This window comes from Micromonospora chalcea (assembly GCF_002926165.1).
Taxonomy (GTDB): Bacteria; Actinomycetota; Actinomycetes; order Mycobacteriales; family Micromonosporaceae; genus Micromonospora; species Micromonospora chalcea.
In genome coordinates, this window is the sequence record NZ_MAGP01000107.1 from 1 (window position 1) to 84,352 (window position 84,352).

90 protein-coding genes, 4 tRNA genes and 3 pseudogenes are annotated in these 84,352 nt (G+C 69.7%); 8 read left to right on the forward strand and 89 right to left on the reverse strand.

The genetic code is table 11. The annotated features are described in order from the left end of the window. Positions 1-538: 538 nt before the first annotated feature. The 3 genes from BAW75_RS12925 to BAW75_RS12935 are packed head-to-tail and all read right to left on the reverse strand — an operon-like array spanning position 539 to position 3,865. A complete protein-coding gene (locus BAW75_RS12925) occupies positions 539-1,501 on the reverse strand; it encodes an aldo/keto reductase (protein ID WP_176722774.1) in 963 nt (320 codons plus the stop codon). A gap of 37 nt (positions 1,502-1,538) precedes the next feature. Beyond that, a complete protein-coding gene (locus tag BAW75_RS12930; RefSeq protein ID WP_104113747.1) occupies positions 1,539-3,218 on the reverse strand; it encodes an ABC-F family ATP-binding cassette domain-containing protein in 1,680 nt (559 codons plus the stop codon). A 41-nt stretch (positions 3,219-3,259) separates the two neighbouring features. Next, complete coding sequence (locus BAW75_RS12935) at positions 3,260-3,865, reverse strand: class I SAM-dependent methyltransferase (RefSeq protein ID WP_104113748.1); 606 nt, start codon at positions 3,863-3,865, stop codon at positions 3,260-3,262. Positions 3,866-3,990: 125 nt separating this feature from the next. On the opposite strand from BAW75_RS12935, the gene BAW75_RS12940 reads away from it, so the two are divergent. Further along, positions 3,991-5,202, forward strand: coding sequence for a hypothetical protein (locus BAW75_RS12940; RefSeq protein ID WP_244206106.1), 1,212 nt, complete (start codon positions 3,991-3,993; stop codon positions 5,200-5,202). 7 nt (positions 5,203-5,209) lie between these two features. On the opposite strand, the gene truA is transcribed toward BAW75_RS12940, so the two are convergent. The 58 genes and pseudogenes from truA to BAW75_RS32310 form a co-directional block, all read right to left on the reverse strand. Next, on the reverse strand, positions 5,210-6,043 hold the full coding sequence (truA, locus tag BAW75_RS12945; protein WP_043328248.1) for a tRNA pseudouridine(38-40) synthase TruA: 834 nt from the start codon (positions 6,041-6,043) through the stop codon (positions 5,210-5,212). A gap of 70 nt (positions 6,044-6,113) precedes the next feature. Then, positions 6,114-6,674, reverse strand: coding sequence for a 50S ribosomal protein L17 (gene rplQ / locus BAW75_RS12950; RefSeq protein WP_030501600.1), 561 nt, complete (start codon positions 6,672-6,674; stop codon positions 6,114-6,116). A 34-nt stretch (positions 6,675-6,708) separates the two neighbouring features. Beyond that, positions 6,709-7,731, reverse strand: a complete 1,023-nt coding sequence (locus BAW75_RS12955; RefSeq protein WP_007073009.1) for a DNA-directed RNA polymerase subunit alpha — start codon at positions 7,729-7,731, stop codon at positions 6,709-6,711. Between the two features lie 95 nt (positions 7,732-7,826). Next, entirely contained in the window at positions 7,827-8,453 is a 627-nt protein-coding gene (gene rpsD, locus BAW75_RS12960; RefSeq protein WP_018784565.1) for a 30S ribosomal protein S4, read from the reverse strand. 14 nt (positions 8,454-8,467) lie between these two features. Continuing rightward, the gene (rpsK, locus tag BAW75_RS12965; RefSeq protein ID WP_013288613.1) at positions 8,468-8,875 is read right to left on the reverse strand and encodes a 30S ribosomal protein S11; all 408 of its coding nucleotides are present in this window, start codon (positions 8,873-8,875) and stop codon (positions 8,468-8,470) included. 18 nt (positions 8,876-8,893) lie between these two features. Continuing rightward, a complete protein-coding gene (gene rpsM / locus BAW75_RS12970; protein WP_013288614.1) occupies positions 8,894-9,274 on the reverse strand; it encodes a 30S ribosomal protein S13 in 381 nt (126 codons plus the stop codon). 210 nt (positions 9,275-9,484) lie between these two features. After that, positions 9,485-9,598: a 50S ribosomal protein L36 gene (gene rpmJ / locus BAW75_RS12975; RefSeq protein WP_012184307.1), complete on the reverse strand. Its 114-nt coding sequence runs from the start codon at positions 9,596-9,598 to the stop codon at positions 9,485-9,487. Between the two features lie 92 nt (positions 9,599-9,690). Next, positions 9,691-9,912, reverse strand: a complete 222-nt coding sequence (gene infA, locus BAW75_RS12980; RefSeq protein ID WP_007073013.1) for a translation initiation factor IF-1 — start codon at positions 9,910-9,912, stop codon at positions 9,691-9,693. A 232-nt stretch (positions 9,913-10,144) separates the two neighbouring features. Then, positions 10,145-10,663, reverse strand: a complete 519-nt coding sequence (locus BAW75_RS12985; RefSeq protein WP_043330929.1) for a DUF1707 SHOCT-like domain-containing protein — start codon at positions 10,661-10,663, stop codon at positions 10,145-10,147. 83 nt (positions 10,664-10,746) lie between these two features. Continuing rightward, positions 10,747-11,601, reverse strand: a complete 855-nt coding sequence (gene map / locus BAW75_RS12990; RefSeq protein ID WP_030501602.1) for a type I methionyl aminopeptidase — start codon at positions 11,599-11,601, stop codon at positions 10,747-10,749. Positions 11,602-11,698: 97 nt separating this feature from the next. Next, positions 11,699-12,352, reverse strand: a complete 654-nt coding sequence (locus BAW75_RS12995) for an adenylate kinase (protein WP_030501603.1) — start codon at positions 12,350-12,352, stop codon at positions 11,699-11,701. Further along, entirely contained in the window at positions 12,353-13,681 is a 1,329-nt protein-coding gene (secY, locus tag BAW75_RS13000; RefSeq protein ID WP_043328244.1) for a preprotein translocase subunit SecY, read from the reverse strand. A 238-nt stretch (positions 13,682-13,919) separates the two neighbouring features. Beyond that, a complete protein-coding gene (gene rplO, locus BAW75_RS13005; RefSeq protein ID WP_018784561.1) occupies positions 13,920-14,363 on the reverse strand; it encodes a 50S ribosomal protein L15 in 444 nt (147 codons plus the stop codon). Further along, positions 14,363-14,545: a 50S ribosomal protein L30 gene (gene rpmD / locus BAW75_RS13010; protein WP_013473693.1), complete on the reverse strand. Its 183-nt coding sequence runs from the start codon at positions 14,543-14,545 to the stop codon at positions 14,363-14,365. The genes rplO and rpmD overlap by 1 nt, the downstream gene beginning before the upstream one ends. Next, positions 14,545-15,159 (reverse strand): 30S ribosomal protein S5, encoded by a 615-nt coding sequence (gene rpsE, locus BAW75_RS13015; protein WP_013288621.1) that lies wholly within the window; start codon positions 15,157-15,159, stop codon positions 14,545-14,547. Before rpsE ends, rpmD begins: the two co-directional genes overlap by 1 nt. A 33-nt stretch (positions 15,160-15,192) precedes the next feature. Further along, entirely contained in the window at positions 15,193-15,582 is a 390-nt protein-coding gene (rplR, locus tag BAW75_RS13020; RefSeq protein ID WP_030501605.1) for a 50S ribosomal protein L18, read from the reverse strand. A 67-nt stretch (positions 15,583-15,649) separates the two neighbouring features. Beyond that, positions 15,650-16,192, reverse strand: coding sequence for a 50S ribosomal protein L6 (gene rplF / locus BAW75_RS13025; RefSeq protein ID WP_013288623.1), 543 nt, complete (start codon positions 16,190-16,192; stop codon positions 15,650-15,652). Positions 16,193-16,208: 16 nt separating this feature from the next. Beyond that, positions 16,209-16,616, reverse strand: a complete 408-nt coding sequence (gene rpsH, locus BAW75_RS13030) for a 30S ribosomal protein S8 (RefSeq protein ID WP_013288624.1) — start codon at positions 16,614-16,616, stop codon at positions 16,209-16,211. Positions 16,617-16,714: 98 nt separating this feature from the next. Next, complete coding sequence (locus tag BAW75_RS13035; RefSeq protein WP_007073023.1) at positions 16,715-16,900, reverse strand: type Z 30S ribosomal protein S14; 186 nt, start codon at positions 16,898-16,900, stop codon at positions 16,715-16,717. A 1-nt stretch (position 16,901) separates the two neighbouring features. After that, positions 16,902-17,471: a 50S ribosomal protein L5 gene (gene rplE / locus BAW75_RS13040; protein ID WP_018784556.1), complete on the reverse strand. Its 570-nt coding sequence runs from the start codon at positions 17,469-17,471 to the stop codon at positions 16,902-16,904. Beyond that, the gene (gene rplX / locus BAW75_RS13045) at positions 17,471-17,791 is read right to left on the reverse strand and encodes a 50S ribosomal protein L24 (RefSeq protein WP_013288626.1); all 321 of its coding nucleotides are present in this window, start codon (positions 17,789-17,791) and stop codon (positions 17,471-17,473) included. The genes rplE and rplX overlap by 1 nt, the downstream gene beginning before the upstream one ends. After that, positions 17,788-18,156, reverse strand: coding sequence for a 50S ribosomal protein L14 (rplN, locus tag BAW75_RS13050; protein ID WP_007073026.1), 369 nt, complete (start codon positions 18,154-18,156; stop codon positions 17,788-17,790). Before rplN ends, rplX begins: the two co-directional genes overlap by 4 nt. Before the next feature lie 98 nt (positions 18,157-18,254). Continuing rightward, entirely contained in the window at positions 18,255-18,530 is a 276-nt protein-coding gene (gene rpsQ, locus BAW75_RS13055; RefSeq protein WP_030501606.1) for a 30S ribosomal protein S17, read from the reverse strand. Further along, complete coding sequence (gene rpmC / locus BAW75_RS13060) at positions 18,527-18,763, reverse strand: 50S ribosomal protein L29 (protein ID WP_013288628.1); 237 nt, start codon at positions 18,761-18,763, stop codon at positions 18,527-18,529. Before rpmC ends, rpsQ begins: the two co-directional genes overlap by 4 nt. Continuing rightward, positions 18,763-19,188, reverse strand: coding sequence for a 50S ribosomal protein L16 (gene rplP / locus BAW75_RS13065; protein WP_007465292.1), 426 nt, complete (start codon positions 19,186-19,188; stop codon positions 18,763-18,765). Before rplP ends, rpmC begins: the two co-directional genes overlap by 1 nt. 3 nt (positions 19,189-19,191) lie before the next feature. After that, a complete protein-coding gene (rpsC, locus tag BAW75_RS13070) occupies positions 19,192-20,079 on the reverse strand; it encodes a 30S ribosomal protein S3 (RefSeq protein WP_104113749.1) in 888 nt (295 codons plus the stop codon). Then, positions 20,079-20,528: a 50S ribosomal protein L22 gene (gene rplV / locus BAW75_RS13075; RefSeq protein ID WP_018784552.1), complete on the reverse strand. Its 450-nt coding sequence runs from the start codon at positions 20,526-20,528 to the stop codon at positions 20,079-20,081. Before rplV ends, rpsC begins: the two co-directional genes overlap by 1 nt. A 40-nt stretch (positions 20,529-20,568) precedes the next feature. Further along, complete coding sequence (rpsS, locus tag BAW75_RS13080; RefSeq protein WP_007073032.1) at positions 20,569-20,850, reverse strand: 30S ribosomal protein S19; 282 nt, start codon at positions 20,848-20,850, stop codon at positions 20,569-20,571. 12 nt (positions 20,851-20,862) lie between these two features. Continuing rightward, on the reverse strand, positions 20,863-21,702 hold the full coding sequence (gene rplB / locus BAW75_RS13085) for a 50S ribosomal protein L2 (RefSeq protein WP_013288631.1): 840 nt from the start codon (positions 21,700-21,702) through the stop codon (positions 20,863-20,865). Positions 21,703-21,714: 12 nt separating this feature from the next. Continuing rightward, the gene (gene rplW, locus BAW75_RS13090) at positions 21,715-22,017 is read right to left on the reverse strand and encodes a 50S ribosomal protein L23 (protein WP_013288632.1); all 303 of its coding nucleotides are present in this window, start codon (positions 22,015-22,017) and stop codon (positions 21,715-21,717) included. Further along, on the reverse strand, positions 22,014-22,679 hold the full coding sequence (gene rplD, locus BAW75_RS13095; RefSeq protein ID WP_013288633.1) for a 50S ribosomal protein L4: 666 nt from the start codon (positions 22,677-22,679) through the stop codon (positions 22,014-22,016). The genes rplW and rplD overlap by 4 nt, the downstream gene beginning before the upstream one ends. After that, positions 22,676-23,341, reverse strand: a complete 666-nt coding sequence (gene rplC / locus BAW75_RS13100) for a 50S ribosomal protein L3 (RefSeq protein ID WP_030501609.1) — start codon at positions 23,339-23,341, stop codon at positions 22,676-22,678. Before rplC ends, rplD begins: the two co-directional genes overlap by 4 nt. 11 nt (positions 23,342-23,352) lie before the next feature. Next, on the reverse strand, positions 23,353-23,661 hold the full coding sequence (gene rpsJ / locus BAW75_RS13105) for a 30S ribosomal protein S10 (RefSeq protein WP_007073037.1): 309 nt from the start codon (positions 23,659-23,661) through the stop codon (positions 23,353-23,355). Positions 23,662-24,016: 355 nt separating this feature from the next. Continuing rightward, a complete protein-coding gene (gene tuf, locus BAW75_RS13110) occupies positions 24,017-25,210 on the reverse strand; it encodes an elongation factor Tu (protein WP_013288635.1) in 1,194 nt (397 codons plus the stop codon). A 223-nt stretch (positions 25,211-25,433) separates the two neighbouring features. Next, entirely contained in the window at positions 25,434-27,530 is a 2,097-nt protein-coding gene (fusA, locus tag BAW75_RS13115; protein WP_030501610.1) for an elongation factor G, read from the reverse strand. A gap of 75 nt (positions 27,531-27,605) precedes the next feature. Next, on the reverse strand, positions 27,606-28,076 hold the full coding sequence (gene rpsG, locus BAW75_RS13120) for a 30S ribosomal protein S7 (RefSeq protein WP_013288637.1): 471 nt from the start codon (positions 28,074-28,076) through the stop codon (positions 27,606-27,608). 1 nt (position 28,077) lies between these two features. Beyond that, a complete protein-coding gene (gene rpsL, locus BAW75_RS13125; protein ID WP_007465318.1) occupies positions 28,078-28,452 on the reverse strand; it encodes a 30S ribosomal protein S12 in 375 nt (124 codons plus the stop codon). 502 nt (positions 28,453-28,954) lie between these two features. Beyond that, the gene (locus BAW75_RS32595) at positions 28,955-29,326 is read right to left on the reverse strand and encodes a hypothetical protein (protein ID WP_176722859.1); all 372 of its coding nucleotides are present in this window, start codon (positions 29,324-29,326) and stop codon (positions 28,955-28,957) included. A 331-nt stretch (positions 29,327-29,657) separates the two neighbouring features. After that, positions 29,658-30,026, reverse strand: a complete 369-nt coding sequence (locus BAW75_RS13135; RefSeq protein WP_030501612.1) for a hypothetical protein — start codon at positions 30,024-30,026, stop codon at positions 29,658-29,660. 101 nt (positions 30,027-30,127) lie between these two features. Beyond that, on the reverse strand, positions 30,128-34,015 hold the full coding sequence (locus BAW75_RS13140) for a DNA-directed RNA polymerase subunit beta' (RefSeq protein WP_043328234.1): 3,888 nt from the start codon (positions 34,013-34,015) through the stop codon (positions 30,128-30,130). Between the two features lie 121 nt (positions 34,016-34,136). Next, the gene (rpoB, locus tag BAW75_RS13145; protein ID WP_030501613.1) at positions 34,137-37,568 is read right to left on the reverse strand and encodes a DNA-directed RNA polymerase subunit beta; all 3,432 of its coding nucleotides are present in this window, start codon (positions 37,566-37,568) and stop codon (positions 34,137-34,139) included. 572 nt (positions 37,569-38,140) lie between these two features. Then, positions 38,141-38,530, reverse strand: a complete 390-nt coding sequence (rplL, locus tag BAW75_RS13150; protein ID WP_043328232.1) for a 50S ribosomal protein L7/L12 — start codon at positions 38,528-38,530, stop codon at positions 38,141-38,143. A gap of 54 nt (positions 38,531-38,584) precedes the next feature. Then, entirely contained in the window at positions 38,585-39,133 is a 549-nt protein-coding gene (rplJ, locus tag BAW75_RS13155) for a 50S ribosomal protein L10 (RefSeq protein ID WP_013288643.1), read from the reverse strand. A 316-nt stretch (positions 39,134-39,449) separates the two neighbouring features. Beyond that, positions 39,450-40,139, reverse strand: coding sequence for a hypothetical protein (locus BAW75_RS13160; protein ID WP_104113751.1), 690 nt, complete (start codon positions 40,137-40,139; stop codon positions 39,450-39,452). 499 nt (positions 40,140-40,638) lie between these two features. Beyond that, positions 40,639-41,025: pseudogene (locus BAW75_RS32875) on the reverse strand (ATP-binding cassette domain-containing protein); the annotation flags it as partial. Positions 41,026-41,108: 83 nt separating this feature from the next. Continuing rightward, complete coding sequence (gene rplA / locus BAW75_RS13170; protein WP_064446621.1) at positions 41,109-41,825, reverse strand: 50S ribosomal protein L1; 717 nt, start codon at positions 41,823-41,825, stop codon at positions 41,109-41,111. Positions 41,826-41,913: 88 nt separating this feature from the next. Further along, positions 41,914-42,345 (reverse strand): 50S ribosomal protein L11, encoded by a 432-nt coding sequence (gene rplK, locus BAW75_RS13175; RefSeq protein WP_013288647.1) that lies wholly within the window; start codon positions 42,343-42,345, stop codon positions 41,914-41,916. A gap of 187 nt (positions 42,346-42,532) precedes the next feature. Continuing rightward, the gene (gene nusG, locus BAW75_RS13180; RefSeq protein ID WP_030501618.1) at positions 42,533-43,255 is read right to left on the reverse strand and encodes a transcription termination/antitermination protein NusG; all 723 of its coding nucleotides are present in this window, start codon (positions 43,253-43,255) and stop codon (positions 42,533-42,535) included. Positions 43,256-43,290: 35 nt separating this feature from the next. Continuing rightward, on the reverse strand, positions 43,291-43,698 hold the full coding sequence (secE, locus tag BAW75_RS13185) for a preprotein translocase subunit SecE (RefSeq protein ID WP_104113752.1): 408 nt from the start codon (positions 43,696-43,698) through the stop codon (positions 43,291-43,293). A 214-nt stretch (positions 43,699-43,912) separates the two neighbouring features. Further along, positions 43,913-43,985 (reverse strand) — tRNA-Trp (locus BAW75_RS13190). Positions 43,986-44,112: 127 nt separating this feature from the next. Beyond that, positions 44,113-44,505: a MaoC family dehydratase gene (locus tag BAW75_RS13195; RefSeq protein ID WP_030501620.1), complete on the reverse strand. Its 393-nt coding sequence runs from the start codon at positions 44,503-44,505 to the stop codon at positions 44,113-44,115. Positions 44,506-44,509: 4 nt separating this feature from the next. Next, on the reverse strand, positions 44,510-44,956 hold the full coding sequence (locus tag BAW75_RS13200; protein ID WP_030501621.1) for a MaoC family dehydratase N-terminal domain-containing protein: 447 nt from the start codon (positions 44,954-44,956) through the stop codon (positions 44,510-44,512). 120 nt (positions 44,957-45,076) lie between these two features. Next, positions 45,077-45,244, reverse strand: coding sequence for a 50S ribosomal protein L33 (gene rpmG / locus BAW75_RS13205; protein ID WP_013288652.1), 168 nt, complete (start codon positions 45,242-45,244; stop codon positions 45,077-45,079). 129 nt (positions 45,245-45,373) lie between these two features. Continuing rightward, positions 45,374-45,446: transfer RNA gene (locus BAW75_RS13210), tRNA-Met, on the reverse strand. A 25-nt stretch (positions 45,447-45,471) separates the two neighbouring features. Beyond that, positions 45,472-45,544, reverse strand: a tRNA-Thr gene (locus BAW75_RS13215). A gap of 96 nt (positions 45,545-45,640) precedes the next feature. Beyond that, on the reverse strand, positions 45,641-48,169 hold the full coding sequence (locus BAW75_RS13220) for a putative bifunctional diguanylate cyclase/phosphodiesterase (protein ID WP_030501622.1): 2,529 nt from the start codon (positions 48,167-48,169) through the stop codon (positions 45,641-45,643). Between the two features lie 715 nt (positions 48,170-48,884). After that, entirely contained in the window at positions 48,885-50,129 is a 1,245-nt protein-coding gene (locus BAW75_RS13225) for a TRM11 family methyltransferase (protein ID WP_104113753.1), read from the reverse strand. A 320-nt stretch (positions 50,130-50,449) separates the two neighbouring features. Further along, on the reverse strand, positions 50,450-50,608 hold the full coding sequence (locus tag BAW75_RS32310) for a hypothetical protein (protein WP_157539029.1): 159 nt from the start codon (positions 50,606-50,608) through the stop codon (positions 50,450-50,452). A gap of 276 nt (positions 50,609-50,884) precedes the next feature. On the opposite strand from BAW75_RS32310, the gene BAW75_RS13230 reads away from it, so the two are divergent. Then, on the forward strand, positions 50,885-51,409 hold the full coding sequence (locus BAW75_RS13230; RefSeq protein WP_146074835.1) for a hypothetical protein: 525 nt from the start codon (positions 50,885-50,887) through the stop codon (positions 51,407-51,409). Positions 51,410-52,021: 612 nt separating this feature from the next. Here BAW75_RS13230 and BAW75_RS13235 read toward each other — a convergent pair. The 8 genes from BAW75_RS13235 to BAW75_RS13270 all read right to left on the reverse strand — a co-directional run bounded on the left by BAW75_RS13235 (position 52,022) and on the right by BAW75_RS13270 (position 58,679). Then, positions 52,022-53,458, reverse strand: coding sequence for a tyrosine-type recombinase/integrase (locus tag BAW75_RS13235; RefSeq protein WP_104113755.1), 1,437 nt, complete (start codon positions 53,456-53,458; stop codon positions 52,022-52,024). After that, the gene (locus tag BAW75_RS13240; protein ID WP_030329852.1) at positions 53,455-53,640 is read right to left on the reverse strand and encodes a helix-turn-helix transcriptional regulator; all 186 of its coding nucleotides are present in this window, start codon (positions 53,638-53,640) and stop codon (positions 53,455-53,457) included. The genes BAW75_RS13235 and BAW75_RS13240 overlap by 4 nt, the downstream gene beginning before the upstream one ends. Continuing rightward, the gene (locus BAW75_RS13245; protein WP_104113756.1) at positions 53,637-55,391 is read right to left on the reverse strand and encodes a replication initiator; all 1,755 of its coding nucleotides are present in this window, start codon (positions 55,389-55,391) and stop codon (positions 53,637-53,639) included. Before BAW75_RS13245 ends, BAW75_RS13240 begins: the two co-directional genes overlap by 4 nt. Then, a complete protein-coding gene (locus tag BAW75_RS13250; protein ID WP_104113757.1) occupies positions 55,388-55,948 on the reverse strand; it encodes a DUF2637 domain-containing protein in 561 nt (186 codons plus the stop codon). The genes BAW75_RS13245 and BAW75_RS13250 overlap by 4 nt, the downstream gene beginning before the upstream one ends. Then, entirely contained in the window at positions 55,945-56,136 is a 192-nt protein-coding gene (locus tag BAW75_RS13255; protein ID WP_013473706.1) for a hypothetical protein, read from the reverse strand. Before BAW75_RS13255 ends, BAW75_RS13250 begins: the two co-directional genes overlap by 4 nt. Positions 56,137-56,141: 5 nt before the next feature. Then, the gene (locus BAW75_RS13260) at positions 56,142-56,396 is read right to left on the reverse strand and encodes a hypothetical protein (protein WP_091426450.1); all 255 of its coding nucleotides are present in this window, start codon (positions 56,394-56,396) and stop codon (positions 56,142-56,144) included. Then, positions 56,393-58,009, reverse strand: coding sequence for an FtsK/SpoIIIE domain-containing protein (locus BAW75_RS13265; RefSeq protein ID WP_208635243.1), 1,617 nt, complete (start codon positions 58,007-58,009; stop codon positions 56,393-56,395). The genes BAW75_RS13260 and BAW75_RS13265 overlap by 4 nt, the downstream gene beginning before the upstream one ends. A gap of 274 nt (positions 58,010-58,283) precedes the next feature. Further along, the gene (locus tag BAW75_RS13270) at positions 58,284-58,679 is read right to left on the reverse strand and encodes a transcriptional regulator (RefSeq protein ID WP_104113758.1); all 396 of its coding nucleotides are present in this window, start codon (positions 58,677-58,679) and stop codon (positions 58,284-58,286) included. A gap of 580 nt (positions 58,680-59,259) precedes the next feature. Between BAW75_RS13270 and BAW75_RS13275 the strand changes: the two genes are divergently transcribed. After that, positions 59,260-59,709: a hypothetical protein gene (locus BAW75_RS13275; protein WP_104113759.1), complete on the forward strand. Its 450-nt coding sequence runs from the start codon at positions 59,260-59,262 to the stop codon at positions 59,707-59,709. On the opposite strand, the gene BAW75_RS13280 is transcribed toward BAW75_RS13275, so the two are convergent. The 4 genes from BAW75_RS13280 to BAW75_RS32880 form a co-directional block, all read right to left on the reverse strand. Further along, the gene (locus tag BAW75_RS13280) at positions 59,693-60,469 is read right to left on the reverse strand and encodes a glycosyltransferase family 2 protein (RefSeq protein ID WP_244206107.1); all 777 of its coding nucleotides are present in this window, start codon (positions 60,467-60,469) and stop codon (positions 59,693-59,695) included. The genes BAW75_RS13275 and BAW75_RS13280 overlap by 17 nt on opposite strands. Further along, positions 60,457-61,323, reverse strand: a complete 867-nt coding sequence (locus BAW75_RS13285; RefSeq protein ID WP_275937798.1) for a GntR family transcriptional regulator — start codon at positions 61,321-61,323, stop codon at positions 60,457-60,459. The genes BAW75_RS13280 and BAW75_RS13285 overlap by 13 nt, the downstream gene beginning before the upstream one ends. 104 nt (positions 61,324-61,427) lie before the next feature. Further along, positions 61,428-61,760 carry a precorrin-4 C11-methyltransferase gene (locus BAW75_RS13290; protein WP_244206109.1) on the reverse strand — a complete coding sequence of 111 codons (333 nt, stop codon included), beginning with the start codon at positions 61,758-61,760 and terminating at the stop codon, positions 61,428-61,430. Continuing rightward, complete coding sequence (locus BAW75_RS32880; protein WP_244206110.1) at positions 61,753-62,289, reverse strand: hypothetical protein; 537 nt, start codon at positions 62,287-62,289, stop codon at positions 61,753-61,755. Before BAW75_RS32880 ends, BAW75_RS13290 begins: the two co-directional genes overlap by 8 nt. A 345-nt stretch (positions 62,290-62,634) precedes the next feature. On the opposite strand from BAW75_RS32880, the gene BAW75_RS32315 reads away from it, so the two are divergent. Beyond that, entirely contained in the window at positions 62,635-63,054 is a 420-nt protein-coding gene (locus tag BAW75_RS32315; protein ID WP_167435564.1) for a GntR family transcriptional regulator, read from the forward strand. Positions 63,055-63,651: 597 nt separating this feature from the next. Continuing rightward, positions 63,652-65,283 (forward strand): pentapeptide repeat-containing protein, encoded by a 1,632-nt coding sequence (locus tag BAW75_RS13305; RefSeq protein ID WP_167435565.1) that lies wholly within the window; start codon positions 63,652-63,654, stop codon positions 65,281-65,283. 115 nt (positions 65,284-65,398) lie between these two features. Here the strand turns inward: BAW75_RS13305 and BAW75_RS32885 are convergent, their stop codons facing one another. The 5 genes and pseudogenes from BAW75_RS32885 to BAW75_RS13325 form a co-directional block, all read right to left on the reverse strand. After that, a complete protein-coding gene (locus BAW75_RS32885) occupies positions 65,399-65,641 on the reverse strand; it encodes a hypothetical protein (protein ID WP_104113765.1) in 243 nt (80 codons plus the stop codon). Positions 65,642-66,052: 411 nt separating this feature from the next. Beyond that, positions 66,053-66,736: pseudogene (locus BAW75_RS33465) on the reverse strand (ApeA N-terminal domain 1-containing protein); the annotation flags it as partial. Between the two features lie 8 nt (positions 66,737-66,744). Then, positions 66,745-67,032, reverse strand: a complete 288-nt coding sequence (locus BAW75_RS13315) for a hypothetical protein (protein ID WP_146074837.1) — start codon at positions 67,030-67,032, stop codon at positions 66,745-66,747. A gap of 309 nt (positions 67,033-67,341) precedes the next feature. Next, complete coding sequence (locus tag BAW75_RS13320; RefSeq protein WP_146074838.1) at positions 67,342-68,841, reverse strand: hypothetical protein; 1,500 nt, start codon at positions 68,839-68,841, stop codon at positions 67,342-67,344. 1,309 nt (positions 68,842-70,150) lie between these two features. Further along, positions 70,151-70,234, reverse strand: a tRNA-Tyr gene (locus BAW75_RS13325). A 147-nt stretch (positions 70,235-70,381) separates the two neighbouring features. Between BAW75_RS13325 and BAW75_RS13330 the strand changes: the two genes are divergently transcribed. Beyond that, positions 70,382-70,876 carry a YajQ family cyclic di-GMP-binding protein gene (locus BAW75_RS13330; RefSeq protein ID WP_064446624.1) on the forward strand — a complete coding sequence of 165 codons (495 nt, stop codon included), beginning with the start codon at positions 70,382-70,384 and terminating at the stop codon, positions 70,874-70,876. A 354-nt stretch (positions 70,877-71,230) separates the two neighbouring features. Here BAW75_RS13330 and BAW75_RS13335 read toward each other — a convergent pair whose 3' ends face one another. Both BAW75_RS13335 and BAW75_RS13340 read right to left on the reverse strand, forming a co-directional pair. Then, positions 71,231-72,010: a hypothetical protein gene (locus BAW75_RS13335; RefSeq protein WP_146074839.1), complete on the reverse strand. Its 780-nt coding sequence runs from the start codon at positions 72,008-72,010 to the stop codon at positions 71,231-71,233. Positions 72,011-72,026: 16 nt separating this feature from the next. Beyond that, positions 72,027-72,551, reverse strand: coding sequence for an RNA polymerase sigma factor (locus BAW75_RS13340; protein WP_043328223.1), 525 nt, complete (start codon positions 72,549-72,551; stop codon positions 72,027-72,029). 125 nt (positions 72,552-72,676) lie between these two features. Between BAW75_RS13340 and BAW75_RS13345 the strand changes: the two are divergent. Further along, a pseudogene (locus tag BAW75_RS13345) lies at positions 72,677-73,924 on the forward strand (MFS transporter); the annotation flags it as partial. Positions 73,925-73,989: 65 nt separating this feature from the next. Here BAW75_RS13345 and BAW75_RS13350 read toward each other — a convergent pair. The 9 genes from BAW75_RS13350 to BAW75_RS13390 all read right to left on the reverse strand — a co-directional run bounded on the left by BAW75_RS13350 (position 73,990) and on the right by BAW75_RS13390 (position 83,261). Further along, positions 73,990-75,249: an MFS transporter gene (locus BAW75_RS13350; RefSeq protein ID WP_104113769.1), complete on the reverse strand. Its 1,260-nt coding sequence runs from the start codon at positions 75,247-75,249 to the stop codon at positions 73,990-73,992. Between the two features lie 139 nt (positions 75,250-75,388). Beyond that, the gene (gene htpX, locus BAW75_RS13355; RefSeq protein ID WP_064446626.1) at positions 75,389-76,267 is read right to left on the reverse strand and encodes a zinc metalloprotease HtpX; all 879 of its coding nucleotides are present in this window, start codon (positions 76,265-76,267) and stop codon (positions 75,389-75,391) included. A gap of 149 nt (positions 76,268-76,416) precedes the next feature. Further along, complete coding sequence (locus tag BAW75_RS13360) at positions 76,417-77,883, reverse strand: NADH-quinone oxidoreductase subunit N (RefSeq protein WP_104113770.1); 1,467 nt, start codon at positions 77,881-77,883, stop codon at positions 76,417-76,419. Beyond that, the gene (locus BAW75_RS13365; protein ID WP_104113771.1) at positions 77,880-79,385 is read right to left on the reverse strand and encodes a complex I subunit 4 family protein; all 1,506 of its coding nucleotides are present in this window, start codon (positions 79,383-79,385) and stop codon (positions 77,880-77,882) included. Before BAW75_RS13365 ends, BAW75_RS13360 begins: the two co-directional genes overlap by 4 nt. Next, the gene (locus tag BAW75_RS13370) at positions 79,382-81,307 is read right to left on the reverse strand and encodes an NADH-quinone oxidoreductase subunit 5 family protein (protein ID WP_104113772.1); all 1,926 of its coding nucleotides are present in this window, start codon (positions 81,305-81,307) and stop codon (positions 79,382-79,384) included. The genes BAW75_RS13365 and BAW75_RS13370 overlap by 4 nt, the downstream gene beginning before the upstream one ends. Next, complete coding sequence (gene nuoK, locus BAW75_RS13375) at positions 81,304-81,657, reverse strand: NADH-quinone oxidoreductase subunit NuoK (protein WP_069088037.1); 354 nt, start codon at positions 81,655-81,657, stop codon at positions 81,304-81,306. Before nuoK ends, BAW75_RS13370 begins: the two co-directional genes overlap by 4 nt. After that, entirely contained in the window at positions 81,654-82,178 is a 525-nt protein-coding gene (locus tag BAW75_RS13380) for an NADH-quinone oxidoreductase subunit J family protein (protein ID WP_104113773.1), read from the reverse strand. Before BAW75_RS13380 ends, nuoK begins: the two co-directional genes overlap by 4 nt. After that, positions 82,175-82,765 (reverse strand): NuoI/complex I 23 kDa subunit family protein, encoded by a 591-nt coding sequence (locus BAW75_RS13385; RefSeq protein ID WP_051611348.1) that lies wholly within the window; start codon positions 82,763-82,765, stop codon positions 82,175-82,177. Before BAW75_RS13385 ends, BAW75_RS13380 begins: the two co-directional genes overlap by 4 nt. Positions 82,766-82,838: 73 nt before the next feature. Further along, the gene (locus BAW75_RS13390) at positions 82,839-83,261 is read right to left on the reverse strand and encodes an ester cyclase (RefSeq protein ID WP_064446631.1); all 423 of its coding nucleotides are present in this window, start codon (positions 83,259-83,261) and stop codon (positions 82,839-82,841) included. Between the two features lie 95 nt (positions 83,262-83,356). On the opposite strand from BAW75_RS13390, the gene BAW75_RS13395 reads away from it, so the two are divergent. Next, the coding region (locus BAW75_RS13395; RefSeq protein WP_104113774.1) for a glutathione S-transferase family protein at positions 83,357-84,352 on the forward strand (996 nt) is incomplete at its 3' end.

The window sequence follows — 84,352 nt, forward strand, 5'->3', positions numbered from 1 at the left end:
CACCGGGCCCCCATTTCGCCGCCCGCCACCCGTTGGGTCCCCGGTTCGCCACCCGTCGAGCCGCCCGAGACACCACGGGCGTCAGAGGCCCGCCCGCAAACACCCATCGCGTTCCACTCGTCGCCAGATCCAGCCCCGAGTGGAACGCCATGGGTGTCTCAAGGCCCTTATGACACCCATGGTGTTCCACTCGTCGTGAGCGCTGCCTGTGGGTGGCACGCTATGGGTGCCTGACGCGTGGGCGAGCCTTGATGGGGCGCAGGCCGCGCCGGCGCGCCCCCAACCGAGGGCGCACAGTCCACGTGCGGGCGGAGCCGAACGCGTGGGTGAGCTGAGCGCGCGGGCAGCCCGGTGTGCGCAGGCCCAAACGGGTGAGCACACGCCCCGACGCACACACCCGACACACGAGCACACGCCCCGACGCGCCAGCACACGCCCGGCGTGCAGGCCCGAGCGCGCCAGCACACGCCCCGACGTGCAAGCCCGAGCGCGCCAGCACACGCCCGACGTGCAAGCCCGAGCGCGCGGGCGCGGACAGTCAGAGGATGGCGTCCAAGGCGGCCAGGTCCTCGTCGGACGGCTGCCACGTGCCGGCTTCGGCGTTCGCCTTCACCTGGTCGGGAGTGGTGGCGCCGGCGATCACGGACGTCACCGCGGGACGGGCCGCCAGGCCGCCGATGGCCACGTGCAGCATGCTGATGCCGCGCTCGGCCGCGTACGCATCGATCGCCTCGATGACGTCCCAGCGCGCGGCGGCCAGCCGCTCGGCGTACCGGCCGCCGCCGGCCAGCCGGCTACCGGCCGGGGGCGCCTCGCCGCGCTTGTACTTGCCGGTGAGCAGCCCGTTGGCCAGCGGGAAGAACGGCAGCATGCCGAGGCCGAACCGCTCGCACGCCGGGATCACCTCGGCCTCCACCCCGCGTTCCACCAGCGAGTAGTGGTTCTGCGCGGAGATGAACCGGGTACGCCCCTGCGACGACGCGGTCCAGTCGGCGTCGGCGATCTGCCAGCCGGCGAAGTTGGAGTTGCCCAGGTAGCGCACCTTGCCGGCGGTCACCAGGTCGTCGAGCGCGGCGAGCGTCTCGTCGATCGGGGTGCCCGGGTCGGGCTCGTGCATCTGGTACAGGTCGATGTGGTCGGTGCCGAGCCGGCGCAGCGACGCCTCGACGGCGCGGGCGATGTAGCGGCGGGCACCCCGGGCGTCGTGGTCCGGCCCGTTCGCGCCGTGCATGTCCATGCCGAACTTGGTGGCCACCACCACGTCGTCGCGGCGGCCTTTGAGCGCCTGGCCGAGCAGTTCCTCGGAGGCGCCCTGCGGCTCGCCGTAGATGTCGGCGGTGTCGAAGAAGTTGATCCCGGCGTCGAGGGCGGCGTCGACCACCGCCCGGGTGCCGTCGAGGTCGAGTTTGCGGCCGAAGTTGTTGCAGCCGATGCCGACCACTGACACCACGAGCCCGGAGTCGCCCAGCCGGCGATAGGTCATCTCACTCACGAGATCCACCCTATGCCCGCTCCCCGGGGCCCACCCGGGGAGCGGCTCAGGCCACGTCCCAGACCGGTTCCGGCGTCTCCACCACGTCACCGTCGCCCCGGAACAGCACGAACCGGTCGAAGGTACGGGTGAACCACCTGTCGTGGGTGACCGCGACGACAGTTCCCTCGAACGCGGTCAGCCCGGCTTCCAGCGCCTCGGCCGAGGCCAGGTCGAGGTTGTCGGTGGGCTCGTCGAGCAGCAGCAGCGTCGCCCCGGACAGTTCCAGCAGCAGCACCAGGTAGAGGGGCAGCTGACCGCCGGAGAGCGTGCCGAACCGCTGGTCGCCCTGCCCGGCCAGCTCGTACCGGGACAGCGCCGCCATGGCCGCGTGCCGGTCCATGCCGGCCCGGTGCTCGTCGCCGCGCCACAGCACCTCGACCAGCGTCTTCGCCATCAGCTCGGGGCGGTCGTGGGTCTGCGAGAAGTGCCCGGGCCGCACCCGCGCGCCGAGCCGGACCACGCCGCCGTGCGCGACCGGCGCGAGCGCGGCGGCGCCGTCGACCGGGGTGTTGCCCGGCTCCGGGTCGGTGCCGCCGCGGGCCAGCAGGCGCAGGAAGTGCGACTTGCCGGTGCCGTTCGCGCCGAGCACCGCGACCCGGTCGCCGTACCAGAGTTCCAGGTCGAACGGGTACGTCAGGCCGTCCAGCTCCAACTGCTCGGCGATCACCGCGCGCTTGCCGGTCCGTCCGCCGGTCAGGCGCATCCGGATGTCCTGGTCCTTCGGGGGTACGGGCGGCGGCCCGGCCTCCTCGAACTTGCGCAGCCGGGTCTGCGCGGCCTGGTAGCGGGACGCCATCCCGTCGTTGTACGCGGCCTTCTGCTTGTACATCAGCATCAGCTCGCGCAGCTTCTGGTGCTCCTCGTCCCAGCGTTTGCGCAGCTCGTCGAGGCGGGCGTGCCGGGCGACCCGGGCGTCGTGCCAGCTCGCGAAGCCGCCCGGGTGCACCCAGGCGCTGCCGCCCTCCACCGCGACGACCCGGTCGGCGGTCTGGGCCAGCAGTTCCCGGTCGTGTGAGACGTACAGCACGGACTTGGCCGACTCGCGCAGCCGCCCCTCCAGCCAGCGTTTGCCGGGTACGTCGAGGAAGTTGTCCGGCTCGTCGAGCAGCAGCACCTCGTCCGGGCCGCGCAGCAGCAGTTCCAGCGCGAAGCGTTTCTGCTGGCCGCCGGAGAGCGTGCGGACCGGCCGGTCCCGGGCGCTGTCCCACGGCAGGTCCAGCACGATGGTGGCGACGGTGTCGAAGAGGACCTCCGCGTCGTAACCGCCGGTCTCGCCCCAGGCGGCGAGCGCCTCGGCGTACGCGAGCTGGGCCTTGGCGGCGGCGGAGCTGTACTTGCCGCGGACCTCGGCCGCGCGCATGGCCGCCTCGGTCTCGGCGAGCCGCCGCCCGGCGTCGCGCAGCGCGGGCGGGGCGAGGGAGAGCGCCAGATCGGCGAGCGTGGACTCGTCGCCGATCATGCCGATGAACTGCCGCATCACGCCCAGCCCGCCGGAGCGCGCGATCGCGCCGGTCTTCACCGGCAGGTCACCGGCGACCATCCGCAGCAGCGTGGTCTTGCCGGCGCCGTTCGGGCCGACCAGCGCCACCTTGGCACCCTCACCGACCCGGAACGAGACGTCGCTGAACAGCTCACGCCCGTCCGGGAGGATGTGCCCGACCGCTGCCACGTCCACGTATCCCACGCGGGCATCCTGCCCGAGCCGGGCCGCTGGACGACACCGGATTACCGGGTGACGCGCAGCACCCGGTAGCCCTTCTGGCTGGCGTGCCGCTCGACGGACCAGCCCTGCTCTACCAGCCAGCGGTGCAGCGAGTCGCCGCCGAGGTGCCGGGCGACGACGAGCCAGGCCACGCCGTCCGGGGCGAGCCGGGGCAGCCAGCGCCGCAGCAGGCCGTGCAGTTCCGGTTTGCCGATGTGGATGGGCGGGTTGGACCAGATCTGCGTGAAGGTGACGTCGGCCGGCAGCTCGTCGGGCGCGACGGCGCGTACCCGGTCGGCGGCGCCGACCCTTGCCGCGTTGGCGGTGGTGAGGGCGCGGGCCCGCTCGTTGACGTCCACGGCCCAGACGGTGGCCTCCGGCGCGACAGTGGCGAGGACGCAGGTGATCGGGCCGAAGCCGCAGCCGATGTCGAGCAGCGCGCCGGTGACGTCGGCGGCCGGCAGGTCGGCCTTGCGCAGCAGCACGGCGGTGCCGGGGTCGAGCCGGTCGGCGGAGAAGACGCCACCGGCCGAGCCGAGCGTGTAGTCGCGCCCGGCGACTGTGAACTCGACCTCGCGCGGGCGGGCCGGGGCCGAGGGCTCAGCGGTGAAGTAGTGGTCGCCGGTCACGCAGGCATTCTCGCACCGGGCCGGGGCGGTTCCGGCAACGGTGTCAGGGGCGGAGCCGGACGCCACTCCGCCAGAATTTCCCGATATTACCCCTGAAAGGGACAATCAGTCCTACTCTATGCCACATGGTGTACCGGTACGAGTCCGATGAGGACGCCTTCCTGGAGTACCCGAAGCCCGGGTCGGCCCCGCACGGGCCCGCAGCCACGACGCCGCCGCCCGCGGGTCCGTCACGCTCCCGGTTCCCCACGCCGTCGCTGCCCCCGCCGCCGCGCCCGCAACCGGCGCTGCCGCCGGCCGGCGCGGCCGGGCAGGACGACCCCGACGGACAGGCGGTGGCGGACGACACCCGCGCACCTGCTCCGGCGCCACCGGCCCCGGCGCCGACACCGGGACGGCCCGCGCCACCACGGGAGCCGTCCCCGGTGCCGCAGCCCGCGCCACCCATGCCCGCGCCCGTACCGGCGGCGACGAACCGGCCGACAGTGCCGATCCCCGCCAACCCGACCGCCCGCGCCGGCGACGTCTCCGAACTGCCCCGGGCCCGGCGCGCCGACCGCCGCAACGGCGGCAGCCGGTTCTGGCAGGCGCTCGTCGGTGGCGCCGCCGTACTGCTGCTGCTCTCGCTCACCGGGCTCGCCGTCGCGGCGCTGCTGGACGAGCGGACGGCCACGCCGTCCGCCGGCCAGCCGACCCCGCAGCCGAGCGAGTCGAGCACCCCGGCCGGCGGCACCGACCTGGACTCCCGGGACACCGACCAGGCGACGCTCACCGCCAAGGAGGTCTTCCCGACCAAGGACCTGGTGCTCACCGACGGGAAGCCGGCGTACCGGGTGCTCAAGACCCAGGCCAGTACGAAGTGTCAGGTCGCGGCCACCGGCGAGATCGCCGACCTGCTGGTCCGGCTCGGCTGCAACCAGGTCGTGCGGGGCACGCTCCGCTCCCCCGACGGCGACCACCTGATCACCGCCGGTCTGTTCAACCTCACCGACGTGGCCACCGCCCAGCGGGTACGCGACCGCATCCGGCCGCTGCTCGACGCGCGCCAGGGACGGTTCCGTGGCATGGCGGCGGGCGACGACACCGAGGTGGTGGAGATGGCCGCGGCCCGGGTCGCCTGGCAGGTACGCGGACACTACGTCGCCTACTGCCTGGTCACGCGCGCCGACGGGGAACGCATCCCCAGCGACGACGCAGCCGCCCGCGAGATCATGTACGACATGGTCGAGCTGCACCTCAACCGGGCTGTGCTGGACCGTCGTGCGGCGGCCGGAACGGCCGGGCAGCCCGACGCGGAGTCGGCCGGGGACAGCGCCGGTCAGCGGGGCACCGACTGACCTCCGGTCAGCCCTCGGCCACCGGCACCCGCAACCGGCGGGTCAGATCGGCGCGGCGGGCGTACTCGGCCGGGTCGGCCGGGTAGCCCACAGCGACCAGGGCGAGGCCGTGCGCGGGCGCCACTGTCACCTCGCTGGAGCGCTCACGCCGGGTCAGCAGGCCGGCCGGCCACTGCACCGGCCGCCGCCCGTCCCCGGCCACCAGCATCGCCCCGACCAGGCTGCGCACCATGTTCTGGCAGAACGCGTCGGCCTGCACGGTGGCGACCAGGATCCCGTCCGGGTCGCGCCGCCAGTCCAGCCGGGTCACCTCGCGCAGCGTGGTGGCGTTCTCCTTGCGCCGGCAGTACGCGGCGAAGTCGTGCTCGCCCACCAGCCCGGCCGCGGCGGCGTTCAGCGCCGCGAGGTCCAGCGGCTTCGGCCAGGCCAGGGTGTCCCGGCGGCGCAGCGGCTCGGCGCCCCAGGGGGCGTCGGTGACCCGGTACTCGTAGCGCCGGAACGTGGCCGAGAAGCGGGCGTCGAAGTCGGCCGGCACCTCGGTCATGGCGCGTACCCGCACATCCGGCGGGAGGAGCCGGGCCAGCCGGCGCAGCAGCCGCCCCTCGTGCTCCCGCCACACCGCGGCGGGCAGGTCGAGGTGGCAGACCTGCCCGGTGGCGTGCACCCCGGCGTCGGTACGCCCGGCCACCGTCAGGCCGGTCGCCGTGCCCGCGCCGAGCACCAGGTCCAGCGTCTGCATGAGCACGCCGGCCACGGTGCGCCGGGTCGGCTGGGGCGCCCAGCCGGAGAAGTCCGTGCCGTCGTACGAGACGTCCAGCCGCAGCCGGATCCGCTCGTCCACCTCGTACCTCCTGTCGACGGCGACGGGCCCGGCACCCCCGAGGGGATGCCGGGCCCGGTCGAGCCTGATCTCAGGCCTTGTCGTTCTCGGTGGCCTCGTCGCTGTCCTCACGGGCGGCGGCGGTGTCACCCGACGCGGAGACCGGGGCCTCGGCGTCCTGGTCGCCCTCGCTGGAGCGCGGCTTCTCCTCGGCCGGGGCCAGGGCCTCGACCTTGTCCTGCTGCGCGGCCTTGCGGGCGGCGGTCTTCTTGTTCGCCTTCGGCTCGGCGACCTGAAGCTCCTCCACCAGCTCGATGATCGCCATCGGAGCGGCGTCACCCTTGCGCGGACCGGTCTTCACGATCCGGGTGTAGCCACCGTTGCGGTTGGCGTACCGGGGCGCGATCTGGTCGAACAGGGCGTAGACCACGTCCTTGTCCTTGACGACGCCCAGCACCCGGCGACGCGAGGCGAGGTCGCCGCGCTTGGCCTTGGTGATGAGCTGCTCGGCCAGCGGACGCAGCCGCCGGGCCTTCGTCTCGGTGGTCTGGATCTTGCCGTGCTGGAACAGCGCGGTGGCCAGGTTGGCCAGCATCAGCCGCTCGTGCGCGGGGCTGCCGCCGAGGCGGGGGCCCTTGGTGGGCGTGGGCATGCTTGGTGCTCCTCAGGTGTGGCGGCAGCGCGGACTAGAGCTGCTCGGTCTCGCGGTAGTCGTCGGTGTCGTAGTCCGCCTCACCGAAGGCGTCCACGACGTGCGCCGGGTCGAAGTTCGGAGCCGAGTCCTTCAGCCCCAGGCCCATCCCGGCGAGCTTCATCTTGACCTCGTCGATCGACTTCTGGCCGAAGTTGCGGATGTCGAGGAGGTCGGCCTCGGTACGCCCGATGAGCTCACCAACGGAGTTGATGCCCTCGCGCTTGAGGCAGTTGTAGGAGCGGACGGTCAGGTCCAGCTCCTCGATCGGCAGGGCCAGGTCGGCCGCCAGCTGGGCGTCCTGCGGGGACGGCCCGATGTCGATGCCCTCAGCGGTCTCGTCCAGCTCACGGGCGAGCCCGAACAGCTCCACCAGCGTCGAGCCGGCCGAGGCCAGCGCGGTACGCGGGCCCATCGACGGCTTGGTCTCGACGTCGATGATCAGCCGGTCGAAGTCGGTCCGCTGCTCGACACGGGTCGCCTCGACCCGGTACGTCACCTTGAGCACCGGCGAGTAGATCGAGTCGACCGGGATCCGGCCGATCTCGGCGCCCGCCTGCTTGTTCTGCGCCGCGGTGACGTAGCCGCGACCCCGCTCGACGGTCAGCTCCATGTCGAGCCGGCCCTTGCCGTTGAGGGTGGCGAGCTTCAGGTCCGGGTTGTGCACCGAGACACCGGCCGGGGGCTGGATGTCGCCGGCGGTCACGTCGCCCGGGCCCTGCTTGCGCAGGTACATGCTGACCGGCTCGTCGTGCTCGGAGCTGACGCACAGCTCCTTGATGTTCATGACGAGCTCGACCACGTCCTCCTTGACCCCGGGGATCGTGGTGAACTCGTGCAGCACACCGTCGATCTTGATCGAGGTGACCGCCGCACCGGGGATGGAGGACAGCAGCGTACGCCGCAGCGAGTTGCCCAGCGTGTAGCCGAAGCCGGGCTCCAGCGGCTCGATGGTGAACCGGGAGCGGGTCTCGTTGATCGACTCTTCGGAGAGAGACGGTCGCTGGCTGATGAGCATCTTTTCTCTTCTCTTCCGGGGCGCCCGCTATTTGACGCCCGCGACACAACTGTTCCGGTGGCCCGCCCCGGAGGACGGGCCACCGCAACGAGCCCTTACTTGGAGTAGAGCTCGACGATCAGCTGCTCCTGGACCTGGGTGTCGATCACCTGGCGGGCCGGGAGCGAGTGCACGAGGATCTTCAGCTGGCTCGGGATCGCCTCCAGCCACGCCGGAACGGTCCGCGAGCCGGCCTCACCCTGCGCCACGAGGAACGGGGTGAGCTCCTTGCTCTTGGCACGCACCTCGACGATGTCGTGCTCCTTGACCCGGTACGACGGGATGTCGACCTTCTTGCCGTTCACCGTGAAGTGGCCGTGCTTGACCAGCTGGCGGGCCATGTCCCGGGACTTGGCGTAGCCGGCCCGGTAGACCACGTTGTCCAGCCGCGACTCGAGGATCTGCAGCAGGACCTCGCCGGTCTTGGCCTCCTTGCTCACGGCCTCTTCGTAGTAGCCGCGGAACTGCTTCTCCAGCACGCCGTAGACACGACGGGCCTTCTGCTTCTCACGAAGCTGGAGCAGGTACTCCGTCTCCTTCGTGCGGCCGCGGCCGTGCTGCCCGGGCGGGAACGGCCGGGACTCGAACGGGCACTTCGGGCCATCGCACTTGCTGCCCTTGAGGAACAGCTTCATCTTCTCCCGCCGGCAACGGCGGCAGTCAGCACCGGTGTAACGAGCCATCTCTCTCTAACCTCTCAGACCCGGCGACGCTTCGGCGGACGGCACCCGTTGTGCGGCTGCGGCGTGACGTCGGAGATCTGCCCGACCTCGAGGCCCACTGCCTGCAGCGAACGGATGGCGGTCTCCCGGCCGGAGCCGGGGCCCTTGACGAACACGTCGACCTTGCGCATGCCGTGCTCCATCGCGCGGCGCGCGGCGGCCTCGGCGGCGAGCTGCGCGGCGAACGGAGTCGACTTGCGGGAGCCCTTGAAGCCGACCTGGCCGGAGGAGGCCCAGGAGATGACCGCACCGGTCGGGTCCGTGATGGACACGATGGTGTTGTTGAAGGTGCTCTTGATGTGCGCCTGCCCGTGGGCGACGTTCTTGCGTTCCTTGCGCCGGACCTTCTTGACGGCGGCTCCGGCACGAGCCTTCGGTGGCATAAGTCTGTGCGCTCCTAGTTACTTCTTGCCGGGCTTCTTCTTGCCGGCCACGGTCCGCTTCGGGCCCTTCCGGGTCCGCGCGTTGGTCTTCGTGCGCTGACCACGCACGGGCAGACCGCGGCGGTGCCGGATACCGGCGTAGCAGCCGATCTCGACCTTGCGGCGGATGTCAGCGGCGACCTCGCGGCGCAGGTCGCCTTCAACCTTGTAGTTGCCCTCGATGTGGTTCCGGAGCTCGACGAGCTCCTCGTCCGTGAGGTCCCGAACGCGCTTGTCCGGCGAGATGCCGGTCGCGGCGAGCGTCTCCAGGGCGCGGGTGCGACCGACCCCGAAGATGTAGGTGAGCGCGATCTCCATCCGCTTCTCGCGGGGGAGATCCACGCCGACTAGACGTGCCATGTGCGGGCGTACTCCTCGTGATGTTGTGGCGGAGGTGTGGACCCGTCCCACCCCGCTACCCGACCCTCCCTGTCCTTCCGGCGACGAACGCCGGCGACCGGGACGGGTCGCTGCCCGAGCGGGCCCCGGCCTCCGACCGGGGGTCAACCACGAGGGGGTACGCGCTGCGCGCCCGACCGCGGCTGGGACGAGTTGGTGATGTGTGGGGCGTCAGCCCTGGCGCTGCTTGTGGCGCGGGTCGGTGCAGATGACCATGACCCGGCCGTGCCGGCGGATCACCCGGCACTTGTTGCAGATCCTCTTGACGCTCGGCTTGACCTTCACGGTTGCCTTACTTCCCATCTGGCCCGGAGGCGCGACGCAGCGCGACCCGGACGTCGAAGACGGACACGGGAACGTCCCGGCCGCCGTCAGGCTTACTTGTAGCGGTAGACGATGCGCCCGCGGGTCAGGTCGTACGGCGAGAGTTCGACGACGACCCGGTCCTCCGGCAGGATGCGGATGTAGTGCTGCCGCATCTTGCCGCTGATGTGAGCCAGCACCTTGTGACCGTTCGCGAGCTCCACCCGGAACATGGCGTTCGGCAGGGGCTCGATGACCCGACCCTCGATCTCGATGGCTCCGTCTTTTTTCGGCATGTCCTCCGCTGTCCTGACGTCGGTTACTCCGGACGGCCCACAACGTCTTACACGGGAGAACTGACCAAGATCAGGAAACCCGCGCCAGCCGCGGCTCCGACTCCCACCGAAGCGCAGGGTGGGCATGGCGGAGTGGACGCTGTGCGCCGATCTGAAAGTGTACGCCGACCCGCGCGCGCTCGCCAAACCGACCGGCGGGACCGTCACCCGCAGGGCGTGAATATGACGCAGCTCACGTCTCCGGCAGCTCCCGCTTCGCCCGGCGGCGCGCCTCCCGCTCGACCTGCTTGCGCCGCCGGCGCTCCGCGTCCTTCTCCGGCGCGCCGTGCGCCAGCCCCTGGATCGTCTGGTAGAGCACCACGGCGCCCCACGGGCCGAGCACCCAGATCGGCCAGTAGTCGTCGAACTCGCCCTCACCCAGCTGGGAGACGAACCAGATCGCGGTGAGGATCAGGGCCACCTTCAGCCAGGGCCCCCACACCCCCAGCAGCCAGACGCTGCGCGTGCTCACGGCCGCCTGGTCCCGATCAACCGCCGGGCTCTTCCCGGCCGTGCGCGGAGCCGGCAGCGAAGTCTCCGCCGGCCGGGAACCGGGCAGGTCGGTCAGCAGCTCGTCCAGCTCGCCGTAGGTCTTCGCCCCGTACGCCCGGCGCAGCCGCTCGTCGTACTCGTTCAGGTCGAGCCGGCCCTCGTTCAGCGCCGCCCGGAGACGATCCGCGGTGGCCTCCCGGTCCGCGTCGGCCGCCCGCATCCGGTTGCGCTCATCCATGGGAGCAAGCATGTCATCCGGCCGCCAGGCCCGCAGCACGGCGCCCGGGAAGGGCGTGCGCCCGCTCAGACCGCCGGAGAGTCGACAGACGTCTGCCGGGCGGTCACCAGGTCGCCCAGGCGACCCCGTCCGCCGTCCTCGGCGGTCAGCACCCACACGCCGTCGTCCAGCAGCGCCATCGAGTGCTCCACGTGCACCGCCATGGAGCCGTCCCGGGTCACCACGGTCCAGCCGTCGGCCAGCTCGACCGTACGCGGCGAACCCATGGTGATCATCGGCTCGATGGCGAGCGCCAGGCCCGGCACCAGACGCGGCCCCTTGCCGGGGCGCCCGTGGTTGAGCACATGCGGGTCCTGGTGCATCTCGGTGCCGATGCCGTGACCGCCGTAGCCGTCGACGATGCCGTACCGGCCGCCCTTGCGGACCGCGCTCTCGACCGCGTGGGAGATGTCGGTGAGCCGGCCCTTGCCCGAGGCCGCCCCGCGCGCCGCCGCCGCGATCCCGGCCCACATCGCGTCCTCGGCCACCGCCGTCATCCTCAGCAGCGCCGGGTCGACCTCGCCGACCGGCACCGTGACGGCCGCGTCGCCGTGCCAGCCGTCCAGCACCGCGCCGCAGTCGATCGAGATCAGGTCACCCTCGCGCAGCACCTGCTGGGGCGACGGGATGGCGTGCACCACCTGCTGGTTGACCGAGGAGCAGATCGACGCCGGGAAGCCGTGGTAGCCCTTGAAGGACGGCACCGCGCCGGCCTCGCGGATCGTCGACTCGGCGATCGCGTCCAGGTCTGCCGTCGACACGCCCGGCGCCACCGCTTCCCGCATCCGGCGCAGGGCACGGGCGACGACCAGACCGGCGGCCCGCATCAGCTCGATCTGCTCGGGGGTCTTCAGCTGGATGTCCAGCTGGTGACGGCGCATGGTGGTGGTTACCTTTCGTCGCGCGTACGCGGAGCAGCGGGGCACGTCGCACGTACCCCGCTGTTCGCACTCTATCCGCCGGGTGGCGGGTGGGACCTCAGCCGCCGTACGAGCGCAGCGCGTCGATGGCGCGGACGGTGACGTCCTCCACCGGACCGGTCGCGTCGATGCCGACCAGCTTGCCCTGGGCGCCGTAGTAGTCGACCAGCGGCGCGGTCTTCTCGGCGTACTCGCGCAGCCGGGCGGCGATGGTCTCCGGCTTGTCGTCGTCCCGCTGGAACAGCTCCGCGCCGCAGCGGTCGCAGATGCCCTCCCGGCTGGTCGCGTCGAACTCGACGTGCCAGATCTTGCCGCAGCCCCGGCAGGTGCGCCGGCCGGACAGCCGCCGGATCACCTCGTCGTCGTCGACGACCAGTTCCAGGACCAGGTCCAGCGCGGTGCCGAGGTCGGCGAGGAGCTTGTCCAGCGCGGCGGCCTGCGGCGTGGTCCGCGGGAAGCCGTCGAGCAGGAAGCCCTCGCTCGCGTCCGGCTCGGCGAGCCGGTCACGCACCATGTTGATGGTGACCTCGTCCGGGACCAGCTTGCCGGCGTCCATGTACCGCTTGGCCTCGACTCCCAGGGGCGTGCCCTGGGAGACGTTCGCCCGGAAGATGTCACCGGTCGAGATCTTCGGCACCGAGAGGTGAGCGGCGATGAACTCCGCCTGTGTGCCTTTGCCCGCGCCCGGCGGGCCAACCAGAACGAGTCGCATCTACCGCAGGAACCCTTCGTAGTTCCGCTGCATGAGTTGGCTTTCGATCTGCTTCACGGTCTCCAGACCGACGCCAACCATGATCAGCACAGCGGTGCCGCCGAACGGGAAGTTCTGGAACTGCTGGTTGTCCAGCCAGATGAAGAAGAAGTTCGGCAGGATCGCGACGATGCCCAGGTAGAGCGCGCCCGGCAGGGTGATCCGGCTGAGGATGAAGTCGAGGTACTCGGCGGTCGGCTTGCCGGGGCGGATACCCGGCACGAAGCCGCCGTACTTCTTCATGTTGTCCGCGACCTCGGTCGGGTTGAACGTGATCGACACGTAGAAGTACGTGAAGAAGATGATCAGCAGGAAGTAGATCGCGATGTGCTCCGGCGCGCTCGCCTTCACGATGTGGTTCTGGATCCACGCCTGGACCTTGCCCGGGTCGTTCTGATCGAAGAACTGGAGCGCGAGCTGCGGCAGGTAGAGCAGCGACGAGGCGAAGATGACCGGGATGACGCCGGCCTGGTTCACCTTCAGCGGGATGTAGGTCGACGTGCCGCCGTACATCCGCCGGCCGATCATGCGCTTGGCGTACTGCACCGGGATGCGGCGCTGCGCCTGCTCGATGAACGTGACAGCGGTGATGACCACCAGCACCAGGGCGATGACGAGGAGGAACATCCCCCAGCCCTTGGTGGTCTTGATCTTCCAGCCCTCACTGGGGAGCCGGGCCGCGATCGAGGTGAAGATCAGCACGGACATGCCGTTGCCGACGCCCCGGTCGGTGATCAGCTCGCCGAGCCACATCACCACGCCGGTGCCGGCGGTCATGGTCATGACCAGGATCGTCAGCGTCAGCCAGTCCGGGATGCCGGTGCCGCGGGGCACGATCGGGAACTGGTCGCACTGATTGTTGAACAGCTGCCCGGAGCGGGCCAGCGCCACGAACGCCGAGGCCTGCAGAACGCCCAGACCCAGCGTCAGGTAGCGGGTGTACTGCGTGATCTTGGCCTGCCCGGCCTGGCCCTCCTTTCGGAGCTGCTCCAGGCGCGGGATCACCACCGTCAGCAGCTGCAGGATGATCGACGCGGTGATGTAGGGCATGATGCCCAGCGCGAAGACCGAGAGCTGGAGCAGCGCGCCACCGGAGAAGAGATCCAGCAGGTTGAGCACGCCGGTGCTGCCACCCTGGATGGTGTCGAGACACTTCTGCACGTTGCCGTACGAGACGCCTGGGCTGGGCATCGTGGCGCCCAGCCGGTAGACCGCGATGATGCCTACTGTGAACAGCAGCTTCTTGCGCAGGTCAGGCGTACGGAACGCACTGAGAAAGGCGGACAGCAACTTCTTCCTCCTGCGCGACGCGGGCCGCCGGTGACGAATCCTGGCGGGGCGGGGTGGTGTGGCCGGGCGGCGTGCCCGGATTCCATGGCTGGGAACGGACTCTAACAGTCCGATCCCCCTCCGGGCAGATGTGCCCGGCTACATAAAACGAATCCGATGTTACCCGGCGCACACGTGGCCGGTAGACCATGGCGCCCGCCCAGTTGCGAACAACTGAGCGGGCGCCATGAACATCGCCTTACAGCTCGGTGACCGAGCCACCGGCGGCGGTGATCTTCTCCTTGGCCGACGCGCTGAACGCGTGCGCCGAGACCTGGAGAGACACGCCACCGAGGTCGCCGGTGCCGAGCACCTTGACCGGGTGACCCTTGCGGACCGCGCCGGCCTCGACCAGCTCGACCGGGCCGACCTGGCCGCCGTTCGGGAACAGCTCGGCCAGCCGGTCCAGGTTGACCACCTGGAACACGACCTTGAACTTGTTCTTGAAGCCCTTCATCTTCGGCAGGCGCATGTGGATGGGCATCTGCCCACCCTCGAACGCCGGCGAGATGTTCTTCCGGGCCTTCGAACCCTTGGTACCGCGACCGGCGGTCTTGCCCTTCGAGCCCTCACCGCGACCCACGCGGGTCTTGTCGGTCTTGGCACCCGGAGCCGGACGCAGGTGGTGCACCTTGATCGTCATTACTCGACCTCCTCGACCTTCACGAGGTGGTTGACCGTGAAGATCATGCCGCGGATCTCCGGCCGGTCCTCCTTGACCACCACGTCGTTGATCCGCTTGAGACCGAGCGAACGCAGCGAGTCACGCTGGTTCTTCTTGGTCCCGATCTCGGACCGGACCTGGGTGACCTTCAGGCGTGCCATCAGGACGCCACCCCCGCCCGCGACGCCAGCATGGCGGCCGGCGCGACGTCCTCGACCGGCAGACCACGACGGGCCGCGACCTGCTCCGGGGACTCGAGCCCCTTCAGGGCCGCCACCGTGGCGTGCACGATGTTGATCGGGTTGGACGAGCCGAGGCTCTTGGAGAGCACGTCGTGGATGCCCGCGCACTCCAGCACGGCACGCACCGGACCACCGGCGATGACACCCGTACCGGCGGAGGCCGGCTTGAGCAGCACCACACCGGCCGCGTCCTCGCCCGTGACCGGGTGCGGGATCGACTGACCGATCCGCGGCACCTTGAAGAAGTGCTTCTTGGCCTCCTCGACACCCTTGGCGATCGCCGCGGGCACCTCCTTGGCCTTTCCGTAGCCCACACCGACGGTGCCGTCGCCGTCGCCCACGATCACCAGGGCGGTGAAGCTGAAGCGACGACCACCCTTCACGACCTTGGCGACGCGGTTGATCGCGACGACCCGCTCGAGGTGCGGGGTCTTCTCGACGGGCGCGTTTCCGCGGCCGCCCTCACGGCGGTTGTCGCGGCGACCACCCTCGTTGCCACCGGACCCGCCGCCACGGCGCTGTTGACCTGGCATCAGCAGCCTTCCTTCTCTCTCGTGACGGGGTTTCTAGAACTCGAGCCCGGCTTCGCGGGCGGCGTCGGCAAGCGCGGCGACACGCCCCGCGTACCGGTTGCCACCGCGGTCGAAGACGACCTTCGAGACGCCGGCGGCCTTGGCGCGCTCGGCGAGCAGGGCGCCGACCTTGCCGGCCAGGGCGCTCTTGTCGCCCTCGGCGCCGCGCAGCGAGGCGTCCATGGTCGAGGCCGACGCCAGGGTGTGACCCTTGGTGTCGTCCACGACCTGGGCCACCATGTGCCGCAGGGAGCGGGTGACGACGAGGCGGGGACGCTCGGCGGTGCCGCTGACGTTCTTGCGGACCCGGAAGTGCCGACGCGCACGCCCGACGGCACGCTTGGCGGCGACGCCGCGGCGGCGCTTGAGCAGCGTGGCGCTCACTTCTTACCTGCCTTTCTCACGGCCTCACGGCCGGCGGACGACCTCGCCCGGGTGTTGATGGCCGCGGTCACTTCTTGCCCGCCTTACCAGCCTTGCGGCGGATGACCTCGCCCTGGTACTTCACGCCCTTGCCCTTGTAGGGCTCCGGCGGGCGGATCTTCCGGATGTTGGCGGCGACCTCACCGACCTGCTGCTTGTCGATGCCGGCCACGTGGAACAGCGTCGGCTTCTCGACCGTGAAGGTGATGCCCTCCGGCGCCGGCACGAGGACCGGGTGCGAGAACCCGAGCGCGAACTCCAGGTCCTTGCCCTTGGCGGTCACGCGGTAACCGGTGCCGGCGATCTCCAGGCTCTTGCGGTAGCCCTCGGTCACGCCGACGATCATGTTGGCCACCAGCGTCCGGCTCAGGCCGTGCAGCTCCTTGGCCTTGCGCTCGTCGTTGGGCCGGTTGACGTGCAGCTCGCCGTCCTCGCCCCGCTCCGCCGTGATCGGCTCGGCCAGCACGTGGCTCAGTTCGCCCTTGGGGCCCTTGACCTTGACGGTCCGGCCGTCGATCGTGATGTCGACGCCGGCAGGCACCGGGATCGACTTACGTCCAATACGCGACATTTCTACCTGTCTCCCGTTACCAGACGAAGGCGAGGACTTCCCCGCCAACGCTCCGCTTGCGGGCCTGCCGGTCGGTGAGCAGCCCCTGGGACGTCGAAATGATCGCCACGCCCAGCCCGCCGAGCACCCGCGGGAGCCCGTCCGACTTGGCGTACACCCGGAGACCGGGCTTGGACACGCGCTTGATGCCGGCCAGGCTCCGCTCGCGGTTCTGGCCGTACTTCAGCTCGACGACCAGTCGCTTGCCGACGGCGCCCTCCTCGGGCTCCTCGACCGACCAGGTGGCGATGTAACCCTCGGCCTTGAGGACCTCGGCGATGTTCGCCTTGATCTTCGAGTAGGGCATCGTCACCCGGTCGTGGTACGCCTGGTTGGCGTTACGCAGACGCGTGAGCATGTCTGCGATCGGGTCGGTCATCGTCATGAAAACTCGTCAACCTTTCTCGCCGGGGTTCCCCGGGCCAGGCCCGGGGCCTACGGCGAAGAGACAGTTCAGCTGACGCGCCGGAGCGCGCCGGGCTATTACCAGGAAGCCTTGGACACGCCGGGCAGCTCACCGCGGTGGGCCATCTCCCGGATGCACACCCGGCAGAGACCGAACTTGCGGTAGACCGCCTTCGGACGCCCGCACCGCTGGCAGCGGGTGTACGCGCGAACCGAGAACTTCGGCTTCGCGGCCGCCTTGAGGATCAGCGCCTTCTTGGCCATCTCAGTTCTCCTTGAACGGGAAGCCCAGGAGCTTGAGCAGCGCCCGGCCCTCGTCGTCGGTCGTGGCGGTCGTGACCACCGTGATGTCCATGCCCCGCTGGCGATCGATCTTGTCCTGATCGATCTCGTGGAACACCGACTGCTCGGTCAGGCCGAACGTGTAGTTGCCGTGCCCGTCGAGCTTGCGCCCGTCCAGGCCGCGGAAGTCGCGGATACGCGGCAGCGCGATCGAGAGCAGCCGGTCCAGGAACTCCCACATCCGGTCGCCACGGAGGGTGACCTTCGCGCCGATCGGCATGCCCTCGCGGAGCTTGAACTGCGCGATGGACTTGGTGGCCCGCCGGACCTGCGGCTTCTGGCCGGTGATGGTGGCCAGGTCGCGAACGGCCCCGTCGATCAGCTTGGCGTCGCGAGCAGCCTCGCCGACACCCATGTTGACGACGATCTTGACCAGCCGCGGCACCTGCATCGGGTTGGCGAACTCGAACTGCTTCTGCAGCTCGGCCACCACCTCGTTGCGGTACCGCTCCTTGAGGCGCGGCAGGGTCTTGGTTTCGGTAGCCGTGGTCATCAGAGGTCCTTACCGGTGCTACGCGCGATGCGGACCTTCTGGCCGTTGTCGTCGATCCGGTAGCCGACGCGGGTCGGCTTGCCGTCGGAGTCCAGGACCATCACGTTCGAGACGTGGATCGGGGCCTCCTGGGTGACGATGCCACCGGTCTTGGCGCCACGCTGGGTGGTGCTGATACGGGTGTGCTTCTTGACCCGGTTCACGCCCTCGACCAGGACCTTGTCCTGCCGCGGGTAGGCCGCGATGACCTTGCCCTTGGCACCCTTGTCCTTGCCGGCGATGACGACGACCGTGTCGCCCTTCTTGACCTTCACGGTCACAACACCTCCGGCGCGAGAGAGATGATCTTCATGAACCGCTTGTCCCGCAGCTCCCGGCCGACCGGGCCGAAGATACGGGTACCGCGCGGGTCCCCACCGTCCTTGATGATGACGGCGGCGTTCTCGTCGAAGCGGATGTACGACCCGTCCGGCCGCCGCTTCTCCTTGGCGGTCCGAACGACGACAGCCTTGACGACGTCGCCCTTCTTCACACCGGCACCGGGGATCGCGTCCTTGACGGTCGCCACGATGACGTCGCCGATGCTCGCGTAGCGCCGACCGGAGCCGCCGAGCACCCGGATGCACAGGATCTCCCGGGCACCCGTGTTGTCGGCGACGCGCAGTCGCGACTCCTGCTGAATCACGTCTATCTCCTATGTCTGCCGGTTCTCCGGCCGCTCGGGGCGGCCGGAGCCTGGCGGAACCTGCGCCCGACCGAGACCCGGCCGAGCTCGAGCCTTCGCTACTTGGCCTTCTCGAGGATCTCCACGAGCCGCCAGCGCTTGGTGGCGGACAGCGGCCGGGTCTCCATGATCAGGACCCGGTCGCCGATGCCGGCCGAGTTCTGCTCGTCGTGCACCTTCAGCTTGCTCGTACGGCGCATGATCTTGCCGTACAGCGCGTGCTTGACGCGGTCCTCGACCTCGACCACGACGGTCTTGTCCATCTTGTCGCTGACCACGAGGCCCTCGCGAACCTTGCGGCGGGCCCGCGCGGGGGCGGTGGTGTTCTCACTCATGATGCAGTCACCTCAGTCGGCGCGGCCGAGAGACCCAGCTCACGCTCACGCATGATCGTGTAGATCCGGGCGATCTCCCGACGGATGACCTGCAGCCGCCGGTTGTTGTCCAGCTGCCCGGTTGCGGCCTGCACGCGGAGGTTGAACAGCTCCGCCTTAGCCTCGCGCAACTTCGTGACCAGCTCCTCCTCGGAGAGCTCACGCAGCTCGGAGGGCTTGACGCCCGCTGCCATCAGGATTCACCCACTTCGCGCGTAACAATGCGGCACTTCATCGGGAGCTTGTGGATCGCGCGACGCATCGCCTCTCGCGCGATCTGCTCGTTGGGGAAGGACATCTCGAAGAGGACCCGCCCCGGCTTCACGTTGGCGACCCACCACTCGGGCGAACCCTTACCGGAACCCATCCGGGTCTCGGCCGGCTTCTTGGTGAGGGCCTGGTCCGGGAAGATCGTGATCCAGACCTTGCCGCCACGCTTGATGTGACGGGTCATCGCGATACGCGCCGACTCGATCTGGCGGTTGGTCACGTACGCCGGCTCGAGAGCCTGGATCCCGAACTCGCCGAACACCACCCGGTTACCACCCTTGGACGCGCCGCTGCGGTCCGGGTGGTGCGGCTTGCGGAAGCCCTTCGGGGGCTTGCGCGGCATCAGCATCTGTCAGCCCTCCTGCTGCGTTTCTGCCGGCTGGTTACCGACCGGAGCCGAGGCGGCTGCGGCGACAGCGCTGCTGTCGACCGGCTCACCGGCCGGCGTCTCCGCCTGCTGCGCGATGGTGGTCGCGGCAGCCCGGCCGGCCTCGGTGCCACCGGCGGTCGTACCGGACGAGCCCGAGCGGCCACGGCGCGGCCGGTCCGGCCGGTCGCCACGGTCGCGGCGCGGGCCGCGCGACGGGGCGTCCATGGCGGGGGCCTCGCGGCCCGGGACGGCGTCGCCCTTGTAGATCCAGACCTTCACGCCGATCCGGCCGAAGGTGGTACGGGCCTCGAAGAAGCCGTACTCGATGTTGGCCCGCAGCGTGTGCAGCGGAACCCGGCCCTCGCGGTAGAACTCGGTCCGGCTCATCTCGGCGCCGCCGAGACGGCCCGAGACCTGAACCCGGATGCCCTTGCAGGCGGGGTTCTTCATCGCGGACTGCATCGCCTTGCGCATGGCCCGACGGAAGCTGACCCGGCTGGACAGCTGCTCGGCAACGCCCTGGGCGACCAGCTGCGCGTCCGACTCGGGGTTCTTGACCTCGATGATGTTCAGCTGGACCTGCTTGCCGGTGAGCTTCTCCAGCTCGCCGCGGATCCGGTCGGCCTCCGCACCCTTACGGCCGATGACGATGCCCGGCCGGGCGGTGTGGATGTCGACGCGGACCCGGTCCCGGGTGCGCTCGATGTCGACCTTGGAGATGCCCGCGCGCTCGAGGCCCTTGGACATCATGCGGCGGATCTTGACGTCCTCGCCGATGTAGTCCTTGTAGAGCTTGTCCGCGAACCAGCGGGACTTCCAGTCGGTCGAGATGCCGAGCCGGAACCCGGTCGGGTGAACCTTCTGACCCATTACTCGGCACCCTCCGTCGTGCTCTGCTCCTCGGCGGCCGGCTTGGCCGGAGCGGCCTTCTTCGCCGACTTCTTCGGCGCGGCCGGCGCGACCGCCTCGACCGCCACGGTGATGTGGCAGGTGCGCTTGCGGATCCGGTACGCCCGGCCCTGCGCACGCGGCCGGAACCGCTTCATGGTCGGGCCCTCGTCGACGAACGCCTCACTGACGAGCAGCGCGTCGGGGTCCAGCCGCTCGTTGTTCTCCGCGTTGGCGATCGCGCTCGCGAGCACCTTGTACACCTGCTCGCTCGCAGCCTGCGGCGCGAACTGCAGCACCGTGAGCGCCTCCTTCGCGGGCAGGCCGCGGACGAGGTTGACCACCCGGCGCGCCTTCATCGGCGAGATGCGCACGTGCCGCGCAACCGCCCGCGCGCCCGGAAGCACCGGAGCGTCGCCCTTTCCTGGCATCGCTGTAACCCCTTGTTCCTCTATCCGTATGCCCGCGGCGTCAGCGCCGGCGGCTCTTCCGGTCGTCCTTCTCGTGACCCTTGAACGTGCGGGTCAGCGCGAACTCGCCGAGCTTGTGCCCGACCATGGCCTCGGTCACGAAGACCGGGACGTGCTTGCGTCCGTCGTGCACGGCGATCGTGTGACCCAGCATCTCCGGGATGATCGTCGAGCGGCGCGACCAGGTCTTGATCACGTTCTTCGAGCCCTTGTCGTTCTGCGTCTCCACCTTCTTGAGCAGGTGGTCGTCGACGAACGGGCCCTTCTTCAGGCTGCGAGGCATGTCTTATCTCCCTCAGCCGCGCTTACGCGTGGCGTAGCGGCGGCGGACGATCAGCCGGTCGCTCGGCTGGCCCTTACGACGGGTGCGGCCCTCGGGCTTACCCTGCGGGTTGACCGGGTGGCGACCACCGGAGGTCTTACCCTCACCACCACCGTGCGGGTGGTCGACCGGGTTCATCGCGACACCACGGACGGTCGGGCGCTTGCCCTTCCACCGCATACGGCCGGCCTTGCCCCAGTTGATGTTCGACTGGTCGGCGTTGCCGATCTCGCCGATGCTGGCGCGGCAGCGCACGTCCACACGCCGGATCTCACCGGACGGCATACGCAGGGTCGCGTACGCGCCCTCACGGCCGAGCAGCTGGATGCCGACGCCGGCCGAGCGGGCCAGCTTGGCGCCGCCACCCGGACGCAGCTCCACGTTGTGGATGGTGGTACCGACCGGGATGTTGCGCAGCGGCAGGTTGTTGCCCGGCTTGATGTCGGCGCCCGGACCGGACTCGACGCGGTCGCCCTGCTTCAGGTCCTTCGGCGCGATGATGTAGCGCTTCTCGCCGTCGGCGTAGTGCAGCAGCGCGATGCGCGCGGTGCGGTTCGGGTCGTACTCGATGTGGGCGACCTTCGCCGGCACGCCGTCCTTGTCGACCCGCTTGAAGTCGATCAGACGGTACTGGCGCTTGTGACCGCCGCCGTGGTGCCGCGTGGTGATCCGGCCGTGGGCGTTGCGTCCGCCCTTCTTCGGCAGCGGAGCCAGCAGCGACTTCTCGGGCGTCGACCGGGTGATCTCGGCGAAGTCGGCAACGCTCGAGCCACGCCGGCCCGGCGTCGTCGGCTTGTACTTACGGATAGCCATTGTCTACACCCCTCAGCTGACCGGGCCGCCGAAGGCCTCGATACGGTCACCGTCAGCCAGCTTCACCATCGCGCGCTTGGTGTCCTTGCGCTTGCCGAACCCGGTACGGGTCCGCTTGCGCTTGCCCTCGCGGTTGAGCGTGTTGACCGTCAGGACGCGGACGTTGAAGATCTGCTGGATAGCGATCTTGATCTCGGTCTTGTTGGCGTCCGGGTGCACCAGGAAGGTGTACCAGTTGCGGTTCAGCTCGCTGTAGCTCTTCTCCGAGACGACCGGCGCGACGATGACGTCACGCGGATCGGCGATCGTGCTCACTTGCCATCCTCCTCGGTGGTCTCGGCGGGAACGCCCAGGAACTCGTCCAGGGCCTCCTTGGTGAAGACCACGTCGTCGGCCACCAGCACGTCGTAGGTGTTGAGCTGGCCGGCCTCGATCAGGTGCACCCGGCTGTCCCGCGCGTTGCGCAGGTTCCGCAGCGACACCCAGTTCAGCTCGTCGGTGCTGCTCAGCACGACCAGGACCCGACGGGCCTGGGTCAGCTTGGTCAGCGTGGCCAGGGCCGCCTTGGTGGACGGCTTCTCGCCCGAGACGAACGCCTCGACGACGTGCACCTGGCCGGCGCGGGCCCGGTCGGAGAGGGCGCCACGCAGGGCGGCGGCCTTCATCTTCTTCGGGGTGCGCTGGCTGTAGTCGCGCGGCACCGGGCCGTGGACCACGCCACCGCCGGCGAACTGCGGCGCGCGGGTCGAGCCCTGGCGGGCACGACCGGTGCCCTTCTGCTTGTACGGCTTCTTGCCTCCACCGGAGACCTCGCCGCGGGTCTTCGTCTTGTGCGTGCCCTGGCGGGCCGCCGCGAGCTGGGCCACCACGACCTGGTGCATCAGGGCGATGTTGGCCTGCGCGTCGAAGATGTCGGCCGGCAGCTCCACGGAGCCGCTCTTGGCGCCTTCGACGTTGATCACGTCAACGGTGGTCACTTGGCCGCACCGCCCTTCTTCACCTTCGCCTTGGCCGCGGTGCGGACCAGGACCAGCGCGCCCTTCGGGCCAGGGATGGCGCCGCGGACGAGCAGGAGGTTGTTCTCGGTGTCGACCGCCTGGACGGTCAGGTTCTGGACGGTGTAGCGCACGCCACCCATCCGGCCCGCCATCCGGGTGCCCTTGAAGACGCGACCCGGGGTCGCGCAGGCGCCGATCGAGCCGGGCGAGCGGTGCTTGCGCTCGACACCGTGGCTGGCGCGCAGACCGTGGAAGCCGTGCCGCTTCATCGGGCCGGCGTAGCCCTTGCCCTTGGTCTTGCCGGTCACGTCGATCACGGCGCCGGCCGGGAACTCCTCGACCGTGACCTCCTGGCCGGGCGCGTAGTCCGCGGCGTCGGAGGTGCGCAGCTCGACGATGTGCCGGCGCGGCGCGACGTCCGCCTTGGCGTAGTGCCCGGCGATCGGCTTCTTGACCTTGCGCGGGTCGATGACCCCGTACGCCAGCTGGACCGCGGAGTAGCCGTCCTTGTCGGCGCTACGAACCTGGCTCACGACGCACGGGCCGGCCTGAACCACGGTCACGGGCACAACCTTGTTGTTGTCCCAGACCTGGGTCATGCCGAGCTTGGCGCCCAGGATCCCCTTGACTTGCCTGTCCATTTGTCCGGTCCCTACAGCTTGATCTCGATGTCGACGCCAGCCGGCAGGTCGAGGCGCATGAGCGAGTCGACCGTCTTCGGGGTCGGGTCGATGATGTCGATCAGACGCTTGTGCGTACGCATCTCGAAGTGCTCGCGCGAGTCCTTGTACTTGTGCGGCGAGCGGATGACGCAGAAACGGTTGATCTCCGTGGGCAGCGGCACCGGGCCAGCGACCTGCGCCCCGGTACGCGTCACCGTCTCGACGATCTTCCGAGCCGAGGAGTCGACGACCTCGTGGTCATAGGCCTTGAGCCGGATGCGGATCTTCTGTCCCGCCATGGTGGCTTCTGTTCCTTCTCTCGATGCCGCTGTGTTGCGGGCGCCTGTACCGGCTGGCACAGGCCCACTTCCGCCGACCCCCGCGGTCGGGCGTGTCGCGCCCGTGGGCCAGGCTCCGCCCCGGGACTCCGGAGCGATTCTCTGACCACGCGGTGGGTCATGGCGCCGATCGCGGGGGCCGCGACCTGGACGCCGCGCGAGGGTGGTTGACCGCCGATGGCGATCAACCACCCTACGCGAGACAGTCTGACTCCCGGAGGTCCAGCGTCAACCGGACGCAGGCGACCGACTGTCGTTACGCAACCTGACTAGTATGCCGCACGACCGGCGGCGACGCTAATCGGGGTTACCCAGCTCACTTGATGATCTTGGTGACGCGACCCGCGCCGACCGTACGACCACCCTCGCGGATCGCGAACTTCAGGTTCTCCTCCATGGCGATGGGCTGGATCAGCTTCACCGTCATCGAGGTGTTGTCGCCCGGCATGACCATCTCGGTGCCCTCGGGCAGCGTGACGACGCCGGTGACGTCCGTGGTCCGGAAGTAGAACTGCGGGCGGTAGTTCTGGAAGAACGGGGTGTGCCGGCCGCCCTCCTCCTTGGAGAGGATGTAGACCGTCGCCTCGAACTCCGTGTGCGGGGTCGTGGTGCCCGGCTTGATGACGACCATGCCGCGCTCGACGTCCTCGCGCTTGATGCCGCGCAGCAGCAGACCGACGTTCTCACCCGCGCGGGCCTCGTCGAGCAGCTTGCGGAACATCTCGATGCCGGTGCAGGTGGTCTTCATCGACTTCTCACGGATGCCGACGATCTCCACCTCCTCGTTCGGCTTGAGGATGCCGCGCTCGGCGCGACCGGTCACCACGGTGCCGCGACCGGTGATCGTGAAGACGTCCTCGATGGGCATGAGGAACGGCTTCTCGGTCTCGCGCTCCGGCTGCGGGATCGCGGTGTCCACGGCGTTCATCAGGTCCAGGAGCTTCCCGGTCCACTCCGGGTCACCCTCCAGGGCCTTCAGCGCCGAGACCCGGACGACCGGCAGGTCGTCACCCGGGTACTCCTGCGAGGAGAGCAGCTCACGGACCTCGAGCTCGACGAGCTCCAGGAGCTCCTCGTCGTCGACCATGTCGCTCTTGTTGAGCGCCACGACGATGTACGGCACACCGACCTGACGGGCCAGCAGCACGTGCTCGCGGGTCTGCGGCATCGGGCCGTCGGTCGCCGCCACCACCAGGATCGCGCCGTCCATCTGCGCGGCACCGGTGATCATGTTCTTGATGTAGTCGGCGTGACCGGGGCAGTCGACGTGCGCGTAGTGACGCGCCTCGGTCTGGTACTCGACGTGCGCGATGGAGATCGTGATGCCGCGGGCCTTCTCCTCCGGCGCCTTGTCGATCTCGTCGAACGGCGTGTACGGGTTCAGGTCCGGGTACTGGTCGTGCAGGACCTTGGTGATGGCCGCCGTCAGCGTCGTCTTACCGTGGTCGATGTGACCAATGGTGCCGATGTTGACGTGCGGCTTAGTCCGCTCGAACTTCGCCTTCGCCACTGGTGTCCTCCTGTGGACTTTCTTGGTTCGTTCGCCCCGGCGCGCCGTTCGGCGCTTAGGACTCTGTCGACAGCCTTTCCGGCCGGAAGGCCGGAGAGCTTTTGTGGGTTCTGCGGCGATGAAGCCTACAGGCCCGGTCTCACGCAATCCGATCGAGGTGGCCGCGGGCGGGAGAACCCTCCCGCGACCGCCCTCGTGTCATCGGATCAGCCGAGGGTGAGTGTCACTCACCCGTCGCCTTGGCGATGATCTCCTTGGCCACCGAGTTCGGAACCTCGGCGTAGGAGTCGAACTGCATGCTGTAGCTAGCCCGGCCCTGGGTCTTCGACCGCAGGTCGCCGACGTAGCCGAACATCTCCGACAGCGGCACCAGGGCCCGGACGACGCGAGCGCCGCTGCGCTCCTCCATCGCCTGGATGATGCCACGCCGGGAGTTGAGGTCGCCGATGACGTCACCCATGTTCTCCTCAGGAGTGGTGACTTCAACGGCCATCATCGGCTCGAGGAGAGCGGGGTCGGCCTTGCGGGCCGCCTCCTTCATCGCCATCGAGCCGGCGATCTTGAACGCCATTTCCGACGAGTCGACCTCGTGGTACTGGCCGTCCACCAGGGTGAGCTTGACGCCCACCAGGGGGAAGCCGGCGAGGATGCCGTACTGCATGGCGTCCTGCGCGCCCGCGTCCACCGAGGGGATGAACTCCCGGGGGATGCGGCCACCGGTCACGGCGTTGGCGAACTCGTAGGTCGGGGCCTCGTTGCCGAGCGGCAGCGGCTCCACGCTGATGATCACGCGGGCGTACTGGCCGGAGCCACCGGTCTGCTTCTTGTGGGTGTACTCGACCTTCTCCACCGCGCGGCGGATGGTCTCGCGGTACGCCACCTGCGGCTTACCGATGTTCGCCTCGACGTTGAACTCGCGGCGCATCCGGTCGACCAGGATGTCCAGGTGCAGCTCGCCCATGCCGGAGATGACCGTCTGACCGGTCTGGTCGTCCAGCTTGACGCGGAAGGTCGGGTCCTCCTCGGCCAGCCGCTGGATGGCGGTGCTGAGCTTCTCCTGGTCGGCCTTGGTCTTCGGCTCGATGGCCACCTCGATGACCGGCTCCGGGAAGGTCATCGACTCCAGGATGACCGGGTTCGCCGGGTCGCACAGGGTGTCACCGGTGGTGGTCTGCTTCAGACCCTGCACCGCGATGATGTCGCCGGCCTGGGCGGAGCTGCGCTCCTCCCGCTTGTTGGCGTGCATCTGGTAGATCTTGCCGATCCGCTCCTTGCGGTCCTTGGTGGAGTTGATCACCTGAGAACCGGACTCGAGCGTGCCGGAGTAGATCCGGACGTACGTCAGCTTGCCGAGGTGCTTGTCGGTCTGGATCTTGAAGGCCAGGCCGGAGAACGGCTCGGAGACCGAGGGCTTCCGCTGCAGCGGGGTCTCGCCGTCGGTGGCCGTACCCTCGATCGCCGGGATGTCCAGCGGCGAGGGCAGGTACGCGACGACCGCGTCCAGCATCGGCTGGATGCCCTTGTTCTTGAAGGCGGTACCGGTGAGGACCGGGTTGGCCTTGCCGGCGATGGTGGCCCGGCGGATGGCGGCCTTGATCTCGTCGGCCGAGATCTCCTCGCCCTCGAGGTACTTCTCCATCACCGAGTCGTCGACGTCGGCGAGGGTCTCCATCAGCTTCTCGCGCCACTCCGCGGCGGAGTCGGCGAGGTCGGCCGGGATCTCCTCGACCGCGTAGTCCTCACCCTTCTGGGTCTCGCCGCGCCAGGTGAGCGCACGCATCTCGACCAGGTCGACCACACCGATGAAGTCGGACTCGGCGCCGATCGGGATCTGGAGCACCAGCGGGGTGGCGTTGAGCCGGTCGATCATCATCTGCACGCAGCGGAAGAAGTCGGCGCCGGTCCGGTCGAGCTTGTTGACGAAGCACATCCGGGGGACGTTGTACTTGTCCGCCTGCCGCCAGACGTTCTCCGTCTGGGGCTCCACGCCGGCCACGCCGTCGTAGACCGCGACCGCACCGTCCAGAACCCGCAGCGACCGCTCGACCTCGACCGTGAAGTCGACGTGGCCGGGCGTGTCGATGATCTGGATCGTGTGGCCCTTCCACTCGCACTTGGTGGCGGCGGAAGTGATGGTGATACCGCGCTCCTGCTCCTGCTCCATCCAGTCCATGACGGCGGCGCCCTCGTGGACCTCACCGATCTTGTACGTGATGCCGGTGTAGAACAGGATTCGCTCGGTGGTAGTGGTCTTACCGGCATCGATGTGGGCCATGATGCCGATGTTGCGTACGTTGGCGAGCGCGTCTGCGGCGGCCACTTCAATCCCTACTTATCGTCGTCTCGACACAACTGGTGGCGGTTCCGGCGCCTGCCGGCGCCGGAACCTCAGGTGTTACCAGCGGTAGTGCGCGAAGGCCTTGTTGGACTCGGCCATCTTGTGCGTGTCCTCACGCCGCTTGACGGCGGCGCCGAGGCCGTTGCTCGCGTCCAGCAGCTCGTTCATCAGCCGCTCGACCATGGTCTTCTCGCGCCGGGCCCGGGAGTAGGTCACCAGCCAGCGCAGACCGAGCGTGGTCGCGCGGGACGGCCGGACCTCGACCGGAACCTGGTAGGTGGCGCCACCGACACGGCGGCTGCGCACCTCGAGGGTCGGCTTGACGTTGTCCATCGCGCGCTTGAGCGTGACGACGGGGTCGGTGCCGGACTTCTCGCGGCAGCCCTCCAGGGCGGCGTACACGATGCGCTCGGCGAGCTGACGCTTGCCGCGCAGCAGGATCTTGTTCACCAGCTGGGTGACCAGGGGCGAGTTGTACACCGGGTCAGCGACCAGCGGCTTCCGCGGAGCGGGTCCCTTACGCGGCATGTCAGCTCTTCTCCTTCTTCGCGCCGTAGCGGCTGCGAGCCTGCTTGCGGTTGCGGACACCCTGGGTGTCCAGCGAGCCGCGCACGATCTTGTACCGCACGCCGGGGAGGTCCTTCACACGACCGCCGCGCACGAGCACGATCGAGTGCTCCTGAAGGTTGTGGCCGACGCCCGGGATGTAGGCGGTCACCTCGATCTGGCTGCTGAGCTTGACACGGGCGACCTTGCGCAGCGCCGAGTTCGGCTTCTTCGGGGTGGTGGTGTACACGCGGGTGCACACGCCGCGCCGCTGGGGAGACCCCTTGAGCGCCGGGGTCTTGGTCTTGGTCGTCTTGGCCTGACGGCCCTTTCGGACCAACTGCTGAATGGTGGGCACCGGGTTTCTCCGCTCCCTTCGGCCGCTGCGAGGCGACCGCGCCGTCTGCTCCAGCCGTCCGGATGGGCGGCTCTCCTACATTCCAACCGGGGCCGCCTGACGGCGTCCCAGCACCCGCGGTCGGGCGTGTCGCCCAAGTCACGGTCCCGGTGCCGGCCGCTGGCGCGTCGTACCGGGTTGTTTGGTCTTGATGGTGCGACCGCGCGATTCACCGGCTGACCGGTTCCAGCGCACGCACGCATTGCCCGGGCGAGCCCGGGCACAAGGGGAAAGAGTACCTACCACAGCCGCGCCGGTCAAAACGGATGGGTCGGGAGGACCGCTGCCGCGGTCCGCCGGGCCGGTCTCCGGATCGCCGACGCGCCCATGATGGGCACCTACAGTGACAAGTGTACCGGCTCGTCCGCCGCGCGGCCCGGCGGCCCCGACACAGCCCACCCCCCGGGCACCCGGACATACCGGTCGCGGCAGGTCACCGGCCGCACCGGCCCCACCGGGGACCTCAGGTGATCTGCACCACGAGGGCCAGCCCGAGCCCGACCAGGCTGAACAGCAGCCCCACCCCGCCGCAGGAGAGCCCGGCCACGGCCAGGCCGGCGCCGGTGAACCGCACCGCCGGCGGCGGCGCCGGCCGCCGGATCTGCCGCCGGGCCAGCAGCCCGGCGACCACCGCGCCGACCCCGATCAGCGCGCCGAGCACGGTGAACGCGCCCGCCGCCCAGGCGCCACCGTAGTCCGGCCCGGCGATACCGAAGCAGAAGACCAGAAGAGAAACCAGAATCGCGGCGATCCCCGCGATCAACGAGCCGATGGCGAGCCCCGAGGTGACCGGCGGCACGTCCAGGTGGACCACCCCGAACGGCGTACCCGGCACCGCGTCGACCCGCTTCGGCGGCCGCGGCGCCTCGGCCGGCGGCGGCGGGAACGCCGGCCCCCAGCCCCCGTGGCCGGGCGCGCTTCCCGGCGCCGGCCACCCGCCGCCGTGACCCGGCGCGTTCCCCGGGTACGCCCCGTGCGGGTGATGCGCCGGCGCGGACGCGGAACCCGGCGGATACGGCCCCGGGCGGTTCGGGTCGCCTCCCGGCGCGGCCGGTTCCGTCACGGTTCCTCCTGTCCACACCCGCCCGCCACCCGGCGGACACCGGCCAGGCTACCGTCGCCGGTCACGGCCGGGTGGGCGGGCGCGGCTCCGCTCCCCCGCCCGGTCAGTCGAAGTTCGGTGCGAAGTCGTGGCCGAACGAGCCGTCGGCGTACCGGACCACGCCGATCACCACCGCCGCCACCACCGCCGCCGCGGTCAGCACCAGGCCGGTCCGCGCCATCTGCTCGCCGCGTCGCAGCCAGTCGCCGCCGGTGAGATAACCACCAGATGTGTACGCCTCGCGGCGCGCCTGCCGGGCCAGCGTGAGCGCGATCGTGGCCGGCACCGCGCCGCCGATGAACAGACCGGTGAGCGCGCCGATCAGGCCGAGCGCGAAGACCGCCCGCGCCTTGGTGGAGCGGACCGGCTCCGGGTCGTGCGGATGGCGGTGCGCCTGCGGCACGACGGGCGCCGGCCCGGGCACTGTCGTCATGCCCTCCATCATGCCCCGGAACCGGTTCCCGGTCCCGGCAAGCCGGCCCGGACGCGACGAGGCCCCCGGCTGCTGCCGGGGGCCTCGTCGTTTCCTACTGCTTAGCGGTACGACCCGAAGTCGAAGTCGTCCAGCGGAACCGCCTGGCCGCTGGCCGGCCCGAAGCCGTAGTCGGTCTCCGGGTAGCCGGTCATCGAGTAGACCTTGGCCTTCGCCTCCTCGGTCGGCTCGACCCGGACGTTGCGGTACTTGCTGATGCCCGTACCGGCCGGGATGAGCTTACCGATGATCACGTTCTCCTTGAGGCCGATCAGCGAGTCGCTGCGGGCGTGGATCGCCGCGTCCGTCAGCACCCGGGTGGTCTCCTGGAAGGAGGCCGCCGACAGCCAGGAGTCGGTGGCCAGCGAGGCCTTGGTGATACCCATCAGCACCGGGCGACCGGCGGCGGGCTCGCCACCCTCGCCGACGAGCCGGCGGTTCTCCGACTCGAACAGCGCCCGGTCGACCAGCACACCCGGCAGGAACTCGGTCGAGCCGGAGTCGATCACCGTCACCCGCTTGAGCATCTGGCGGATGATGATCTCGATGTGCTTGTCGTGGATGAGCACACCCTGCGAGCGGTAGACCTCCTGGACCTCCTGGGTCAGGTGGACCTGGACCGCGCGCGGGCCGAGGATGCGCAGCAGCTCGTGCGGGTCGATGGTGCCCTCGGTGAGCTTCTCGCCGACCTCGACGTGGTCGCCGTCGTGCGCCCGGAGCCGGACCCGCTTCGAGATCTTGTCGTAGACGATCTCGTCGCTGCCGTCGTCCGGGATGACCACGATCTTGCGGGACCGCTCGCCGTCCTCGATCCGGATGCGACCGGGGGTGTCGGCGATGGGCGCCTTACCCTTCGGCACCCGGGCCTCGAAGATCTCCTGGACACGGGGCAGACCCTGGGTGATGTCCTCACCCGCGACACCACCGGTGTGGAAGGTACGCATCGTCAGCTGCGTACCCGGCTCACCGATCGACTGGGCGGCGATGATGCCGACCGCCTCGCCGACGTCCACGGTCTTGCCGGTCGGCAGCGAGCGGCCGTAGCACGCACCGCAGACGCCCAGCTTCGACTCGCAGGTGAGCACGCTGCGCACCCGCACCGTCTCGGTACCGGCGGCGACGATCGCGTCCACCAGGATCGAGTTGATGTCCTGGCCGCGGTGGGCCACCACGGTGCCGTCCGGCCCCTTGATGTCGTCGGCCAGCGTCCGGGCGTGCACGCTGGTCTCGGCGTGCTCGTGCACGACCAGCTTGCCGTCGATGCGCTCGCCGACCTGCATCGGGATGGCGCGGTCGGTGCCGCAGTCCTCCTCGCGGATGATGACGTCCTGCGAGACGTCCACCAGACGCCGGGTCAGGTAACCCGAGTCGGCGGTACGCAGGGCGGTGTCCGCGAGACCCTTACGGGCACCGTGCGTGGAGATGAAGTACTCCAGCACGGACAGACCCTCCCGGTAGCTGGCCTTGATCGGCCGCGGGATGATCTCACCCTTCGGGTTGGCCACCAGACCACGGATCGCCGCGATCTGCCGGAGCTGGAGCAGGTTACCGCGGGCACCCGAGTTGATCATCTTCCACAGCGGGTTCTCCTGCGGCAGCGCGGTGTCCATCTCCTTGGCGACCTCGTTGGTCGCCTTGGTCCAGATCTCGATGAGCTCGCCGCGACGCTCCTCGGCGGTCATCAGACCACGCTGGTACTGCTTGTCGATCCGGTCGGCTTCCTTCTCGTACCGCTCCAGGATCTCCCGCTTGCGCGGCGGAGCGATGACGTCCTCCATGCCGATGGTGACGCCGGACCAGGTGGCCCAGTGGAAACCGGCCTCCTTGAGCCCGTCCAGGGTGGCCGCCAGGGCCACCTTCGGGAAGCGCTCGGCGAGGTCGTTGACGATCGCGGAGAGCTGGCCCTTGCGGATCTCGTAGTTCACGAAGCGGTAGCCCGGGGGCAGCGTCTCGTTGAACAGGACCCGGCCCAGCGTGGTCTCCACGGTCACCGGCTCGCCCTCGGTCCAGCCCTCGGGGGCGGTCCACGGCTCGGCGCCGGCGCCGTTGTCCACACCGACGACGTCGCGCAGCCGGATCCGGACCGGCGCCTGCAGGTGCAGCTCGCCGTTGTCGTACGCCATCCGCGCCTCGGCGTCCGAGCTGAACGCCCGGCCCTCGCCCTTGCCACCCGGAGTGAGGTGGGTGAGGTGGTAGAGACCGATGACCATGTCCTGGGTGGGCATGGTGACCGGCTTGCCGTCGGCCGGCTTGAGGATGTTGTTCGACGACAGCATCAGGATCCGCGCCTCGGCCTGGGCCTCGGCGGAGAGCGGCACGTGGACCGCCATCTGGTCACCGTCGAAGTCGGCGTTGAACGCGGTGCAGACCAGCGGGTGGATCTGGATGGCCTTGCCCTCGACCAGCTGCGGCTCGAAGGCCTGGATGCCCAGACGGTGCAGGGTCGGCGCGCGGTTCAGCAGCACCGGGTGCTCGCCGATGACCTCTTCCAGCACGTCCCACACGACCGGCCGCTGCCGCTCGACCATCCGCTTGGCGGACTTGATGTTCTGCGCGTGGTTGAGGTCGACCAGCCGCTTCATCACGAACGGCTTGAACAGCTCCAGCGCCATCTGCTTGGGCAGGCCGCACTGGTGCAGCTTGAGCTTCGGGCCGACCACGATGACCGAACGGCCGGAGTAGTCGACGCGCTTGCCGAGCAGGTTCTGGCGGAACCGGCCCTGCTTGCCCTTGAGCATGTCGGACAGCGACTTCAGGGGCCGGTTACCGGGGCCGGTGACCGGACGACCACGACGGCCGTTGTCGAACAGCGCGTCGACGGCCTCCTGGAGCATCCGCTTCTCGTTGTTGACGATGATCTCGGGCGCGCCGAGGTCGATCAGCCGCTTGAGGCGGTTGTTCCGGTTGATCACACGCCGGTACAGGTCGTTCAGGTCGGAGGTCGCGAAGCGGCCACCGTCGAGCTGCACCATCGGGCGCAGGTCCGGCGGGATGACCGGGACGCAGTCCAGCACCATGCCGAGCGGCGAGTTCCGGGTGTTCTGGAACGCCGCGACGACCTTGAGCCGCTTGAGCGCCCGGATCTTCCGCTGGCCCTTGCCGGAGCGGATGGTCTCGCGCAGGTTCTCCGCCTCGGCCTCCAGGTCCATGTTCTGGACCAGGGCCTTGATCGCCTCGGCGCCCATGCTGCCGGTGAAGTACTCACCGAAGCGGTCGCGCAGCTCGCGGTAGAGCAGCTCGTCGGTGACCAGCTGCTTCGGCTCCAGCTTGCGGAAGGTGTCGAGGACCTCGTCGAGGCGGTCGATCTCGCGCTGGGCCCGGTCGCGGATCTGGCGCATCTCGCGCTCTCCGCCCTCCTTGACCTTGCGCCGGACGTCCGCCTTCGCGCCCTCGGCCTCCAGCTCGGCCAGGTCGGCCTCCAGCTTGGCGGCCCGCTTCTCGATCTCCGAGTCGCGGCTGTTCTCCGCCTGCCGCTTCTCGGCCAGGATCTCGTTCTCGATGGTCGAGAGGTCGCGGTGACGCGCCTCGGCGTCCACGCTCGTCACGACGTACGAGGCGAAGTAGATGATCTTTTCGAGGTCCTTCGGGGCGAGGTCCAGCAGGTAGCCCAGCCGGCTCGGCACGCCCTTGAAGTACCAGATGTGGGTCACCGGAGCGGCCAGCTCGATGTGACCCATCCGCTCCCGGCGAACCTTGGAGCGGGTCACCTCGACGCCGCAGCGCTCGCAGATGATGCCCTTGAAGCGGACCCGCTTGTACTTACCGCAGTAGCACTCCCAGTCCCGCTGAGGACCGAAGATCTTCTCGCAGAAGAGCCCGTCCTTCTCCGGCTTGAGGGTGCGGTAGTTGATGGTCTCGGGCTTCTTGACCTCGCCGTGGGACCACTGACGGATGTCGTCAGCGGTGGCGAGGCCGATGCGCAGCTCGTCGAAGAAGTTGACGTCGAGCACTATGTCCCCTATGTCGTCGTCTTTACAGCTAGATCATGGGCGGGGTCGGGGGCCGGCCGGCCCGCGTCGGGATCAAGCCTGACCGCCCAGAGCGGGCCGGTCGGCCCCCCGACCTCACCACTTACACCTCTTCGACCGAGCTCGGCTCGCGCCGGGACAGGTCGATGCCCAGCTCCTCCGCCGCCCGGAACACCTCGTCGTCGGTCTCGCGCATCTCCAGGGCCACACCGTCGCTGGAGAGCACCTCGACGTTGAGGCACAGCGACTGCAGCTCCTTGAGCAGCACCTTGAACGACTCCGGGATGCCCGGCTCGGGGATGTTCTCGCCCTTGACGATCGCCTCGTAGACCTTGACCCGGCCCAGGACGTCGTCGGACTTGATGGTCAGCAGCTCCTGCAGGGCGTAGGCGGCGCCGTACGCCTGCATGGCCCAGCACTCCATCTCACCGAAGCGCTGGCCACCGAACTGCGCCTTACCACCCAGCGGCTGCTGCGTGATCATCGAGTACGGACCGGTCGACCGGGCGTGGATCTTGTCGTCGACCAGGTGGTTGAGCTTCAGGATGTAGACGTAGCCGACCGCGATCGGGTCGGGCAGCGGCTCGCCGGAACGACCGTCGAACAGCTGCGCCTTGCCGCTGCCCCCGATGAGCTGGTTGCCGTCCCGGTTGGGCAGGGTCGACGCCAGCAGACCGGAGATCTCCTCCTCGCGGGCACCGTCGAAGACCGGCGTGGCCACGTTGGTGTCCGGCTCGGACTCGTGCGCGTTGATCGAGCGGAGCTGGCGCTTCCACTCCTCGTCGTCGCCGTCCACGCTCCAGCCGGTCTTGGCCACCCACCCGAGGTGGGTCTCCAGGACCTGGCCGATGTTCATCCGGGACGGCACACCGAGCGGGTTCAGCACGATGTCGACCGGGGTCCCGTCCTCCAGGAACGGCATGTCCTCGATCGGCAGGATCTTGGAGATGACGCCCTTGTTGCCGTGGCGGCCCGCGAGCTTGTCACCGTCCTGGATCTTGCGCTTCTGGGCCACGTAGACCCGGACCAGCTCGTTCACGCCCGGGGGCAGCTCGTCGCCGTCCTCGCGGGAGAAGGTACGCACACCGATGACCGTGCCGGTCTCGCCGTGCGGCACCTTCAGCGAGGTGTCCCGGACCTCGCGCGCCTTCTCGCCGAAGATCGCGCGGAGCAGCCGCTCCTCGGGGGTCAGCTCGGTCTCACCCTTCGGGGTGACCTTGCCGACCAGGATGTCGCCGGGGACGACCTCGGCGCCGATCCGGATGATGCCGCGCTCGTCGAGGTCGGCGAGCATCTCCTCGCTGACGTTCGGGATGTCGCGGGTGATCTCCTCCGGGCCGAGCTTGGTGTCCCGGGCGTCGACCTCGTGCTCCTCGATGTGGATCGAGGTGAGCACGTCCTGCTGCACGAGGCGCTGCGACAGGATGATCGCGTCCTCGTAGTTGTGGCCCTCCCAGCACATGAACGCCACCAGCAGGTTGCGTCCGAGCGCCATCTCGCCCTCGTCGGTGCACGGACCGTCGGCGATGACCTGACCGGCCTCGACGCGGTCGCCCTCGAAGACGACCGGCTTCTGGTTGACGCAGGAGCCGGCGTTGGAGCGGCGGAACTTGTGCAGCAGGTACGTCCGGCGGTGGCCGTCGTCCTGGTGGACCGTGATGTAGTCCGCGCAGAGGTCCTCGACCACACCGCCGACCTCGGCGACGACCACGTCACCGGCGTCGACCGCGGCGCGGTACTCCATGCCCGTACCGACGAGCGGGGCCTCGGCCTTGACCAGCGGCACCGCCTGACGCTGCATGTTCGCGCCCATGAGCGCGCGGTTGGCGTCGTCGTGCTCCAGGAACGGGATCATCGCGGTGGCGACCGAGGTCATCTGCCGCGGCGACACGTCCATGTAGTCCACGGCGCCCGGCGCGACGTCCTCGGTCTCGCCGCCCTTACGGCGGACCAGGACGCGGTCCTCGGCGAAGGTGCCGTCCGACTTCAGCGGGGCGTTGGCCTGCGCCTTGACGAACCGGTCCTCCTCGTCCGCGGTCAGGTAGTCGATCTGGTCGGTGACCCGGCCGTCGATGACCTTCCGGTACGGCGTCTCGATGAAGCCGAACGGGTTGACCCGGGCGAACGTGGAGAGCGCGCCGATCAGGCCGATGTTCGGGCCTTCCGGCGTCTCGATCGGGCACATCCGGCCGTAGTGGGACGGGTGCACGTCCCGGACCTCGAAGCCGGCCCGCTCACGGGACAGACCACCAGGGCCGAGCGCGCTCAGCCGGCGCCGGTGGGTCAGGCCCGCCAGCGGGTTGGTCTGGTCCATGAACTGGGACAGCTGCGACGTGCCGAAGAACTCCTTGATCGCCGCCACCACCGGGCGGATGTTGATCAGGGTCTGCGGCGTGATCGCCTCGACGTCCTGGGTGGTCATCCGCTCGCGGACGACCCGCTCCATCCGGGAGAGACCCACCCGGACCTGGTTCTGGATCAGCTCGCCCACGGTACGCAGGCGACGGTTGCCGAAGTGGTCGATGTCGTCGGCCTCGTAGCCCTCCTCACCGGCGTGCAGCCGGCAGAGGTATTCCACGGTGGCGACGATGTCGTCCTCGGTGAGCGTGCCGGTGGTGATCGGCACGTCCAGCTCGAGCTTCTTGTTGAACTTGTAGCGCCCGACCTTGGCGACGTCGTACCGCTTCGGGTTGAAGAAGAGGTTGTCGAGCAGGGTCTGGGCGTTCTCACGGGTCGGCGGCTCGCCGGGGCGGAGCTTCCGGTAGATGTCGAGCAGGGCCTCGTCCTGGCCGGCGATGTGGTCCTTCTCGAGCGTGGTCATCATGAGCTCGGACCAGCCGAACTTCTCACGGATGCGCTCGGCGGACCACCCGATGGCCTTGAGCAGGACGGTGACGGCCTGGCGGCGCTTGCGGTCGATGCGAACGCCGACCGTGTCGCGCTTGTCGATGTCGAACTCCAGCCAGGCACCCCGGCTCGGGATGACCTTGACGCTGGAGAGGTCGCGGTCGGAGGTCTTGTCCGGCTGCTTGTCGAAGTACACGCCCGGCGAGCGGACGAGCTGGCTGACCACGACGCGCTCGGTGCCGTTGATGATGAAGGTGCCCTTCGGCGTCATCATCGGGAAGTCACCCATGAACACGGTCTGGCTCTTGATCTCGCCAGTGGTGTTGTTGGTGAACTCCGCGGTCACGAACAGCGGCGCGCAGTAGGTGAGGTCCTTCTCCTTGCACTCCTCGATCGAGGCCTTGACCTCGTCGAAGCGCGGAGCCGAGAAGGAGAGCGACATGGTGCCGGAGAAGTCCTCAATGGGACTGATCTCGTCGAGGATCTCCGCGAGACCCGAGCGTGCGTGCGGGTCGTCCGCCGACCGGCCCTGCCAAGCCTCGTTGCCGACGAGCCAGTCGAAGGACTCGTTCTGGATGGCGAGGAGGTTGGGGACCTCGAGGTGTTCGGTGATCCGACCGAAAGAAACTCGGCGGGGCGCGAATGCGCTCGACGTACGACTGGTCTTCGCAGGGCGGGAAGCTGCCAAGATGCGTCCTTCCGAGGACCGGTGCTGCAGAACGGCTGGTACGCGTGCACTCCAATGACCCCACCAGAATTATCCGTAAACGGACATTTCCGAGCAGGGGTCAAGTCGGAAGGCAGCGCAAACTAGCAGTGTAGCCGAGAGGCTAACCGCTGTCCAGCCCACCCCGCAGGTCGTCGCGGAACAAGCCCTGGGACCTCGGAAAACCGGGTCGTCCGGGCCGCTCGGAACGCGACGCTCCTGCCGGTCCGCTCGGGTGCCGCGGCGGCGGTGCTGCCGTTGCCATTACCCGAGTGGCGGCCGTTGCAAGCGCGGAAAGTCTTGCTGATGTCAGCGTGCCTGGCAGGCCGGTGCCGCGTCAAGGGCCGGTTACCGGTCGGGGTGTCTTTCCCACCGACGGGCTACCGACAGACGCCACTGACCAGCCGGCACACGGGCCGTCGTACGCCCTGCTCACACCGCTGCCGTCCGGGACCACCAACACGGCGGGCGGCGATCCGATTCCGGATCACCGCCCGCCGCGACGCGGTGTGCCCCGGCTCACGTGAGCCGGACGCGCGTCAGGTGGAGCAAGGTCACTTCATGGTGACCTTGGCGCCCTCGCCCTCGAGCTTGGCCTTGGCCTTCTCGGCGGTCTCCTTGTTGACCTTCTCCAGGACGGCCTTCGGCGCGGCCTCGACCAGGTCCTTGGCCTCCTTGAGGCCCAGGCCGGTCAGCTCACGCACGACCTTGATGACCTGGATCTTCTTGCCACCGTCGGCGTCGAGGATGACGTCGAACTCGTCCTTCTCCTCCTCGGCCGGGGCGGCAGCGCCGCCGGCGGCCGGGGCGCCCGCGGCCACGGCGACCGGAGCGGCGGCGGTGACCTCGAAGGTCTCCTCGAACTGCTTCACGAACTCGGAGAGCTCGATCAGCGTCATCTCCTTGAACGCGTCGAGCAGCTCGTCGGTGCTGAGCTTCGCCATGTCTGGCGTCCTTTCTCGCAATGAAAACTAAGAACGTGGTGCGCCGGGAGGGCCTCAGGCCGCCTCGGCGCCCTCCTGCTCGCGCTTCTTGTCCGCCAGGGCGGCCGCCGCGCGGGCGGCCTTGGAGAGCGGCGCCTGGAACAGGGCCGCGGCCTTGCTCAGGTTGCCCTTCATCGCGCCGGCCAGCTTGGCCAGCAGCACCTCGCGGGACTCCAGGTCGGCGAGCTTCGTGACCTCGGCCGCGGAAATGGCCTTGCCCTCGAAGACACCGCCCTTGATGACGAGCTTCGGGTTGGCCTTCGCGAAGTCGCGAAGCCCCTTCGCCGCCTCGACGACGTCGCCCGAAACGAAAGTCAGCGCGGTAGGACCGGAGAACAGCTCGTCGAGGCCGGAGATGCCCGCATCGGCCGCGGCACGCTTGGCAAGCGTGTTCTTCGCGACCGTGTAGCTGGTCTCCTTGCCGAGCGAGCGCCGCAGCTGGGTGAGCTGCGAAACCGTGAGCCCGCGGTACTCGGTGAGCACGGTCGCCCCCGCGTTGCGGAAGCTCTCGGTCAGCTCGGCGACGGCCGTGGCCTTGTCGGCCCGGATCGGCTTGTCCGCCATGTCCCTCCTCTCTCGTTGCTCGGAGCTGGTACGCCGGCGACGAGCCAAGGCTCGACGGCGGCGGCGGAGGCATCACGACAACGAAAAAGCCCCGGCGCAGGGCGCACGGGGCGAGGGCCGGCGGCACGGGCACAGTCGGCGGACCATGCATGACACCGATTTCGCTTACCGCCCTGCGCGGGTCGCCCGTCGTCGCGGGACCTTCGACCGTGCCGGGGCACGGTGACCAGCGGTCTTTGGGTGGAACTACCGCACCAGGTTACGCGACCGGGACCGCAGCGCCAAATCGCGCCCCGGTGCTCCCGGTCACCGCGCCTCAGGCCCGGGTGCGGCGGGCCCAGGCGTAGCCGCTGAGCGCCACCGCCGCCCAGAGCGCCGCCCAGCCGGTGAGCAGCAGGCCGGCACCGGTGGCGACCGGCCCGGTGACCTCCCGCGCGGTCGCCATGACCGGTGGGGCCAGCCACGGCGCGACCGAGCCGGAGAGCCCCAGCACCACCACCCCGACCGCGCCGGTCACCAGCACCGCCACCCCGTAGCCGGCGCTGCGGGTCACGGCCCGGCTGGCCAGCGCGCCGAGCGCCACCGCCGCGGGCAGGGCGAGCAGGTGCGCCCAGAGCCCGAGCGCCACCCCCACGAGCACCGGCCGCTCCCCCGGCGCGACGGCCGCGGTCACCCCGCCGAGCGGCCACGGCAGCGCCAGCGCGACCACCACCACGGCGAGCCCGGCCACCAGCGCGGCGAGCAGCCCGGCCGCCCACTCCCGGCCCGGCCCGACCACCACCCGGGCCAGCCGGCGCTGCACGTCGGGCTCGACGTCCAGCAGGATCTTGGTCTGCCAGGCCAGCACCGGGAACAGGACCACGGCGGAGACGCCGTAGGCCTCCGCCGGGCGGGCCCGGCCGCCGCCGTGGAGGACGCCCAGGACGAGCAGGCCGGCCAGCACCGGCGCCAGCGCCCGTCCGGTACGCAGGAAGCCGGCCAGCCGCAGCCGGACCAGCGCGATCACCGGGCCACCTCCGGCGCCGGCCCGGGGCGGCCCGAGTCCCGGCCCCGGCGTCAACGTGGCCCACCGGGCCGGATAGCGCGTCCGCATCCGGGCAGTCGTCATCGGCGGACGGGCCGACGGAGGCCGGCACCGGGTGCGTGGCCGGAGGCGGGACGGCGTGGTCGCGTACCCGAAGGATCTGGTGGCCGTCGGCGCGCAGGCGGGCGACGGCGGCGGCCAGCCCGGCGGCCGGCACCGCCAGCTCGACCACGGCGACGGCCGCGCCGCCCGACGGCGCCTGCTCGGTCACCGTGCCGTCGGTGACCGACCAGTGCCGGGCACCGGGCAGCCGTACGGTCTCGCCCCGGTGGTCGCTCACGAGTACGGCGCCATCGGCGGCCAGCACCTCGCCGATGATCTCGGGGACCGCCTCGCGGGCGGCGGCGTCCAGCCCCTCCCACGGCTCGTCGAGCACCAGCAGGCCGGGCGGGCGCAGCAGCGCCTGCGCCAGGCCGACCTTCTGCGCGGTGCCCTTGGACAGCCGGGGCAGGCGGACGTCGTGGAACCGGGCCAGGCCGAGGCGCTCGACCCAGTGGCGCACCGCCCGGTCGGCGGCGGGACCGGGCAGGCCGGCGACGCGGCCCATGGCGGTCAGGTAGGCCCCGACGGTGAACGGCTGGTCGGCGGGGAAGCGCTCCGGCACCCAGCCGACCACCGGTGGCCGGTCGGCGACGCGGCCCCGGGACGGACGCAGCACCCCGGCGGTGAGCTGCAGAAACGTGGACTTTCCGGCCCCGTTGCGGCCGAGCACCACGGCGACCTCACCCGGGCCGACGGCGACGTCGACCTGCCGCAGGACCCAGGGGCCGTGCCGGTGGTAGCGGAACCACACGCCGTCGAGCCGCATGCGCCGAGACTGCCACACCGGACAGACGAACGGGGCCCCGCCACGACCTGGTGGCGGAGCCCCGTCCGGGACGTGCTGGTTGCTCAGGCCTCGGTCGAGGCCTCCTGCAGGTTCTTCACGACCTTCGGGTCGACCGGGACGCCCGGGCCCATGGTGGTGGTGAGGGTGACCTTCTTGAGGTACGTGCCCTTGGCCGCGGACGGCTTGGCGCGCAGCACCTCGTCCAGCACCGCGGCGTAGTTGTCGACCAGCTGGGCCTCGGAGAAGGAGGCCTTGCCGATGATCAGGTGCAGGTTGGAGTGCTTGTCCACCCGGAAGGTGATCTTACCGCCCTTGATGTCCGAGACGGCCTTGGTGACGTCCATGGTCACGGTGCCGGTCTTCGGGTTCGGCATCAGACCGCGCGGGCCCAGGATCCGCGCGATCCGGCCGATCTTGGCCATCTGGTCGGGCGTGGCGATCGCCGCGTCGAAGTCCAGCCAACCGCCCTGGATGCGGGCGACCAGCTCGTCGGTGCCCACCTCGTCAGCACCCGCGGCGACGGCCTCCTCGGCCTTCGCGCCGGCGGCGAAGACGATCACGCGGGCGGTCTTACCGGTGCCGTGCGGCAGGTTGACCGTGCCGCGGACCATCTGGTCCGCCTTGCGGGGGTCGACGCCGAGGCGCATCGCGACCTCGACCGTGGCGTCGAACTTGGTGTTGGTGGTGTCCTTGGCCAGCTTGACGGCCTCGACCGGGGTGTAGAGCTTCGACCGGTCGATGACCTCGGCGGCCTTGCGGTAGCTCTTGCTGCGCTGCATTTCTGGTGACTCCTGTGGTCTCTGGCGGGCGCGCGGCGTGCGCGGCCCTCCCACGAACAGAAAGATCGGGTGGAGCGGTGGAGCGAGATCAGTCGGCGACGGTCAGGCCCATCGACCGGGCGGTGCCGGCGATGATCTTCTCGGCCTGGTCGATGTCGTTGGCGTTGAGGTCCGCCATCTTCTTCTCGGCGATCTCGCGCAGCTGGGCGCGGGTGACCGAGCCGACCTTCTCCTTGTGCGGGACGCCCGAGCCCTTCTGCACACCGGCGGCCTTGATCAGCAGCCGGGCGGCGGGCGGGGTCTTCAGCACGAAGGTGAACGTGCGGTCCTCGTAGACGCTGATCTCGGCGGGGACGATGTCGCCCCGCTGGGACTCGGTCTGCGCGTTGTAGGACTTGCAGAACTCCATGATGTTCACGCCGTGCTGGCCGAGCGCGGGGCCGACCGGCGGCGCCGGGGTGGCCTGGCCCGCCGGCAGCTGAAGCGTGAACGTCTTGACGAGCTTCTTCTTCGGAGGCATGTCTCTTCCTGGGGCTTGAAACTGGGATTCTCGCCGGTCCGCGGGCGCGCACGGTCAGCGCGGTGCGGACAGCCGACGTTCTAGGGTAGCGCAGCCGTCGGCCACCCTCCGCGCCGAGGTCGGTGGGTGGCGAAACGGCGCACCGGCGGCCACCCCGGAAGGGGCGGGCCGCCGGTGCCGACGTACGTCAGATCTTGGCGACCTGGTTGAAGTTCAGCTCGACCGGCGTCTCCCGGCCGAAGATCGACACCAGCACCTTGAGCTTCTGCTGGTCGGCGTTGATCTCGCTGATCGTCGCCGGCAGCGACGCGAACGCGCCGTCGGTGACGGTGACCGAGTCGCCGACCTCGAAGTCGAGGACCTTGACCTCGGGCTTGGCCTTCTTCTGCTCGGTCTCGACCGCCGGGGCCAGCCACTTGAGCACCTCGTCGAGGCTCAGCGGCGCCGGCCGGTCGGCCCGGTCGGTCGCGCCGACGAAGCCGGTGACCCCCGGGGTGTTCCGGACGCAGGAGTAGGACTCGGCGGTCAGCTCCATCCGGACCAGGATGTAGCCCGGGAAGACCTTCGCCTGGACCTGCGACCGCTTGCCGTTCTTGACCTCGACCTCTTCCCGGGTCGGCACCTCGACCTGGTAGATGAAGTCCTCCATGTCGAGGGAGGTGATCCGGGTCTCGAGGTTGGTCTTGACCTTGTTCTCGTAGCCGGCGTACGAGTGCACCACGTACCAGTCGCCGGGCGCGTAGCGCAGCTTCTGGCGCAGCTCGGCGACCGGGTCGAAGTCCTCGTCCGGGGCCGGCTCGGTGGTCGGGAACTCCGGCTCGCTGGCGGCCTCGACCGACTCGTTGTTGGCCGCCGTCGCCACCGTGGACTGGTCGTCCGGGGTTCCGGCGGTCTCGTCGTACTCAGGCACGCTCGCTCACTTCCGTCAGTATCGCTGTCCGCAGGTCAGCTCGGCTCGCCGAAGACCCACAGCACCGCCTTGGCGAAGCCGTAGTCCAGGCCGGCCACGATCGCCAGCATCACCGCGACGAAGGTGACCACCACGGCCGTGTAGGTCAGCAGCTCCTTGCGGGTCGGCCAGATGACCTTACGCAGCTCTGCCACGACCTCGCGGAAGAACCGCGCGATGCGGGCGAACAGCCCGATCCGCTCGGTGTCCTTGCGGGTCTTCCGGCCCTCGGCCGGCTCGGCCTGCGCCCGCTTACGGGTCGCGGTGCCGCCCCGGCCGACCGGCTCGTCCGCGTCGGTGGCGTCGTCGTCGGCCACGTCGTCGTCGGCCACGCCGTCGACGGTCGCGTCGTCGTTCAGACGCTCGTCGCCGTCGTCCTCGCCGCGGCGCTTGCTCTTGGCCACTTCGCCCTCCGTGCGGGATATGGGGTCGCACGCCGGGCGGCGTGCGCGGCGTGTTGGTCACGCCGGCCGGACCAACCGTCCCGCGACGGGCCGCGGCCGGCGGACCGGCCGGGAGGGCCCGAGCGCCTCGGAACCACCCCACCGGTGCCACCACCACGGGCCGGACGCCGCCGGTGAGGGCGACGCGACCCACGGAACGGTCAGGCCTGAGGCGCAGGGGTGACAGGACTTGAACCTGCAGCCTGCGGTTTTGGAGACCGCTGCTCTGCCAATTGAGCTACACCCCTGTGCGGCAACTCACCTCCACCCGGACACACTGTGCCGAGCGGGGGTCACTTGCCCCACGGCGGACCAGTGTACGGGTAGTCGTGCGACTTTCCCAACCGGTCTGCCCCTCGCGCGTCGGGCGGACCCTCAGCGCGTCGTGCGGATCAGTGCCCGGGCCTGCGACAGCACCTTCTCGCCCTGGCAGGTGGCGGTGATGTCGAGCCTGGTCAGACCGTCTTCGGTGACCTCCTTGACCACCGCCGACACCTCGATCTCGGTGCCCTCGTCGGTGTCCGGGACGACCACCGGCCGGGTGAACCGGACGCCGAAGTCGACCACCGCGTCCGGCGCGCCGGCCCAGCCGGTCACCGCGCGGCCGACCAGGGCCATGGTGAACATGCCGTGGGCGATGACGCCCGGCAGCCCCACGTCGGTGGCGACGCGGTCGCTCCAGTGGATCCGGTTGAAGTCGCCCGAGGCGCCCGCGTAGCGGACCAGGTCCGCGCGGGTCACCCGGTACGTCTGGGTGGGCAGCTCCATGTCCTCAGGCCTCCCCGCGTACGACGATCTTGGACCAGACGGCGACCACCGGCTCACCGTCCACAGTGCTCACATCGGTGCGGGTGGTCAGGAAGCCGTGCCCGCCCCGGGTGGTGACCTCCTCGATGGTGCTCACGCACACCAGCTCGTCGCCGGCCACCACCGGCCGGGTGTACGCGAACCGCTGGTCGCCGTGCACCACGCGGCTGTAGTCGACGCCGAGCGCCGGATCCTCGACGATCTGCCGGCTCGCCGCCATCGTGACGAGCACCGGGAACGTCGGCGGGGCCACCACGTCGGCGTGGCCGAGCGAGCGGGCCGCCTCCGGATCGTGGTGGGCCGGGTCGGTCGCGCCGATGGCGGTGGCGAACTCGCGGATCTTTTCTCGGCCCACCTGGTAGGGGGCGGTCGGCGGGTACGTCCGGCCGACGAAGGACGGGTCCAGGGACATGCCGCCGAACCTACACGGAAAACACGAACGCCGATCCGCCCGGTCGGGCGGCCCGGAGGCCACCCGTCAGGTGGATCGGCGTACGCGGAAGCTGGTGCCGACCGGCTGCGCCGGTCGCGATCAGCGGGTCTCGCGGTGAACGGTGTGCTTGCCGTCCCGGGGGCAGAACTTCTTCAGCTCGATGCGGTCCGGGTCGTTACGACGGTTCTTGCGCGTGATGTAGTTGCGCTCCTTGCACTCCACACACGCCAAAGTGATCTTCGGCCGAACATCGGTCGCCTTCGCCACGGCGGAGTGCCTTCCTCGCTCACGGAACAACTACGGCGTGTCAGCCTACGCGCTGACAACGCGGACATGCAAAGTGGGCGCCTGTGGCGCCCGTCCCACCGACCACCGGGTGTACCCGGAGGACGAGAGTAGCGGTGGCCGGACTTGAACCGGCGACACAGCGATTATGAGCCGCTTGCTCTGCCATCTGAGCTACACCGCCGTGGCGGGTCCAGCCGGACCCTCTGAGCCCCCTTACGGAATCGAACCGTAGACCTTCTCCTTACCATGGAGACGCTCTGCCGACTGAGCTAAGGGGGCCTGCCCGATCACCCCGGGGGGTGTCGCGCAGGGGAAACAGTACACGACCGCGTCGCCGAGGTGAAATCGGATCCCCCAGGTACGTGTCGGCCCTGCTCAGGGCACCACACGCAGCCGCGGCAGCTCCCCCGTGGCCACCGTCTCCGGGTCGACCTGGGCGCCGAACCAGGCCTCCAGACGCTCGTACGGCAGGGGGCGGCTGAACAGGAAGCCCTGGCCGATCTCGCAGCCGATGTCCTGCAGGAGTTCCAGCATCAGCTCGCTCTCCACGCCCTCGGCCACCACCGCCAGGCCGAACTGCTGGGAGAGCGTCACCACCGCGTTCACGATCGCCAGATCACCCGGATCGGTCGCCATGCCCTGCACGAACGACCGGTCCACCTTCACCTCGTGCACCGGCAGCCGGCGCAGCTGGGCCAGGGACGAGTTGCCGGTGCCGAAGTCGTCCACCGAGAGTCGGACACCGAGGTCACGGAGGCTGCGCAGGGTCGGGATGGGACGTTCCGCGCCGTCCAGCACACCGGCCTCGGTGACCTCCAGGGTCAGCCGCTGCGGCGGCACGCCGTACTCGGCCAGCAGATCGCGTACCAGCGCCGGGAAGTGCTGGTCGGTGAGCGTACGCGCGGCGAGGTTGACCGCGACGGAGAGCGGCTGCTCGCCGTGGCTCCAGTCGCGGCTGCGCCGCAGGCTCTCCCGGAGCACGAACTCGGTGAGCCGGCCGAGCTGGCCGGTGTGCTCGGCCACCGCCACGAAGTCGTCCGGCGAGACCGTGCCGTGCGCCGGGTGCTCCCACCGGGCCAGGCACTCCACGCCCACCAGACGGCGGTCCCGCAGCGTGACCTTGGGCTGGAAGTAGACCTCCAGCTTGCCCTCGTCCAGCGCCCGTTGCAGGTCGCCGGCGAGGCCGAGCCGGCGCAGCGACCGCGACTCCAGCGCCGGGCTGTAGAGCTGCACGCTGCCCGGGACCGACTTGGCAGCGCTGGCCGCCAGGTCGACGCGCTGCAACAGCGCCACCGCGTCGCTGCCGTGGTCGGGGTGGACCGCCACGCCGACCACCGTGTCCACGTCCACGGTGAGCGCGTCGAAAACCATCTCGTCGCGGATCTGCTCCCGGAGCTGGGCCGCCAGTTCCAGGGCCGCCTCGGTGCTCTCCAGCCGGAGCGTCACCAGGAACTCGTCCCCACCGGCGCGGCCGACCAACGCCGAGGAGGGCGCGCAGGCGCGCAGCCGCTCGGCCACCTCGACGAGCACCTTGTCCCCGGCGGCGTGGCCGAGCGACTCGTTGACCTGACGGAGCCGGTCGACGTCGAAGAGGAGCAACGCGACCACCTCGCCCGGCGCGCCGATCTTCACCGCCTCGGCCACCGCCGCGGTCAGCCGGCGCCGGTTGGGCAGCTTGGTGAGCGTGTCGTGGTCGGCGTCGTGCCGCAGCCGGTCGACCAGGCGAGAGTTCTCCAGGGCGACAGCGGCGTGCGCCGCCACCGTCTCCAGGACCGCGACGTCGCGCGCGGTGAAGTGCGAGGGGTCGACCAGCCGGTTGGTCACCTCGAGCGTCCCGATCACCACCCGGCCCGAGCGCAACGGGACGATGATCGTGTCCTTGACGCCCTGTTCGGCCAGGCTGGCCCGGAACTCCGGATCGCTGCACACGCCCCGGCCGACGGTGACCGGGCGGGCCTTCTGCATCGCCCGCTGGCGCAGCTCCACCCCGGTCGGGGCGGTGTCCAGCAGGCCGGGGTCATCGACCCGCGCGGTGAGCAGGGTCTCCGGGTGCCGGCCCTGGGCGGGCAGCCACAACGTCGCGTACTCCGCCTGCATCAGACCCCGGACGCGGCCCAGCAGGGCGTCCGCGAGCGTGCCGTCCTGGCCGCTGGCCGAGATCGCCCGGCTCAGCTCGTACATGCCGCTGAGCGTGCGGTGCTGCTGGAAGAACTCGGTGTACGACCGGTAGACCGCCACCAGCCCCGCGGCCAGCGCGGCCAACGGCACCAGGGACCACCAGGACTGCTCCAGCAGCATCAGCACGATCAGGCCGGCCGACACGTTGATGCCGTTGGTCAGCACGCCCGAACGCAGCGCCCGGAACGTCTCCCGGCCGGCGTGCCACCCGATGAGCAGGGTCTGGACCGCGGCGATCGAGGTGAGGCTCACCAGGATCACCATCGCCACCGCGAGGCAGAGGCCCAGCCACGTGGCGGGGCCCACGCCTTCGGTCGGCGGCAGGATGGTCAGCACCAGGGCACCGACCGAGGTGCCCGCCGCCGCACGCGCGACGTTGAACCAGAGCTTCGGGGCCGACAACCGGTGACGCAGGTGCGTCACGAGCGAGGACAGCGTGTAGATCAGGACGACGGTGAGCGGCGGCAGGAAGTAGAAGGCGAGCACCAGCGGCAGCTCGGTGAGCGTCATACCGAGTGACTGCCGGCGGATGACCACGCCGACGACCGGCCCGCTGGCGACGATCATCAGCGCCAGGAGCAGCACCGCCGGAAGCCACCCGCCGATGGGTGGCTTCGCGATCAATCCGGTGACCGTCGAACAAGCCACCGCTACCAGGGCGAGCGGCGCGGTGATTATCCAGGCGTCCTCGGAGGGTCTGCGCCTCGGGTTGTCTCGCCCGCTCATCCCACTCCCTGTCCGGTGGGTCCCACTCCCGGTCCGGCGGGCAGGACCCACCGGCTTCCGCCCCCGTGGAGGTCAGCCCGGGTCGCTGTCAGACCCAGACGTAGTCGAGGAGGCGGAGGTCGCCCAGGCCGGACTTTGCACTGATTACCGAAACGCCCAAGGCGGCGGAAACGAGGAGGAGCGAGCCAAACAGCCGGCCCAGCCTACGACCAGACATGATTGCTCCTGTCGGGAGAGTTACAACCATCGTGAAGGTTCCACGATCGTGCCACACCCCGCTCACGGGCAAAAGCTGCGCGAGCCCTCGCGCAGGGGCAGTGGCAGGGAAATCATCCGTTCGACAGGCGCGGCTCACCCTCCGGCCCAGCATACCGTCACGATCAGCCCCGCAGCCGCTACGGAAGGCGCGCACAACGACTTCGCGCGTAAACCACGCTTAGCGCCTGATTCACCCGTCAGCCGGCCGGCACCCAGCCGCGGCCACAGTAGATGGCGTCGGCGCTCCCGTCGGCCGCCCTCGGACAGCCTCTACCATCATCGATGCCTGAGGCAAGGTTTCACGCCAGGAGAACCGAGTGAATCATCAGCCGGCCGGTGGCGGTTGCCCCGACGGCGTCGCCAGGTGCGACACCCGCCCGCCTGACTGCTTCACCGCCGACGAGGCGGGCAACAGCCGGTGGCAGCACCCTGACGGTCGGCTACCGCCTCTGCCGGTTCACGCGGGCTTCGTGCCGGTGACGTCGTACTCGAACAGCGCCTTGTTGGAGTTCCGCTTGCGGATGGTCTCCACCTTGACGTCCGAATAGCCGAGTTCGCGCAGCATCACGGCATACCAGGTGTGCGCGGGCACCTCGTGCTTGTAGAAGGTGGAGTTTCCGACGATGTAGGAAACGCTGCCGCCCGGCTTCAAGTGCTTCGTCACGCTCTGGAAGTGCAGCCACATGTCGTGGTGGTACTTGTGAACGTAGCTGGCAAGCAGCGGACCGTTCTTGCCGCCGTCCGCCGCGATCTTCTCGCAGACCACCTTCATCGCCTCGTCGACAGGCGTCCCGACGTCCGGCTTCCACGTGTTGAGCTTGCTCGTGGCGGTGCCCCACGTGCCACCGATGGCGCGCCAGTCGAGCTCGCCGGCGTCGCCGGCCACGTCCAGGTAGCGGAGCCAGTACATGTACGGGCGCAGCTCGCGGATGTAGCTCATCCGATTCACGTACGGCGGTGAGGTCAGCACGAAGTCCGCAGGCTCCAGGCCGTCCAGGCCCGTCCGCGAATCGCCCTGCCGGACAACCGCCGTGCCGGCGAGGTCGAACCGGGCGGACTCGATGATCGTCGCCATTTCCGTGGCGTACCCGTCGAGCGCCTTGTCGAGGTCGTCGACCACGAAGAGCGCCTGCTCGGCCGGCGCTTCCTTGAAGGACATCGACTGATGGTTGAACGCCGCGTTGGAGCAGGAGATCAGCGACCGGCAGAGACCGATCTCCAGCAGGTCGCGGATCTGCCCGTCGAAACGGTCGATCTCGTTCCGAAGCGCCTTGAGGGCGTGGAGCGCGCCCGGCGACCACCACTTCTCGATCCTGAACAGGCTCGGCTGCCAGAGATCGGCGTCCTCGTCGTGCGCCCGCGCCCCGTCGAGCACGCTCTTCGCGGCGTCAGCGAGCGCGAGGAGCGTGTCCTCCGGGTAGTTCGTCGTCTTGACCGTGCCGAGCCAGACCAGGAACGGGTTGATGTCCACCGACTGCCCCCGGTGGCCGAGCTCGGCAGCCGCGAGCGGCGTCGTGCCGGTGCCCGAGAAGGGGTCGGTGACGATGCTGCCGGCCGGCATGTGCGACATGCGATCGCGGACGAGGCGTACGCCGTAGGCGGGCGTGAGGCGCAACCAGCCGTGCCTCCCCACACCCATGTTGGCGCGGAACGTCATGTGCTCGTTGCGGCTGTGCGCCGCGCGCTCGACGATCTCCGTCATGTCGCCTCCGAGAGTCGCCGCAGAACGTGCTCCGCACCGGCGCGCAACTCAGTGGTCTCCCGCTGGACGTAGCCGACAACGTCCCGCAGGAAGCCGAAAGTACTGGACAGGGGGTCATGCCCGCCCACGGCTGGGAAGACACTCCAGTTGCCGGTCAGGTATCGCGAGCAGACCATGTGACCTGGTTCTCGGACAGTCCGAACTCCGCCTTGAGGACCTGGCGGAAGATGCGCTCGCAGCCGATGCCGAACTGCCTGTGGATCGACGTCATGCCGCCCGCGGCTCTGCGCGGCGAACATCAGGGGCGAGGCGACGCCCATTCAGCGACAGAGCGGGTCAGCGCCGTACAGCGCGGTGAAGCCGGCAAGGTCGACCTCGTCGGCCCCTCCCATCTCGGGAAGGCAATCCGCCGACGTGCGGAGCGGCGCGAGCAGGATCTCGCGGTAGAGCCGGTCCCGCTCCTCAGTGCTCGACGCCATGGGACAGCAGCTTACGGCAAAGCTCAGACACCCCCTCGCACCCACACCAATCAAGCAGTTCAGTCCCATTTGGCGCAGATCCGGCCGCTCTGCTCGTCACGAGCGCACTTCAGCGGCGTGATGGGCCGAGGCAGCTACAGCTTTCCTGCCGTCCGGCCAGGGCTTGCCGGTCCACGGCCCACCATTTGCCCAACGCCCATGGATCCACCCCTGCCACCGTTCCCGGCGCCCAATAACTTCCGCGACACCACCAGCTTGCCGACCGATCATGTGTCGATGAGCAGGGAAGAGGCTCTTGCCAACCTTCACGACACCGTCGCCTTCTGGAGCATCGGCTCCGCCACCGCGGTTGACGTGGTCAGGGCCGCCTGCGACTGTCTGGTGGCAGGCGTCGACAGTCCGACCCTTCGGATCCTGGCCGGCGTCTCCCCCGTGAAGGGCAGCGAGGCCGACGAGCTGCGCCGCTGGCTGGCTGATGCGTTCGCCGAACTCTCCCTGACCTACTACGGGGAAGGGAGCCGGAAGGCCGAAGAGGAAGTCCTCCGCATCATGGCGCGACGACTGCTCGCCAGGAAGATCGCGCCCCGCGAACTCACGTCCTGGGTCTCACAGTTCATCACCTACGCCGGGACTCCCCTGGCAGGTGAACTGATCAACCTGGAGAGCGCCTACGAGTACGTCGAGGCTGCCCACGAGGTGCACATGCTGGTCAGCACCAAGCCCGAGGATCTCGACGCGGAGGTCATCGCCGAAGCTCGCAGGCTGGTCGGCGACAGCGGCGCCGGCAGGGACCAGGGTTGAGCCACCACGGATCATCCCCGATCTTGTCGTGGACGTCCTTTCCGTGGCCCGCCCGCAATCAGTCGCAGACGGCTGGACTCAGCCGGACTCGGCCAGACGAACGAGAACGGCCCCCGATCAGCATCTCTGCTGGTCAGGGGCCGTATCTGCACCTGGTGGCGGGTAGAGGATTCGAACCTCTGTAGCTTTCGCGACGGATTTACAGGGCGTCCGTGATCTTGGCTGCGCCAACTCGCTGAGCTGGGCCTTCACCTCGCCCTACTGGCCTGCCGACCGGAACCGCCCACCATGTGCCCACGCCCACCGCAGGCGAGTGATGGCTACCGGTCAACTGAAGGGCTACCCATCAAGCGGTAAATCGTCAACCTCAGGGAGTTTTTTTTGATGGGTTCCGGGCCGCGAGGCCCCAGCTAGCGGCTTGTCCGCTTAGTGCGCCAAGGACGCCCGCCAGTCCGACCATCAAAAGTTGCGACGTTCCTGGCGCAGCACCAGGGGCTGAAACCGCCGTCGCCACGGACGAGCCGCCAGCAAGGACGATCGACATCCCCAGGATGATCAGCGGCGGGAACCTTCGCACGCTCTGACTCTGCCATAGGAGGTCCATCGGGCCCGTCATTTCAGGGCGTCGCCGATCTTGTCGTTCATGGTGTCGTCTCCTCCGTCGATGCAGTTGGCGTAGACCCGGAGCAGGACGGCGACGCCGTGGCCCAGGCGCCGGGCGACCTCGGTCGGCGGGACGCCGGCATTCAGCCAGAGCGAGGCCGCCGCGTGCCGCAGGTCGTACGGCCGGCGGACGAGCGGCGAGGCGACCTGCGATTCGGTCAGCGCCTTCTCGCGGGCGAGCTTCCACCACCGGTCGTAGACCGACTCGGAGAGCGACCCACCGTGCAGGCCCCGGAAGAACCGGCCATCCGGGCCGATCCCGTGGTTGTCGACGTGCGCGCACAGCAGCTCGACGAGCCGAGGCGGGATCGGGACCGTCCGTGTCTCGGCTCTCCCCCGGTGCTTGAGGCCACGCCGCTCATGGGAGCCGCCGTCGTCGGTCCAGTGCGAGCCGGCGCGCGGCGAGGTGCCGGCGAGCACCAGGCGGCCCCAGCGGTATTCGATCCTCTTGTGGTCGCAAGACCGGGAAGGCTTGACCGCCGCTAGGTCGTCGAAGTCCGCGCCGCAGCCGGCACACCGGCCCGAAAGGTCGCAATCTTCCCGCCGCAGGTCCGCCGCTTCCGAGGGACGCAAGCCCGCGTAGTAGAGGCATCCGAAGAACGCCGTGACCTTGTCGGCCCGGTTGCCGAGAGATCTCACCGCCTCCAGCAGCGTGGCGACCTGGGCCGGATTCGCCACCACCCGCCGGTCGATGGACTGCGCCACCTCGGGAGCCGTCCATTGGACCTTGTCGACCGGGTTGGAGTCGATCAGCTCGAGCTCGACGGCGTACCCGAGCACGTTGTAGAAGGTGGCCCGCTTCCGCTGAACAGTCGAGGCAGCCGCGGGCTTGCCGTCGAGGCGTACGCAGAGGCTGTCGAGGACGCGACGGACCATCGCGGGCGAGTCCAGCTCGACGACCGGCAGGGAGGCGGTTTCCAGCCAGGCGAGGGCCGCCGCGTGCTCGGTGGGGATCTCGTCGGACCAGCGGCGCGGGTTGAGGCCGTAGAGGTACAGCGCCTCACGGAGCAGCCCGTCAGCCGGCCGGCCCCGCTTGGCCGGGCGGGTCAGGGTCACCGTGATGGAGGTCAGCGCCTCGACGATCGACCGCCGGGTCTTGGCCGCCGCCCGGGGCCACTTCATCTCGACGTACGCCCGGCTGTGGGCGTACCAGGTGGTGGTATTCCTGGCTCTGGCCTCGGAGACCGGGCGGCCGGTGGCCGGGTCGAAGGGCTCCCCCGCGTTGGCCGCCTGGACCAGCTCGGCGCGGAACGAGTGCGCCAGGGCCTTGGTACGGAACATGTCCTCGAAGCGGTGGCCGCTCACCGCCCAGCGGACCCGCCAGGGCCGAGCCTTCCGGTCGGCGCGCTTGCCGATCTCCCAGATCTGGACCTCATAGCTCTTCACGCGGCGTCCTGCTCCAGGTCACCGAGCCACCGACCGAGCGCCGACCGGCGGACCCGAAGCTGCCCGTTGGGAAGCTTGATCACCCGTGGCCCCTTGCCGGTCTGCCGCCAGTAGAACCAGGTCGAGCGCGGTACGCGCAGCTCGGCGAGCACTTCCGGCACGGTCAACAACTCCTCGTTCACTGCGTCCCCTCCCCGTCGTGCTGTGCGCTGTGCTGAGTTGCCGAAAGATCTGCGGGCCCCTGCGCGGCCCGGTCCTTGGCGGCGAGCAGTTCGGACCGCCAGCGGGCGCGTTCGCTGATGGAGCGCATGAGCCGGTGGGCCAGCGGTCCCACGTCGGGGTCGTCGGGTCGGGCGAGTTCCCAGGCGTGCCGGATCCGTTCGGCGGTGGCGCCCTGGTCGTCGACGAGCTGCCCGGCGGTGGCGCCGAGCAGTGCCCGGACCCAGGCGCGTACGTCGTGCTTGTGGTCGGCGAGGGTCTTGCCGGACCAGTCGCGGGAGATGAGGATGCGCCGGCCGCCGATGCCGAGGGTGTCGCGTTGGTGGACCTTGCCCTTGCAGCGGCCGGGCTTGAGCTTGGCGTGTGCCTTCTTGGGCTGGACGCCGAAGAGCAGCCAGTTGGCGCATCGCTCGGTACAGGGGGTGAGCTGGAGTTGCTGCCAGAGCCGGTCGAGGTGCTTGCGTTGCCGGTCGGTGGTCGCCTTGTGGACGTCGCCGGTGTGCTTGGTGATGTATTTCGTGACGTACCGGATGGTCCGTTCGGCGTCCTCGGTGCCGGGCATGACGCCGCGGGCGTCGACCTGGACGCCGAAGCGGACGACGTGCACAGGCTGGGCGTCCGGGTCGTCATCGATGGCGTCGAGGGCTTCCGTCCAGGTGGTCAGCGGCTCCCGGGTGTCCGGGTCGACCCATGCCGCCGCCTGCTCGTCCCAGACGGGGAGCCGGTCGAGGGTGTAGCGCTGGACGTCGACCGCCGGCCACCACACCTGGTGGTAGGTGGCCGCCGCCACGGTGCGGAGGACGTCCCGGGGGATGGTGCCCCGGATGGCGAAGTGGGCGTGTGGGGCGAGCCTGCGTTGCGGCTCGACGCAGCCGGCGTACTGGACGTTCCAGCCCTCACAGCGGCGCAGGTTCTGCCAGAACCGGTCGAGCAGACGCGGGAAGTGCACGGCGTCCCAGGCGGCGCGGCGGTAGTCGTACCGATCGGGGTTGAGCGGGGTGCCGTCGGGGCGGACCGGGCCGTACGAGTCGAGAGTGAGCGTCAGCCACATCGACGGCCGGAACGTGGCGCCGTCCGGAGCGGTGTAGGTCTTGCCGACGGTGCGCCGTTCGACCTTGCGCCGAGGTAGCTCGGGTGCGTCCTGACGTCGCTTGGTGGAGCGCTTGCGCCGGCGGCCGGGCTGGTCGTCGGAGTCCTCGTCGCCGGTGGCGTGGGGCGGGCCGACGCGCCCGCGCAGACCTTCGGCGGCGATGGCTTCCTCCACCTCGCGGATCGCCTCGTCGAGGTCGGTCACCTGGTCCCACTGGGCGGCGCGTACGGCCTCGTCGCGGGAGAACTCCAGGTGTGCGCGGAACAGGATCAGGGACTTCTGCGCCTCGGTCGCAGGTTCCGGGCCGGGTAGCGGTTCGTCGTCACGGTGCCAGCCCTCGCGGATCTGGGCCTGCCGTAGCCGGCGGTTCTTCTTGGCGCAGGGCGCGCACTTGTCCTCGCGGGTCGCGCCGCAGGGCAGGTCGATGACCTCGGTCAGGCCGGTGTCGAGGTCGGTGCGACGCATGGCGAGGGGGCGCACGCAGACGCCGTACTCGGCGGCGATCTCCTTGAGCACGTCGACCGAGCGGGGAAGCGCCATGCGGGCCGCCCGTGACCCGGGCCGAGGGGCAGCAGTCGGGGTCGAGTCGGCCGGGGCAAGGCCGGGCAGGGTGGGAGCGGTCATCGGATGATCCCGACGACCTGGGGTCGGTTGGGCTGGACGACGCCGAGCGGAGGCAGCACCGCGGCCGAGGCCGGGCGGACCGCCGGCGCGGATGCGGTCGGCTGCTGGGGCTCGGGCTCGGTGACGACCTGCTCGGGAACCTCGTAGGTCCAGTCGACCGGCGGTTGGTCCGGTTCGGGTGCCGGGGCGGGTGCGCTGGACAGGACGACCTTGACCAACGCGAGGAACGCCAGCGACGGCACGGCGGCCACGATCCAGCCCCACACGGACGGTTCGGCTTCCGCGACCTGGGCGGCGAGGGAGAGCAGGGCGAACGCGACCAGGAGCACGCCGACCAGGCCGACCGGGCGACCCGTACGACGGCGGGCGCGGATCTCCAGGCCGAGGTAGATCGCCATCAGCTCAACGGCTACCGCGTTGGCCCAGCCGATCCAGTCGGGCTGCCCGTGTGCCACGGTCAGGTCGTGGACGTGGGTGAAGGCGGCGGCACCGGCCATGATCCCGATGGCGAGCAGGATCAGCACCCGGATGCCAGACTCGGCTCGGTGGCGGATCATTCGAAGTCGCCCTCCGGGATGCGGATGGTGACGGTAATGCGGATGCGCTGCCCGTCGAGGTCGTCCCGGCGGCGGACCATGTGCGCCAGGCCGTGCAGGGCGGCGGCGAGCCGGTCCGGGGAGCCGTCCAGGTCGATGTTCAGCGGCTTGATGCGGTGAGTGCCGAGGAAGAAGCGCTTGAGGGACATCGGGGCTACCTCCGGTCCGGGGTGACGCGGGTACGGATGTGGTCGGGTGGGTCGCCGAGCGAGGCGACCGCTTCGGAGAGGCAGCGCCACAGCGCCCATGCCTCGTCGGGGGTCAGGTGCATGCGGCGCCGGCCGCCGCCGACGGCGAGATAGACCGGGTACGGGTCGGGCCGGTCGGGGTCGACGCGGACGGATACCGCCGTGCTGCTCGCGCCGTCCGGGTTCGGTGCGCGGAGCCGGTAGAAGGTCGGGGCGGTCACCGCGACTCACCCCCGTCGGCGTCGAGGATGTTGCGCAGCGCGTCCGGCAGCAGCGGCCCGCGACGCTGCCGGGGCAGTACCGGCCGGACCGGTTCCGGCGTCGACTCCCGGCCGACCTGGGCGAGGATGTCCGCAGCGTCGGCGGGAGCCGGGTATTCGCGGGCGAGTTCGCGGATGTCCTCGTCGGTGACGTACGAAAAGCGGACCCGCATCGGTTCCGGGGTGCCGTCGAGGATCACGTACCCGACGCCCTTGGCCCATCGGGGCATCTGGTCGGCCAGTGCGCCCCGGTTGCGGGCGCCGTCGCCCAACACGAGGTCGACCTGAGCCGCCTCGGTGAGGCCGAGCGCGATGCGGGTCGGGAACAGATCCCGGAACGGCAGCACCTCCTTGCGGGGGTCCTGCAACGCGGCCACCACCAGGACGCCGACTCCAGCACCCTGCGACAACAGCAGCCCGAGCGAGCCAGCGATGCGCTTACGCAGCTCGACGTCTTGCAGGTACGCGGTGAGCGCGGCCATCTCGTCGATGACGACCACGACCAGGGGGTCCGCCTCGGTCGGGGTGTGCACCCGGACCCTGCCGGCGAGTCGGGTTTGCCTCTCTCGCATCACCGCCACGGCCTCGTCGAGGAGATCGGCCATGGCCTCGAAGGACTTGCAGGCGAACCGGGCGAACAGTGGCCGGCCCATGGCGAACTCCATCCCGCCCTTGGGGTCGATCACCCATAGCCGGACCAGGCCCGAGGTGATGCCGCCGGCCAGCGCCCGGACCAGCGACCAGAGCACCGAGCCCTTGCCGGACCGGGTCGCCCCGCCGATGAGGACGTGCGTGGCGAGCAGGTGCAAGGACCAGGTGCCCAGGTCTTCCCGCCGCGCGAGGGGCAGAGCGGTGAGGTCCGGTACGGCCGGGGCGTCAAACGGCGCCACCACCGGCCGCAGGGCGTCGGTGCGGACGAGGACCAGGTAGACCACAGTCGGCCGGTCCCGGAACCGCACCCGGTCCACCCACCCCAGCAGCAGCGCCCAGTAGCCGGTACGGGTCGTCGGGTCGTCGGGCCACTCGGAGTAGACCCGGGCGTGCCGCCGACCGAAGGCGTACGCGAGGTTCGCTGTGACCCGTTGGAAGTCGGCCGGGGTCTGCCCGCGGACCATGCGGATGGTCAGCACATCGAGGGCCTGATCTGAACGCACGCGCAGCAGCTCGGGCAGGACGGCGCGACGGTCGTACGTCTCGGCCAGGCCGCACAGAGTCATGGCCTCGCGCCACGCCCGCCGGTAGACAAAGACCTGACGAAACCGGCCGAGCAGCGGCGCGGCGCACCACCGCCACCAGGACGCCTCATCGCGCCACCGCCACAGGGCCGACACCGCCGACGCCAGGACCAGCGGCACGACCAGGCCCGCCCAGCCGTAGTCGGCGTAGAGGACGACGGAGAGCACGACCAGGCCGACGGTGACCGGGTGGCGCAGGCACCACCAGCAGCCCCGGGCGAGCCAGCGCAGCACCAGGCCGAGCACGACCGCCCACATCGGCAGAACGAACCGCTTCGGCCGGACCACCAGCAGATCCCCGGCGGTCGTCAGCACCACCTCGCCACGCGGCCGGCGCATCATCGCGCACCCCGCTGCGACACGAACCGGCCCGACGCATCCCGGGCCGGAGGAAACGGGAGAACGAGCTGACCGACGCAGAGCGGGCAGCGGTCGGCCGCACCGCCAGCTGGGTCGAACCGGGACTGACACACGCCGCACCGAGGCTGGGCCGGGGCAGCCGAACGCCTACGCTTGAACACGTCACTACCTCTCTCGACAGAGCAGGGGGAAGAGACAGAGGGCGGGGCTGCCGTCCGCCAAGACCTGACAGCCCCGCCCCCACCCGATGCGGCTACGCCGCCGCCTTCTTGGCCACACCCGCCGGGGCCCGCATTCCGGTCGCCCGCAGCGAGTACGCCATCCGGTTGTTGTTGGTCACATACGGCGTGACCGTCATGCCCTCGAACTCCACCGCCTCGAACGGGGCGCCCGTCGGCGGGACCGGCTGGTAGTCGGCGGAGATCTTGACCGTCGTCTCCCGGGAGCGCTTGCCGAGCTCCGGGTCCAGGTCCATCACGCGGACCTGCCACACCCGCTGGCCGGTCAGCTTGTCCTTCGCCGGGCTACGCCGGCCGGTCTTCTCGTCGTAGTCCTCGACCTCACCCAGGGACTCGGGGACCAGGGCGCATCCCGCCGGGAACACGTCCTCGCAACGCACGGCGAACCTCGTACCGCCACGCAGAGCCATCGCTCAACCTCCAGGTTGTTGGCATGTCTGCCAAGTTGAGACTCCAAGGTAGACGGCACTTGGCAGACAAGTCAACGAGTGACCTCGTCGCGCCACAAAGGATGGTGAGGTTTTGCACCAATAAACCGCATTAGCACGCCAGGCCCAGCCCGGCGCCAGCGCCCAGCACGCTCGCCCGCCATCCAGCCAATGCCCGCCTTCCGCGATGCAAGCATCGACACCGTGCCTGCCGGCAAAATGCCACTAGGCATTTTGCCAATTGAGACAATGCCAATCGGCAAAGTGCCTATAGCGAATTCATAAATTGGCTCTTGCATTTCTTGTTCGGCTCGCTAGCATTTGATCGAGTGCCGGACAGGTCGGCACCCGCCGGGTTCTAGCCGGCAGACATAGGACTCAGATTGGAATCGAAGGTGGCTGAACTTCACTTCACGCTGAAGGTGCCAGCGCAGGTCTCGGTGCAGGTAATCGTGGTGATCTTGGTGGTGGTTGGGCTCAGCGGATGGACACTGGAAGCCCTTTGATCCTCGGGGCGAAGCCTCAGCGAATAAGGTGCCCACTTCGCGGGCAACCGGCCTACATGGCACATGAACAGCGAAGTAGCGCCCTCGGCCAGGACCATTCAAGGACCGCTGCCCTCGATGACAAGACCGTTGAAGCGTTGGGCGAGCTGAGCAAGGCACTTGAGACCATCCATCGGGTCCGAGGGCACCTGTATTCCGCACACCAGCTCGTCGGCGGGGCGGATCTCACTCTCGACCGGGTGGTGAAGCTACTCCGCGAGGTGGGGCACGACGAGATGGCCAACCGGGTCGAGCATGAGCTGTTAGGCCGCAACCTGCTACCCGGCCGTTGGACGTTCCAGATCGTGGAGGAGTTCGACGACGGCTACTACGCGGCGTTCCAAGAGATCGAGCGGGACGCACGGGAGAAGCTAGCCGGCGGCCGGCGGCACATCTACGAAGCGGAAATGAAGGAGCGGCGGCGCACCCACGGCATGCCGGGGCACGAGGCTACGCCAGAGGAGTGAGCGGGAGACCGTTCGGCAGCATCGAGGCCAGGGCGTTGGCTCTGGCCTCGATGATCCTCATTCGAGCCTGATACTCGGCCGGTTCGCGATGCGCGGCCTGGCTGGTCACCTGACCGGGCCATTTGCGGTAGAGCAGGCCGTACTCCCGGGTGAAGTACCCGGCGCTGACGGCGCTGGCAGCGAGCAGCAGGCCCGTGTCCTCGGAGGCGGGGAGCGCCATCCAGCCGCCCAGGGCGAAGACGAGATCCCGCCGTAGGCACAGAGTCGCCGGGTGCACTGATGCGCGGTAGTCGTTGGCTTGCCAGAACGACAGGACCTCACCGCGGTCGACGACTCCGCCGTCTGGGTCCTTGTCCCATCCGGCGGTCGATCCGTCGGGCAGCAGGTCGAGTACCCGCGAGGTGGTCCAGCCGATGTGCGGGTGCGCGTCGAACGCGGCGATGTCTCGGGCGAGCGCGCCGAGTGTCAACTGGTCGTCAGCGTCCAGGACCTTGATGAGGTCACCGGAGACCCGGGAAAGGGCGAGGGTACGGGCGACGCCAGGCCCACCGGGACGGCCGGTGCCGAGACTGATCCGGGGATCGTCGGGCAGCACTTCAACCAGGGCGCCGGTCTGCCCGTCCTCTTGGACGAGCCATTGCCAGTCCCACCCGGCCGGCATTTCCTGCTTGGCCAACGACTCGTAGGCGCCAGCAAGATGCTCGATGCTGGGCGCGTGGACCGGAGTGATGACCGAGACGAGCTGCGTCAAGTCTTCCACCGCTGGAGCTTGTGGGAGTAGACAAGCTCCGTCCGGTCACCCGGCATCACCACGTCGGCAACCTCGACGACCCGCCCTGTGGTGTCGACCGAGGTCTTCCGCACGGTGAGCACGGAGACGCCCGGGTCGATGTCCAGCAGTTCGGCCTCATCCGGGGACGGCGGACGCGCACGGATCTCGTCGTCGATCCGGTCCAGCTCGATGCCGAGCGTGTAGAGCTGGTGCTGTGTGCCGCCGGGCCATGGTTCCTTGCTCTCGTCGAGCAGGTCCGGGTTCGCGGCAACCAGTTCGTACGGCAGGTAGGAGTACGACACGGTCAGCGGCGCGCTCTCGCGTCGGGAGGAAGTCCAGTAGACCCGGCGCAGCAGCGGCGTGCCCGGCTCGACCTGCAAGGCCGCCGCCATCTCCGCATCCGCCTCCACCCGGGAGTACTCGGCGTGGAACTTCAGGTCATCGACGGTCAGGCCGGTATCGTGCTCGGTGGCGCCGGTCTTCAGCCGCTCGTCCTCGTCGAGCAGGACCCGGTCCTTCTCCCACTGGTACCGCTCGCTGTTGCGACGGCGTACCCGCTGGCGCGGTGCCCGGACGTAGGTACCGCGCCCCTGCTCGGCCCGGACCAGACCCCATTCCCGGAGCTGCCGGATGGCGTTGCGGACGCTGGTGCGGGAGAGGCCGGACGACTCGGCCAGCTCGGTTTCGCTCGGCATCAGGGTGCCCGGCGCCATCTCTCCGGACATAATCTTTACCCGCAACTCCTCCGCGAGTTGCAGGTAGCGAGGGCGCCAGTCCCGGCCATGCACACCGGCCACCGTACCCCCTAGACGTTCCAACGTCTGCCAGGTGGTCCCGCCCATCGGCCGTTGGGGAACCGGAGGGACCGTTACCGCTGCTCGCGGTAGCTGCCCACGACGATGGCCAGGAGTACGGGGAACGGCGAGGCCCCGACGGCTGCCGGAGTTCATCGCGTCTCCCCCGTCCGCTGGCGCTGACTGATCGGTGCTCGCATCACGTCACGGGCGCGTGTCAGCTCGTCGATCAGTCGGTCGAGCTGCGGCGCCGAGAGGAGCACGGTTTGCGTCGCGCCGTAGCGGGTCGCGTCGAGCTTGACGGCCAGGTCCCGACGCGCGAACCGGTCGATGAGGAGCTGAAGGCTGACCCAGCCGGTTCGCTCCCGGCCGATGGTGGCGATGAAGCCGCGGTGCATCGGGTCGTTCGGTCCGCAGCCCCGGCACCATCCCGGGCATGTGACCGACGGCGGGGCACTCTCGGTCATGGGCAGGCCCTCACTCATCGTTGGCTCCCTGGTCGCCGCCGGCCTGCTTCAACAGATCGCGCAGATGCTTGACCAGTTCGGCCACCTGGGGCAGCGACATCTCTGCCCAGCCGTTCCCTGTCCGGCACCACGAGTGCACAGCGACCAACGGCGCCGTGGCGTCAGCACCGATGAGGTAGGTGACGACGGCTCCGCTCGACCGGACGTCACCGATCCGGAACATCGATCCTCGGTGACGCCGGGCCATGTGCGCCATCAACGGCGGCACCAAGTGGCCGCAGCGATCCGGCGCGCACCAGCCCGGGTGACTCGTGATCCGGTTCGGATTGTTCGTCCGCCTCATCGCGGCCACCGCCCACCATTGGCCCGGTAGGACTGCGCCAGCGTCATCAATGGCGCGTACCGCAGCGTGGGCAACTCCCGGGTCGGCCCCGCACCCCACCAGTACGTCGGTACGGTATTGGTTGGCGGGCGCCGCATCGGCGAGACGTTGCTGTCGGTGGCCGCAGCCGGCGGACGCTTCCAGGACCACCAGGACGAGAACCAACCGCGCCGACGATGAGAGCCGGACATCGCACCTCCACAGGTAGGCGGGGCCGGTGGCGAGCCACGGAGGAATGCAGCCAGCCACCGGCCCGGATGAAGGCACGGCGCACCGTCCGACATAGGGTCGGGTATCGCCGAGCCAACTTGTACGCGCGGCTACCGCAACCGGTCCGACAGGACGCCGCGCGTCAGGTGCGACCAGGGCCAGCGCGGCACCACCCCTGATACGAACCGTCACCCTGGCCGCACACCGGGAAACGTACCTACAACTGGACGTGTTGTCCATACGTCGAAACGGGTCACTTGGTTGGCACTTGGTAAGACAAGTGCCAGGTACGGTGTACCCGTGCCCACCCCGCACTACGGACAGCCCCGCTACCGCGTCATCGCTGACGAACTGAGACGGCGCATCGAGAGCAGGGCCATCCCGTCGGGGAGCCTCTTGCCGGCGGAGAGCGCGCTTACCACTGAGTTCCGGGCAAGTCGCGGAACAATCCGCCAAGCCATCGCCGTCTTGCGGGATGAGGGCTTGGTCGCGACCGAACACGGCCGCGGCACATACGCCAACCCATATCGCCCCGACGGACCAGGCGAAGAACCCAAGATTGAGACACGAGAGCGCCAGGTGGCGGCAGATCCGGAGCTTGCAGCGCTCTTCGCTGTCGAGGTAGGTGCAGCCCTGGTCGAACAACAAAACGTCACTCTGACAAATGGAGCCGTCGGCGCGGTCGTCAGGATCTATCGGCTACCTGGGGCAAGGCAGTAGAGCAAGACAGTAGATTCTTTGCGCACTTTCAATACCTCTTCAAGGCGGCCCTTGGCGGGCCGCACGCGCCGCCCCCTGGGCGCGCCGGCCGCTGCCGCTGTCGCTCTGCGGCCGTCGCGCCGGATGCCCGGCGGCTGGCGCGGAGGGCGGGGAGCCCGGTGGGCCGCTGCAGAACGACAGGCCGTTGACCGGTAAGTGCGTGGGCCGGCAGCCGGCCGGGGCGCGCGGCCAGGAGTCCGCGCGGGCGTAGGGAGCGGACGCCGGCCGCGTGGGCGAGCTGGCGGCGGTCGCGGGGTTGCGGTTAGTGCGCCTCCGGCGAGGGAGCTCCGGCTCCGGGATGGCCAGGGCTCCGTCGGCTGGTCACGGTCCGAGGGTGGTTGCGGTAGGCCATCCCGCCTGGCATCGACCCGGGCAAGCCGAGCAGACCACCGCCCGACCCGCCAGCGTCCGAACCTGTGTCAAGTCCGCTTGACGTGGCGGGCCGGGCGGCGGCCCGCTCCCCAGACGGGCGGGTCGATGGCATACGGGATGGCGGCTGGGAGCGGGTTCCCCACCGCAGGTAGGCGGAGTCGGACCCAATGCCCTATCTTTGGCTGCATGCAAGCCAGGAAACAAAAGGCCGGTTTCGTTGCCGCGCTGCTTCTTGGCGTAGTTGGAATCTGGGCAGCCACCTCCGTTCTTGCTATCCGCGATAGGGAAATTGCCCCCTACGTACCCCTGTCTGGGCTGCTCCTACTTGCTGCAGCAGCGGTGATCGCAGTCGGCTGCGGCTTCCTGAGAAGCAGTGGCGGCAACCGAGACGAGCTTAGACCCATGCAAGTCATCTCGTGGTGGTGGCTATTAGCCGGACTACTCGCCGTCATCGTAGCGGCATGGCTGTCCTTCGCAACGCTCTCATTTTTTGCGAATAGCTCACCCAGCATGGCGGACCAAGCGAAGCTCCGATTTGATGCAGTGAAGACATCGCTGACCGTAGGTGCTGGAGCCGCAGGCCTGATCGCGTTAGTCCTTGGTTTCCGGCGGCAGTGGCTAAGTGAACGCGCGCAGTCGCATCTCGAATACGATGCTCGGGAGCAGCGTGTTACAGACCTATATACCAAAGCCGCTGACCAGCTCGGCCATGATAAGGCTGCAGTTCGGCTCGCGGGCCTATACGCACTGGAACGAGTGGCTCAAGGGAATCCGGAGCACAGGCAGACAGTCGTCGACGTAATTTGTGCTTATCTGCGGATGCCTCTGCCGGCACCCGGCCCATCAGCCTCCGCCCAAGAATTAAGGCAAGGCGAAGACGGCGACTCGAACGGGCCGACAGAAGAAGCCAGAGGATTCCAAGAGGAGCTACATGTCCGCTCAGCCGCCCAAGGAATCCTCTTCAAGCACCTTAAGCGGCGCGACTCGGACTTGAAGACTAACGCGTCATTCTGGCAGGGTATAGACATAAATCTCAGCGGCGCCCACCTAAGGGCATTCGCGCTAGAAGACTCAGAACTTAGGCGTGCGGTTTTCCACGGTGCCACCTTCGAGGACGGATGCTTCTTAGCGCGCGTCACATTCAAGGGCCAGCCTTGGGGCACGCGCGGGCCCTACGGAATTGGCGGCGTCGAGTTTAACGGATGCACTTTCCGGGGTGACCTGACGCTTGAAGATGTTGAGTTCTCGGGGGATGCCTCCTTCAGTGGGGCGCAAGTACAAGGGCATGCCTACTTCGGCGGTACGACGTTCGCGGGCGAAGCCGACTTCTCCGAGGTTACCTTCGAAAGTGGCTGCCACTTCGAAGCATCTCGCTTTGATGACGCCGCAAACTTCAAATTGGCCGAGTTTCGGGGAGATTTAGAATTCAACGATGGGATAATCTTCGCCGACGGCACCACGACATTCGGCGGCTTGGAAACCAGCTTCGAGCGTGCGACCTTCTTGCGGTGCGTTGACTTCACCCGCGCGAAGTTTACGGGGAAGCCAGTTTCCGACGCAGCTACACCTAACGGAGTTAGCTTCGAGGGAGCCATCGCCAAAAAGGCCAATGACGTTAGTCGCAATTGGCCCACAGGTTGGGCTGTTAAGCCAGGGCAAGGGAAGAGTTATCTTTCGGTCGTTGCGACCACTGCATCCTCGGACGACCCTGATGTACGAGGTAATGATCAGCCGGATGATGGTGTTTCAGAGCCAACCGGCGACAAGGGCGCCGACCCTACGGGCACCACACGATCAACGCCATCCGCGGCAGGCTAGAGCACGGAGCGACAGGAACTGAGCGACCAAGCCGCTCCCCATCGCTAACGCAAGCCACGCGATTGTCCGCCGGCCCGACACGATCCCCACTTCACTGAAGCTCAACTCCGCGAGCCTAATGGCCAAGCAGAAGCTGCACTCGCCGTTGCAGGTTCCAGGTGTGGCTTGTGTCGGCGAACAACAGCCGTGCTGGCCCTTTGTTGCCCGCTACCCGGCATAGCAGCGCAACCGACAACAACATCGACGCACTCTCCGCCAACACGGCCAGGTCGCCCTCATCGAAAACATATTCGGGCTCGTGCTTCAACTTGTTGTAGGTGCCCCAGAACAGGTGCGACCACTCGCGGCTATCGCCCACCCATTCCTCGAAGCTAGGCCCAACATGGCGCACGATCGGCCAGACCCAACCGCATCCTTGACTACCCTTCCTGCAGCACTTCTCCCTTGTCCACTTCGCACTGCGTCTGTGGGCAGCAACCCAATACTCCATAGCGGCAGCGACCTCTAGGATCCGAAGAGGCGGGGAGGCTTTGCCCTGCCTGTAAGGCTCAATCATTGGGCGAACCGCCCGGAGGTGCTTTCCGCACAACACCAGCCAGCGGCGAAGAGCTGGCACTCCGCCGAGATCTTGCAGTGTCAAGAGGGGGAACTCTCGCCTCTCCGCTGGCGCGACACCGGCAGGGGTCACCATAAGCCATGCATCCCAAAGCCGTAGCTCATCTGGCGACTTCGATCGAAGATCGGGGATAGCTAGGCCGCCCTCTGCTTGGATGAAGCCCTCGAAGCAGAAAGATACTAGATCCTGCACTCTAAGTAGCGACTGGCGGAGCGCCCACAAAGATTGGGGGCGCTTGCTACGGCACGTCAACTCCACAGGAGCGTTGATCGTCCTGCGGTCTCGGTCCCCCTGCGTACTCCAGTGGGCCGAAAGTGCAAGTTCCCGCCCTCCCGAAAGAGCGATAGACTGCTCCGCCTGCGCTTCAACACGAACCGTGAATGACGCAATTCTTCCTTGGTCGTTGTGGCCTACAGATTCCCTTACATTTGAGATTCCAAACCATTGCGACATACCGTAGAAGTGCGCGGAGACAGATCTGAGACACTCACTCTGCACCTCTTCAATTGGCACGTCGGCTATTATCGTGCGTGCTCGATAGTGCCGCACCGAGGCGGCGGCCCCACCCATCCTAAGTTTCTGGCCGGCGCCCTTAACGTCAAGCATGAGCAGACCGCCGCGTTCGGTCGCCCCGGTAATTAGGCGGGGTCGCGCTATGCGCTCATGTCCCTCGTCGCGAAATGCATCCTCATCTAGGGCTGATAGTTCAATCGTGTCCGGCTTTATAAGCCGGACATATCCCCGTTCTGGTTCAGTATCGATCCCTTTGGGCTGCTTATACCATGGCCAAAACCATCCGATGGTTCCGCCTAACACGGATGAGATCTTTTCGTCCATGCCAGCGGTCACTTGGCCGCCATCTCCAGCTCGGATCCTTGCGCAGCGCTGGGCATGGAATCTTCGGCCTCTGCCTTGGACTCCTTCTTAGACGGCCAGAGAGCCGAGCCGGTGCCGCCCACCAGCACGACGAAAGCATAGGTGGAAACACTGACGAACGCCGTCCAGGACCACCAGTGTTCAGGGCGCCACAGCCAATAGAGAACGGGGGCGGCAGGCAAGCCGACTAGGAACATATAGAAGAGTTGGCTCCACTCCCGCCTCTGCTGCAAAACCTTCTGTTCTCGTTCGATCAAAGCGACCACCTGGGATCGGACATGAAGTCTGAGCCAGTCGGCTTCCTCTGAGCCGACCCCCGAATCCCGAAGGGTTTTGGCAAGTTCCAGGTTACTAGTGATTGATGCTCGGACCCGAGCTTCTCTTCGATCTTGCATCTTCGATGCGATGAGGGGCCCAAGGGCGGAAACCATCGGCGCTGCGATGCTTCCAATGATCTCCAAATTGCTAGGCAAACTTCCTCCGAAGTTCGGTGTTGTCTAACTCGGCCAGGACGGCTCGGTCGCCGTCCTGGCCGAATGCCTATCCGATGAACGTTCCTGACGGTACTAAGCGGCCTCTCCCTCGGCCTCGCCTGAAGGTCCGTGCAGCTCGTCCCGCATGTCCTGCGGCGGCTTGATCTTGGAAGCGGAGTCCTTCTTCCGAGCATCGATCACGACAGGGCGCACGTCGATATTGTGCCGATCGCTGGCGATGCGGGCGGCCTTGTGGATCTTGTTGATGTGGCTCTCAGCCATCTCGTCGTCGGTGTAGGCGATCGCGACGAAGAAGGCGACCTGGACCTCCTCGGAGATCGCGTATTGGGGGGTCTGCGCGAGGATGCCGTCCCAGAACTTGGAGTTCGACATCAGCTTCATCTCGACGAGTGCCCGGGCGACCCAGCCCTGCGCGAAGTGGAAGTCGACCGGGCCGCGGCCGGCGTTGGCCTCGCCTGTCAGACTGATGTCGTTGGCCTTGCAGTAGTGCTTCGCACAGCTGCGGAATAGCGCCTGGACCTTCTTCTCCGCCAGGGCGACCCCCTGGTGCCAGAAGATCTGCCACTCGTCCTGATGCTCGACCCCGTGGCGGAACGACTCGATCACGTCCTTGACGAAGTCCGGGAACTCATCCCGAGCCTGAGGCACCCGCGACAGGGGCGAGCGGTGGGCGATCTTCGCCCCGAGCTCCCACCACTGGGTTCGCAACTTGGGGTCATCATCGACCGGGTAGGCCGAGTGCTCCTCGTGCTCCAGGACCTTGAGGTACGAGAGGACGACCTCGGGGTTCTGCCGGGCGAGCTTCGCCTTCTCGCGGCGGCCGACGTTCCGGGCGATGTGGTAGTTCAGGTCGCCGCGGAGCTGCTCGGCGTGGTTAGCCCAGGCGTACTTCCAGAAGCCGTCGGGGGTGACGACGGGGATGTCGCGGAGGAAGCGCTTGGGGACCAGGAGCACGGGACGTCGGGTGCGCGCGAAGGGATTGATGGGCAGATCGACCTCCTTCGCGTACCACCGGGCGAACTCGTCGCTCCACTCGGCGTTGTTGACCCGGACCGTCTCCATCGGGATGTTGTGGCGACGGCAGACCTCCTGGGTGTAGGAGATGAAGGAGCTCTTGAGGATGTTGCAGACCGCGTCGCTGATGCGGTCGAGGCCCATCCCGCCCTGAAAGAGGGCGAGCATCTCCATGTGAGGGACGTTGTCGAAGCCGAGACCGAGAGCGGTCTTGATGCCGTCGAGCATCCCCTGCTGCAAGATGTGCCCAGCGCCGGCGCCCTCGGAGCTGCCGTCGGCGACGCCGAGGCAGAACTCGGCTGGCTCGGGGAACAGGAGGAAGGACTTGGCCTGCTTCCAGGCCACCGAGTTCTCGTTGCCCCCGGACTCGCGGACCAAGCGGAAGGCGGTGGCCAGGAAGTCCATCGTCTGGTTGTGAGCCTCGAACCACCGGGCCTCGGGGTCCGGCCAGATCAGGAACGGGTCGACGCAGAGGCTCGTGTCGCTGGGCAGGTAGGTGTCGAACCAGTCGTCCTGATCCGTCATCTCCACGCGGAAGTGCTGGCTGAAGCGTGCCATCGTGGGCATCCCCTCCTCAGGGGTCGCAGGGCACGCGGGCGACCGTTGTCGTCCGCGCACGCTGACGCCCACCGCCCGAGAGAATCGCCACTTCCCCTTTCAGGGCAGCGTTCTCTGCGCTAGGTTCGGCTTGAGACGACCAATCTCTGCGGAACCCCGGCGGAGGCGTCACCCCGACGCATCCGGCACCGGGGTTTTCGCGTGTGGAGAGCGTAGCAGAACGTCACGTCACGGTTCGTCAATCCTGTTTGGGTGCACATCGATGTGACTGGCGTCACGGACAAACTGGACCACCACATCTAGTGGGTTGGGAGCCCCTCGGTTCCTACATCTTGGGTGCCACGTGATTGTCGGACCGGCCGGATACAATCCGCCGCTCGACGCACCGCAGTTACCGTCCGTAACATTTACCTGCAAGTTGAATCTCTGTATGTAACGGTACGTACGTACCGGATGATCTTGCTGTGTAGAAATTCCCGAGCGAGCTTCCGACTTCATTCCAGATACTGAGACGCGAGTAGCGTCGTGCATCTCGCCGTGTCGCCCGGGACCAGTCCGCCCCGCATCGCCTCCGGAGCTCACGAACTTGGAACGCCAGTTTGGATCGGGGTGGCGCTGTCGACAGCAACGGCGACAGCAACCGGCGTGGACGAGGACGCCCGTCGACGGATGCGTGCGGACAGTCGCCCGAGGTCGCGAACGCGAACAGACGATGCCGGACGATCCGCACAGAGCTTGTAAGCGAGATGTCTCCGCTCCCGTCTCTCAGGTCCTAGGTGTGCCTCACATTGCTGCCGATTTCCTCTGTTCTGGATCAAGGCGCCGCGCTCCGCGCGGCGCTGGGCGGTGAGCCGGCCGGCGGCAAGCCGCCCCGGCCGCCTCCGGCGCCGGGGCGGAATGCCACCGACTACCGCCGGACCGCCGCCCCGAGTCTGCTGATCAGACCAGCGGCGCGATCACGGCCAGGCGGTACGGAAGCCGGACCGGTCGACCTCGTCGAGGGGCAGGGCTTCCGACTGCCGCGCCAGTCCAACCTCGGGACTGGCTTGCCCCCGGTCCGTCTCCCGCAGCCGGCGACACCCCACCGCGGACCCCTCAGCCAATCGCTACACGCACGGACTCCGCCAGACCGGACCCAGCCACCAACCCCAGCGTTCGCAGCCCCAGAAGAGCCCTCAGCGGGCAAGATCGACCTGCCCACCATCTGCCCACAACCAGTCGCCAACGGCTGGACTCAGCCGGACTTGGCCGGACGAACGACGACGGCCCCCGATCAGCATCTCTGCTGGTCAGGGGCCGCATCTGCACCTGGTGGCGGGTAGAGGATTCGAACCTCTGAAGCTTTCGCGACGGATTTACAGTCCGCTCCCATTGGCCGCTCGGGCAACCCGCCAGGGCACACCACCGCGTCGCAACGCGGCGGCGGAAGCAAGGATAGCGGTTGCCCCCGGCACTGCCGCAACCGGGTACCGTCAGGAGGTCCCACGCTGGTCAGCGCGGGACGGACCAGGACAGACCGCCGGACAGCAGGAGCATGAGCATGGCAGCGAACCCCTCGTTCGACATCGTGAGCAAGGTCGACCGGCAGGAGGTCGACAACGCTCTCCGCCAGTCGGAGAAGGAGCTCTCGACGCGGTTCGACTTCCGGGGCACGGGTGCCGAGATCTCCTGGTCGGGCGAGGAGGCGATCAGCATCCAGGCGGAGACCGAGGAGCGCGTACGGGCCGCGCTGGAGGTCTTCAAGGAGAAGCTGATCAAGCGGAACATCTCGCTGAAGTCGCTCGATGCCGGCGAGCCCAAGCAGTCGGGCAAGATCTTCAAGATCGATGCCAAGGTGGTGCAGGGCATCGACTCGGACAAGGCCAAGGCGATCAGCAAGAAGATCCGCGACGAGGGCCCGAAGGGCGTGCAGGCGCAGATCCAGGGCGACCAGCTCCGCGTCACCGGCAAGAAGAAGGACGACCTCCAGGCCGTCATCACGCTGCTCAAGGGCGAGGACTTCGGTCTGGCTCTTCAGTTCACCAACTACCGGTAAGAGACTCTGGCCAGCCTGGTCATCGGGCCGGCCTGGCCTTGCCATCCGCGCGGATGTCGGCACCAGTGGTCGTCGTCTGCTCATGATCGGCCTCCGACGGCCTGGTCACGGTCTCGGTCTGGCCCTGGTCGGCCTCTCCTCGACCCGGCGCGCGCTCCGACCCCTCGCGGGCAAGGACCGCTGATGGGACACGACCCCCTTCGGCCGGACGCATGATCGGAACGTGTTGCAGGCTCCTCGAAGACCCACGGCGGCCTACCGCAACCACCATGGACCGTGAGCCGTCGGCGGGCCTCCGTCATACCGAAGGCGGGTGCGACCGGCCGGCCGGTCGCACCCGCGAAGGGATATCTCCTAGTCCGTCGCCTCGACACCAGGCGTGGCGGACGTCGCGGGGCCGAGGACCAGGTGCGGATCGAGCACCACGCCGATTGCCTGGTCCGGTGTCAGTGGCAGAGATCCGTTCCTCGCGGTGAGGCGGAGGGACGCTGCGGACCCGTCGGGCCGGAGCAGGTCCACGCTAAGCGTCTCGTACCGCACGACCTCGGCGCCGCGCTCCGCCGGAAGCCGGTGCTCCCGGAGCGAGGTTCGTACTTTGATCTTCTCGCCCGCGGGGCCCACCTGCTGCACACAGGTGCCGCTCGCCGTGCGGGAGGGGCAGGCAGTGGTGATCATCGACGCGAGGGAGGGACCGGCGTTTCGCGTGAGCTGGACCGACAGGTGAGCGTTGCCGTTCCCGGCGCCGAGGGTGCCCTGACCCCAGTAGCCGGTGAGAGTCGTCTCTCCCTCCGTCCCGCCTTGCTTGTTCCAGTTGCTGAGCAGGTCGTGCGGGGCCGGGCCGCTCAGCTCGGGCGCCTGTCGAAGCAGCGCCGGGATGACGGCCGCGTCGATCCGGGCCCAGTCTTCGGGTGTGCCGGCGGCGGTGGTTACGGTCGGGGTGGGCGACGGCCCAGCCGGTGGCACCGGGTCGGTTTGGCGGGGTGCGCGGACGAGCGCGGTGGCCCCGATGGCCACCACGAGGACCGCCACAGCGGCCAACGCCATCCCGCTTCTGCGGTGCCGACGACGCGAGTCGACGGCGGCCCGGAGATCGTCGAGCGGTGGCTGACGGACGGCGTCGGTGATGGTGTCCACGTCGAACCCGCTGAACTCACGATCGGACATCGGCCCTCCTACGACTGGCTACGGCATCGACGGTGTCGGCTGGGGAGAGCAGCAGGGCGAGCGCCTGACGCCCCCGGGACAGCCGGGACTTGACTGTGCCGACGGAGACGCCCAGGGTTCGCGCCACCTCCTCGACCGGCAGGTCCACGAGGTAGTGCAGGGCCAGCGCGTGCCTCTGCCCGTCCGGCAGGCGCCGCAGCGCGGCCAGCAGCGCCAGATGCTCCGGCGCGCTGTCGGCGACCACCGGCGGCGACCACGTCCGTCGCAGCAGCCCGTCGAGCACCCGCCGACGCCGATGCCGGCTGCGGGCGACATTGACCGCCACCCGGCGCAGCCACGCCTCCGGGTTGTCGAGGCCGGCGAACCGGCGGGGCGCGGCGAGCGCCCGGGTGAACGCCTCCTGTACCGCCTCCTGCGCCTCGCTCAGGTCACCGGTCACCGCGTAGAGCTGAACGACCAGCCGCCGGAAACACCCGGCATAGACATCCGCGATCACGTCGTCGTCGGACACCCTCACCTCCCTGCTCAGCTTGTTCCACTCACGGCGGGGCGGAAAGGTTCCGTCGTTTCCGGCCGGCTTCTGCCCACAGGCAACTTCGTTGTTCCGGAGGGCGGGCGTGGGGTCGGGTGGTAGCCATGACCTCCGCGCTGCTCCTCCCCTACCGTCCGGTGCTCGGCCATCCCATGCTGCGCCGGCTGCTGCCGGGCCTCGCCACGTCCGCGCTCGGTGACGGGCTGGCCCTGGTCGCGGTGACGTGGCTGGCGCTGCAACTCGCCCCGGAGGGGCAGCGCGGCACCTGGACCGCGTTGGCGGTGGCGGCGTACACGCTGCCGGGCGCGGCCGGTGCGGTGCTGCTCGGTCGCTGGCTGGGTGGGCGGAGCGGGGCTCAGCTCGCGGGCTGGGACGCCACGGTACGGGCGGCCGCGCTGGGCGCGATCCCGGCCGCACACCTCGTCGGGGTGCTGGACGCCGGTCTCTACGTCGCCCTGCTGGCGGTGTCCTCGCTGTTGCACCCGTGGGGGTCGGCCGGTCGGTTCACGCTCGTGGCCGAGCTGCTGCCGCAGCGGCACCACCTGGCCGCGAACGCGCTGCTCGGGACCCTCGGCCAGGCGGCGACGATCGTGGGGCCGCCGCTGGCCGGTCTGCTCATCGCCGGGGTGGGCCCGGTGTGGGTGATCGCGATCGACGCGGTCAGCTTCGCCGTGCTGGCCGTCAGCTACCGCCTTGTCGTCCCGACCACCCGCCACGCGGGAACAGCCCGCCACACAGGCAGCGCGGGCACAGACCGCCACGCGAGCAACGCGGGCACGGGCAACCGCGCAGAACGGCCGGCCTCCGGATTCCGGATCATCGCGCGGGACCGGTCGCTGCTCGGTCTGCTGTCGCTGTCCTTCGCGTTCTTCTTCCTCTTCGGCCCGTTCTACGTGGCCATGCCGGTGCACGTCACCGACGACCTGCACGCCTCCGCCGGAACGCTCGCGGCCTACTACACCGCGTTCGGCGTCGGCTCGCTGCTCGGCGGGCTGCTCACCGGGCACCTGCGCGGCTGGCCGCCGCGGACCACGCTCGCCGGCATCGTGGCGTTGTTCGGCACCGCGCTGCTGCCGCTCGGCCTGGGCGCACCGGTGGTGCTGTCACTGTCCGCGTTCGCGCTCGCCGGGCTGGTCTGGGCCCCCTACCAGCCGACCGTGACGGTGTTGTTCCAGCGCCGGGCCGGGGCCGCCGACCTGCCTCGCGTACTGGCGGCGAACGGGGCTCTCCTGGTGCTGTCGGTGCCGCTGGGCACCATGCTCGGCGGTCCGGCGACCGCGTTGCTCGGGGCGCGGCCCACCCTGCTGACGTGCGCGGTGGCGATCCTCGTCCTGGGCCTGCTCGTGGCCGGGCGCCCCGGGTGGGGAGGCGCCGGGAGGGGACCGGGCCGCCGGCCGGCGCACCCGGACGCCACCGGTCAGGCGGCCAGTGACTGCTCGGCGCGTACCGCTGTGGCCTCGGCCCGGGCGATCGGCCCGGCGGGCAGCGCGGCGACCGCGGCCCCGGCGGCGACCGCCACCCCGGCGAAGACGAACGCCCAGGACACGCCGCCGGCGTGGTCGATGATCAGGCCGGCGATCGAGCCGCCGGCGGCGCTCGCCGCGACCGACATGGTCACCACCCAGGTGTACGCCTCGTTCAGCATGCCGGCCGGGGCGATCCGCCCGACCAGTGTGTTCTCCAGAGTGAGCGCGGGGGCGATGGCCGCGCCGCCGAGCACCAGCGCGACGCCGAGCGCGGCCGGGCCGGGCATCACCGCGAAGACGGCGAAGCTGGCCGCGACGGTGCCGAGCAGCCAGGCGAACTGGCGGGTCATGTTGGCGGCGGGCTTGCGTACGCCGAACCAGAAACCACCGATGGCGCTGCCGATGCCCCAGACGGCGAGCAGCACGCCGGCCAGGCTTTCCGGGTCGTCGGCGCCGGAGTTCCCGGCGAAGGCCGGGACGATGACGCCGGAGGCGCCGAAGGCGATGCCGAGGCTGGCCACGCAGAGCAGCAGCGCGGGGAAGCCGCCGATCCGCAGCGGGCCGAGGCCCCGGGCGTGGTGCTCGCGCGGGTGCGGGCGCCAGCCGCGCATGACCCGGCCGAACGCGACGGCGCCGGTGCCGACCAGGGTGACCACGGCGGCGCCGACGAGCGCGGCGGAGGCGTCGGCGAACAGCACGAACCCGGCCACCAGCAGCGGGCCGATCACGAAGACGACCTCGAAGAGGGTGGTCTCGGCGGCGAGCGCGGTGTTGCGCAGGTGCGCCCGGCCGGTGGCGGGGGCGGTGAGGTCGTTCCAGGCGCCCCGGATCGCGGCGGTGAGCGGCGGGTACGTGGCGCCGGCCAGGCCCGCCGCCAGGTAGATCAGCGGGAGGTTGCCGGTGCCGGAGCGGGTGGCGACGAGCAGCCCGATCAGGGCGAGCGGGTGGGCCAGCGCGGTGGCCAGCAGGACGGGGGTGGGGCCGACCCGGTCGGCGATGCGTCCGGCGACCGGGCTGAGCGCGGCGCCGGAGAGCGCGTAGATGCCGCCGGCGACGGCGGCCAGGGAGTAGCGGCCGGTGACCTGCTCGACGACGAGCAGCAGCGCCAGCGGGGTCATGCCGATCCCGAGCCGTCCGATGATGCCGAGGATCAGCAGCATCGGCGCGCCGGGGATCCGCCAGACGCCCTGGTACTGGCGCAGTGCGGCCACGGTCGACCTCCGAGGGAGTAATGGGTGGGAGACGTTTCGACCCTAACGGCGCGGCCTGATCGGGGGAAACGCATTGTGCCGGGACACACCACCGCGCCCGCGTCCTGGGGACGCGGGCGCGGTGCGGGCGTACGGCGGGTCAGCGCTGGAACTGCACCGGCCCGGAGTTGCGGGCCATCTGCTCCAGGCGGGCCACCCGCTGCTCCATCGGCGGGTGGGTGGCGAACATCGCGGCGATGCCGCCGCCCCGCTTGAACGGGTTGTCGATCATCAGGTGCGCGGTGCTGGCGAGCTGGCCCTGCGGCGCGAGCGGGCGCGCCTGCGTACCCATGTGGATCTTGCGGAGGGCACTGGCCAGGGCCAGCGGGTCGCGGCTCAGCTCAGCGCCGGACTGGTCGGCCTGGAACTCCCGGCTCCGGCTGATCGCGAGCTGGATCACCGTGGCGGCGATCGGGCCGAGGATCAGCGTGAGCAGCAGCACGGCCGGGTTCGGGCCGTCCTCGTCGTCGGACGAGCCCAGCGGGATGAACCAGGCGAGGTTCGCCAGCATGGTGATGATGCCGGCCAGGCCGGCCGCCACGCTGGAGATCAGGATGTCCCGGTTGTAGACGTGCGACAGCTCGTGGCCGATCACGCCACGCAGCTCCCGGTAGTCCAGGATCTCCACGATTCCCTGGGTCACGCAGACCGCCGCGTTCTCCGGGTTACGGCCGGTGGCGAACGCGTTGGGCTGCGAGGTCGGGCTCACGTACAGCCGGGGCATCGGCTTGCCGGCGAGCGTCGACAGCTCCCGCACCATCTGGTAGAGCTCGGGGAACTGTGCCTCGCTGACCGGTTGCGCCTTCATCGAGCGCAGTGCGAGCTTGTCGGAGAAGAAGTAGGTGACGCCGTTCATCAGCAACGAGACGACGACGGCGATGACGAGACCGCCGCTACCGCCGAACCAGTAGCCGATCGCGAGGATCAGCGAGGTCAACAGGCCGAGCAGCGCTGCGGTCTTGAGACGGTTGTGATGCACGATCTCTCCTTCGGTGCGCGGGCCCTTGCGGGAGGCCCGCTGACCGGTTCAACGCACCGGTACCCGTCAACCATCCGGCTCATGGCTGAAAGTTGGCTGGATGTTGCTGTGCACACGCTGAAGCGGTCGCCCACCAGGGCACGAACCGGTCAGCGCGCCGCCACGTCCAGCACCAGCTGCGGTGCGAAACCGATCACCACCGCCGCCACGGTGGCCACGCCGAGCGCCAGCGCCACGGTCCGCGCCGGCCGGACCGCCGCCGCGCCCGTGGGCGTCGCGTAGAGGGACGCGGTGACCCGCAGGTAGTAGGCCAGGCCGATCACCGCGTTCAACGCCACCACCAGCGCCAGCCACCCCGCGTGCCCGGCCAGCAGCGCGCGTACCACTGTCACCTTGGCGAACAGCCCGGCCAGGCCCGGCGGCAGGCCGGCCAGCCCGATCAGCGCCAGCGCGAACGCGCCGCCCACCCACGGGTGCCGCCGCGCCGCGCCGCGCAGGTCGGCCAGCGTGCCGCCGTCGCCGTCCGCCGGGCGCAACGCCACCACCGCCGCGAACGCGGCAAGCTCCAGCAGCACGAAGAAGATCGCGTACGCGACGGCTGCCGCGTACGCGGCCGTGCGCGCGTCGCCGGTGCGGCCCGCGGCCAGCGCCAGCGCGCCCAGCGGGGCGAGAATGTACCCCGCCTGGGCCACCGACGACCAGGCGAGCAACCGCACGGTACGCCGCTGACGCAGCGCCACCAGGTTGCCGACGGTCATGGTCAGCACCGCCAGCGCCGCCAGCACCGGGCCGGTCATGTCTCCCGGCAGCGCGCGCTGCACCACCGCCAGCAGCGCCACCACGCCACCGAGCTTGGAGGCGGTCGACAGGTACGCGGCCACCGGCAGCGGCGCGCCGTCGTACGTGGCGGGGGCCCAGGCGTGGAACGGCACGGCGGCGACCTTGAACGCCAGCCCGGCCACCACGAGCGCCGCCGCGACGCCGGTCAGCGGCAGGTCGGTCAGGTCGGCGCGGTCGGCCAGCGTGGCGCCGAGCCGGTCCAGGTGCAGCGTGCCGGCGACCGCGTAGAGCAGCGCCGCGCCGAGCAGCGTCACAGTGGTGGCGACCACGCTGACCACGAAGAACGTCACCGCCGCTTCGGCGCCGGCGAGGCTGCCCCGGCGCAGGCCGACCAGCACGTACAGCGGGAGCGTCAGCGTCTCCAGCGCCACGATCAGCGTGATCAGGTCACCGGCGGCGCCGAGCACCACGCCGCCGGTCATCGCGCAGGCGAGCAGGAAGCAGTATTCCCCTACCGGGGTGCGCCCGGCGCGCAGCAGCGGGCCGGACAGCGCCAGCACGCCGAGCGTGAGCAGGGCGATCACGGCCCCGACAAGCGCCGCTCGCCCGCCCCACACCCAGGAGCAGTCGTCGCCGACGCAGAACGTGCGCCGGGTCCCGGCCGTGCCGACGAGCGTCGCGCCGGCAGCCGTACCGGCCGCGCCGAGCGCCGCCACCGCGACCGTGACGGCGGGCCGCGCCACCAGCAGGTCGCCCAGCAGCACCAGCACTGCGGTGCCGGCGGCCAGGTACGCGGGCAGCATCGCCACGTTGTCGACGCTCTGCACCAGGCTCATGGGACGACCCCCAGCAGCGCCTCCACCGGACCGGAGGCGTACGACAGCACGAGCGCCGGGGCCAGGCCGACCGCGAGCGCGAGCAGCACCAGCGGCGCCCAGGCGGTCAGTTCCGCACCGGCCAGCCCGGGTGCGAGCCCCGCCACCGCCGGGCTGGGCCGCCCGTGCGAAACCCGGCGCAGCAGCCGCAAGAAGTACGCGGCGGTGAGCGCCCCGCCCAGCGCGGCCAGCACGGCGAGCGTCAGCCAGAGCGGGCCGCCCCGCCGCACGGCGGCGACCACGGCGAACGCCTCGCCCCAGAACCCGGCCAGGCCGGGCAGCCCCAGCGAGGCGACAGCCGCGAAGCCGAGCAGCCCGGCCAGCCGGGGCGCGGTCTCCCGCAGCCCGGACAGGTCGGCCAGCGAGCCGGTGTGCGCGCGGTCCTTGACCGCGCCGGCCAGGAAGAACAGCAGGGCGGTGATGACGCCGTGGGCGATGTTGCCGATCAGCGCGGCCTGGAGCCCGGTGGCGGTGAGCGTGGCGATCCCGAGCAGCACGAAGCCCATGTGGCCGACGCTGGAGTACGCGATCAGCCGCTTCAGGTCGTCCTGGGCCAGGCAGACCAGGCCACCGATCAGAATGGCGGCGACGGCGAGCACGCCGAGCACCGGCGCGGCCCAGCGGGCGCCCTCCGGAGCCACCCCCACGGCGACCCGGATCATGCCGTACGTGCCCATCTTGAGCAGCACCCCGGCGAGGATCACGCTGCCGACCGTCGGCGCCTGGGTGTGCGCGTCGGGCAGCCACGAGTGCAGCGGCCAGAGCGGGCTCTTCACCGCGAACGCGAGCGCCAGCAGCGTGAACGCGGCGAGCTGGGTGCCCCGGGACAGCCCGGCGCCGCCGGTGAGCGCGACCAGGTCGGCGGTGCCCGCGGCGGCCACCACCACGTAGACGCCGACCAGCAGCAGCACCGAGCCGAACAGCGTGTAGAGCGCGAACTTGCGGGCCGCGCGCCGCCGGTCCGCGCCGCCCCAGCCGGCGATCACCGCGTACATCGGCAGCAGGACGACCTCGAAGAACAGGAAGAACAACACCAGGTCGAGCGCGAGGAACGTGCCGAGGATGCCGACCTCGACCACCAGCAGCAACGCCACCAGCGCCCGCCCGCTGCCGCCGCCGGTCGGCACCCGCCACAGCGTGTACGCGCAGCACAGCAGCGTGAGCAGCGCGGTCAGCACCACCAGCGGCCAGGAGATACCGTCCACGCCCAGGTGGAAGCGCAGGTCGAGCCCGGGCACCCACGGCAGGTCGACCTGGTGCCAGGGCTGCACCGCCGGGCGGGGCCCGTACCCGAACCAGCCGTGGTCACCGCCGACCAGCGGCAGCGTCGCCAGCAGCGTCAACGCGGCGGCGACGGTGCCGACCACCCGGCCGGCCCGGTCACCGGGCACGACCGCGGTGGCCAGCGCGCCGAGCGCCGGGACCGCCACCACGGCGACCAGCAGGACCTGCCCGAACGTCATGACGTGACTCCGATCAGGGCGACCGCGAGGCCGATCAGCAGCGCGCCCGCCAGCACCCCGGCCGCCGCCCGCGGCAGCGCCGCCCGGTGCAGCGCGGCCAGGCCACCGCCCACCTCGACCGCCGTCCGGCCGCTGCCCTCGACCAGCCCGTCCACGCCCAGTTCGTCACCGGTACGCACGACCCGCGCGAGCGCGCCCACCGGGCGTACGACCAGGGTGTGCTGGACGTCGTCGAGCCGGAACGCCCGGACGAAGACCGGCCGCAGCGGACCCAGGAAGCGGGCCGGATCGGCGGCCGGGTCGCGGCGCCAGCCCGCCCAGGCGACGCCCGCGCCGACGAGCAGCAGCAGGAACGGCAGGACCAGGTTCGGCGCGAGGTGCACCAGTTCGACCGCCTCGCCGGTGTCGTCGCCCGGCACGCGCAGCCGGTCGGCGAACCACGGCGCGAACGCGGCCAGGCCGAGCAGCGCGGCCGGGACCGTGAGCAGCAGCACCGGCCAGCGCAGCAGCGCGGGCGGGTCGTGCGGGCGCAGCAGCGGCGTGCGGGTCGTGCCGAGGAACGTGCGCAGCAGCAGCCGGGTCGCGTACCAGGCGGTCACCGCCACGCCGACCAGCCCGGCCAGCCAGACCAGCCAGCCGACCCAGGCCGCGCTCGGCCCGGCGCCGTCGAGCGCGGCCGCCTCGGCGGCGGCGAGCACGCCGTCCTTGCTCCAGAAACCCGAGAGCGAGGGTACGCCGGCGAGCGCGCCCAGGCCGACCACAGTGCACCAGAACGTCACCGGCATGGCGGTACGCAGGCCGCCCATCCGGGACATCAGCGTGGTGCCGACGGCGTGGATCACCGCACCGGCGGCGAGGAACAGCAGCGCCTTGAACGCGGCGTGGGTGAGCAGGTGGAACAGCGCGGCAGCCGGTGCGCCGACCGCCAGCGCGCCGGTCATGTAGCCGATCTGCGACACGGTCGACCAGGCGAGCACGCGCTTGATGTCGTCCTGCGCGGTGGCGGCGAACGCGCCGAGCAGCATCGTGATCGCGGCCATCACGCCCAGCACGGCGAGCGCGGCCGGGGCGCGCTCGAACAGCGGGAACAGGCGGGCCACCGCGTACACCCCGGCGGCGACCATCGTCGCGGCGTGGATCAGCGCGGACACCGGCGTCGGACCGGCCATCGCGTCCGGCAGCCAGGTGTGCAGCGGGAACTGGGCGCTCTTGCCCGCCACCCCGGCGAGCAGCAGCAGGCAGGCGGCGGTGAGCGTGCCGGTGCCGTAGTCGTGCGCCAGCACGTCGGCGATCCGGAAGCTGCCCGCGCCCACGCCGAGCAGCGCGATGCCGAGCAGGAAACCGACGTCACCCACGCGGGTGACAAGGAACGCCTTCACCGCCGCGCCGGGCGCCTCGGGCAGCCGCCGGTCGTGGGCGATGAGCAGGTACGAGCAGACGCCCATCACCTCCCAGCCGGCCAGCAGCATGATCAGGTCGCCGGACACCACCACGGTGAGCATGGCGGCGGTGAAGAGGCTCAACTGCGCCGCGTACGGCGGGTAGCGGTGGTCGACGTCCACGTCGTCGTGCGGGCCCCGGCGCAGGTAGCCGATCGAGTAGACCTGCACGGCCAGCGCGACAGCCGCCACGGCCGTCGCGACGAGCACTGCCACGCCGTCCAGCCGCAGGCCGAGCGTGACCCGCAGTCCGCCCAGGTCGATCCAGGTCGTGGACGCCTCGACCGGGGCGTCCACGCGGACCAGCAGTGCCAGCGCGGCCAGCAGCGACACCGCCGCCCCGGCCACGCCCAGTGCGACAGCCGTCCGCCGGGCCGACGCCCGGTCGTGGCTCGGGGCGGGCGGCAGCAGCAGACCGAGCAGCCCGGCGACCAGCGCGGCGGCCGGCAGCACCGCCGCGAGCCACAGCGTCGGCGTGCTCACCGGACCGCTCCTTCCGGGCGCTCGGCCGGGGTCACCGCGGGTGCCGGCTCGGCCAGCGGCACGTCGTCGACTGTGACGCTGGCGCGCAGCCGGTAGAGCTGGAGCACGATGGCCAGCCCGACACCGATCTCGGCGGCGGCGAGCACGATCACGAACAGCGCGAACACCTGACCGGAGTGCGGCAGCGCGGCCTTCACAGTGGTGTCGGCGGTGACCAGCACCAGGTTCACCGCGTTGAGCATCAGCTCCACCGCCATCAGCACCAGGACGGCGTTGCGGCGGCGCAGTACGCCGTACACGCCGAGGCCGAACAGCAGCGCGGCGGTGACGTACGGGATGACCGGCCTCACTGGCGCCCGCCCTCGTCGGCGGACCGGCGGCCGATGTCGGGGCGGGAGAGCACGATCGCGCCGACCAGCGCGGCCAGCAGCAGCACCGACAGCACCTCGAACGGCAGCACCCAGGAACGGAACACCTGCTCGCCGAGGCGCTCGGCGGTGCCGGCGGCCGGCAGGTCCACCCGGGACCAGCGGAACGCGTCGATCAGCAGCACCGCCAGGCCGAGGCCGCTACCGCCGCCGACCAGCGCGGCGGCCCAGCCCGGCCGGTCCAGGTCGTCCGACGGGCCGATCGGCGCGCGGGTCAGCATCACCGCGAACAACAGCAGCACCACCACCGCGCCGACGTAGATGAGCACCTGCACCCAGGCCACCAGCTCAGCGGTCAGCACCAGGTAGTCACCGGCGAGCGCGCCCAGGCACACCACCAGCCACAACCCGGCCCGGACCAGGTGGCGGGTCGCGACCACCAGCGCGCCCGCGCCCACCGCCACCGCGCCCAGCGCCAGCAGCAGCACGTCCGCACCGGTCATGAGGCAGTGCCTCCGCCCGGATCGGTGGCGGCGTCGGGGCGTACCCGGGAAGGAGCCGGACGGGCCGACGGACCCGCCGCCTTCCGGGCGGCGGTGGTCTCCTCCTTGGAGGGGTCGCCGAGCGGGTCGTGCGCCGGCGGCGGCGGGACGGTGGCCATCCACTCGCCCAGGTGGTCCTTGTCGTGCAGCAGGTCCTTGATGTCGTACTCGGCGTACTCGAACTCGGGCGACCAGTAGAGCGCGTCGAACGGGCAGACCTCGACGCAGATGCCGCAGTACATGCAGAGCGAGAAGTCGATGTCGAACTTGTCGAGCACGTTGCGCTGGCGGGGGCGGGCGGCGCCGGGCACCGCCACCTCCTCCTTGTGCGAGTCGATGTAGATGCACCAGTCCGGGCACTCGCGCGCGCAGAGCATGCAGACCGTGCAGTTCTCCTCCAGCAGCGCGATCACGCCACGGGAGCGCGGCGGCAGCTCGGGCGCCACATCCGGGTACTGCTGGGTGGTCGAGCGGCGGGTCATCGTCTTCAACGTGACCGCCAGGCCCTTCACCAGACCGCCGCCGGGCACTCCACCGTGCTCGCTCATGCCGCCCATCCTGCCCTGTGACCCGGGCGCGCGCGACCACCACCCGGCGCTTTGGCCCGGGCGTGCAGCCGGATCACGCCTCGCCGGGTGTGAGTGGGGGCAGCATCTCCACGCCGAGCTGCTGGAGCACCTGGAACAGCTCGTTGACGCTCCACACGTCCACGATCCGCCCGTCGTCGTCGAAGCGCAGGAACGTCGCGCCCGAATAGCTGACCACCCGGCCGGTCGGCGGCACCGGACCGAACTGGCCCGCCTGGGTGCCGGCAGCCCGCCAGCGGACCGCCACCCGCGTACCGGCCGCCACCACGTCGACGATCTTGTAGCGCAGGTCGGGGAACGACGCCCGCCGGTCCCGGTGCCACGCCAGCATCGCCGCCGGGCCGGTGCCGCCCAGGCCCGGGCACTCCGCCGCCACCAGCTCGTACGCGCTCTCCTCGCGCCCGGCGTTCCACACGTCGGCGACGAAACGCCGGGCCGCCGTCTCCACATCGGTCACGGCGGGCAGCCTATGCCTCTTTGTGACGCGCTCGACCTGCCGGGAGCCGCCCGAGCGACCATGATGGGAGCGAAAAGCGAACTCGGAGGTAGAGCGTGGGCGGCAGCGACGACGAGGTCCTGGACCGGACCGGCGGCAAGTACGTGGAGCCGGGTGGCGAGTTCACCCGCGACCAGCGCTACATCGCCACCCGGATCACCGCCGACGGGCGGGACGGCTGGCCGGTGGAACCGGGGCGCTACCGGCTGGCGGTCAGCCGGGCCTGCCCCTGGGCCAACCGGCTGATCATCGTCCGGCGCCTGCTCGGGCTGGAGGACGCCATCTCGATGGCAGTGGCCGGGCCGACCCACGACAAGCGGAGCTGGACGTTCGACCTGGACCCGGACGGCAAGGACCCGGTGCTCGGCATCGAGCGGCTCGCCGACGCCTACTTCGCCCGCTTCCCCGGCTACGAGCGCGGCATCACCGTCCCGGCGCTCGTCGACGTGCCCAGCGGGCAGGTCGTGACGAACGACTACGCCCAGATGAGCCTGGACCTCACGACGGAGTGGACGGCGTACCACCGTCCCGGCGCGCCGGACCTCTACCCGGAGCCGCTGCGCGCCGAGATCGACGAGGTGAACGCGGTCGTCTTCGCGGACGTCAACAACGGCGTCTACCGGTGCGGCTTCGCCGGCAGCCAGGAGGCGTACGACAAGGCGTACCACCGGCTGTTCGACCGGCTGGACTGGCTGAGCGAACGGCTGGCCGGGCAGCGGTACCTGGTCGGCGACACGATCACCGAGGCGGACGTACGGCTGTTCACCACGCTCGTCCGCTTCGACCCGGTCTACCACGGGCACTTCAAGTGCAACCGGCAGAAGCTCAGCGAGATGCCGGTGCTGTGGGCGTACGCGCGGGACCTGTTCACCACGCCCGGGTTCGGCGACACCATCGACTTCGACCACATCAAGCGGCACTACTACGAGGTCCACCGGGACATCAACCCGACCGGGATCGTGCCGCTCGGCCCCGACCTGAGCAACTGGCTCACCCCGCACGGCCGGGAGGAACTGGGCGGCCGCCCCTTCGGCGACGGCACCCCACCCCCC

Bases quoted from the DNA above. Each gene is read 5' to 3' on its own strand.
- BAW75_RS12940 (WP_244206106.1), top strand. From the start codon at position 3,991: ATGGTGTACCGGTACGAGTCCGATGAGGACGCCTTCCTGGAGTACCCG.
- rplQ (WP_030501600.1), bottom strand. From the start codon at position 6,674: ATGCCCACGCCCACCAAGGGCCCCCGCCTCGGCGGCAGCCCCGCGCAC.
- BAW75_RS12955 (WP_007073009.1), bottom strand. From the start codon at position 7,731: ATGCTCATCAGCCAGCGACCGTCTCTCTCCGAAGAGTCGATCAACGAG.
- rpsD (WP_018784565.1), bottom strand. From the start codon at position 8,453: ATGGCTCGTTACACCGGTGCTGACTGCCGCCGTTGCCGGCGGGAGAAG.
- rpsK (WP_013288613.1), bottom strand. From the start codon at position 8,875: ATGCCACCGAAGGCTCGTGCCGGAGCCGCCGTCAAGAAGGTCCGGCGC.
- rpsM (WP_013288614.1), bottom strand. From the start codon at position 9,274: ATGGCACGTCTAGTCGGCGTGGATCTCCCCCGCGAGAAGCGGATGGAG.
- infA (WP_007073013.1), bottom strand. From the start codon at position 9,912: ATGCCGAAAAAAGACGGAGCCATCGAGATCGAGGGTCGGGTCATCGAG.
- BAW75_RS12985 (WP_043330929.1), bottom strand. From the start codon at position 10,663: ATGCGGGCGGCCGACGCGGACCGGGAGGCCACCGCGGATCGTCTCCGG.
- map (WP_030501602.1), bottom strand. From the start codon at position 11,601: ATGCGCCGTCACCAGCTGGACATCCAGCTGAAGACCCCCGAGCAGATC.
- BAW75_RS12995 (WP_030501603.1), bottom strand. From the start codon at position 12,352: ATGCGACTCGTTCTGGTTGGCCCGCCGGGCGCGGGCAAAGGCACACAG.
- rplO (WP_018784561.1), bottom strand. From the start codon at position 14,363: ATGACGATCAAGGTGCACCACCTGCGTCCGGCTCCGGGTGCCAAGACC.
- rpmD (WP_013473693.1), bottom strand. From the start codon at position 14,545: ATGGCACGCCTGAAGGTCACCCAGGTCCGGTCCGAGATCGGGACCAAG.
- rpsE (WP_013288621.1), bottom strand. From the start codon at position 15,159: ATGCCAGGTCAACAGCGCCGTGGCGGCGGGTCCGGTGGCAACGAGGGT.
- rplF (WP_013288623.1), bottom strand. From the start codon at position 16,192: ATGTCGCGTATTGGACGTAAGTCGATCCCGGTGCCTGCCGGCGTCGAC.
- rpsH (WP_013288624.1), bottom strand. From the start codon at position 16,616: ATGACGATGACCGACCCGATCGCAGACATGCTCACGCGTCTGCGTAAC.
- BAW75_RS13035 (WP_007073023.1), bottom strand. From the start codon at position 16,900: ATGGCCAAGAAGGCGCTGATCCTCAAGGCGGCCGCGAAGCCGAAGTTC.
- rplE (WP_018784556.1), bottom strand. From the start codon at position 17,471: ATGACCACGGCTACCGAAACCAAGACCCTGCCGCGCCTCAAGGAGCGG.
- rpsQ (WP_030501606.1), bottom strand. From the start codon at position 18,530: ATGAGTGAGAACACCACCGCCCCCGCGCGGGCCCGCCGCAAGGTTCGC.
- rpmC (WP_013288628.1), bottom strand. From the start codon at position 18,763: ATGGCAGCGGGCGTCAAGCCCTCCGAGCTGCGTGAGCTCTCCGAGGAG.
- rplP (WP_007465292.1), bottom strand. From the start codon at position 19,188: ATGCTGATGCCGCGCAAGCCCCCGAAGGGCTTCCGCAAGCCGCACCAC.
- rpsC (WP_104113749.1), bottom strand. From the start codon at position 20,079: ATGGGTCAGAAGGTTCACCCGACCGGGTTCCGGCTCGGCATCTCGACC.
- rplV (WP_018784552.1), bottom strand. From the start codon at position 20,528: ATGCCAGGAAAGGGCGACGCTCCGGTGCTTCCGGGCGCGCGGGCGGTT.
- rpsS (WP_007073032.1), bottom strand. From the start codon at position 20,850: ATGCCTCGCAGCCTGAAGAAGGGCCCGTTCGTCGACGACCACCTGCTC.
- rplB (WP_013288631.1), bottom strand. From the start codon at position 21,702: ATGGCTATCCGTAAGTACAAGCCGACGACGCCGGGCCGGCGTGGCTCG.
- rplC (WP_030501609.1), bottom strand. From the start codon at position 23,341: ATGGACAGGCAAGTCAAGGGGATCCTGGGCGCCAAGCTCGGCATGACC.
- rpsJ (WP_007073037.1), bottom strand. From the start codon at position 23,661: ATGGCGGGACAGAAGATCCGCATCCGGCTCAAGGCCTATGACCACGAG.
- rpsG (WP_013288637.1), bottom strand. From the start codon at position 28,076: ATGCCGCGTAAGGGACCCGCTCCGCGGAAGCCGCTGGTCGCTGACCCG.
- BAW75_RS13135 (WP_030501612.1), bottom strand. From the start codon at position 30,026: ATGACGACAGTGCCCGGGCCGGCGCCCGTCGTGCCGCAGGCGCACCGC.
- rplL (WP_043328232.1), bottom strand. From the start codon at position 38,530: ATGGCGAAGCTCAGCACCGACGAGCTGCTCGACGCGTTCAAGGAGATG.
- rplJ (WP_013288643.1), bottom strand. From the start codon at position 39,133: ATGGCGGACAAGCCGATCCGGGCCGACAAGGCCACGGCCGTCGCCGAG.
- rplA (WP_064446621.1), bottom strand. From the start codon at position 41,825: ATGCAGCGCAGCAAGAGCTACCGCAAGGCCGCCGAGGTCATCGACCGG.
- rplK (WP_013288647.1), bottom strand. From the start codon at position 42,345: ATGCCTCCGAAGAAGAAGCTCGTCAAGACGTTCACGCTTCAGCTGCCG.
- BAW75_RS13195 (WP_030501620.1), bottom strand. From the start codon at position 44,505: ATGGAGCTGCCCACCCAGACGTACCGGGTGACCCGCGCGGACCTGGTC.
- BAW75_RS13200 (WP_030501621.1), bottom strand. From the start codon at position 44,956: ATGTCCCTGGACCCGTCCTTCGTCGGCCGGACGTACCCGCCGACCGCC.
- BAW75_RS13220 (WP_030501622.1), bottom strand. From the start codon at position 48,169: ATGAGCGGGCGAGACAACCCGAGGCGCAGACCCTCCGAGGACGCCTGG.
- BAW75_RS13225 (WP_104113753.1), bottom strand. From the start codon at position 50,129: ATGACGGAGATCGTCGAGCGCGCGGCGCACAGCCGCAACGAGCACATG.
- BAW75_RS32310 (WP_157539029.1), bottom strand. From the start codon at position 50,608: ATGGCGTCGAGCACTGAGGAGCGGGACCGGCTCTACCGCGAGATCCTG.
- BAW75_RS13230 (WP_146074835.1), top strand. From the start codon at position 50,885: ATGAGCAGGGAAGAGGCTCTTGCCAACCTTCACGACACCGTCGCCTTC.
- BAW75_RS13245 (WP_104113756.1), bottom strand. From the start codon at position 55,391: ATGACCGCTCCCACCCTGCCCGGCCTTGCCCCGGCCGACTCGACCCCG.
- BAW75_RS13250 (WP_104113757.1), bottom strand. From the start codon at position 55,948: ATGATCCGCCACCGAGCCGAGTCTGGCATCCGGGTGCTGATCCTGCTC.
- BAW75_RS13255 (WP_013473706.1), bottom strand. From the start codon at position 56,136: ATGTCCCTCAAGCGCTTCTTCCTCGGCACTCACCGCATCAAGCCGCTG.
- BAW75_RS13265 (WP_208635243.1), bottom strand. From the start codon at position 58,009: ATGCGCCGGCCGCGTGGCGAGGTGGTGCTGACGACCGCCGGGGATCTG.
- BAW75_RS13270 (WP_104113758.1), bottom strand. From the start codon at position 58,679: ATGGCTCTGCGTGGCGGTACGAGGTTCGCCGTGCGTTGCGAGGACGTG.
- BAW75_RS13275 (WP_104113759.1), top strand. From the start codon at position 59,260: ATGGCACATGAACAGCGAAGTAGCGCCCTCGGCCAGGACCATTCAAGG.
- BAW75_RS13285 (WP_275937798.1), bottom strand. From the start codon at position 61,323: ATGGGCGGGACCACCTGGCAGACGTTGGAACGTCTAGGGGGTACGGTG.
- BAW75_RS13290 (WP_244206109.1), bottom strand. From the start codon at position 61,760: ATGAGTGAGGGCCTGCCCATGACCGAGAGTGCCCCGCCGTCGGTCACA.
- BAW75_RS13305 (WP_167435565.1), top strand. From the start codon at position 63,652: ATGCAAGCCAGGAAACAAAAGGCCGGTTTCGTTGCCGCGCTGCTTCTT.
- BAW75_RS13320 (WP_146074838.1), bottom strand. From the start codon at position 68,841: ATGGCACGCTTCAGCCAGCACTTCCGCGTGGAGATGACGGATCAGGAC.
- BAW75_RS13330 (WP_064446624.1), top strand. From the start codon at position 70,382: ATGGCAGCGAACCCCTCGTTCGACATCGTGAGCAAGGTCGACCGGCAG.
- BAW75_RS13360 (WP_104113770.1), bottom strand. From the start codon at position 77,883: ATGAGCCTGGTGCAGAGCGTCGACAACGTGGCGATGCTGCCCGCGTAC.
- BAW75_RS13365 (WP_104113771.1), bottom strand. From the start codon at position 79,385: ATGACGTTCGGGCAGGTCCTGCTGGTCGCCGTGGTGGCGGTCCCGGCG.
- BAW75_RS13380 (WP_104113773.1), bottom strand. From the start codon at position 82,178: ATGACCGGTGCGGACGTGCTGCTGCTGGCGCTGGGCGCGGTGGCGGTG.
- BAW75_RS13385 (WP_051611348.1), bottom strand. From the start codon at position 82,765: ATGAGCGAGCACGGTGGAGTGCCCGGCGGCGGTCTGGTGAAGGGCCTG.